Source organism: Curtobacterium sp. MCLR17_036 (assembly GCF_003234445.2).
GTDB lineage: Bacteria > Actinomycetota > Actinomycetes > Actinomycetales > Microbacteriaceae > Curtobacterium.
This window is the reverse complement of sequence record NZ_CP126269.1, coordinates 1,356,558-1,467,977: the sequence shown is the minus strand read 5'-3', so window position 1 is coordinate 1,467,977 and position 111,420 is coordinate 1,356,558. Positions and strand designations below refer to the sequence as shown.

Sequence of the window (111,420 nt, the reverse complement as noted above, 5' to 3'; positions counted from 1 at the left end):
CGCCCCCTCGACCCGGCCGGTCGTGAACGGCGCGAAGCGGTACACGGCGCTCGCCACGTCCCAGACCCGGGGGCCGGGGTGCGCGGTGTCGAAGTCGATGAGGCCCACCGCGGCGATGCCGTCGTAGACGCAGTTGTACGGGGCGAAGTCGCCGTGCACGATCGTCTCGACGGGGGCACGTTCCGCCTGGGACCACACGTCGGCGTCGGGGTCGCGCGGGTAGCTCGCCGCGGCGTCGTGGTACTGCCGGAGCAGACGGGCGCTGGTGACGAGGGCGGCCTCGCCGGCGACGTCCTCGGTCCAGGGGTACTCGCCGGCGACGCCCGGGACGAACGACACGGTCTCGAGGACGTCGCCGAGGGCGATCGGTTCCGGCGCGGCCACGAACCCCTGCTCGTGCAGGTGTGCGAGCAGGCGGTGGACGGTCGGCGTCCACGGCCCGGCCGGCCGGTGGACCCGGTCGTCGGTCCTGGTGATCCGCTCCATGGGGGAACCTCCTGTTGTGACGTCTCCGTTGACGTGGAGGCCCAATGTACCGACCGTGGACGCGCCGTGTGACGTCGGCGGTGTAAACAGCGTGTGACGGTCGGCGGCGGGGCGCGGGTCGGTCAGGAGCGGTCGCGGATCCAGGAGGGTCCGTGCGCCACCGCGCCGATCGCCTCGACCCGGGCGCGGAGTCCGCGGTCCGCGGTGACCACGACGACGGGGCCGTCGCCGGCGTCGACGGCGGCACGGGCGGCCTCGACGATCGCGTCGTCGCCGGAGCCGGTCGCCCGGACGATCGCGAGTCGCGCGGGGTCCTCGGCGGTGGTGTCGCGCGCGGCGCCCTCGAGCACGACCGTCCAGCGCGGCCACCACCGGGCGAACGGCAGGTCGAGTGCCTCGGCGGGCAGCCCGGCCGCGGCGAGCGCCGACACCGACGACAGCAGGCGTTCGGCTGCCCCGGGGCGGTCCCGCCACCAGCCGTCCGGGACGCTGCCGACGACGTTCGCCGCGTCCACGACGACGTGCGGGGTGGTGGTGGTCGCGGCGCGCAGCGCGGGCCACGACGCCCCGAAGCCGGGGTGCAGCGGCAGGTCCTCGACCTGGTCGACGGGGACCCAGGCCAGCGCGAGGCTCTCGCGGTCGGCGATGACCGGTTCGAACGGCCGGGCGGCGCGCCCCACGACGGTCGTGTACGTCCAGAAGCCGAGGTCGAGCAGCGCGGTGTGCCGCAGGTCGATGCCGTCCTCGGGGACGCCGGCCTCCTCCGCGGACTCGCGGAGTGCTGCGGTGACGGCGTCCTCGTCCTGGTGGCGTGCCCCGCCGGGGATGCCCCAGGTGCCCCCGTGGTGGCTCCACTCGACGCGGTGCTGCAGGAGCACCCGGCCGTCGCCGTCGTCGACGAGCAGTCCGGCGGCGCCGAAGCGTCCCCACGCCTTGGTGCCGTCGGGACCGATCGACCAGGCGTCGCCGGGGTCGCGGGGGCCGGGCGGGGGCCCGGGAGGCGTTGCATCTGGCACGGTCCAACCCTGGCACACGGTGCCCCGGACCGGCCTCGGAGTGGTCACCGGGCGTCGTGTACGGTGTCGATCGAGACACGGGGTGCCGCATCCAGCGGCTGAGATCACACCCGTCGAACCTGCTCGAGCTCGTACTCGCGAAGGGATCGTCCATGGAGAACGCTGCGCCCTCCCCTGCCTGGGCCCACCGAACCGCCGAACTGCTCGAGGCCGTCCGTGCCCGGGCCCCGCTGGTGCAGTGCATCACGAACACCGTCGTGCAGAACGTCACGGCGAACGTGCTGCTCGCGCTCGGGGCCTCGCCCGCGATGGTCGACGTGGCGACCGAGGCCGGGCCGTTCGCCCGGGTCGCCGACGCCCTGCTGGTGAACACCGGCACCCCGCACGCGGAACCCCGGGTCGCCGCGCTCGAGGCGGTGCACGCCGCCCGTGACGCGGGCACCCCGTGGGTCCTCGACCCGGTGGCCGTGGGCTCGCTGCCGGTGCGGACCGCCCTGGCGCGCGAGCTGCTCGCGCTGCACCCGACGGTGCTCCGCGGCAACGCCTCCGAGGTGCTCGCCCTGCTCGGCGACTCGGCCGGAGGCCGCGGGGTCGACAGCACCGTGGGCACGGAGGACGCCCGGGTCGCGTCCGTCGCCGCTTCGGACGGGAGGCTCGTGGCCGCGGTGGCCGTGTCGGGTGCGGTCGACCTGCTGGTCGCGCCGGGCATCGGCGTGGTCCGCGTCGCGAACGGCACCGACCTGCTGACGCGGATCACCGGTGGCGGGTGCGCGCTCGGCGCGGTCGTCGCCGCGTTCACGTCGGTCGTGCCGGAGGACGCGGGTGCCGCTGCCGTCGCCGCGACCGCGGTGCACACGATCGCCGCGGAGCTCGCCGCTCGCGAGGCCGGGGGTCCCGGCACCTTCCAGCCGCTGTTCCTCGACCGGCTGGCGTCGCTCACCCCGGACGACGTCGTGCGGACGGCGCGGATCACGGTCGAGACCTCCGGGGTCGCCGCGTGACCGCCGCGACGGGCGTCGGCGTCTACCTGGTGACAGACGGCGCCCTGGCCGACCGGCACGGCACCGGGGTGCTCGGGGTCGTCCGCGCCGCGGTGCACGCCGGAGTACGGATCGTGCAGGTGCGGGACAAGGACGCCTCGGCGCGGGACCTGCTCGCCCTGACCGCCGCAGTGGCCGGCGCCGTCGGGGACCGCGCGACCGTCGTCGTCGACGACCGGCTCGACGTCGCCCTCGCGGCCCGGCACGCGGGTCACCGGGTCGCCGGGGTGCACCTCGGCCAGTCGGACGTCCCCGTCACCGCCGCTCGTGCCCTGCTCGGTCCGGAGGCGCACGTCGGGTTGACCGCGAACACGCTCGCGCACCTGGCTGCTGCCGAACGACTCCCCCGCGGCACCGTGGACCTGCTCGGCGTCGGCGTCGTGCACCCCACGGCGACGAAGGCCGACCACCCGCCGGCCCTGGGCCACGACGGCTTCGCCCGGTTGGCCGCCGCCACCGACCTGCCGTGCGTGGCGATCGGCGGGGTGACGCTCGACGACGTCCTGCCGCTCCGAGTGGCCGGTGCCGCGGGCGTGGCGGTCGTCTCGGGCATCTGCGCCGCGGCCGACCCCGGGTCCGCCGCGGCGGCGTACGTGGCCGCGTGGGGCGGTGCGTCCGGTCTAGGTCCCGACCACGGGGCGGGGGCGGGCCGGTCCGCGGGGGCCGTGTCGGGCCTCCCGTCCGACGCCACGCGCCACGAGGCGGACGCATGAGCGTCCCCCGGGTGCTGAGCATCGCCGGGACCGACCCGACGGGCGGCGCCGGGATGCAGGCGGACCTCAAGGCGATCGCCGCGCACGACGGGTACGGCATGGGGGTCGTGACGGCGCTCGTCGCGCAGAACACGCACGGGGTGCGGTCGGTGCACGTGCCGGACGTCGGGTTCCTGCGGGAGCAGCTCGACGCCGTGTCGGACGACGTCGTGGTCGACGCGGTGAAGGTCGGGATGCTCGGCACCGCCGACGTCGTGCGGGTCGTGACGGACTGGCTGCGGGAGCACCGGCCGCCGGTGGTCGTCGTCGACCCCGTGATGGTGGCGACGAGCGGGGACCGGCTGCTCGACGAGGACGCCGCGTCCGCCGTGGGGGCCCTGTTCGCGCTCGCCGACCTGGTGACGCCGAACCGGGCCGAGCTCGTCGTCCTGGCGGAGCTGGCCGGTGCGCCGTCTTCTTCGTCTTCTTCGTCTTCTTCTTCGTCGTCGTCGTCGTCGCTGGCGGCGGCGCGTGCGGTGGCCGCGCGGTGGGACGTCCTCGTGCTGGCGAAGGGCGGGCACGACGACGGGCCGACCTCGGACGACGTGCTCGTGGCACCGGACGGCAGCGTGCGGGTGTTCACCGGGCCCCGGGTCGCGACGACGAACACGCACGGCACCGGGTGCTCGCTGTCCAGCGCGATCGCGACGCTCGCCGCGCGGCACGGCGACTGGGCACTCGCGGTCGGGGTGGCGAAGGAGTGGCTCACGGCGGCACTCCGCGGCGCCGACGCACTGGCGGTGGGGAGCGGCAACGGCCCGGTCGACCACGGAGCGGCGGCGCGGGCAGCCCTGCCGGCACCGTCGTACACGGACGTGTGGTGGTCGGACGCAGCACCCGTGCTGCAGGAGACGATCGACTGCGCCTTCCTGGTGGGGCTCGGGGACGGCACGCTCGAACCGGAGGTGTTCGCGGGCTACCTGGCGCAGGACGTCCACTACCTGCGGGCGTACGAGCGGCACCTGGCGGCGCTCGCCGCGTCGCCCGGTCCGGGTGACGGTGCCGCTGCGTTCTGGGCGGCGGCCGCGCAGGGGTGCGCCGACGAGGCCCGCGACCTGCACCACCGACGGCTCGCCGGCTCGCACGCCGACGACCCCGTGCACCCCACGTGCGCCGGGTACCTCGCACACCTGCAGCACGCCGCCGACTCCGGGTCCCCCGCGGTGCTCGCCGCCGCGGTGCTGCCGTGCTTCCGGGTCTACGCCTGGGTCGGGTCGCAGCTCGGGGACGCTCCGGACGGGCACGCCTTCGCCGACTGGATCACGGCCTACGGGGACCCCGGGTTCGCCGCGGCGAGCGCCGAGGCGACCCGGCTCGTCGAGGAGCTGGCGCGCGCGGTGGCCCCCGTCGAGCGGGGGCGGATGGCGCGGGCGTTCCGGCGCTCGGTGGAGTGGGAGCTCGCGTTCTTCCGGATGCCGACCGCTGCTGGCGACGCGCCCGTCCCCCGCTGACGGACGGTTCCCGGGCCGGGTCCGGGTCGGGCCGGGTCCGGACCGTCGCTAGCGGGCGGCCGGGGGCAGCCGCACCAGCTCGACGGACAGGTCGGTGCCGTCCACCGTCCCGCGCATCCACGTGTGGTCCGGCTGCCGACGGCGGTCGGTGGGCGAGCCGGGGTTGAGCAGCCGCAGACCGCCGGGCGCCACGGTGTCCCACGGGATGTGCGAGTGGCCGAAGACCAGCACGTCGACGTCCGGGTACGCCTCGGTCATCCGGCGTTCCCGGCCGGTCGACGCCCCCGTCTCGTGCACCAGGGCGAACCGCAGGTCCTCGACCGGGAACCACGCCACGAGCGGCAGCCGGTCGTCGAACTCCGGGCCGTCGTTGTTGCCGCGGACGCCCTCGAAGCGGCGCGACCGCCCCTGCACGGCGTCGAGGGTCGCGACGCCGACCCAGTCCCCCGCGTGCACGACGAGGTCGGCGGCGTCGATGTCGGCCCACAACCCCGCGGGCAGGTCCTTCGCCCGCTTCGGCAGGTGCGTGTCGGACAGCAGGACGAACGACGTGGTCACGAGTCGGTGCGCCCGGGCATCGGCAGGCCGGCCTCGTCGGCGGCGCCGAGCCGCTCGAGCAGGCCGGCGAGCAGCGCGATGTCGTCGTCGGACCAGTCGGCGAGGCGTTCCTCGAGCGCGTCCCGGTGCAGCTGCACGGACCGTTCGAGCGCGGCGCGGCCGTCGTCGGTCACCGCGAGCGGCTTCGCGTTGCCCGTCCCGCCGTCGAGCGTGCGGACGAGTCCCGCCGCGAGCAGCCCGGACAGCTGCCGCGAGATCGTCGACCGGTTCAGCCGCAGGTAGCGGGCGATGTCGATGGCCATGCAACCGGGGTGCTGCACGACGAAGTCGACGAGGGACTGGTCGACGACGCTCAGCACCAGTTCGGAGCCGCGTGCCCGGATGCTCGCGCGCCGCGTGATGCGGGCGAGTTCCGTGTAGGCGCGACCGATCTCGCTGTTGCGGACCTCGGAGCTCGGGTGGTCCATTGAGGGCTCCAGCCTGTCTGCGCCGGCGCCGGCCGGCGGTGTTCTCTCCTGCAACGGTACCGGCGGGGTCACCGGTACCGGGTCACCGCCCCGCGGCCGCCGCCTGCAGCGCCGGGATGTCCAGCTTCACCATCTCCTGCATCGCGCGGAAGACGCGGGCGTTCGCCTCGGGGTCGCCCGAGCCGGCCATCAGGTCGCCCATCATCGACGGGGTCACCTGCCAGGACAGCCCCCACCGGTCCACCAGCCACCCGCACGCGACCGGTCGGCCGCCGTCGGCGAGCAGGGCGTCCCACACCCGGTCGAGCTCGTCCTGCGTGTCGACGTCCACCTGGAACGACACCGCGTCGGAGTGCGGGTGACCGGGTCCGCCGTCCATCGCCCGGTACGGCCGGCCGAGCAGCGTGAACTCGACGACGAGCGTCCGCCCCTCCGGTGTCGTGGCGATGCTGTCGATGCGACTGTCCGGGAACAGCGAGACGTAGTACTCGGCGGCTTGGCGGGCCTGGTCGTCGAACCAGAGGAACGGGGTGATGGCGGGCACGGTGGCCCCCTTCTCGTGTCGGCTCAGTCCGCGATGCCGCGGACGAGCAGGTGGGCCTTCTCGGGGTGGGCGTCGAACCACTCGCCGACGAACCAGCACATCGGCACGATGCGCTTCGTGGTCGTCGTCTCGACCTCGGCCACGGCGTGCTCGACGAGCGCCGCCGCGTAGCCGTGGCCCCGGTGCGCGGGCACCGTGTACGTGTGCGGGAACGCGATCGCGTCGCCGTTCTCGCGGTGGTCGAGGACGCTCACGAGTGCGCCGTCGACGTACATCGCCCAGCGCTGCCGGTCGGTCTCGTTGCGGAACTCGTGGGACATGCCGCCATCATGCACCGGGGAATGCCGATCCGCCTGCCGTGTTGCACTCTGCATGACCACCATCGGCATCATCGGCGCAGGCAACATCGGATCCCAGCTCGCACGGCTCGCCGTGCGGAACGGCCACCAGGTCGTCATCGCGAACTCCCGCGGACCGGAGACGCTCTTCGACCTCGTGGGCGAGCTCGGCGACGGCGCACGTGCCGCCACCCGCGACGAGGCGGCAGCCGCGGGCGACCTCGTCGTCGTGACGGTCCCCCTCGGCGCGATCGACACGATCCCGGCCGAGCCGCTCGCCGGCAAGGTCGTCATCGACACGAACAACTACTACCCGCAGCGCGACGGTCAGGTCGCCGCCCTCGACGAGGGCCGCACGACGACCGCGCAGATGCTGCAGGACCGGCTGCCCGGCGCACGGGTCGTCAAGGCCTTCAACCACATCGGCGCCGCCGACCTCACCGGCCACGCCACACCGGCCGGCACGCCCGACCGCCGCGCCCTCGTGGTCGCCGGCGACGACACCGAGGCGAAGCAGGTCGTCGCCGGGCTCATCGACACCTTCGGGTTCGACGTCGTCGATGCCGGTCCCCTGGCGGACAGCTGGCGCATCGAGCGGGACACCCCCGGCTACGGCCCCCGCCTGACGGCCGAGCAGCTCCGCGACGCCCTCGCAGCAGCCACGCGCTGACCCGACCGACGTGCGCCCCGGTCCGACCGTCGACGGTCGGACCGGGGCGCACGCGCGTCAGGCCCGGTCGAACAGGACCGTCATGTCGGCGATGTCGTCCTCGGAGGGGGTCCACGACGTCCCCGCCTCGACGTTCTGCGTGATCTGCTCCGGCTTCGTCGCCCCGGCGATGACGCTCGACAGCCCCGGCTGCGCGAGCAACCACGCGAAGGTCGCCTGCAGCATCGTCACGCCACGCTCGTCGCAGAAGCGCTGGTAGTCCTCGAGGACCTCCCACGGTGCGTCCGCGAGGACCCGCGGCTTCGAGGTCGTCAGCCGGCCGTCCGACGGGCCACCGGACCGCGTGTACTTGCCGGTGAGCAGGCCGTTGGACAGCGGGAAGTACGGCAGGAACCCGAGCGCGTAGGCACGGACCGCGGGCAGCACCTCGGCCTCGACCCGCCGCGCCAGCGGGCTGTACTCGTCCTGCGCGGACACGAACGGCGTCGTCCCGGCGATCGACGCGGTCAGCTCGGCCTCGGCGATCTGCCACCCGGCGAAGTTCGAGTGCCCGACGTAGCGGATCTTGCCCTCGCGCACCAGGTCGTCGAGGACGGACAGGGTCTCCTCGATCGGCGTCACGTCGTCGGGACGGTGCATCTGGTACAGGTCGATCCAGTCCGTGCCGAGGCGTCGCAACGAGGACTCGACGGCGAGCCGGACGTACCGGCGGGACCCCCGCACGCCCCAGTCCGGACCGTTCGCGCCCTGCATGTCCATGCCGAACTTCGTCGCCAGGACGACCTCGTCGCGCCGCCCGGCGATCGACCGGCCGAGCATCTCCTCGGACATGCCCGGCGCACCGCCGTAGACGTCCGCGGTGTCGAAGAGGGTCACCCCGGCGTCCAGGGCGGCCCGCACGACGGCGTCGGTCCCCTCCTGCGACTCCGACGCGGTCCCGCGCCTGCCGAAGTTGTTGCAGCCGAGGCCGACGGTGGAGACGACGAGTCCCGAGGGACCGAGCGGGCGGTGTTCGATTCCGGTCATCACCCGACCGTACCGGCGACCCCGGAACTGGGGCGGCGACTTTCCACGGTCGCGCCGGTAGAACTGAACGTGGATCACTCGACGGAAAAGGGAGCACCGCTGTGGCATCGCACCGCATGCCGGACTCGGACCGGCCGCGCCGTCCGGTCCCGTCCTGGGTCACCGCGCCGCCCACCGACGCCGCCCCGGCCGCCGCCGGCCTGGAGGCACGCCCCACCCCCGCCACGTCGCACGCCGCCCAGGGGGCGCCGGGTCTCACCGCCGGCGCGCACGTCGCGACGACGGTCACGGCCCTCGCCGAGCAGGACGTCGTCGTGCCCGACTACCCGCCGCAGCAGGAGCTGCTCCCGCCGGCGCCGACGTCGCCCACCGTGCACACCGTCCCGTTCCGCACCCCGACCGCACCCCCGGCTCCCGAGGCCGCCGAGCCCGTCGCGACCGCCCCGGTGACGCTGCCGGCACCGTCGGCCGCGCCGGCACCCCCGGCCGTCGCGCCCGTGCCGTCCGCCGGCCAGCCGCGGTTCTCGGTGCCGGGCCTCGAGCACGTCGTCGTCGAGGGCACCGAGCCCGCCCCCGTCGGTCCGATCGGCTACCGCACGCCGCGCCGCTTCGCCGCCCAGCAGAGCGCCGCGGCCGCGCCGACCCCCGCTCCGGCGAACCCGTTCGACACCGTCGTCCAGGGGTCCGCCGCGGCGGACCCCGCCGCGCCCTCGGTGCTGCCCGCGCCGGTCGTGCCGGCCCCGGCCGCGACCGTCGGCGGCACCGCCGCGCCCGTCGTCCCCGCGACCGGCGCCGCGACCGGTGCCGACGCGCCGACCGCCGCCCTGCCCGCGACCGCACCCGAGGGCGGGCCGGACGCCGCCGCCGGAGCCGAGCCGGGCCTCCCGTCCGCCGCCGCGACCCGACCGCGCCGCGCACTCGGTGCGACCCCCGGCGCCGTGCTCGGTGCGCTCACCGGCGTCGCGACGCTCGGTCTCGCCGCCTGGTGGTTCACCGCTCCCGACACGGTGCACGCCGTCGGCCTGGTGCTCGGGGCGCTCGCACTCGTGCTCTCCGTCGCGACGCTCCGGAACGCCGCCGCGACCTGGCAGCGTCCGGTCGCACTGCTCGGCGCGGTGCTCGGCGGGGTGGGCACGCTCGTGCTGCTCTGGGCCGTGGCCGCCGCACTGCTGCCGCTCGCCGGGGTGACGCTGCCCGACCTCACCGGCAGCGGCACGACCCCGACGCTCGCGCCGTAGCCGTCAGACGGCGCGGACGACCCCTCGGGACGTGATCGCGTTCGTCAGGGCCTCGATCGGACCGCGCTGCACCGTCGGGTTCGCGATGAGGACGTAGTCGACCGCCGGCAGGTCCGGCAGGCCGAGCCGCTGCGAGACCTTGACCAGGTCCGCCGGGATGAGCGAGTGCGGGAACACCGCGACCCCGATGCCCGCGCGCACCGCGGCGAGCACGCCGTTGACGTCTCGGGTGTTGCAGGTGATCCGCCAGGTGCGGCCGGCGGCCTCGAGGGCGTCGATCGCCATCTGCCGGCTGATGCTCGGTGCCTGGTAGACGATGAGCGGCACCGGCTCGTCGCGTTCCACCGTGATGCCGTCCTGCGCCATCCACACCATCTGGTCGGTGGCGACCCGGGTGCCCTCGGCGGACTCCCCCGCGGTCTGCTTGATGAACACCAGGTCGAGCTGCCCGGCGTGCACGCGACGCAGGAGCGGCGCCGACTGGTTCACGGTCAGCTCGAGGTTGACCTGCGGGTGCAACCGGCGGAAGTCGCGGAGGATCCGCGGCAGCTGCGTGATCGCCAGGTCGTCGGCGGCGCCGAACCGCAGCCGCCCCCGCGTCGCCGAGCCCGAGAAGTACGCGTCGGCGGTGGCGTGCGCAGCCAGGATGGTCCGCGCGAAGCCCGCCATCGCGTCGCCGTTGTCCGTGAGGGCGACCCCGCGGGTGTCCCGGGCCACCAGGGTCCGCGCCACCGCGGTCTCGAGGCGACGGACGTGCTGCGAGACCGTCGGCTGGCTGATGCCGAGCCGGGTGCCGGCCTGCGTGAAGCTGCCGGTCTCGGCGACGGCCAGGAACGTCTGCAGCAGGACCGGGTCGAGCACGGTGGTCGCCTTCCGTCGGTGGAGCCCATTCGACATCGCAATGGAGTGATAGCCACCATACGGGTGGCGAATGACCCGCGAACCCGTAGTTTCGGTGGGGCAGACCCCGCGTTCCCCGACGGGGTGCCCGTCCCACCACCACGTCCGGAGTACCCCGCACCGTGAGCGCGTCACCGACGACCCTCCCACCGCCCACCGAACCGCTGCCCGTCGTCGCCGAGCGTCCACCGTGGCGACACACCCTCATCGCCCTGTCGGTGCCGAACTTCCGGCTGTTCACCGCGACGAACCTCGTCGCCATGACGGCCGGCTGGATGCAGCGCATCGCGCAGGACTGGCTCGTGCTCCAGCTGACCGGCTCCGTCGCGCAGGTCGGCATCACCGTCGCCTGCCAGTTCGCGCCGATGCTGCTCTTCGGGCTGCTGGGCGGCGTGCTCGTCGACCGGTTCTCGAAGCGCGCGCTCATGATGATCACGCAGGGCGCCTTCGCGGTGCTGTCCGCACTGCTCGCCGTCCTGACGCTCACGGGCGTCGTCGAGGCCTGGCACATCTGGGTCATCGCGTTCCTGGTCGGCATGGTCACCGTCGTCGACAACCCCGCACGCCAGGTCTTCGTCACCGAGATCGTCGGCCACCAGCACCTGCGGAACGCGATCAGCGTCAACTCGTCGGTGTTCCAGCTCGGCGGCATGATCGGCCCGGCACTGTCCGGTGCGCTGCTCGTCGCCGTCGGCGCCGGCTGGTCCTTCGGCGTGAACGCGGTCGCCTGCGTCGCCGTCGTCGTGACGCTCGGGTTCCTGCGCGTGTCCGAGCTGCACCGGACGCCACCGGCTCCCCGCGGCAAGGGCCAGCTCGTCGAGGGCCTGCGCTACGCCCTGCACAAGCCGACGATCCTCGTGCCCGTGGTGCTCATGGCGTTCTTCTCGGTGTTCGCCCTGACGATGCCCGTGCTGCTGTCCGCCTTCGCGTCCCAGGTCTACGACGTCGGCGCCGCCGGCTACGGCGTGTTCAACTCCGCGGTCGCGGTCGGCGCGCTGGCCGGCGCACTGCTCTCCACCCGCCGGGCGGTCGTGCGGCTGCGGACGATCGTCGGCGGGGTGTTCTGGACCGGGGTGCTGCTCGTGGTGTCGGGGACCATCCCGGTCATCGCGCCGTTCACCGTGGCGCTCGTCGTCGTCGGCATGTCCCAGCTGCTGTTCATGACCGCCTCGAACTCGCTCGTGCAGCTGTCGTCGAACGTGGCGATCCGGGGCCGGGTGATGTCGCTCTACGTCCTCGTGCTGCTCGGCGGCCAGGCGATCGGCGGGCCGGTCATGGGCCAGGTCGTCGACCACTTCGGCGCCCACGTCGGCATGGTCGTCGCCGGCGGCGTGCCGGCCGTGGCCGCCGCGGTCGTCGCCCTCGTGCTCGCCCGTCGGGGCGGCCTGCACCTGGCGGTGCGGATGCGCCACCACGTGCCGGTGCCGGCGATCGTCGCGCACTGAGGGGGCGGGGCGCAGGGCGGGCGCGGGCGCGGGGCGGGCGATGGGCGCGGGCGCGGGCGCGGGCGCGGGCGCGGGGCGAATGCGATGGGCGCGGGCGCGGGCGCGGGGCGGGCGCACAGCGCTTCGCGCCCCCGTACGGGCATCGCGCCCCGACTCACACGGGCGCGATGCCCGCCAGGGGGCGCGGACGCAGGCCGCAGCGGACGCGAGGCACGAGACGGAGCCGACGAGGGCCTCCCCACCGGGGCGCGGACGCGCACCAGCGCTTCGCACCCCCGTGCGCGCATCGCGCCCCGACTCACACGGGCGCGACGCCCGCCACGGGGCGCAGACGCGGACCGCAGTGCAGCGCGTGCCCCGCTCGGGAGGCGAACCGGCTCAGTACGCGACGCCGAAGCGGGCGCGGTGGTGCGCCGGCGTCTCGATCTCGTCGACGAAGGCGATGGCGAAGTCGGCACCGGAGATGTCCGAGTTGCCCTCGGCGTCGGTGAGCAGGACCTCGTCGGTGGTGCGGTAGGTGCCACGACGCTCGCCCGGGTTGTACCCGCCGAAGGCCGCGGCCGGGCTCACGTAGAACCAGTCGACCTCGGTGTCCGACGCGCGGAGGGCGTCGAGGACCTGGGCGTGGCTCTTCGCCTCGCCCTTGAACGCGTCCGGGAAGCCCTCGGTGTCGAACAGGCGGGGGCCGTCCTCGGCGACGCGGAGCGATCCGGCCCCACCGACGATGCCCAGGCGCGCGCCGGCGGCAGCAGCCGCGTCGACGAAGTGCTGGAACCTGTCCTTGAGCTCGCTGCCGTCGGCCTGCACGGCGTGCAGCGAGACGACGACGACGTCCGCGCCCTTCGTGACCTCGGCGACGAAGTCCGCGTCGAAGGCGTCGCCCTGCGCGAGGGTCAGGCCGTCGGTCGGCTCGAGCTTGCTCGTGTCGCGGGCGACGGCGGTGACGGCGATGCCGCGCGCGAGGGCCTCGGAGGTGATGGCGGAGCCGGCGTAGCCGGTGCCACCGAAGACGACGATGCTGGTCATGGTGTTCCTTTCGTGGACCTGGTGTTGCTCACCGTACAAGAGTTACTCTCTACGAGTAAGTAGGCACCTCGCGGTGCGTAACGGAGGACGTCATGTCAGCGCTCGAGTACACCCCCTACGCGGCGGACTGCCCCAGCCGGCAGCTGCTCGACCGCATCGGCGACCGGTGGAGCGTGCTGACGATCGGCAGCCTCGCCGACGGACCGGCACGCTACTCGGCCATCGCGAACCGGGTGCAGGGCGTCTCGCAGAAGATGCTCACGCAGACGCTGCGGGCGCTCGAGCGGGACGGCCTGGTCACCCGCACCGTGTACCCGGAGATCCCGCCGCACGTCGAGTACGAACTGACCGAGCGCGGGCGGTCGCTCCGGACGGTCCTCGAGCCCCTCGAGGACTGGGCGACCTCGCACATGGCCGACGTCGCGGTGTCCCGCGTGGCGTACGACGCGCGCTGACCCCCGGGTGCGGCGCGACGCTCGGAATCCGCGACGGCGCCGAGTGGTTGCCTGGGGACATGCGATCGATCGTCTACACGAAGCCCGGTGACAGCAGCGTCCTCGAACTCGTCGAGCGGGACGTCCCCGAACCCGGCGCCGGCGAGGTCCGCGTCCGGGTCGTCGTCTCCGGTGTGAACCCAACCGACTGGAAGGCGCGTGCCGGCGGCACCTACGGCGACGGCCTGCCCTTCCCCGAGATCACCCCGAACCAGGACGGCTCCGGTGTCGTGGACGCCGTCGGCCCCGGCGTCGAGGGACTCGCCGTCGGCGACCGCGTCTGGCTCTTCATGGCCGCTGCGTCCCGTCCGACGGGCACCGCCCAGGAGTACACGGTCGTGCCCGCCGAGCGAGCGGTACGGCTGCCCGAGCGCACCAGCTTCGACGTCGGCGCCTCGCTCGGTGTCCCGGCGATGACCGCACACCGTGCGCTGACGGTCCACGAGGACGGTCCCGCGCGGCTCGGCCCGGGAGCGCTCGAGGGCACGACGGTCCTGGTGGCCGGCGGTGCCGGTGCCGTGGGTCACGCCGCGATCCAGCTCGCGCGGTGGGCCGGGGCGACCGTCATCTCGACGATCAGCTCGGACGAGAAGGCAGCCCTCGCGACGGCGGCCGGCGCCCACCACACGGTGAACTACCGCGACGACGACGCGGCCGACCAGATCCGCTCGATCGCTCCCGACGGTGTCGACGTCGTCGTCGAGGTGTCGATCCCGCAGAACGCCGCGCTCGTCGCCGACGTCCTGGCGAACCACGGCGTCGTCTCGATCTACGCGAACAACGGCGGCGACGACGCGACCCTGCCGATCCGCCCGAACATGAGCGTCAACGCCCGGTACCAGTTCCTGCTGCTCTACACGATCGGCGACGAGGCCCTGGCCGCCGCCGCCGAGGACGTCACCGAGGCGCTCCACGACGGCGTGCTCGAGGTCGGTCCCGATGCCGGGCTCCCGCTGACCCGCTTCGCCCTGGAACGGACCGCCGCGGCCCACGACGCCGTCGAGCAGGACACCGTCGGGAAGGTCCTCATCGACGTGGCGCCTGCCTCGTAGCGGAGCGCGCACCCGCAGACAGGAACGGCACCCGTGCAGGAGCGCGGGTGCCGTTCGTCGTGCGGTCGTCGGTCAGGACGGACGGAGCGGGAAGGGTCAGCGACCCAGGCGAGCGGCGATGGCGGCGGCGACCCGGTCACGGGCTGCGGCGCGTTCACGCTCGAGGTTGGCGGCGATGACGTCGAGGTCCTCGTAGTCGGCGTCGGTGGTGTCGTCGTTCCAGTTCGGTGAGGAGATCCGGGCGCGGCCGAACGACAGCGGGGCGGGGTTCACGGTCGTCATGAGGGGATCGTACGTCGAGCGTCCGACAGAGCGTGTGAGCATCACGGGCCTTTCCTTGCATTGCGGTCCCGATCCGGGAACGAGTAGGTCAACGAGAACGCCACCGCCATGAACGACGCCATCATCGCGATGGCCTTCGCGTCGAGCTCGGTGAAGGCGTCGGGGGCCGGCGAGTCGACGGTGAGCATCCCGAAGGAGTACTCCTCGGACCGGATCACCACGGACACGTAGGACGTGTACCGCGGCTCGAAGCCGGGCACGTCGTCGTCGACGTCGACGTCGGCGGCCCGGTCGCCGACGACGCGCGGTGCTCCGCCGACGAGCACCCACTCGAGGTTGCGGTCGCCGTACGGCGTCCCCGCGCGGAACACCCCGGCGGTGTCACCGGCACCACCGTGCCCGATCGGTTCGAGCGCGCGGAGGTCCGCCGACAGCTGGTACACGTTGGCACGGACGTCGGGCACCTTGGGCAGCAGGTAGAAGGCGAGGGCCACGGCGACCCGGTCGGCGAAGACGGGCAGCTCACCGCGCCGCTCACGCGTCGGGAGCTCGGTGAAGCGGACGAGCCGGGTGGCGATCTGGCCGAAGGCGTACCGCACGGCCGTGGACTGCTCGAGCTCGACCGCCGCCGCGTTGTCCTCTGCCGCGCCCCGGGCAGCGTCGCTGTGCCGCGTGCGCACGACCTGCACGACGACGGCCGCGGCGAGCACGACGAGGCCGAACACCACGAGCGACAGCCGGACCGCCGGCACGACGAACAGGTTCGGCAGCTGGAAGGCAGCCGTGGGCGCGGCCGCCACCACGACCGGCCACGCCACCGTGCCGATGCGCCCCGGACGCGTCCGGCGTCGTCCCCGTTGTGCTCCCATGCCTCGACGCTAGGGCCGACCACCGACGGGGATCGAGTTGTCCACAGGCGGACGGTGCGGCACGGTGTCCACAGCACGGCGTCGCGCTGCCCGGCCCGGACACCGGGGACTGGTAAGCAGGACCCATGACCGACGCCACGACGCCCCAGCCCGGAACCAGAGCCCTCGTCCTCGGCGGGGGTGGGATCGCCGGGATCGCCTGGGAGCTCGGGGTCCTCTCCGCCCTGCAGGACGCCGGGGTCGACCTCGGTGCCGCGGACCTCGTCGTCGGCTCGAGTGCCGGCAGCGTCGTCGGGGCCTTCGTCCGGAACGGTGCCGTGCAGCAGGCGTACGACCAGCAGCACGCTCCCCTGCCGTCCACCTACGTGGAACCCACGCAGGTGGAGCCCGGCTCGGTGCAGGAACGCGTGGGCGCGGCGCTCCAGGGCGCGACCGACGACCAGGACGCCCGCGCCCGACTCGGCCGGGCCGCGCAGCAGGTGACCGCCGGCCAGACCGACGACGAGCGGACCGCGACCTTCGTCGAGACCCTGCCCGGCTCCGACTGGCCGGACGCCCCGCTCGCGGTGACGGCGATCGACGCCACCGACGGCACGTTCCGGGTGCTCACCGCAGCCGACGGCGTCCCCCTGCCGCGCGCGGTCGCCGCCAGCTGCTCCGTGCCGTTCGTCTGGTCGCCCGTCGCGATCCAGGGCCGCCCGTACATCGACGGCGGCATGCGCTCCGCCACGAACGCCGACGTCGCGGCCGGACACGAGCGCGTGCTCGTCATCGCCTGCGGTCCCGAGGGGCCGTCCCCGCTCGGACCCTGGCTCGACGTCGCGGTGGAGTCGCTCCGGGCCGGCGGCAGCTCGGTCGAGGTCGTCATCGCCGACAGCACGGCGCAGCAGGCGTTCGGCACGAACTCGCTGGCGCTCTCGACGCAGGCACCCGCGGCGGACGCCGGTCGTGCGCAGGGCACGGCGGTCGCCGAGCGGATCGCGGCCTTCTGGTCGGAGGACCTCGCTAGCGTGGACGCATGACGACGCCGTTCTCGGACCTCGACCAGTACACCGCGCTCCCCCGTGTCGACGGGATCGCGATCAGTCCGGACGGCCAGCGGGTCGCCCTGACGGTCAGCGCGCTCGACCCCGACCGGACCGCGTACCGGCGCTCCGTGTGGCAGGTCCCCGCAGATGCCGACGCGACGAGCGACGGGTCGCGCACGGCCGGACCGGTCCGGCTCACCCGTTCCGCGAAGGGCGAGGGCGGGGTCGCCTTCACCCGCACCGGGGACCTGTTGTTCGTGTCCGCCCGGCCGGACGCTGACGCGTCCGACGTCGACGCGGCGCAGCTCTGGGTCCTGCCGGCCGGCGGCGGTGAAGCCCGCCCGCTCACCCGGTTGACCGGCGGCGTCGGCGGCGTGCTCGCCACCGCCGCGGACGCCGACACCGTCGCCGTCACGGCCGACCTGTTGCCCGGTGCCGGGACCGATCCCGAGACGGTGATCTCGGCCGACGCCGGACTCCGGAAGGCCCGCACGGACAAGAAGGTCCGGGCGATCCTGCACGAGACCTACCCGGTCCGGTACTGGGACCACGACCTCGGGCCGGACCAGACCCACGTCCTCACCCTCGATCTCGGCGCCGACACCGCCGCGACGACGAGCGCCGAGGCCAGCACGGGCCCTGCCACCAGCGAGGACAGCAGCCGCACCGACAGCAGCCGCACCGACAGCACCGCGACCGCCGGCCTGCCCCGCCTGACCGACCGCACGCCCGCTCCCGGTCGGTCGCTCGACCACGTCAGCGGCGCGCTGACCCCGGACGGGACCGTGCTCGTCGCCGCGGTGGGCGTGCGGGAAGCCCGCGGTGACCGCTCCACGATCGTGGCGCACGACCTGACCACCGGGACGCGCACCACCCTGTTCGGCGACGACGGTGTCGACCACGAGATGCCCGCCCTCAGCCACGACGGCCGCACCGTCGCGTGGGTGCGGACGGTCCGCTCGACCCCGGCCGGCGCGAACCAGCAGGAGGTCTGGGTCGCCTCGATCGACGGGTCCGACGCGCGACGCATCGCCACCGACTGGGACCGCTGGCCCGCCCAGCTCGTCTTCGAGCACGGCGACCGGGCGCTGCTCGCCGTCGCCGACCAGGACGGTCGGGCACCCGTGTTCCGCATCCCGCTCGACGGCGGCGCCGTCGAGCAGCTGACGCACGACGACTGGGCGTACTCGAGCCTGTGCGTGGCGGAGGCGACGGGCACGGTCGTGGCGCTGCGGGCCTCCTGGGCGGCGCCGCTGCACCCCGTCCGCATCGACGGCGACGGCACGGTGACCCCGCTCGCGACGCCGGCGCCCCTGCCGGAGGTCCCCGCCCGCCTGGAAGAGGTCGAGACGACCGCGGCCGACGGGGCGCGCGTGCGCGGGTGGCTCGTCGTGCCGGAGGGCGACGGGCCGCACCCGTTGCTGCTCTGGATCCACGGCGGCCCGCTCAACTCGTGGAACCAGTGGTCGTGGCGGTGGAACCCGATGCTGGCGGCGGCACGCGGGTACGCGGTGCTGCTGCCGGACCCGGCGCTGTCCACGGGGTACGGCCTCGACTTCGTGAACCGCGGGTGGAACGCGTGGGGGCAGGCGCCGTACACCGACCTCATGGCGATCACCGACGTCGTGGAGGCCCGGGCGGACATCGACGAGACTCGCACGGCCGCGATGGGCGGGTCGTTCGGGGGCTACATGGCGAACTGGGTCGCCGGGCACACCGACCGGTTCCGGGCGGTCGTCACCCACGCCAGCCTGTGGGCGCTCGACCAGTTCAACGGCACGACGGACTCGTCGCACTACTGGTCGTCGATCTTCGACGCGGACGGCATCGCGGCGAACGACCCGCACCGCTTCGTGGCGGACATCACGTCACCGATGCTCGTGATCCACGGGGACCGCGACTACCGGGTGCCGATCGGCGAGGGTCTGCGGCTCTGGTCGGAGCTCGCCGAGCACCACGCCGCAGCGGACGGCACGATGCCGCACCGGTTCCTCTACTTCCCGGACGAGAACCACTGGGTGCTCCAGCCGCAGCACGCCGTGGTCTGGTACGAGACGGTGTTCGCGTTCCTCGGGCAGCACGTGCTCGACGAGGACTGGCAGCGCCCGGAGCTGCTCGGGTAGCGGCGGGCTCGATCGACCCGGAACGACACGATCGACGTCGCACGACGTCGACAACGTCGTTCCGGGTCGGATGCGCCCGAGCCGCCCGAGCCGCCCCGGCCTGGACGAACGCAGCCTGCCGCCCGGCCTAGACGAACGCGGCCTGCCCCGTGATCGCCCGCCCGACGATGAGCGTGTTCACCTCGCGCGTGCCCTCGTACGAGTAGATCGCCTCGGCGTCCGCGAAGAACCGGGCGACGCCCTTGTCGAGCACGATCCCGTTGCCACCCTGCACCTCGCGGCACCAGGCGACGGTCTCGCGCATCTTCGCCGTGGCGAACGCCTTGGCCAGCGCCGAGTGCTCGTCGCCCCCGACGCCGGCGTCCTGCATGGCCGAGGCCTGCGTGCAGAGCGCGATCGACGCGGTGATGTTGCCGAGCGACTGCACGAGCCGGTCCTGCACGAGCTGGTGCGCCGCGATCGGCTTGCCGAACTGGATGCGCTCGCGCGCGTAGGAAAGGGCCGCTTCGTAGGCACCGACCGCGATGCCGATCGCCTGCCAGGCCACCTCGGTGCGCGTGAGCCGGAGGACCTCGGCCGTCGTCCGGAACGAGTCGGCGCGCTGCAGGCGGCGCGACTCCGGCACACGGACGCCCTGCATGACGATGTCGGCGTTCTGCACCCCGCGCAGGGCGATCTTGTCCTCGATCTTGGTGGCGGTGAAGCCGGGGGTGTCCGTCGTGACGAGGAAGCCCTTGACCTGCTCGTCCGCGACGTCCTTCGCCCAGATGACGACGACATCGGCGAAGGTCGCGTTGCCGATCCAGCGCTTCTCGCCGTCGAGCACCCAGGTGTCGCCCTCACGCCGCGCCGTCGTGCGGAGTCCGCGTGCCGAGTCACTGCCGGACAGCGGCTCGGTCAGGCCGAACGCGCCGACCAGCTCGCCGGCGGCCATGCGCGGCAGCCACTCGCGCTGCTGCTCCTCGCTGCCGCCGACCGCGATGGAGTTCATCGCGAGACCGGACTGCACGCCGATGAAGGTCGCCACGCTCGCGTCGACACGCCCGAGCTCGAGGGCGGCCCACCCGCGGTAGACCGCCGAGTTCTCGAAGCGGCGCACGAGCGGGATGCCGGGACCGTACATGCCGAGCTCGGCGAGCGGGGCGATCACCTGCATCGGGAACTCCGCCCGTGCCCAGTAGCCGTCGGCGATGGGCGCGACCTCACGCTCGAGGTACTCGCGCAGCCGCCCGATCGACGCGCGCTCCGGCTCTGACAGCTGCTGCTGGAAGCCGTAGAAGTCCGATTCGAGCAGGGTCGTCGGGAGCGCCGTCGTTGACATGGAACCAACGATGCATCATTCTCGAAAACGTTGCAAGGGAGACTCGCGTGTACACATCGGACTCTGCGCTGCGCGCCTTCCGGGAGGCCCGTCACACCTTCATCGCCGGCTCACGCATCGACATGGGCGCGTTGGCCGGCTCGCTCGGCGTGGACCGGACGTCGCTGTTCCGGTGGGTGGGCAACCGTGACCGGTTGCTGTCCGAGATCCTCTGGTCCCTGGCGGTCCCGACGCTCGACCAGGCGTCCCGCGCCGCCGACGAGGACCGGGCGACCGGGGCCGCCCGCATCGTCGACGTCCTCGACCGGTTCACCGCCGACCTCATCGAAGCGCCCTACTTCCGGACGTTCCTGACCCGCGAACCGGCACGCGCGCTCCGCCTGCTCACCACGCGCGACAGCGACGTGCAGAGCCGGTTCGTCGGCCGCGTCACGGCGCTCGTGGTCGAGGAGCAGTCGTCCGGCGACTTCGACCCCGCACCGCTCTCCGCCGAGGAACTGGCACGCTTGCTCGTACGGATCTCGGAGTCGTTCACCTACGCCGACCTCATCTCCGGCGAGACTCCCGACCCCGTCCGAGCGCGCGCTGCGTTCGAGTACGTCCTGCGACCGGGCCGCAATCCCAGCCCGGACACCCCACCGATCGGAGCACCATGACCATCGACGACTACCCCTTCGTCCGCGTCTACCCCACGCGCTGGAACGACAACGACATGTTCGGCCACGTCAACAACACGATCTACTACAGCGCCATGGACAACGCGTCGACGTACTGGTTCCGCGAGCAGGCCGGCCTCGACCCGTTCTCGTCGGAGTGGATCGCGGTGCTGGTCTCGTCGAGCTGCCGTTTCGTCGAGTCCGCCGTCTGGCCGGACGTCATCCAGGTCGGGATGCGCTCGAAGCACCTCGGCAACACGAGCCTGTCGTGGGAGTTCGGCCTGTTCCGCCAGTCCGACGGCGCGCTGCTCGCGACCGGCGAGTTCGTGCACGTGATCATCGACCGCGAGGGCGCCCGCCGCCCGGTCCCCCTGCCGGCGTCGCTCCGCGAGCTCGTGACGAGCACGATGACCCCCGGGCAGCCCGCCGCCGCCGACTGAGCGCCGGCGCCGGTCGCGCCCAGCGCCCGTTGCACGCTGGCGCACAACCAAAGTGCTCCCGAACCGCGCGATCGCGCGGTTCGGGAGCACCTTGGTTGTGCGGGCCGGAATCGAACCAGGTCGACCCCGCAGCAGGGCGACGCCGCATGGGACCAAACCGGACGGGACAGGTCCGGACCGGACGGCCCCGCCGACCGGCGCCCGGGCCGTCAGCCCGTGAAGGCGGCGAGCTCGAGGTTGATGTCGTCCGGGTCCTGCACGGACAGGATCACCATGCCGGCGTCGCCGAGGTCCGTCACCTCGCCGTGCTCGACCCCGGCGGCGTCGAGCCGCGCGGCGGCCTGGTGCAGTTCGTCGACGGACCCGACGACGAAGCTGACGTGGTCGAGGCCGACCGAGTCCGGGTCGAAGGTCTGCCCCGCGGGAGCGACCGGCCGGAGCCCGAACACCTGGTCGCCGAGCCGGAACACCGCGCCGCCGTAGAACCGCTCGCGGTCCTCGCGGACACCGGGCTCGTCGACCTGGTCGCTGAAGTCGATGGCTGGTTCGGTGCCGAGCAGCTGCTGGTAGAACGCCTTGCTGCGGTGGATGTCGGTCACGGTCACCCGGACGTGCGCGAGCGCGGTCGGGCGGGCGAAGGGTTCGGTCATCGTGGTGCTCCTCAGGGATCGTCCGGCGGAACCGCCGGGTGCGCCGTGGTTGCGGCGCGGCTCCGAGGCAACGCGCTGTCCCTTCGAGCGACCCCAGGCCGTGCGGCGACCGGACAGCTCCGGCGCCGGAGGACCGTGCGCCGTCAGCGCGCGAGTGCGACGAGGATCCAGCCGAAGAGCGCCAGGAGCACGGCGACGTTCACCGGCGTGGCGATCACGGGCCGACCGGTCGGCCCGAGCCGGCGGGCCTGCACGGCCGTCACCACCGTGCAGGCCACCAGGCCGACGAGCACGACGGCCCAGGCGAGCCACCAGACCCCGCCGTCGCGCATGGCGAAGACGAGCCAGCCGCCCTGGGCCGGCAACAGCAGAGCGCCGCCGACGATGCCCAGCGAGCGCCGTCGGGACAGCCGGGCGTCGGGTCCGTGCGGGATCAGATCAGTCCGTCCGTCAGGTGGTTCGGCGTCCCGAAGCGGTGCGCCGTGATCGACACCGCCTGCTCCCGGACGAACGGCAGGATCTCGAGCCGCCCGGCCTCGGTCACCGGTCCGCCGTAGACCGCGACGTCCGGACGCCCCTCGACGGCCGTGTACAGCGCCGAGGTGTCCCCGCCGACGAGCCGCACCCGGCTCGACGGGCCGGACGCCACCGAGCTCGCGAAGGCCTCGTCGGACACCGTCTGGGACAGCGAGCGGACGATCGGCAGCGCGCGGATCGCCGAGGCGACGGAGGACGGCAGCGTCGCCGCCGTCGAGACCTCGATCGCCGTGCCGGCCCGCAGTGCCGCGGCGACGACCCGGACGAGCTCGGGAACGGCGTCCTCGTCGACCGAGGCCAGCCGCACCTGCACCGACGGGAACGGCAGGTACCGGGCGATGTTCCGCTCGGCGGACAGCGCCGAGACGTCGGCCGCGGTGCCGAACAGCGTCGACCAGGCCTGCTCGTCGGAGGCGAGCGCACGGTCGAGCGATTCCGAGGTCACACCGGTGGCCCGGGCGAACGCCGAGACCGGTGCCGAGACAGCCGAGCCCTCGGTGGCGACAGCCGGCGTCCACGACCCGAGCCCGAGCAGGTAGTTCAACCCTCCGGCCTTCGTCCCGGCACCGACGGCCGACTTCTTCCACCCGCCGAACGGCTGGCGGCGCACGATGGCGCCGGTGATGCCGCGGTTGACGTAGAGGTTGCCCGCCTCGATGCGCGACAGCCAGCGACCGATCTCGGCCGGGTCGAGCGAGTGCAGGCCCGAGGTCAGGCCGTAGTCGACCTCGTTGACGATGTCGATCGCCTCGTCGAGGGAGTCGGCGGTCATCATGCCGAGGATCGGTCCGAAGTACTCGGTGCGGTGGAACGCCGAGCCGCGGCGGACGCCCTGGCGGACGCCCGGGCTCCAGAGCTTGCCGGTCTCGTCGAGCTGCTCGGGCTCGACGGCCCAGGACTCCCCCGCGCCGAGCGTCGTCAGGCCCTCGAGCAGCTTGCCCGCGGCCGGCTCGATGACCGGACCCATCTGCGTCGCGGCGTCGGTCGGGTAGCCCACCGTGAGCGAGGACACGGCGTCGAGCAGCTGGTTGCGGAAGCGCTTCGACTTCGCGACCGAGCCGACCATGACGACGAGCGACGCGGCCGAGCACTTCTGGCCGGCGTGCCCGAAGGCCGAGGCGACGACGTCCTTGACGGCGAGGTCGAGGTCGGACGACGGCGTGACGATGATCGCGTTCTTGCCCGAGGTCTCGGCGAGCAGCGGCAGGTCCGGGCGGAACGAGCGGAACAGCTCGGCCGTCTCGTACGCGCCGGTGAGGATGACCTGGTCGACCATGGGCGAGGCGATGAGCTGCTGCCCGAGGTCGTTCTCGGAGACCTGCAGGAACGCGAGGACGTCGGCCGGGGCGCCGTGCGCGTCGAGCGCGGTCTCGATGATCGAGGCGAGCACGGCGCCGGAGCGCTCGGCGGGCGGTGCGGGCTTCAGCACGACGGCGGATCCCGCGGCCAGTGCGGCGAGCGTCGAGCCGGCGGGGATCGCGACCGGGAAGTTCCACGGCGGTGCGACGAGGGTCAGCTCGGCCGGCGTGAAGGTGGCGCCGTCGACGTCGTCGAGTGCGGACGCCAGCGTGCCGTAGAAGTGCGCGAAGTCGATCGCCTCGGACACCTCGGGGTCGGCCTGGTCGATCGTCTTGCCGGTCTCGGCGGCCATGACCTCGATGAGCGCGGCGCGGTTCGCCTCGAGTGCGTCGCCGACGGCGTGCAGCACGGCGCCGCGGGCGGCACCGGACCAGGTGCCCCAGACGGCACCGGCGGCCTTCGCGCGACCGAGCGCGGAGTCGAGCGACGAGGCGGAGTCCACCCGGGCCTCCTGGACGGCGCGGACGCCGAGCGTCGACGACGCGACGCGGGCGGTGATCGCGTCGCCCCAGGCACGCACGGAGGCGACCGACGGGTCGCTGTCCGGGGTGTTCTCGAAGTGGCCGGGGCCGGGGCGGCCGACCGCTGCGTAGCGGTCGGCGACGCGGTGGGATGCCGGCGCTTCGAGGCCCTCGGGCGTCGCGAGCGGCACGAGCGAGGCGCGGAAGCGTGCTTCTTCGCGGGCGAACAGCGGCGGCGAGGACACCAGCGAGAACACGGCGGACATGAAGTTGTCCTGCGAGGCGCCCTCTTCGAGGCGGCGGATCAGGTAAGCGATCGCGACGTCGAACTCGCCGGGGTGCACGACGGGCGTGTAGAGCAGCAGCGACCCGACGGTCTTCCGGACGGCCTCGGCCTGCCCCTGCGCCATGCCGAGCAGCATCTCGAACTCGATGCCGTCGCGCACCCCGCGCTCCCCGGCGAGCAGCCAGGCGTGCGCGACGTCGAACAGGTTGTGCCCGGCGACGCCGACGCGGACGTTCTCGATGCGGTCCGGGGTGAGCGCCCAGTCGAGCACGCGCTTGTAGTTCGTGTCGGAGTCCTGCTTGGTGTGCCAGGTGGCGAGCGGCCAGCCGTGCACGGACGCCTCGACCTGCTCCATCGGCAGGTTGGCGCCCTTGACCAGGCGCACCTTGATGCCGGCGCCGCCGCGTGCGCGACGGGCGGCGGACCACTCCTGCAGCTCCTGCATCGCGGCGAGCGCGTCGGGCAGGTACGCCTGCAGCACGATGCCGGCCTCGAGGTGCAGGAACGCGGGCTCGTCGAGGAGCTTCGTGAAGACCGCGATGGTCAGGTCGAGGTCCTTGTACTCCTCCATGTCGAGGTTGATGAACTTCGCCGGGGTCGCGGCGGCGGCGCGCTCGAACAGCGGGCGGAGCTGCTCGACGATGTCGTCCACCGCGTGGCCGAACGCCCACGGCGAGTGCGGGTGCACGGTCGAGGAGACCTTGATGGAGACGTAGTCGACGTCGTCGCGTGCCAGCAGCTTGTGCGTGCCCTCGAGGCGGCGGGCGGCCTCGCGCTCGCCCAGGACGGCCTCGCCGAGCAGGTTGACGTTGAGCCGGACGCCGTCGCGCCTGATCTTCGCGATGGCCGGGCCGAGCTTCGCGTCGGTGGCGTCGACGATGAGGTGCCCGACCATGTTCCGGAGCACCCGGCGGGCGACGGGGACGACGACGTTCGGCAGCACCGGTGCCATCCCGCCGCCCAGCCGCACGAGGCCACGCATGGCGGCGGGCAGGAACCCGGGGGCGTCGGGGGCGATCTGGCGGAGCTTGCGCGCGGCGACGGTGAAGTCCTCGGGGCGGACGACGCCGTCCACGAAGCCGACCGCGAAGTCGAGCCCGGCGGGGTCGGCGAGGACCCCGGCGAGCTGCTTGGCGGACCCGTCGACCGGGTACGACTCGGCGTCCGCCAGCCACTGCCGGACGAGGGCGACGGACTGGTCCGCCAGGGCGTCGTGGTCGGTGGCGGATTCCTCGTGCAACGTCGTCATGGGATCAGTGTGGCGGCCACCGATGCGGTAGCGGAAGCGATCTCTTCTGATGAGTACCGTGAAGCTGTACTACCGTGTCGTCATGCTCGACGTCCGCCGCCTCGTGCTCCTGCGGGAGCTCTCCATCCGCGGCACGATCGCGGCCGTCGCCGAGGCGGTGAACTTCACGCCCTCGGCCGTGTCGCAGCAGCTCAGCGCACTGGAGCGCGAGGCCGGTGTGCAGCTCCTGCGCAAGGCCGGGCGACGCCTGCAGCTCACCCCGCAGGCCGAGGTGCTCGTCTCCGCCGCCGGGCACGTGCTCGACGTGCTCGAGCAGGCGCAGGCGCAGGTCGAGGAGACCCTGCCGGCGGTGCAGGGCCGGGTCCGGGTGGCGGTGTTCCAGTCGGCGGCGCTCGCGCTCATGCCGAACGCCCTGCACGAGATGGCGACGGAGCACCCGGACGTGCGGGTCGAGATGGTGCAGCGCGAGCCGGAGACCGCCCTGAACGAGACGTGGGCGCGCGACTTCGACATGGTCATCGCCGAGCAGTACCCGGCACACGCCGCACCCCACCTGCCCGGGCTCGACCGCTCCGACCTGACGACGGACGCCGTCCGTCTGGCGCTCCCCCCGCTCGACACCGCGCTGCTGCCGGTGTCGTCGCTCGAGGACGCCGCGGCGATGCCGTGGGTCATGGAGCCGCGGGGCACCGCCTCGCGGCACTTCGCCGAGCAGGTCTGCCGACGTTGGGGCTTCGAGCCGGACGTCCGGTACGAGACCGCCGACCTGCAGACGCAGATCCGGCTGGTCGAGTCCGGCAACGCCGTCAGCCTGATGCCCGACCTGATGTGGACGGGCCGGACGACGACGTGCCGGCTGCTCGACCTGCCGGAGCGGCCGCGGCGCACGATCTTCACCGTCGTGCGGACCGCGGGGTCGTCCTCGCCGGCGGTCCGGGCGCTCCGCGCCGCGCTCGAACGGGCAGCCGCCGCCGTCGGCGACTGACCCGCCCGCCCGTCGGCGCCGTGACCGAACCGAGACCCGGGCGTCCGTCAGGATCGGTGCGTGCACGACACCTCCTGGATGAGGGCACCAGCCGGTGCCCCGACCGGCATCCGAGGGGGATCCCGTGAACCTGCCCTGCACCTCCACCACGCGACGGGTCGCCGCCATCGGCGCGGCCGTCGCCATCGTCACCGCGTCGTCGGCGTTCGGCATCGGCGCCGCGACCGCCGTCGCGGCCGAGCCCACGGCCGCCACGAGCACGGCGAGCAACCCGAGCACCGGTACGCCCGGCAGCACGCCCGCCGCGCCCGTCGTGCCCGTCACGACGGGCGACGCCGACGACCGACCGGGAGGCCCGTCCTCCGCCCTGACGCCGGGTCCCGCCCCCGAGACGGCGACACCGCAGCCCACGGCACCCGAGCCCGCGGCACCCGGGACGCCCGCAGCGTCCGCAGCGCCCGCAGCGCCCGCAGCAGCCGACGCACCCGAGGACACCGACGAATCCGGCGCGCCGGACACCATCACGTTCACCGAGCCGTCGACGCCGGAGTCGCCGATCCGGATCGAGACGACCGCGGGCGAGGAGATCGAGCGCACCTTCACCGCGACGGGGTCGTCGACGGAGCTGCACTACGTGCTGTTGAGCGGACCGACGGCGTTCCCGGTGCCGGGCAACCAGTACCCGACGGCCCCCGACGGTCTCGCCGTGGGTGACACGAGCGGCGTGCTGAGCGGCACGCCGACGGTGGCCGGCGAGTACGACTTCCAGGTCATGGCGATGAACGGCTCCCGGGCCGCGACGGCGTACGTCCACCTGGTGGTCCGGCCGGCAGCGACCAGCGGGGTCCGGCTGCTCGTCGGTGTGGTCGGTACGCCGCGGGCGTGGCTGCAGGACGAGGACGGGCTCCGCGAGGTCTTCGCCGAGAGCACCGAGGTCGTCCCCACCGATGCCGTGCCCGCGTCGCAGGGTTCGACGATGCACCTGCGCGTGACGCCGGTGGACGCGTACGGCAACGAGGCCGCCGGTGCCGACGACCGCCGGCCCGTCGTGACGAGCAGCGTCGCCAGCGACGAGGTCACGCTGCCGAACGGTGCGTTCGAGCCGCGCATCAGGTTCGTCGACGCGTCACGGCACATCGTCACGGTCACGATCGACGACGTGTCGGTCCGTGTCCCGGTCGAGGTCACCGCCACGGTGGCGGCACCCGCGGGGACCACCCCGGTCGCGGGTGCAGGGACCGGACAGCTGGCGTTCACCGGCGCGGATGCGTCCTCCCCGCTCGCGTGGGCCCTGGGCCTGCTCGCCGCCGGCGGCGGGCTCCTGGTGCACCGTCTGCGTCGCCGACGCGCCTGAGACGCGACCACCGACGGACGGGAGGCACGGGGCGGCGCCGCCCCGCGCCTCCCGTCCGTCGCCCCGTGCGCCCGGACCAGCGCGCGGTGCCCCCAGCCCAGGTCACATTCGCGTCTCGGCGCCCGTTCGGGCGCCACCGCGACGCTACGATCCGAGAACGCCGACGATTCTCGGCTGATTCACATGATCCGGCACGCTGCCGGACCTGACCCCTGGGGGGAACCCGTGCACCGCAGCACCTCCGCCGTTCGTCGCGCCTGCGCCGTCGGCACCACCGTCGCCCTCGTCGGCCTGACCACCGGACTCGGCATCATGACCGCGACCGCCGCCAGCGCCGCCGAGCCGCTCGACACGACGCAGCCCGTCGTCACCGAGGAGACTCCGGCCCCGGCCCCGGCCCCCACGGACGAGCCGGCCCCGTCGGACAGCCCGGCGCCGGCGGACGAGACGCCCGCTCCGCAGGTCCCCTCCGAGGAGCCGACCACCCCGGCCACCACCGAGCCGGCTGCGCCGGTGTCGCCCGCACCGACCGAGACTCCCGCGCCCGAGGCGACCGCGAAGCCGACCGCCACCCCGAAGGCGGGCGTCACCGTGCAGGCCGAGGACGCGACCGTCACCATCACGGGGAAGCCGAAGGTCGGCTCGCTGCTCAGCGCCGTGACGACCGGGTTCGACAGCGACCTCGGCTACAAGTACGAGTGGAAGGACCGCGACGGCCTGGTGCTGTCGAAGACCGCCACCTACGAGGTCGACCCGACCGACGTCCGCACCACCATCACCGTCGCCGTCACCGGCACCCTGCCCGGCGCGACGGAGACCACCACGGTGACCTCGGACGCGACGGCCCCCGTCACGCAGGACCCGGCGTTCCTCGACACGTCCGGCACCCCGACCACCGTGGGCGCCAGCCCGGAGCACCCGCTCGAGCTGTCCGCCACGGCCGGTGACGCGTTCTCGCACGTCTTCCGCGCCCAGGGCTCGCCCACGCCGACGTACGCGCTCGCCTGGTTCGACCCCGACGACGCCGAACTCGCCGAGGAGTACCCGGAGGACGACTACGCCCCCGAGGACCAGCTGCCGGAAGGACTCGCGTTCGACGCCTCGACCGGTGAGCTCAGCGGCACCACGACCGACGCGTACGACTGGGAGTTCGCCGTCACCGCGACGAGCGGCACCGAGTCCGTCACGCAGTACGTCTCGTTGACCGTCGAAGCCGGAGCTGCGGCCGGGATCCTGGTCACGACGACCGACCGAGCGGGTCTCTTCGAGGACGAGGACTTCGGGGACCGGCTGTTCTGGATCATCGAGCCCGACGGCAGCGTCATCACCCTCGGCGGGCCCGTGGGCTACGCCGAGGGTGGTCGCCCGACCATCGAGCAGGGCGGAACGCTCATCGTCGCCGGTGGTCTCGTGGACCGCTGGGCCAACCCGATCGGCCTCCTGGACGACGACGCCCCCGTCCTGATGCCGACCGTCACGTCGGACGTCGCGAGCGACGTCATCGCGCCGGACCCGGACGCGGGCGACTACGGCGTCGTCGACGTCACCTTCCCGCACGCGTCGGTCCACAACCTGACCGTCGCATCGGGCGACTTCGCCACCTCGTTCGCCGTCGACGTCCAGCCGACCGCGGTCGCGCCCGTCGTCGCGCCGAAGCCGGTCCCGGCTGCGGCACCGGTCGCACCGGTCACCCCGGCGAACACCGGCGGCCAGCTCGCCTACACCGGTTCGGACGCCACCGGCGCCCTGCCCTGGGCCCTCGGCCTGCTCGTGGCGGGTGCCGGCCTGGTCGGTGCCCGCGCCCTGCGTCGCCGCCACGCCCAGCGCTGACGCACGACCCGAACGGCCCCGCGGTCCCGTCCAGGGACCGCGGGGCCGTTCCGCGTCCGCGCCGGTAGCGTGGGCGACATGCCCTCGCTGCTGCACATCGACTCCTCGGCCGACCGCTCACACTCCCGTTCACGGGCGCTGACCGCCGCGTTCGCCGACGCCTGGCGTGCCCGCGGCCCGGAGTACACGGTCGTCCGGCGCGACCTGCACGCCGACCAGCTGCCCCACCTGGAGACCGCCGCCCTGCACTGGGCCGCCGCAGACCGCACGGCGGACGAGACCGTGCCGCCCGAGGCCGAGGCGCTCCGCCAACAGGTCATCGACGAGCTGCTCGCCGCCGACGTCGTCGTCATCGGCGCGCCGCTGTACAACTACACGGTGCCGTCGACGCTCAAGGCCTGGATCGACCGCGTCCACGTGCCGGGCGTCCTCGCCGGCGACGTGCAGCCGCTGGCCGGCCGACCGGTCGTGACCGTCGTGAGCCGCGGCGGGACCTACGACGTGGGCACCCCGACCGAGGACTGGGACCACGGCTCCCCCGTCCTGCACCTCATCCTCGGCAGCGCCCTCGGCATGCAGCACCACCCCGTCACCGTGAGCGCGACCCTCGCCGATCGACTGCCGGACCTCGCGCCGCTGGCCGACCACGCCGCCGCTGCGTTCGCCGACGCGGAGACCACCGTCCGACGGCTGGCCGCCACGCTCGGCTGAGCGAGGGCGCGGGCACGGGCGCGGATTCGTCACGGCGAGTGCGCCGCGCGGCCCCCGTCCGCTCGACCAGCGTGCGCCGCGCAACATCGTCGCGCGGTACCGACACACCCCGATCCGGCGGTGGCGGAGCGGACCGCGCTCGACCACCCGTGCGGTCACGTCGGATCGGTCAGGCGGGACGGATCTCGTCCGACCGCCCGAGCAGGTCGACGTGGAACGCGGTCTGCGTGACCGCACTCGCCAGCAGGAACCCGGTCATCGACCCGATGCCCCCGCTGAACGGCACCCGCGCCGCCACCTCGTACACCGTCGGTCGGTCGAGCGCGTCAAGCGCCGCAGCGACGTGCCGTGACCGTTCCTCGCGGTGCCGCGCGAGCACCCGTGCGCGGGACACGACGTCGCGGAACCGGTACTCGTGCCCCGGGCACACCTCGAGGTCGGCGTACGGCTCGAGCAGCGCCAACGAGGCCAGGTAGTCGCCGAGCGGGTTCGTGACGGTCCGACCGCCGAGACCGATCCCCGAGTTGATCCGCGGCAGCACGTGGTCGCCGGTGAACAGCAGGCCGTCGACCTCGTCGACGAAGCACACGTGCCCCGCGGTGTGCCCGGGGGTCCAGAGCGTCCGGATCGACCGCCCGGGGATCGGCAGCTCGTCGGCGTCCGCCAGCAGCAGGTCGGCGAACGGCTCCTCGGCGCTGCCGAGTCCGATCCGCCGTCCGCTCCCCCACGCCGCGACGACCCCGGCACGGAGGTGTCCCGGCAGGCCCCACGTCGCGACGTCGGCGTCGTTGGCCGCCGCGTCGGACCGCTCGCGCCGGAGCCCCTCGACCTCCAGGCCGTGCATCGCGACCCGCGCCCCGGTCCGGCGTCGGATCGCAGCCGCTGCGCCGAGGTGGTCGGCGTGCAGGTGCGTGACCGCGACGAGCGACACCTCGTCGACCGAACGGCCGACCGCGGCGAGTGCCCCGTCGAGCGCGTCCAGGTCCCCGTCGGCCGACCAGCCGGGGTCGATGACGGCGAGCGAGCCGTCGGTCCCCTCGACCACGTACACCAGGGTGGCGTCGACGACCCCGGAGCGGAACGGGACGGCGAGCGTCCAGATGCCCGGCCGGACCTCCTCGACGGGCGGCAGCACACGGTCGCGGAGTGCGGCGGCCTGCACGGGGCTGATCGGTTCCGGCGCCGGCGCTGCCGGTGGTGGCTCGGTCGTCACGCCGGCCACCCTACCGACGGTGGTCGTACGGCCGGGGTGATCCGGGCCTCCTGGCCGCACCTGGTGAGCAGAAGATGTCGGGTCGTCGCACCGGACTCGACGTCTTCTGCTCACGGAGCGCGCCACGCGACCCCGCCCGCCCCGCCTGCACATGGTGAGCAGAAGGTGTCGGGTCAGCGCGCCGGACCCGACCGTTCCTGCTCACCGGGCGCGACCGGCCAGGGCGACCCGCGCCTCCTGGGCGCCCCGTGCACCTCCCGCCCGCGCCGCGCCGCACATGGTGAGCAGAAGATGTCGGGTCGTCGCGCGGGACCCGACATCTTCTGCTCACGAAGCGCGCAGCGCCCCGCCCCGCCCCGCCCCGCCCCGCGCCACGGGCGCGCGAGCGCGCGGCCGCACCCGAGTACACAGGACCCATGACGATCGCACCGATGCTCGCCAAGGCCGTCGCCGAGGTACCGGAACCCGACAGCGTGGCGGGCGGGCTCCGGTACGAACCGAAGTGGGACGGCTTCCGCGGCATCGTCACGATCGACGGGGACGACGTCGAGATCGGCAGCCGCGGCGCGAAGCCCCTGACCCGGTACTTCCCCGAGCTCGTCGAGGCGTTCCGCGCCCAGTTCGGCGGGCGCGACCACCCCGTGGTGCTCGACGGCGAGGTCGTCCTGCGGTCCGGCGACGCGGGCGCCGAGCACCTGGACTGGGAGGCCCTGTCGCAGCGCATCCACCCGGCGGCCTCGCGGATCGCGAAGCTCAGTGTGGAGACGCCGGCGCAGTTCGTGGCGTTCGACCTGCTCGCCCTCGACGGCGAGGACCTGGTCGACCGCCCGTTCGACGAACGCCGAGAGCGCCTCGAGCAGCTCGCCGACGACATGACGGACCCGCTGTTCGTCACCCGGACCACGCTCGACGTCGAGCAGGCACGTGGGTGGCTCACGACCTTCGAGGGCGCCGGGCTCGACGGCGTGGTCGCCAAGCGCCGGGCGAAGCCGTACGAACCGGGCAAGCGGACGATGCTCAAGATCAAGCACCACCGCACCGCGGACGTCGTCGCGATCGGGTACCGCGTGCACAAGAGCGGCTCGGGTGTCGGGTCGCTGCTGGTCGGTCTGTACGGCGAGGACGGCGAGCTCCGGCAGGTCGGCGGCGTCTCCGCCTTCTCGGACAAGCGCCGACTCGCGTTGGTCGACGAGCTCGACCCCGTCGTCCTGCGCGATGCGGACGGGAGGCCCGTCACCGGTGACGGGGAACGCTCGCGGTTCTCGTCGGGTCGCGACACGTCGTTCGTCCGGCTGGCGCCGGAGCGGGTCCTCGAGGTCCGGTACGACCAGATGGAGGGCGACCGGTTCCGGCACACCGTGCAGTTCGAACGGTGGCGTCCCGACCGCGACGCCGGGTCGTGCGGGTTCGACCAGCTGGAAGTCCCCTCCGCCTACGACCTGCGGGACGTGCTGACGTAGGGAACGGGCGTTCTGTCCGTTTTTCGCTCAGCGTTCCAAGTAGTTAGGCGAACTAGTGAAGACGTGGCAGCATGGGGACCAGCAGCACGCATCCATCCCGGATGCCACAGATCGGAGCGGTCGACATGAGCACCAGCACGCTGGTCCGCCAGTCACGGCGGAGTCCCTTCTCGGAAGTACGCGAGGCCCGTCGGCAGCGCACCCTGCAGCTGAGCGCCCTCGTCAGCGGCATCGCCGGCGTGACGGCCACCGCGCTCGCCCTCATCACGATCGGGCTCGGCTCGTGATCGTCGACGGCATCAGCGACGCCAACCGCGGCACCTGGTCGCGCCTCACCCGTCTGCACACGGCGTCCGTCGGCCTGCCGATGCACACCACCCGCGTCGAGGCGACCGCCCCCACGCCGGACGTGCGCAACGCCGCCTGACCCGACTCAGGTCGTCTTCTTCGCCCGCGAGGGCTGCACGCGGGGCGGTTCGCCGGGCATCTTCGGGAAGTCCGGCGGGAACGGCAGCTCCCCCAGGCCGTCCGCCAGGTCGCGGTCCCACCACTCCAGCAGCGGTGCGATCGAGCCGGGAGCCTCGCCCATCGTCTGCCACGGGTCGCCCGTCGAGCGCAGCCGCTCCGGCACGGTCCGGACCGTGAACGCCGTCGGGTCGACGTCGGGCAGCTCGTCCCAGGTGACGGGCGTGGACACCGACGCGTGCGGGAGCGCCCGCGGGCTGTAGGCACCGGCCATCGTGCGGTCCCGGTTCGCCTGGTTGAAGTCGACGAACACGCGCTGGCCGCGCTCCTCCTTCCACCACGCGGTCGTCACCCGGTCCGGCATGCGCCGTTCGAGTTCCCGTGCGGCGGCGATGACGGCGTGCCGCACGTCGAGGAACTCGTGCTCCGGGGTGATCGGCGCGAACACGTGCAGGCCCCGGTTGCCGCTCGTCTTGATCCACGTGGTCAGCCCGACCTCGTCGAGGACCTCCCGGAGCCCCTGCGCCACCGGCACGGTGTCCGAAAAGTCCGTGCCGGGCTGCGGGTCGAGGTCGATGCGGAGCTGGTCCGGGTGGTCGCTGTCCCCGGCTCGCGAGGCCCACGGATGGAACACCACCGTGTTCATCTGCGCCGCCCACACCGCCACGGCCGGCTCGTCGACGACGAGCTGCGGGTGCGACCGGCCGCTCGGGTACGTCACCGTGACGGAGCGCACGTAGTCGGGGGCGCCCTTCGGCGGGTTCTTCGAGAAGAACTGCTCGCCGTCGATGCCACCGGGGAACCGCTGCAGCGAGATCGGCCGGTCGCCGTTCGCCCGGACGAAGGCGTCGCCCACGTCGACGAGGTACTGCGCCAGGTCGCCCTTCGTGATGCCCGCCTCGGCCCAGAGCACCCGCGAGGGGCTGCTGATCCGGACCTCGCGGTCGCCCACGCGGACCGTCGTCGCTTCGCTCGCCATGCAGCGGACCGTACACGGGGCAGGATGGGCGGGTGAGCGACTACCTCGGCGTGGACCTGGCGTGGGGGCTCGGCACCCCGCACCGCCCGCCGAACGAGACCGGCCTGGTCGCGATGGAGGCCGACGGCACCGTCACCGACGCCGGCTGGGCCCGCGGGGTCGACGCCGTCGCCGCGTGGATCACCGCACACGTCGGCCCGCGGACGCTCATCGCCGTCGACGCCTCGCTCGTCGTGACGAACCCGACGGGCATCCGCGAGGCCGAACGCCAGGTCGGGCAGCGCTACGGCCGGTGGAAGGTCGCGGCGAACCCGACGAACCTGGCGTCCGCGGCGAGCGCCGGTGCCCGGCTGCTCGACGTCCTGACAGCGCACGGCATCGGGTACGTGTCGTCGACGGCGGCCATGCGGGCGCGCACCGGCCCGGCGGTGTTCGAGTGCTACCCGTACACGACCCTGGTCGGCGTCGAGGAGCTCGGCTACGACGTCGAGCGACCGCGCTACAAGCGCCTCGACCTGCGCATCCCGGCCGCCGAGGCACGGACCCGCCGCGCTGCCGCCTTCGACGAGCTCGTCCGCCGGCTGCGCGAGACCCCGCTCGACCCGCCGCTGCTGCTCGACTCGCACCCGCTGACCGCCGGGCTCGCCGACCCGTCGGTGCTGCACGGTCCGACGCACAAGCACCGCGAGGACCTGCTCGACGGCGCCCTGTGCGCCTGGACCGCCGCGTTCTGGGAGCGGCACGGCGACGACCGCGTGCAGGTCCTGGGGGCCGAGCCGGGCTTCCCCACCGACACGGCCGCGACGCCGCTGGCGCGTCGCGGCGGAACCGGCGGCGTGGCCCCACCCACCGACGCGGCGGACGAGGCGGGCCGCCAGCCCGTCGTGGTGGCGCCGGCACGCCCGTCGCAGCGGGGGCCGCGCGGCTAGGGTTGACCGGTGAGCACCACCACCGAAGCCCTGCGCATCGGGCTGGTGTCGCTGCACACCTCCCCCGGCGACGAACCCGGCTCGGGCGAGGTCGGCGGGATGAACGTCGTCGTCCGGCACCAGGCCGAGGCCCTGGCCGACCTCGGCCACCACGTCGACATCGTCACCCGCCGGTCGGCCCCGACCCAGCCGGACTCGGTGTCGCTCGTGCCGGGCGTGTGCCTGCGGTTCGTGTCCGCCGGTCCCGCGCAGCCGGTGCCGAAGGGCGAGCACGACGCCTTCATCGAACCGTTCCGCCACGAACTCGAACAGCTCGGCCCGTACGACGTGCTGCACTCGCACCACTGGTTCTCCGGCGCAGCGGCGCTGCCCGTCGCCCGGCAGCGCGGCGTGCCGCACGTGCAGTCCTTCCACTCGATCGCCGCTGACCCCGAGACCCCGTTGTCCGAGGGCGAGCGCCCCGAGTCCGCCGGTCGCATCGCCGGCGAGGAACTGCTCGCCCAGGGGTCCGACGCGGTCGTCGTGGTGTCCGAGGCCGAGGCCGCCACCGTCCGCACGCGGCTCGGCGGCGACGACGCCCGCATCTGGATCGTGCCGCCGGGCGTCGACGGGTCCGTCTTCCGCCCCGCCGGGTCCGGCGCGCGCCGTGCCGCCACGCCCTACGTCGTCGCCGCGGCGCGCGTGCAGCCGCTCAAGGGTCTGGACCTGGCGATCGAGGCGATCGCCGGCATCAGCCAGGAGGCCCGCCCCACCCTGGTCATCGCGGGCGACGCCTCGAGCGAGGCGGGCGACTACGTGGACGAACTGCGTCGGCTCGCCGCCGCGAACGGCATCGCCGACCACGTCACCTTCATCGGGCCGCAGTCGCGCGCCGACCTGGCGTTCCTGTTCCGCGGCGCGGCCGCCGTGCTCGTGCCGTCGCACTCGGAGACGTACGGACTCGTCGCGCTCGAGGGCTCGGCGTCCGGGGTGCCGGTCGTCGCCGCCGCTGCCGGCGGGCTGCGCGAGGCCGTGGTCGACGGCGAGACGGGCGTCGTGCTCGAGTCCCGCGACCCGGCGGTGTGGGCCGCGGAGATCGAACGGATCCTGACCGACGAGCAGTACGCGTCCGGCCTGGCGTCGGCCGGTCGGGAGCACGCGGAGCGGCTCAGCTGGGAACGGTCGGCGTCCGGGCTCGAGGCCGTCTACCGCCGGGTGCTCGGACGCCCGTGATCGACCAGCGCTTCTGGGAGGCCCTCGACGCCGTCCCGGTCGAGTCCGACGCCGAGGCGCTCTACGACGTGCGCTCGGCCGAGGGTCGGCTGCGCCGCGAGAACCTGTCCCGGTACCTCGACCGGCTCGCACCGACGGCGGACGCCCTGCTCATCGCCGAGGCCCCGGGCTGGCGCGGGATGACGAACACGGGGATCCCCTTCACGAGCATGCGGGAGCTTGGTCCGGAGTACCTCGTGCCGCCGGAACCGACCGCTCCGTGGGAGGCGTCGTCGCGCGTCGTGCACGCCGCGCTGGCGGATCGGAGCGGCCCGCTCCCGGTCGCGTGGGCGATCTTCCCGCACCACCCCTTCGTCGCGCCGGACCGGCTGACGAACCGGACGCCGCGCCCCGCCGAGGTCCGTTCGGGTGCTCCGGTCGCCCTCGCCCTGCTCGAGGCCCTCGGCGGTGTCGACCGGGTCCGGGTCGTCGCGGTCGGGCGGAAGGCCCAGGGTGCCCTCGCACTGGCCGGCATCGACGCGGTGGCGGTCCGGCACCCGGCGCAGGGCGGCGCCCGGCAGTTCACCGAGCAGGTACAGGCACTGCTGCGCTGAGCCCCGGTGTCAGGCGGAGCGGACGTCGACGCCCTTCGCCTGCAGCCGCTCGGCGACGTGGGCCGGCAGCGGTGCGGCGACGAAGACGGTGCTGAGCTCCGGCAGGTCCAGCACGTCGTCCCAGTTCTGCGGGTCGAAGCGGTCGTCCGAGCCGTCCCAGCCGGGGTGCACGTCCTGCAGGACCTCGAGGTCGGAGTCGACCGTCAGCTCGGTGACCAGGGCCAGCTGCGACGGCAGGAGGTCGAGGTCGTCGTAGTACTCGCGCGCCCGGTCGTCCTGCCCGTCGACGTCGACGTCCTCGCCGGTCTCGTCCTCGGCGTCGGGGTCGTACGGGTCGAGCACGTCGAGGTCGTAGCAGAGCACGTCGAGCACCAGCAGCTTCGCGTTGAAGTCGGCGAACTCGACGGGTTCCTCGGTGGTGTTCGAGTCGTGGTCCATGGCCCGGAGCGTATTCGCCGTCGGGTCACCGTGTTGCGATCTCGAGAAACCTTCCTGTGGGACTGGACAGGATGCCCTGCCCCGCGAAAGGGTGACGCATGGCCACCACCAACACGGACCGCCCGAAGCAGGAGCAGACCGAGCTCCGCAGGGTCATCGGTCCCAAGCTGCTGCTGCTCTTCATCGTCGGCGACATCCTCGGCACGGGTGTCTACGCACTGACCGGACAGGTCGCCGCAGAGGTCGGCGGAGCAGCGTGGCTGCCCTTCCTCATCGCGTTCGCGGTCGCGCTGCTGACGGCGTTCTCGTACCTGGAGCTCGTCACGAAGTACCCGCAGACCGCGGGTGCGGCGCTCTACGTGCACAAGGCGTTCGGCATCCACTTCCTGACCTTCATCGTCACGTTCATCGTCATGTGCTCCGGCATCACCTCGGCGTCGACGGCCTCGCGGGCGTTCGCCGCGAACCTCGGCGCCGGGTTCGGCCTCGAGCTGCCGAACGCGGCCGTGATGCTCATCGGGATGGGCTTCATGCTCGCCGTGATGGCCGTCAACTTCCGCGGGGTGAGCGAGAGCGTCAAGACGAACGTCGTGCTGACCCTGGTCGAGCTGTCCGGTCTCGTGATGGTGATCCTCATCGGCTTCTGGGCGATCGCCGGCGGCAACGCGGACTTCTCGCGCGTGGTCATGTTCGAGACCCCCGAGGACAAGGGCCTGCTGCTCTCCGTCAGCACGGCGACCTCGCTGGCGTTCTTCGCCATGGTCGGCTTCGAGGACTCGGTCAACATGGCCGAGGAGACGAAGGACCCCTCGCGCATCTTCCCGAAGGTCATGCTCACCGGCCTCGGCATCACCGCCGTGATCTACGTGCTCGTGTCCATCTGCGCCGTCGCGGTCGTGCCGATCGGCGAACTGGCCGGCAACGAGACCCCGCTCGTGACGGTCGTGCAGACCGCGGCGCCGGACTTCCCGATCGCCGACCTGCTGCCGTTCATCTCGATGTTCGCCGTCGCGAACACCGCGCTGATCAACATGATGATGGCCTCCCGTCTGCTGTACGGCATGAGCAAGCAGGGCGTGCTGCCCGGCTTCCTGGCCCGCGTCTCCCCCACCCGCCGCACGCCGTCGACCGCGATCGTCTTCACGACGCTCATCTCGCTCGCGCTGATCGGCTGGGTGTCGCTCGACCCCGACTCGCCCATCGTGGTCGTCCTCGGCGGCACCACCTCGCTCCTGCTGCTCTCGGTCTTCGCGATCGTGAACGTCACCGTCCTGGTGCTCCGGCGGGACAAGGTCGACCACCGGCACTTCCGTGCCGGCGTCGTCATCCCCGCGATCGGCATCGTGACCTGCCTGTGGCTCGTCCTGCCGTTCTCGTCCGGCCGCGACCCGCAGCAGTACCAGATCGCCGGCGCCCTGCTGGCGCTGGGCGTCGTGCTGTGGCTCGTGACGTGGTTCACACACGGGCGGAAGCAGGCCGAGAAGGCCCCGACCGGACTCGTCACGGAACCCACGAAGGTGCAGCGGCCGCCGCACGGCGACCGTGACTCGTGATGGACACCACGAACGTCATCTGGACCGTCGTGATCGCGGCGATCGCCGTCCTGTCGTTGTCCGCCGGAGGCTGGCGTCTCCGCCGAACGCGCCGCGACCACCACGACGACGGGCCCGCCGGGACCGACCGCTGAACAATCGCCGGCACACCACTGCCCGAGCGCGGACCGACCATCGACCGCTGACCGCTGACCGCTGACCGCTGAGCACTGGGCGCTGAGCGCTGACCGCCGACCGCCGACCGCCGACCGCCGACCGCCGACCGCCGACCGCCGACCGCCGACCGCTGACCGCTGCATGCTGACCGCTGCATGCTGACCGAGCCGCACCCGCGGGGGCGGGTCCCCCGATCGGGCGGGTGCGGTTCCCAGGCGGCGCCCGTACGCTCGTCGTGCTCTTCCTGCCCGGTCCCGCCCGTCGAGAGGTCCTGCCATGCGCCGAGTCGGCATCACCCTGGCGTCGGTGTTCGGCGCCGGCATCGTGGTGGTCGGCATCGGCGTGGTCGTGCTCGTGGTGATCGCGGTCCACTCGATCGCCGGGATCGCCGGGTCGAGCGCCGCCGAGTCGAAGCCGGCCTGCCCCCAGGTGGCATCGAAGACGGTCGGCGGGCTCGTCGTGCCGGCCGGTCCCATCGCGGGCTTCTGCCAGGACCGGCTCGTCAACGCCGCCGCGGTGATCCAGGCGGCGCGGACGCTCGGCATCGGGCCGCACACGCAGGCCGTCGGCGTGATGACCGCGATCGGTGAGTCGAGCCTGGTCAACCTCGACCACGGCGACGCGGCGGGGCCGGACAGCCGCGGCCTGTTCCAGCAGCGCGACAACGGCGCGTGGGGCACGTACGAGCAGCGGATGGACCCGTACACCGCGGCGTCGATGTTCTACGCGAAGCTCGTGAAGGTGCCGGGCTGGAAGACGATGACCCCGACGCAGATGGCGCACGCCGTGCAGGTCAACTCCGACCCGGACCACTACGCGAAGTCCTGGCCCGACGCCAAGGCCATCGTCGAGGGGCTGACGGGCGAGACCGTGCCGGACACCGCGCCGGCGTCCTGACCCGTCACGACGCCACCGCCTCGGGCCGGTCGAGGTCCTCGAGCTCGACCATCGCGGCACCGAGCGCGTGCACGACGACCTGACCGCGCAGACGGACCCGGTGCTCCTCGAAGGAGCAGGTGCAGGCGTCGACCCACGCCCGGTCGGCGGGGAACAGCCGGTCGGCGCCGGGACGTTCCCAGACGAGGACGACCGCTGCCGCGCCGATCTGCTCGACGATGTCCCGGACGAGCGAGGCGAAGTCGTCCACGTGCTCGTCCGGTTCGTACGGCAGGTCGGCGATCGGGATGAGGAACGGGACGGGGACGGCCCGGTCGTCGAGGAACAGCACCCAGCACTGCCGGGTGACCGGACCGTCGACGACCGCGGCGACGAGCTGGACGACGTCGTCGTCGGTGCGGACGGGGGTACGGATGAGGCGGTCGAGCATGTCTCTCTCTGGCATGCCCCCAGCGTGACCGCCACCCGTGCCGCACCCGGGACCCGACGGCTCATCGGTGGACGACGGCACCGCCACGGCCACCTGTGGAGGACCAGTCCCCCGTCTGCGGCGTCAGAAGCCGCGCGTCACCGAGCTGCCGACGAGCAGTTGCACCACGGCGAACACCGCGACCACGGCCACGATCGCGACGAGCGGCACCGGCCAGGCCCACCGCCGTCGCACCAGCCGGACCACGGTCACCACGATCGCCACGACGGCGACGAGCGCGACGAGCACCGGGCCGATGAACACCGCCGTGCCGCCGAGCGCCTCGTTGCACGAGTTGCCCGGTGCCGCGCACGAGCTGAACGCCAGGCGCATGAAGACGATGCCCCAGGCCGCGACCAGCGAGCCCAGCGTGAGCACCGCGAGCAGCACCGTCGAGGCGACCACGTCGACGACGCGACGGCCGCCGCCCAAGGGGTGCCGGGCCTCCTGACCGGGAGCTGCCGGAACCGACCCGACCGGGTCGGGCCCGGCCATCAGCGACGCCGACCGCGCGTCGACCAGAGCGCCGCGGCGATGAGCAGGGGCTGCCCGAACAGGCGGGCGATGCGCTTCTCGTCGCTGTCCAGACCGAAGGCGTCACGCCGGTTCACCCACTGCGACAGGTTGCCCGGGAAGATGACCGTGAAGAACAGGGCAGCGACCTTGCCGACCGTGCGGCGGGCGCCCGCCGGAGCGAGCAGCAGCGCCGAGCCGAGCCCGATCTCGGCGACACCCGAGGCGAGCACCGTCGTGTCCTCGTCGAGGGGCACGAAGTCGGGCACCTGCGCCGTGAACTCCTTGCGGGCGAACGTCAGGTGGCTCGTCCCGGCGAACACGAGGGCCAGGCCGAGCAGGACACGGAGGAAGGAACGCATGGGTCCATCGTGCCCGCTCCCGACCGGCCGTGACCGCCGGACGCGCGCGAGCCTGCCCCGACTCGCTACATTCGGTTCCATGGGAGCCGTCGCCCCGGACCACGAGCCGCCAGCAGCCCCGGCGACCTTCGCCGTGCTGCTCGGCCCGGTGGCCTTCTACCTCGGGATCATCGTCCCCGCGCAGTCGACCATCCGCCACGTGCTGCTCGGCGCGGTGTTCGGGGCGATCTGCCTGCTGAGCGGGTGGCGGGCGCTCCGCATCGCGGGCCGCAGGGTCGGCGTGCGGGTGTGGTCGTGGATCGGCATGATCATCGGCGCGGCCGGACTGGTGATGCTCGTCTGGCAGGTCCTGGTCATTGTGACCGGTGGGGCGTTCCCGTCGCCGTTCTGGTCGCCGTACGCGAACCGCTGACGCGGAAGCGCACGCCGGCGCCGCGGGTCACCAGCCGAAGGTGCCCGCTCCGCCCTTGAACGGCCCGACGACGTCCTTCGTGATCCAGCCGCCGTAGAAGTCGCCCTCCTGCGCCTGGACGACCTCGCCGCCGACCTCGCAGGAGTCCATCGCCGAGGGGTAGATCGCCACCCGCTCGCGCAGGGACTCGTACCCGGGTTCCGGCGTCGGGTAGTTCCAGGCAGCCCGGGGTGCGACCGCGTCGCCGCCGACCACGTCGAAGTACCGCGCCAGGCCCTTGAACTCGCACATGCTCGCGCCCTCGGCCGGCACGAGCGCGCCCGGCGCCAGGTCGGCGATCGGCAGGTAGTAGACCGGCGGGTGCGAGGTCTCGAGCACCCGGACGGCAGCCGTGGTGTCCGCGACGACGACCCCGCCGAGCCGGACGACGACGCGGGCGCTGACGGGGTCGACGGCAGGAGGCCGTGGGTAGTCCCAGACGGACTCCTGGCCGGGGGCGGGCTCGATCCGGTTCGGGTGGCGCATGGCTCCCGGTGTACGCCGCACGGCTGCGGGTCGGCCGGACGCGGGACAGCGGCCGCCGCCGGGTGCACCATGGGCGGGTGACGACGACGACACGCACCCTCTTCCGCCGGAAGCCCATCGAGACCATCGACGACGAGTCCGGTGGCGAGGGCGGCCTGAAACGGCACCTCGGCCTCTGGCAGCTCACCGCGATCGGCATCGGCGGGATCATCGGTGCGGGCATCTTCACCCTCGCCGGCACCGTCGCGCACGGCGTCGCCGGGCCGGCGGTGCTCATCAGCTTCCTCGTCGCCGGGGTGGCGAGCGCCGCGGCGGCGCTGTCCTACGCCGAGTTCGCCGGGCTCATCCCGAAGGCCGGCAGCGCGTACACGTACGGCTACGCGGTGCTCGGCGAGATCGTCGGGTGGTTCATCGGCTGGGACCTGCTGCTCGAGTACACGGCCATCGTCGCCGTGGTCGCGATCGGCATCTCCGGCTACGTCGGGTTCCTGGTCGGCCAGTTCGGCGTCGACCTGCCCGCCTGGATGCTCGGCGCGCCCGGCACCGGCGACGGGCACGTCATCGACGTGTTCGCCGTCCTGCTGTGCCTGCTCACCGCGTTCGTGCTCACGCGTGGCATCCGGAGCGCCGCCCGGTTCGAGTTCGTCGCCGTCGGCATCAAGGTCGCGCTCGTCGTGCTCATCGTCGTGCTCGGGGTGTTCCACATCGACAGCGCGAACTACTCCCCGTACTTCCCGTTCGGCTTCGGCGGTGTGATGACCGGTGCGGCGACGGTGTTCTTCGCCGTGTTCGGCTACGACGCGATGTCCACCGCCGCCGAGGAGTCCACCGACGCCCGCAAGCACATGCCGAAGGCGATCCTGCTGTCCCTCGGCATCTCGATGGTCCTGTACGTGCTGGCGACGCTCGTGCTGACCGGGATGCAGCGGTACACCGACATCGACCCGGCGTCGGGCTTCTCGTCGGCGTTCGCGTCGGTCGGCCTCGGCGGCGTGGCGAACGTCATCGCGATCGGCGCCATCGTCGGCATCGTGACGGTGCTCGTCACGTTCATGCTCGGCGCGAGCCGCGTCTGGTTCTCGATGAGCCGCGACGGCCTCATGCCGAAGTGGTTCGCGAAGACCGACCCGAAGCGGCACGTCCCGACGCGGGTCACCTGGATCCTCGGCATCGCGTCCGCGGTCCTGGCGGGCGTCCTGCCGATCGGCGTGGTCGCGGAGCTCACGAACATCGGCATCCTGCTGGCGTTCGTGGTGGTCTGCTCGGCCGTGATCGTGCTCCGCTACCGGCAGCCCGACCTGGACCGCCAGTTCCGGCTGCCGTTCATGCCGGTCATCCCGATCATCGGCGTCATCGCGTCGCTGTGGCTCGTCACGTTCCTGCAGTGGGAGACGTGGGTGCGGTTCGCGGTGTGGTTCGCCATCGGGCTCGGCGTGTACTTCGGCTACTCACGGAAGCACAGCAAGCTCGCGGAACGGCAGGACGGCTAGCGGCCGGTCCAGCGCACCCAGCCCTGCACCTGTGCGGCAGCGCTCTCGAACGACGAGTGCGCCCCGACGAGCGAGTGGTCCGGCGAGTCGACGCAGAACTGGTCGGCACGGGTGACGTCGCAGACGATCTCGGAACCGAGGAGCACGTTCCAGTGGTCGTCGGAGTCGTGCACCCAGCGCAAGCGGTCCGGCATCGGCGTGTCCAATCGGGGCGGATGAGGAACGCACCACCGCGCTCGCTCTCCCCGAGACAGTAGCCCCGCACCTCGCTGACCCCTCAGGAACCGGGGTGCACGACGGCGTCGGTGGCAGCTGGCACGATGGTGCCGTGCCAGCAGCCCCGATGATCGACGCCGTCGACGTCATCCGCTTCGTCGGGCCGCAGACCTTCGGTCGCGCCCGCGACGTCGTCCGCGCCGGTCTCGTCGACGACGCCGCCTGGCAGGACGACACCGGCACCGTCACGGCGACGGTCAGCGGCACCGCCGACACCCCCTACGACGTCCGCGTCGACACCACCCCGGCACGCGGCGAGTTCGTCCGCCCGGTGCGCAGCAGCTGCACCTGTCCGCTCGGGGGCGACTGCAAGCACGTCGCGGCCGCGCTGCTCACCATCAACGCGCGTGCCCTCGCCGCGAACGCCGGCCCGCGTCCGGAAGCGCCGGCTCCGCCGCCCTCGGACTGGAGGCACGAGCTCGCCCGCCTCGCCGGCGACGACGAGCGGGCGGTCACCCCGCAGAGCACGCGGATGGGGCTGCAGTTCGAGTTGCGTGACGCGGTCCCCGCGAAGCTCGCCTCGCGGGCCCGGGCCGCAGGTCGTGCCCTGCCGGCACCGTCGCGGAGCTTACGGCTCGGCGTCCGTCCGGTCACCCGCAGCGACGCCGGCAACTGGGTGCGCGGGCAGCTCACCTGGGGCACGCTGCCCTACTCGCAGAACCGGCTCGGCATCGGCGCCGAGCAGCACGCCTGGTTCCTGCAGCTCGCCGCCCTGCACCGCGCCGGGCAGCTCGCCGGGCTGCCGGGTGAGAGTGACTGGCTGCACCTCGACGACTTCCGCAGCCCCCTGCTCTGGCCGCTCCTGCGGCAGGCCGCGGCGCTCGACATCGCGTTCGTCACCGGCAAGCGCGAGGGCGGCGCGGTCCTCGGCACGCAGGCGCAGGTCCTGCTCGACGTCGCCCGGCACGACGGCGCCGTCGTGATCGGCGCGAGCGCGGTCCTCGACGGCCGACCGGTCGTCGCCGGCGCCGCGCGGACGATCGGCGACCACGGCGTCTACGTCTTCCGCGACGGCCCCGAGTCCACGGTCGCGTTCGCCCCGACACCGGCACCCGTGCCCGACGACCAGCGCCGCATGCTCGTCGAGGGCACCCGCATCACGGTGCCGGATGCCGAGGTCGACGAGTTCCTGGCGGACTGGTCGCCGCGGCTCCGCGGCGCGCTCGGCCTGGTCAGCTCCGACGGCTCGATCGAACTGCCGGAGCGCACGCCGCCCGAGCTCGTGCTCACCGCGACGTTCGAGCCGGCCCGGGCGCCGCGGACCGACGACCGCGTACACCTGCACTGGCGCTGGCACGTCGACGGCCGGAAGGACCCGGTGTCCCTGCACGGGCCCCTCCCCGACCTGTCCCGGCTCCGCGCCGCCGACGACCCGACCGACGTGCCGGACGAGTTCGGGCCGGTGACGGACGAGTCGAGGCCGGTGACCGACGAGTCCGGGCCGGTGACCGACGAGTCCGGGCCGGAGACCGACGAGTCCGGGCCGGAGACCGACGAGTCCGGGCCGGAGACCGACGAGCCCGGGCCGGTGACGGACGAGTCCGGGCCGGCAGACGCGGCGGACGCGGCGGGCGCGACGGGACCGACCACGACACCGGGCCCGGCCACCCTGCGGCCGCCGGCCGACGACGCAGCGCCGGCCGGGCCTCCCGTCCACACCGCCGGACCCGGTGGCGGACTGGACTGGTTCCAGGACGGCACCATCGACGGGGCCGACGTCGCGGTGTTCGCGAACGAGTTCCTGCCCGAGCTGCCGTCGCTCGGCGTCCGCACGGTCGTGCAGGGCGAGCGCGTCGACTACGAGCGGCTGAGCGGGCGCCCGCACATCCGCGTGACGACGATGCCGTCGGACAAGCACGACTGGTTCGACCTCGGCATCATCGTGAGCGTCAACGGCAAGCAGATCCCCTTCACGCCGCTGCTCACCGCGCTCGCGAGCCGGCAGCGCCGCCTCAAGCTCGTCGACAACTCGTACCTGTCGCTCGCCGACCCGGCCTTCGACCGGCTGAAGGAGCTCATCGACGAGGCCCGCGACCTCGACGAGTGGGAGCCCGACCAGCCGATGACGGTCACCCCGCTGCAGGCCGGCCTCTGGTCGGAATTCGACCTGCTCGCCGACGAGACCGCGCACGACGAACGCTGGCGGACGATCGTCGCGGGGTTGTCCGGCGCGACTCCCCCGGGTGACGTCCCGGTGCCGGACACCGTGCACGCCGACCTGCGGCCCTACCAGCACGCCGGGTACGCCTGGTTGTCGTTCCTGGTGTCGCACGGCATCGGCGGCGTGCTCGCCGACGACATGGGCCTCGGCAAGACGCTGCAGGTGCTCACGATGATCGCCGACCGCCGCCGGGCCGAACCCGACGCCCCGCCGTTCCTCGTCGTGGCGCCGACCTCGGTCGTCGGCAACTGGGCGGCCGAGGCGGCGACCTTCACCCCGTCGCTGCGCGTCGCGACGGTGACCTCGACGTCGCTGAAGGACCCGGGGCTCGTCGCCCGGACCGCGGCGCAGGCCGACGTCGTCGTGACGTCGTACGCGCTGCTCCGCCTCGACGCCCCCGCCTGGACCGACCTGCCGTGGTCGGCCCTCGTCCTCGACGAGGCGCAGTTCGTGAAGAACCCCGCATCCCAGACCCACCGGGTGGCCGCGGAGCTCCGGGCGCCCGTGAAGTTCGCGATCACCGGCACCCCGCTCGAGAACGGGCTCACCGACCTGTGGGCGCTGTTCCACATCGTCGCCCCCGGGCTGCTGTCCACGTGGACGCGCTTCGGCGACGACTTCGTGAAGCCCCTGGCCTCGCCCGACCTGCGCGGCGAGGCGCGGCAGGAACTCACCGCCCGACTGCGGCGCCGGATCCGTCCGCTCATGCTCCGCCGCACGAAGCAGGCCGTCGCCGCCGACCTGCCGCCGAAGCAGGAGCAGGTCGTCCGGGTCACGCTCGACCCCGCGCACCGGGCGCTCTACGAACGGACGCTCAACCGGGAGCGCCTGAAGGTGCTCGACCTCATCGACGACCTGGCGAAGAACCGGATGATCGTGTTCCGGTCACTGACCCTGCTGCGGATGCTCGCCCTGTCCCCCGCGCTCGTCGGCACCGAGTCCGACGAGCCGATCCCGTCCGCCAAGCTCGACCTGCTGCTCGACGAACTCGAACAGCTCGCTGCCGAAGGGCGACGCGCCCTGGTGTTCAGCCAGTTCACCTCGTTCCTGCGGATGGTGTCCGACGCCCTCGACGCCCGCGGGATCGGCCACGAGTACCTCGACGGGTCGACCCGGAAGCGCCCGGAGGTCATCGAGCGATTCCGGCAGGGCACCGCCCCGGCGTTCCTCATCTCGCTCAAGGCGGGCGGCTTCGGCCTCACCCTGACCGAGGCGGACACGGTGTTCGTGCTCGACCCGTGGTGGAACCCCGCCGCCGAGTCGCAGGCCGTCGACCGGACGCACCGCATCGGGCAGACCCGCTCGGTGAGCGTCCAGCGGTTCATCGCCGAGGACACCATCGAGGAGAAGGTCCTGGCGCTGGCCGCCCGCAAGGCCGAGCTCTTCGCCACCATGATCGACGACGACGCCCTGTTCGCCGAGGACCTGACCGCCGACGACATCCGCTCGCTGCTCGACTGACGCGCTGCCGTCCCACCGCACCACCGTTCCGCCGCACCACTGGAGTCCACCCGCATGACGTCCCGCCGACGCCGCCGTTCCCGCACCGCCCTCACCTCGTTCCTCGTCGTCCTCGCCCTCGCAGCGGGCGGGTGGGCGCTCGACGCCACCGGCGTCCTCGGGCCGGTCACCGACGCTGCGGACCGGTCCACGGCCGTGGCGACTGCCCCGACGGCGACGGGAACCGGCGTGGCGGAGCCGAGCCGGGCCTCCCGTCCCACCGTCGACGCCGCGACCGGCACCGCGACCGACGCCGAGGTGGCCCGGGCGCGCGCACTGCTCGCGGCGCTGCCGGTCAAGGGCAAGGCCGCCGGCACCGGGTACGACCGCACCGGCGAGTTCGGCTCCGCCTGGCTCGACGTCGACCGCAACGGGTGCGACACCCGGAACGACGTGCTCGCGCGCGACCTCAGCGACATCGTGCGCGACGGCCCCTGCACGGTGCTGACCGGCACGCTCGTGTCGCCGTACACGGGCGCGACGATCGACTTCGTGCGGGGCAACACGACCTCGACGCTCGTGCAGATCGACCACGTCGTCGCGCTCGAGAACGCCTGGCGCACCGGGGCGCAGCAGCTCTCCCAGGACGAACGCGAGGCCCTGGCCAACGACCCGCGGAACCTGTTCGCGGTCGACGGACGGTCGAACGCGCAGAAGGGCTCGGGCGACACCGCGACCTGGCTGCCGGCGGACCGGGCGTTCCGCTGCACGTACGTCGCGCACCAGGTCGAGGTGAAGACGGCGTACCGGCTGTGGGTCGCGCCGGCGGAGCACGACGCGATGGAGCGGGTCCTGCAGCGCTGCTGATCGCGGACGTTGGACGACAGGTGTAGCCTAGGCATCATCGATGCGAACGCATCGTTCGGACTCGCTGCCCCGCGCCGCCGATCCCGCTGCGCGGACCCCGAGCCCTTCACCGTCGAAGACCTCAGGAGGCCACCCATGTCCACTGCTCGTTTCACCGACCGCGTCGTCCTCATCACCGGCGGCGGCTCCGGCCTCGGCCGCGCGACCGCCGTCCGCCTCGCCACCGAGGGCGCGGCGCTGTCGCTCGTCGACGTCTCCGCCGAGGGCCTGGAGGCCACGAAGACCGCCGTGCTCGACGCCGCTCCCGAGGCGCAGGTCCTGACCACCGTCGCCGACGTCTCCGACGAGGCCCAGGTCGACGCCTACGTCACCGCCACCACCGAGCGCTTCGGCCGCATCGACGGCTTCTTCAACAACGCCGGCATCGAGGGCAAGCAGAACCCGACCGAGTCCTTCACCGCGGCCGAGTTCGACAAGGTCGTCTCGATCAACCTCCGCGGTGTGTTCCTCGGCCTCGAGAAGGTCCTCGGCATCATGCGCGAGCAGGGCTCCGGCATGGTCGTCAACACCGCGAGCGTCGGCGGCATCCGCGGCATCGGCAACCAGTCCGGCTACGCCGCCGCCAAGCACGGTGTCGTCGGCCTGACCCGCAACTCCGCCGTCGAGTACGGCCGCTACGGCATCCGCATCAACGCCATCGCCCCCGGCGCCATCTGGACGCCGATGGTCGAGAACTCGATGAAGCAGCTCGACCCGGTGGACCCGCGCAAGGCTGCCGAGGAGTTCATCCAGGTCAACCCGTCGAAGCGCTACGGCGAGGCCCCCGAGATCGCCTCGGTCGTCGCGTTCCTGCTCTCCGACGACGCGTCCTACGTCAACGCGACCGTCGTCCCGATCGACGGTGGACAGTCCGCCGCCTACTGACGGACGACCCGTCCGTGTGACACCATGCCGACATGGCAGCGCAGCTCACCGTCCCCCAGGCGTTCGCACTCCTGCTCCTCCGCTCCGACGGCAGGTTCGGCATGGTGTCACAGGGACTGACCGTCGGCCTGGGCGGCGCGGTGCTCGCGGACCTCGAGATCCGGCGCCTCGTCACCTACGAGCACCCCCGCGTCCTGCCGCACAAGGCGCCCTTCACCGGTGACCCGGTGCTCGACCGCGTCTTCGACGACCTGCTGTCGGCGACGAAGCCGCGGCGGGCAGCAGCCTGGGTCGGACGGTTCGGCACCAAGGCGCTCCGCGAGGGCGTGCTCGACCAGCTCGTGCAGGCCGGCATCCTCGGTCGCCAGGAGCGTCGGGTCCTCGGCCTCTTCCCCTCGGTCGCCTACCCGGAGCGAGACGGCGGCCCCGAGAAGCTCCTGCGGGGAGCGATCGCCGACGTCCTCGGCGGCACCGCGCTGCCGACGCCGTTCACCGCGGCGCTCATCGGGCTCCTCCACGCCACCGGCACGCTCAAGCCGCAGTTCGGCAAGGTCGACCGCCGACTCGTCGCCAGCATCACCGCCGACGACTGGGTCGCCCCGGCGGTGAAGTCGGTGCTGCAGTCGCAGCAGACCGCGGGCGGCATCGCCGGCGCCGGCGCGGTGGCGTCCGCGACGAGCTAGGCGGCCCGAGCACGGCGTCGTTCCGCCCCGCGACCGCAGGACGGGAGGCCCTTGCCCGAGCGGCCGACGGTTCCGGTGCCCGATCCCCGGCCAGAGCGAACCACGACCGGCAGCACCTCCGCGCGGCACGACTGCCCCGCCCGACCGGCGCGCTCGTCCGACCGGCCGCCCCACCCAGTCCTGGGATCGACCCGACCGGGGCCCACCGGGTCGTCCGCACCTCGCGGTGCCCGTGCCAGGTTGCAGTCGGAGGCCCCGCCACCCCTGATGACCGCCGGAGCAGTGACGTCCGCCGCCGGCTGATCGCGCACGTCGCGCACGTCCCGTCGCGCGTCAACCGACCACCGGGGCCACCACCGCCGATGTGCCGAGTGCGACCATCCCCATCACGAGCGTCGTCACCAGCGCCACCGCCCACCCCCGAGGGCTCCGGTGGCGCACCCACCGAGCGGCGGCCACCCCGCCGACGAGCACGACCAGCAGCAGCACCCCCTCTCCGAGGCTCGGCGCCCAGCCCACCCACGGGCGGCACACCCGCGTCGAGGTCTCCCAGTCGCAGCCGTACTGCGAGGCCGCGGTGACCGGATTGCGCTGCTCCGCCCGTGCCGACTGACGACGGCAGCCCGACCACCGCGCTCAGAGAATGTGGTGCGCGATGAGCCGGCCGAGGTACGTGATGTCGAACCGTCCCTTGAACTCGAAGCGGACCTTGCCGAGGCCGCTGAACCACAGCTCGAGCTCCGCGTCGAGGTCAAACGTGCCGGCCGTCTCGACGGAGAAGGCCTGGATCTTGCTGTAGGGCAACGAGGTGAAGTCCCGCTTCTTGCCTGTGATCCCCTGGATGTTGCACGCGATGATGCGCTTGTCGGTGAAAACGACGAAGTCGCGCACCGTCTTCGCGGCGACGAGGATCTGCTCGCCGTCGAGGAGCAGACCCGCGATCTGCGGGGCGACCTCGTTCGGGTCGCATTGCGAGAGCTTGAACAGGGAACCGGTGGTGAAGTCGATCACGCCGCGAATGTACCGGCCGGTGTCGCGGTCGTCCAGGTCATGCCCGCCGCAGGACGTACCGCTCGTCTCAGGACAGCGATGACGCTGCCGCCGCGAGCAGCGCGGACAGCGCGAAGATCGCCGCCGGCGGCGCGAGCACCAGCGCCACGAGCGACATGCCGAGCATCTTCCTTCGCCTCGCCCCGGCCTCGCGCACGTCGCGCTCCAGCGATGAGAACCCCTCGACGGTCCACGTCGCGTCGTGGAAGATCGCGGCGTCGGCTCCCCAGGTCTCCGGCTCCTCCGCGACCATCGCGTGGTAGCGGACGGCCTCATCGGAGAAGGCCCGCGGCAGCCCGGTGATCCACCGCACGACGTCACCGCTCCGCAGGACGACCACAGTGGGCCGCTTCCGTCCGAACCGCACCCGCTGCGCGGAGACGACGATCAACGGCTGCACGAGGACGGAAGTTCCAGCCGCCACCGACAGGTTCCGGGTGGCTCGCCGGCCCTCGCTCAGGGCGTTCCGCATGTGGTCTGTCCGTCCTCCGCTCACCCGGAAGTCACTACCGCCGACCCAGACGTCCTTACCGGAGTGGTTCTTCGTGTTGATCGAGAACACGCCGGTCGGACCGATCACCAGGTGATCGATGTCCGTGCCCTTCCGCCCGACCGGTAGCGCGTGCAGGACGGTGAAGGACGGGCCGAGCGCCGCGAGTTCAGCGGCGATGCGACGTTCACCGAGGGCACCCTTGAACCACGACCGCGCTGCGGGAGCGAGGGGATCCGCACCCCAGAACCGTTGCCAGCTCGTCCTGGCGGGATGACCTGCCTGCAGCCGGAGACAGGTCTGCATGACCGAGAGCGCGGCCGGGCGGTCCCGGAGCGTGATCGGGATCATGCCGCTCGATCGGTGCTGCCGGCCATTCGTCGATGCTCGTTCCCCCACCGAGTCAGCGTGTCAGAGCACCACGGAGCGGACGAGCCCGCGTTCGGGTGTCCGACGCCCGTTGCCGGTGCCCCGCACGTCGTCAGGACGTCAACATCCCGAGCACGCTCCAGGTGATCACGAACGCGAGCACCACCGCAGCGGCCGTCCCGAGCGCCACCGCCCAGCCGGGTGGCCTGGTCAGGCGCACCCGCGCGGCGAGCAGCGCGCCGGCGAAGCAGATCCCGACGACCACCACGGCCTCGACGATCGCGGTCTGCGGGCCCGCCGCGTCGTTGCACGCCCGCGTCGGTGCCTGCGTGCGGTACTCGGTGGCGTCGGACGGCTCGTCGTGGTCCGTGACGGTCGTCGGCAGCGGGTTCGGGGCGGTCGCCACCTACGACTCGGCAATGGGCACGGTCCAGGTCGGCTGACGGTTTCGGGGCATGAGGCCCGTGGTTCACGAACCGGAAGCGTCAAGTGCCCAGCACGTCTCAGTCACGCCCCGCGCCGCCGCCGACCGCCGATGGCCGATGGCCGACCGCCGAACACTGACCGCCGAACGCCGGCAGGCCGCCGGCAGATGGTGATCGGCCCTTCCGCGCCCGGTCAGGACGTCAGCGTCCCGAGCACGCTCCAGGTGATCACGAACGCGAGCACCACCGCAGCGGCCGTCCCGAGCGCCACCGCCCAGCCGAGTGGTCGGGTCCGGCGCACCCGCGCGGCGAGCAGCGCGCCGGCGACGCAGATGCTGACGACCACCACGGCCTCGACGATCGCGGTCTGCGGGCCCGCCGCGTCGTTGCACGCCCGCGTCGAGGACTCCCAGCCGCAGCCGTACTGCGATACCGCTCCGACGAGGTAGCTGACGACCACGATGATCCCGCCCAGCAGGGCGGTCAGGACGAAGAGCACGACCGAGACGACGAGGTCGGCTGTGAAGCCACCGCCCGATCGGTGCGGCCCGCGCCGTTCCGGCACAGACGCCGAGGACTGCACCGTGCTCGGATCCGGTCCTGGCACTGCTGCTGACATGGTCGTCCCCCGTTCCCCGGCCCCCTCGGCCGCGCCCAGACTACCGCCCGGTCAGCGCGCGTCGACGAGCTCGATGAACCGCGACAGCAGCGACAGCCCGGCGATCGACGGCGGCAGCCCCGTGGTGAGCGCCGGCGAGTGCACCAGGTACGCCGCCCACTTCGCCCGAGAGACCGCCACGTTCAACCGGTTCGGCATGAGCAGGAAGTCGAGCCCGCGCGGGATGTCCGCCGCGCTCGACGCGCCGAGCGACACCACGGAGACGACCGCCTCGCGGCCCTGGAACAGGTCCACCGTGCCGACCTGGGTCCCGCCGAAGCCGGCGCGGTCGAGCTCCTGCCGGATCAGTGCCCCCTGCGCGTTGTACGGCGCGACGACGATGACGTCCTCGTCGGTGAGCCTCCGGGTCTCGTCGCCGTCGGTCCAGGTCCGGCCGACGACGTCGCCGACGAGCGCGACGACGCGGGCGGCTTCCTCCGGCGAGGACGTCGTGTTCCCCGCGTGCACCACCGGCTCCGGGTGCACCCCGGCATCGATCCCGTCGAGGTGCCGGCCGGACGCCATCGAGGTGAGCTGCCCGTCGTACGACAGCGCCGAGACCGACGCGGTCAGCGCCGGCTCCATGCGGCGGGTGCGGGCGAGGAAGTAGCCGAACTCCGGCGGGAGCACGTGCTGCCCGTCCGCCAGCCAGCCGAGGGCGGACTCGTCGACCGGCTCCGGGTGCGACCCCTGCGACACCTGCGGCAGCTGCTGCGGGTCGCCGAGGAGCAGGAGCCGGGTGGCCGCGATCGACGAGGCGATCGTCGGCGCGAGCGAGAACTGCCCGGCCTCGTCGACGACGAGCAGGTCGAGGGACCGGCGTTCGATCGTCGCCTCGTTCGCGAAGGTCCACGCCGTGCCGCCGACGACACCGCCGGTGCCGGTCGACCCGCACGAGGACAGGAACGCGGCCACCGCCGCCCCGTTCTTCACCGGGGTCCAGGGGGCGGCGTCGAGCTCGTCCTCGCTCGCCCCGGCCTTCGGCACCTTCACCACCCGGTCGGCCGGCACGCCGGCGGCGACGACCGCGGCCAGGAAGTTCTCCGAGGTGGCGTGCGACTGCCCGACGACCCCGACGCGCCAGCCGTGCTCCCGCACCAGGCGGGCGACGACGTTCGACCCGACGTAGGTCTTGCCCGTGCCGGGAGGACCCTGGATCGCCAGGTACGAGCGGTCGAGTCCGAGCACGGTCGCGACGACGGCCGACACCGTGTCGTCGCCCTGCACGGGCACGATCGCGCCGCGCGGCGGGACCCGACGGAGCAGGTCGAGCGCGGGGTCGGGCAGCATCGACGGCAGCGCGTCGAGGACCTCCTGCCCCCACTCGGCGATCGCCTCGGGCTGCGGCTTCGCCCGGGGTGGGGCGGACGGGGCGAGCGCGACCGGGAAGTCCTCGTGGGTCGGAGCGCCGACCGGCAGGTTCTCCTTCACGAGCACCTCGACGGCGTCGCCGTCGTCCTGCACGTCCAGCAGGACCGCCCGGGCCGACGCGCCCTTCGACCCGGGGCCCGGAGCGGCGACCGACGGCGGGAGCGGGTCGTCGTAGACGAGGTGGGGCGTGCCTCCCGACCGGAGCCGCGAGCCGGGCGCGAGCGTCCCCGACAACCGGATCTCGCGCGACTGCGACCGGGCACGCGGCAGCGTGCCCCAGTCGCGCTCGACCGACGCGCGCTCGACGACGAGCACGTCACGCGTGTCGGCCCAGTCGTCGACGGGGTTGCGCAGGCGGTCGAAGTGGTCCTGCCAGAAGGTCTTCGCCTCGCGGCGGTGGTAGTCGATCGCTGCCGCGGCGAGCGCCAGCGCGGTCTGGTCGGGCGTGCGGTCGAGCGCGTCGACGTCGGCGAGCTCCGCCGCGAGCGCCGTGTACACGGGGTTCGGCTCGCGCTCGACGGGGATCGGCGGCAGCAGCTCGTCCGCCGGCGGCGCAGCGGGCGGCTCCGTGCGCAGCGAGAGCAGCCAGTCCCGCAGCCGCAGCGTCGAGCGGCAGTCGTACGCGTTGTAGTCGGCGACCTGGTCGAGCATGCGCTGGCCCGCGGCGGCGTCGCCGGTGCGGAGTTCCTCGATCGCGTCGACGTACGCGGTGATGCTGTCCGCCGCGTTTGTCACGTCGCTGAGCCGCAGGTCCGACCCCATGTAGAGCGGCTCGAGCTTCTTGATCGAGTAGCTGCGGCTGCCGACGACCAGGGCCTTGCGGACGACCGGGTACAGGTCCACCAGCACCCCCGCGCGGAGCAGGTCGTCGACGGCTTCTTCCCCCACGCCGTGGCGGGCGGCGAGGGACAGCAGGTGCGTCCGCTCGTACGCCGCGTAGTGGTAGACGTGCATGCCGGGGTACTGCTCGCGGCGGGCCTCGACGAACGCGAGGAAGTCGACCAGCGCCTGCCGCTCGTCGCGGATGGTGTGCGCCCAGAAGGCGGTGAACACCGCCTGGTCGTCGACGAGTCCGAACAGGTAGTCGAGACCCCAGTGCACGCCGTCCTCGGTGTGCAGCGGGTCGCCCTCGAAGTCGAAGAACACGTCGCCCGCGTCCGGCGCCGGGATCGCGTCGAGCGCGCGCGGGTCCAGGACCTCGAAGCGCGGGACGGCGGCGGCGCCAGTCCGACGCGCGTCGCGCGTCGCGTCCTCGCTGTCGACCTGGAGGCGCGCCTGACGCACCAGCCTGTCCTGCGTTCCGTGGGACAGACCGGGCACGGCCGTGGTGCGGTCCGCCAGGTCGTCGATCGTCCGCACCCCCTGCCGGATGAGCTTCGTGCGCTGGTCGAGTCGCATGCCGGCGACGAGCACGAGGTCGCGGTGCTCGGCCACCTGGGTGGTGCACACCGAGCAGCGGCCGCAGCTCGCGTACCGCGGGTCGCCCCACTGCAGCGGCTCCGACGCCGCGGTGCGCTCGGCGATCACCCGCTCGAGCTCGGCGCGCTGCGTCCGGTACACCGGGGCGATGTCGGCGAGCTCGTGCGTGGTCGTCGTCCGGTCCCCGAGCACGAGGTGGACCTGCTGCCCGGTGGGGATGCCGTGCGCCTGCATCTGCTCGGCGTAGGCGGCGAGCTGCAGCAGCGCGCTGATCTTCGCGTGCCGCGCGAGCTTCGTGTCGTAGACCTCGTACTCGCCGTGCTCGTTCCGGACGATGAAGTCGGCGAAGCCGATGAACCCCGGTCGCTCCGGAGTCGGCGCTTCGTGGAACGTCGGCTGGTAGAGCACGTCGGCGCCGTCGCGGAAGGCCTGTCGCGCCTCGGCCGCGGCGCGGGCGTAGTCGGGCGGTGCGGGCCGCTCGAACTCGACGACCTGCCGGGTCTCGCGCAGGACGTCGAGGTGGTCGAGCTCGTGCTGGTCCCCGAGCCGGGCCGTGCGCTCGAGCATGTCGTCGTGCTCGTCGGGCAGGGGCTCCCCGCGGCCGAGCTTGACGTCGAGGCGGCGCAGGAACGCCCACTCGCAGGCCGACCACGTGCTGAGGTCGCTCGGGCTGAGCAGGGCGCCCTCGGTGGTGATCTGCATGCGCTCCCCCTCGTGTTCCGGTGCGGGACGAGCATAGGGGCGGCCGGTGACAGCGCGGTCGGCGTCGGTAGGCTGCCGACGGGGAGGTGGGGCCGGTGATCGGGAGCGTCATCGAGGGAGCGCTCGGTCACCGAGCGCGTGCCCGGCGCGTCGGCATGCCGCTCGTCGCCACCCTCGCGCTGCTCGTTGTGGGTGGGTGCGGACTGAGCGGCTGCGCACGGAACGTTCCCGAGGACCGCTCCACGTCATCGCCCACAGCGACCTCTGCTGCGGCGCGCGCGCAGGGAGACTCCGCACTGCGTCTCGTTCAGGCCGTCCCCGGTCCCGCTTGGCAGCGGGTCGCCGAGCCCCAGTCGTCCCCGTGCACGATCGGCTCGGACGACGGTTCGCTGGTCCTGCAGTGGCACGTCGAGGGGCCGCGTCTCCCCGACGGCGAGGAGTACGTCGCCCGTGTCAGGTCGACGCTGCGCGACGACGGCTGGAAGGTGACGACCCGTTCGACGACGCTCGAGGACTACGGCACCTCGTACCAGGTCGTCGGCTCGAAGGGCCTGGTGTCGGCCGTCGTCGTCGCTGTGAACGACAACCACACCTCGATCGACATGGAGTCCGTCTGCACGGCCGCTACCCAGCACGGTCCGACCGACGACCCTGACTGATCGGGCCCCCAGCCGCTAAGCTGTCGACCGCAACACGGGGGAAGGGGAAGGTGGGGTCCGTGGACAAGATCGTTCTCGACAAGGGTGCAGTCCGTTCCGTCGCGAGCAGCATCGACAAGGACGCAGCTGCACTCGGCTCGATCAGCACCAAGGGCGCGGGTGGGGCGTTCGGGTCCGCTGACGTCGAGGCCGCCTTCGCGACGGCGACCCGCGTGCAGGGCGCGATGATCGACGGCGTCCAGGCGAACACCTCCGCCCTCGCGGAACGAGCACGCGCTGCGATCACCGCCTACGAGGAGTGGGACGCGGCGAACGCAGCGAAGGCGGGCAAGTGACTGCCGATCCGACCGCGGGCAGCCCCGCGGGCATCCGGTCGCTCGCCACCGCGCTGCAGCAGGACGCGACGGCCATCCGTTCGGCGTCGTCCCGGACGAGCGCCGAAGCCGGCTCGGTCTCCGACGCGGACTGGACCGGCGCGGCCAAGGGCTCGTTCGTCTCGACCGCCGGAGACGTCGCAGCGAGCGCCGAGCGGACCGCGACGCACGTGGACAACGCGGTGTCGGCGCTCCTCGCCTACGCGACCCGCGTCGAGCAGATCCAGCGCGACGCCGCGGTCATCGCTGCACAGCAGCAGCACACCGCCGACCAGCTCTCCCTGAACGCGAAGCGCGCCGACAAGCTGGCCGGCTCGGACGACGTCACGGACGCCGTCCAGCTCGGTGCCCTCGCCGGGCAGCAGGCGGTCCTGCAGACCACCAAGGCTGCCCTCGAACGCTCCTGGGACGACCTGGTCTCGCAGCGGAAGGCAGCCGATGCGCAGGCCGTGTCGGCCCTCGGCACCACCGACGTCGTCGGTGTCATCCCGCCCTCGACCGCCGCGGTGAACGCGATGAGCGGTCCTGAACTCCTCGCCTACCTCAAGGGCCTGCACCCCGAGGAGCTCGCCGCCCTCGCCGGCAACACCGCGATCGCCGACAAGCTCGCTGGGCTGGACGACCCGGATGCGGTCGCGAAGTGGTGGTCGGACCTCGGCGGCGAACAGGGCAAGGGCTCCTACGACGACCACTCCGCGGCGCAGGACGCGCTGCTCGCGGCGTTCCCCGCCGCGATGGGGAACCTGAACGGCGTGGCCTACTGGGCGCGCGACACCGCGAACCGCACGGAACTGCAGCGACAGAAGGCGGCCTCCGACAAGCGCCTCGCCGACCTCGAAGCCGCTGTGGCGGACGCCGTCGCGAAGAACCTGCGCCCGTACGACCTCGCGTCGAAGCTCGAGGACGAACGACAGCTCAACAAGCAGCTCGAGAACTTCGCCAGCGCCGCCCGGGGCAGCCAGCTGCCGAACGGGCCGGAGTGGCAGAACGTCCGCGTGCAGGTGGTGTCCTTCACCGCGGGGAAGCCGCCGCTCGGAGCGATCTCGCTGGGCAACCTCGACACCGTCGACAACGTGAGCTACGTCGTGCCCGGCATGGGGACGACGATGGGCGACTCGACGGTCCTGCAACGCGCAGCGCGGAACATCAAGGAAGTGCAGGACGGGATCACCGGCGACCCGTCGGAGACCGCGGTCGTCGCCTGGGTGAACTACGACACCCCGGTCATGGCCACTGTCGACCCGTTCGAGGTCTTGTCGAACAAGAAGGCCGAAGCGGGAGCGGAGCGACTGGTCGACGACCTCAGCGGCTTCCGGGCCAGTCGAGGCGACAGCCCGGTGCTCAACGTGGTCGGACACTCCTACGGCACGACCACTGCGTCGATCGCCCTGTCGGAGGACGCCGACCTGCACGTGCAGAGCTTCGTCAGCCTGGGCTCCGCAGGCATCCCGACGTCGATCCACTCAGCGGACGACATCCACGCGGAGCACGTCTACGCCGGGACCGGCGACGAGGGTGTCGCACCGCTCGGTCGATGGGGTAGCGGCCGGACCGACCCGAGCGACGCGGACTTCGGAGCAGAGCCGCTCGGCACGGGCAGCGACGACGTGAACGTGCCAGGACTCGGATCATCGGGGTCCGAGAAGGGCGTCACCGTGCACGACCCGCTCAAGCACGTCGACGCCGGGGACCCGTACGGTTACCTCGACCGCAAGACGTCGTCCGTGTTCAACACGGGCGTCGCGACCCTGGCTCCGTGGTGATGATGATGCGCAAGAGATCGATCGTGACCGCCGCCCTCCTGACCGCCTGCCTGGCAGGGATGGTCACGGGGTGCGCGGCGGATCCGAAGCAGGAGGACCCCGTGCAGAGCGACCAGGGCAAGCAGCAGGCCGAGCAGGCACTCGCGACCGTGTTCGGGATCGAGGGCTCGACGTGGTCCTCGGCGAGCCGGGAGCAGGAGCCGGCGCACGCCGAGTGCACCATCGACGGCGACCCGCACGCCGGTCGGCAGTACCACTGGAACGCCGCCGGCTCGGCGCCGGCCGACCCGGAGCGCTGGATCGAGACGGTGGTGCAGACGCTCCGCGGGCAGGACCGCACGGTGTCCGTCCGCTCCGCCGACGTCGGGAAGTACGGCACGCTGCACCAGGCGACCGCCGACGACGACGGGCAGCCCCTGGTCGTCGTCACCGCCAACAGCCGGACGACCACCGTCACCGTCGAGTCGGTCTGCGTGGCAGCACCCGACGCCGAGGCCGACTGAGCGCTCAGTCGCCCTCGACCCGCACGAACCGCGGCCCGTCGTACCCGTCGCGCACCACGTGCGCCGTGAAGTCCGTGAGCGACCGCACCCAGTGCCCGTGCTCCCCGTACAGCGCCTGGTACACGACCACCGGCTCCTCGGTCTCGACGTCCCGCGCGACGAGCACGACCTGGTAGTCGTTCCCCTTGAAGTGTCGGTAGCGGCCTGGCGTCACGGTGTCGGTCACGTCCCGATCGTAGGGTGGGCGGCATGGGGGAACCACAGGACATCGCCGCCCGCGCCCGCCGCCGGACCGTCCCGATCGTGATCGTCGCGCTCGTCGTCGGCGCCGTGGTCGGGGTGCTGTTCACGGGCGACGCGTCGGCACTCGAACGGGTCCTGTCCGTCCTCGGCTTCGCTGTCGCCCTCGGCGGGCTGAGCGGCGCCTTCTCACTCCTGCCAGCCTCGTTCCGGCTCGCCCCGTCGATGCAGCGGCCGGTGCGCGACCTCGACGCAGCCGATCGTCGCGCCGTCCAGCGAGCCGTGTACGCCGGCCGGCCGATCGAGCCGTCCGACTCAACCCTCGCGGCCCGAGCTGCCGAGTGGGCCCGCGGCGCCGCGGCCTCGCTGCCGCATGCCCGAGCCCAGTTCCTGCTCCTCTTCGCCGGCATCGGCGGCCCGCAACTGCCGAACGTGATCCGCGACGACGCGTGGAGCGCCGGCTTCAGCCGCGTGTTCGTCACCGCACTCGTCGTGGTCGGCATCGCCGCTGCGATCTCCTCCGGCCGCAACATCCGTGGCACGCGGCGCTACCTCGCCGCCACCGCGGAGCGCTGAACCGTGCGCAGCAGGGTCGGCAGCACGGGAGACCTCGAGGACACCGCACGACGTGCCTGGCGTCGGACCGCCTGGATCGCCGCGGCCGGCGTCGTCGTCGGCGCGATCGTCGGCGTGGCCGTCGGTGGACTCGGATCGGACGCTGACGGCACCACTCGCGTCCTCGCCGTGATCGGGTCAGCGCTGACGGTCGGCGGGCTCGGCGGAGTGGCATCCCTCATCGCCGCGACCCTCGCACTCACGCCGGCCGCGCAGGACCCGGTCCGTGGACTCGACCCGGCCGGACGGCGGACGATCCGCCGCGCCGTGTTCTCCGCCCGACCGATCGAGCCGCCGGACTCCGAGCTCGCACACCGAGCCGTCGACTGGGCACGTGGCACGTCGATCGCGTTGCCGATCGCACTCGGGCAGTTCCTGCTCCTCTACGCGGTCATCGCCGGCACCCAGCTCCCGTCGCTGCTGCACGGCAACGACTGGTACCCCGGCTTCGCGCGGGTGTTCCTCGTCGTGATCCTGGTGGTCGCGGTCGTCATGACCGCCTTCATGCGCCACCGGATCCGCAACGTCCGCCGCTACGTCGCCACCGCCCGGCACGAGTGACGGCTCCGCCTCGCCTGAGGCGATCGAGCGCGCGGGCGTCACACCCGACGTGGCCGCCGGACCGGCCGGGAGGCTCGGCTCACCTCCGCCACGGACAGCCGGTGCCGGAGAGTCCCCCCACAGCACCCTCCGACACCGGCCGCCCCGCCAGCCTGCGGCGTTCGCGCGGTCAGACCGCCGCTGCGCGGACGGCGAGCGCCTGCTCGCTCAGCGCCACCAGGTCGTCCGCGCGGAGGGCCGGCCACCCGTGCAGCAGCTCCCTCCACTCCGTCGGGAGCGCACCCGCCCCGTACACCGCTCCCGCCAGGCCGCCCGCGATCGCCGCGACCGTGTCCGTGTCGTTGCCGGTCCGGACCGCTCGGACCAGGGCGTCCTCAAGGCTCGAGCTCCGCTTGACCGCCGCGTAGGCCGCCTGGAACGCCGACACCACCCAGCCGTTCGAGTCCGTGAAGTCGACCGGCTCCGAGTGCTCCGCCGTCACGATGCGGTCCACCCACACCCGCCGCTTGTCGAGGTCGAGCAGGTCGAGCCCCGCCATGACGTCGAGCTCGCCCGTCAGGACCGCCTTCCGGATCGCCACGCACCACAGCACGCACGCATCCCCCGCGTCCGATTCGTAGTGCGTCAGGTCGCTGATCGCCCGCGCCGCCTCAGCCAGCCGGAGCTCCTCATCGACCGCGCCCGTCAGGTAGCCGAGCACCAGCGGCGCCGTCCGCATGAGCGAGCCGTTCCCGGCCGACTGCCCCTTGTACTCGTGTTCCTGCCGGGCCGCGGCGCGTGCTGCGGAGGCGACCCGTGCCTCCAGACCGGTCAGCACGTTGCGCGTCTGGATGCCGACGTCGGGCGCGGTCCGTGCCCAATCTGCCCAAGCGGCCACCAGGCCGTCGAGGGCGGACCCGCCTGCGGGGTCGCCACCACGGGCGAGGGTGCGGAGGATCGGGACGGCCATGCTCGTGTCGTCCGTCCACTCCCCCGGCGCCCAGCCGAAGGAGCCGCCGCCGGCCATCCGGATCAGGGTCGGTTCCGGCACAGCCGGTCGGAACTCGTAGCCGGCGCCCAGGGCGTCGCCCGCGGCTGAGCCGAGGACGGCACCGATCGCCCGGTCGGTCTGTTCGATGGTCAGCATGGCCGCCTCCTTCGGTTTGCGCAGAATCGCGTAAACCCGAGTCTGCACGCTCCATGCAGTTTGCGCAAGTGTGCGTAAACTTGCCGTCATGGAGAACGAGTACCGCGACGCGAGCGGCAAGCGGCTGGTCGACTACCCGCGGCCCTCGGTCGCCGTCGACACCGCGGTGCTCACCGTGCCACCCGGCGGCCCGATGTCCGTCGTCCAGGTGCGCGACGCCGAAGCCGGCGACTGGCGACTGCCGGGGACCTTCGTGCACGAGGGCGAGCGGCTCGCCGCGGCCGTCCTGCGCTCGCTGTCCGAGAAGGCCGGCGTCGCGGGGCTGGCACCGACGCAGCTGCACGTGTTCGACGAGCCCTCGCGGGACAGCCGCGGGTGGGTGCTGTCGGTGGCGCACCTCGACGTCGTGCCGTTCGCGGCCCTGGCGCCAGGACTCGACCGCGCCGGCGCGCGCCTCGTGCCCGTCGACGCCGCCACCGGGATGGTCCACGGGCACGACGACATCCTGGCGTTCGCCGTCGCACGGTTGCGGGCGACCTACGCGGGCGCGCCGGACCCGCACGGACTGCTCGCGCAACCGTTCACGATGTCCGAGCTGCGGGCCGTGCACGAGGCCGTGCTCGGCGAACGGCTGCTGCCGGACTCGTTCCGCAGGGCGATGGTGCCGATGCTCGTCGACACCGGGGAGCGCGCCGCCTCGGGGCCGGGGAAGCCGGCGGCGCGGTACCGGCGGGCGTGACCGCAGGCGCTCGTTCGCGCGTGTTCCTCCACACTCGGACGGGCCCGGCGTTCCTCCCCCGACATGCAGGGCGGACCTGCCCGGACGCAGCACCTGCGCGACCATCGCTGGATGGAACGGTGGGAAGCCGATGACGCGCGACGCCGGCACATGGCCCGGTTCGGCAGGCGCGACACGGCGCCCGAACTCGCGCTCCGCCGCGAGCTCCACCGGCACGGACGGCGGTTCTTCGTCGACAGCGCGGTGAGCCGCCGATGCCGGGTGCGTCCGGACCTCGTCTTCCCACGGGCCCGGGTCGCGGTCTTCGTGGACGGCTGCTTTTGGCATTACTGCGACGAGCACGCACAGCTGCCGAAGGCCAACGCCGAGCTGTGGCGGACGAAGCTGCTCGGCAACCGCCGACGGGACCTGCGGAACGAGGCGGTCCTTGTCTCCGAGGGGTGGCGGGTGCTGCGCTTCTGGGAGCACGAGGACGCGGCTGGTGCTGCGGATCGGGTCGAGGCGGAGCTCGATCGGTGGGGTGCGATAGCCGGTTCGGCATCAGCGGGTCGGGATGCTCCGAGCGCCTCCGTTCGGTGAGAGCCAGAGCAGTTGGTCGAGATGAGCACTGCGGAGGCGACCGATGCGGCCACCCGGGTCGAGCTTCTGCAGCGTTCCAGTCCGGCTCAGCCCCTCGGCTCCTTCGTCTCGCCGATCACCGATGTGATCGCGGCGAAGGCCTCGAGCATCCCCTGATGTGACGACTGCGACGTCACCGCCCCGCGGTGTCAGTCATCGCGACGACGCTCAGCGGCGAGTTGCACTACGGAGCATCTGTGGGTCTCGGATTCAGCGGGGTTCCGAGCTTCGGAGGCTCACCGGAGACGCAGTGGCCGTAGATGATCGTGGCGGCGTAGTCCGTGCCGGACTGGAACTGGATGCCGAACCCGTCCTCCGCGGTGCCGCCGTTGTACCCGTTCGGATACCCGATCACGGTCCGCGGTGGCTGCAACGTGTTGTCGTGCTGAACCCGCACGTTCTCGTAGCCGCCGGCCTCGAGCGCAGCGGCTACCTGCTTCGTCACCGCATCCGGGGAGTCGCTCAGCGGTAGTCGGCGTGCTGCGTACAAGCTGAACTGGGAGGCACCGGACACAGACGGGCAGGAACCCAATGAGGATTCGAAGTCGTCCTCCCAACCGTCCTCACCCACCACGCTCTTGATCGTGTCGAACACGTCGGTGACGTTCTGGTGGGCCTGTTCAGGGGTCATCGGCGTGGCACCTGTCGCTCCGTCCGACGAGTCAGGTCCCGAACAGCTGGCCAGCATGACCGCGGCCGAGATCGCGACGGCGATCCCGACAGCACCGCGCCCAGAACAACGGATCATCGATGAACCCCCTCGAAGACCCGCCCTCGACCGCAGGACGATCTCAAGTGCCTGACGGTTCCGACGATTCGGAAGGGCGCGGGTTCAGCGGCGTTCCGAGCTTGGGCGGGTCTCCGGGCACGCAGTGCCCGTAGATGATGACGCCGACGAAATCGAGATCGGTCTGGAACTGCAATCCGTAGCCGTCAGCAGCGGTTCCGCCGTTGTAGCCGTTCGGGTACCCGATCACCGTCCGGGGAGGCGACAGCGTCTCATCGTGCTGCACGCGGATGCCTTCCATGCCCAGCTTCGACTCGAGCGTCTCTGCAACACGCTTCGTCACATCATCCGGTGTGCTGGCGAGAGGCTGGTTTCGGATGGCAGTGAGCATGAACTGCGCGCCTGATTCGCCCTGAGAGGAGCAACCGTTCCATTCCGACTCGGTCCCCTCGGCCCATCCATCCTCCCCGACGACCGATGTGATGGCGGCGAAGATGTCAAGCACATTCTGATGTGACTCCTGCAACGTCATCGATGAATCCTTGCTCGCTGGGGCATGTGGGCCGGTGTCAGAGCAGCCGGTGACGAGGGTCGCGACGAGTGCGCAAAGGGCCGCTGCGGTGCCCCATCGGTCATAGCGTCGGATCACCGGTCAGCCCTGTCTCCCACTCGTACATGAACCAAATGATCGAGTGTCGAGTCGCGGGCATGCGATCCTTTCGTACAGAGCTTCCGAAACCGCCCTGCCCGGCGGCGCATCTCAACCCGTAGCCGCGGGGCCGCCTCCCTACTGTGGGCGGCGCGGATAGTGTAGAACTATTGCCGAACGGGGGTTCCCGGCGTCGGCCCCGCACGACCGAGAACGGACCCCATGGCATCGATGCCCAGCGCCAAGCCGAAGGTGCTCTCCACCACGGAGATGACCCGCCGCGCTCAGAAGTTCGTCGCCACTTGGAAGGGCGCAAGCAGCGAACAAGCCGACGCTCAGACGTGGTGGAACGACCTCTTTGAGACATTCGGGCTCGACCGCCGCACCGTCGCCGTATTCGAGCACCGCGCCAAGCGGGCGTCGACCGGCGAGCGCGGCCGGATCGATATCTTTATGCCGGGCGTGATGATCGGCGAGTCAAAGAGCCTCGGGAAAGACCTCGAAGCCGCCGAGAGTCAGGCGCTCGACTACCTTGCAACCGGCGACATCGCCGCAGCGGAGATGCCCCGATACGTCGTCGCGTCGGACTTCGACGTCATCCGCATCCGCGACCTTGAATCCCCGTCGGACGACCCGATCCAGTTCCGCGTGCAGGACCTGACGAAGAACATCCGCCACTTCGCTTTCCTCTCCGGTTACCGGGCACCGAAGCGCGCGGTAGAGAAGCAGGAAGCCGTCACGGTGCAAGCGGCACGCACCATGGGTGCGCTCTACGACACGCTCCTCGGCGACGTCGACGCCATGTCCGAGGGACACGACTCGGAGCAAGCCGCGGTCTTCATGACGCGTCTGCTGTTCTTGCTGTACGGCGACGACGCCGGCGGACTATGGGAGCAGGGGCTGTTCGAGCGCTTCATCCTCCAGTACACCGGCGAGGACGGTTCCGACAGCGGCGCGCTGATCACGCAGCTATTCCAGGTGCTCGACACTCCGAAGCAGCGCCGCTCACCGCATCTCGATGACATCTACCTGGCGTTCCCCTACGTCAACGGCGGCCTCTTCCGCGATCGCGTGGACATCCCTACGTTCAACCGGGGCATGCGCGCCGCGCTCCTTGCCGCCTGCCGTGAGGAGTGGAGCGAGGTCTCTCCAGCGATCTTCGGGTCACTGTTCCAGGGGATGTCGAGTCGAGAGGCACGCCGGAAGCAGGGCGAGCACTACACGACCGAAACGAACATCCTGAAGACCCTGCGACCGCTTTTCCTCGACGGCATCGAGGAGAAGTTGAAGGCCGCGTGGCCCTCCGAGTCTGCCCTACTGAAGCTGCACGACTCGTTCGAAGGCATGCGCTACATGGACCCGGCGATGGGCTGCGGAAACTTCGTCATCGTCGCCTACCGCGAAATGCGCGATATCGAGCTGCGGCTCCTGCAGCGACTCCGCGAGCTGCGCGGCGAGACAACCGCGTACACGCTTGACGGCACCTGGGACCTGAAGGTCAGCCCGGAGCAGTTCGGCGGCATCGAAATCAATTGGTGGCCCGCGAAGATCGCCGAGACGGCGATGTTCCTCGTGGACCACCAGGCCAACCAGCGCATGGCCGAGAGCCTCGGCGCCGCCCCGGAGCGGCTTCCGATCAAGCTCGCCCCACGCATTGTGCACGGCAACGCCCTCCGCGTGCCGTGGTCAGATGTCTTCCCGCCCACCGACAGCACCTACGTGTTCGGCAACCCGCCCTTCCTAGGTCACAAGACCCGCGACGCCGACCAGCTCGCGGACTTCCGCGCTGCCTGGGGCGACGTCGATATCAGCCGCCTCGACTTCGTGACTGGCTGGCATGCCATCGCGCTGCGCTACCTGTCCGCGACGAAGTCGGCGCAGTTTGCCTTCGTGACGACGAATTCAATCACCCAGGGCGACCAGGTCCGCCTGCTGTTCGCACCGATTCTCGCCGCAGGATGGCACATCAGCTTCGCGCATCGCACCTTCGCTTGGACGACCGAGGCGACGGGTGGGGCAGCCGTGCACTGCGTGATCGTTGGCTTCACGAAGGACGCGCTCGGCGGGCGCCGCCTCTTCGAATATCTCAACCCAAAAGCGGAGCCCGTCGAGATTAGTGGGGTGCCGAATATTAACCCATACCTCGTGGCAGCGCCCGACGCTCTCATCGACAAGCACTCGAAGGTGCTGAGCCCGTCGCTCTCCCCCGCCACGTACGGATCCATGCCGCGCGACGGCGGCCATCTGCTCGTCGAGCCCGGCGACTACGCCGCCGTGGCAGCTGACCCGATCGCATCGAAGTACCTGCGCCGCTTTGTCGGAGCCAGCGAGCTGATCAAGGGCGATGACCGCTGGTGCCTCTGGATGGAGGGCGCGGACTTGTCTGATCTGCCGAAGTCACCGATCCTCCGTGAAAGGCTGGAGGCCGTCCGCGCGCTACGAGCCGCCAGTTCGGCGGAGAGCACCCGCGGATATGCAGATCGCCCCTACCTGTTCGTGCAGCGTGCCCAGCCCCGCGCCGCGTACATCTGTATCCCGGCGCACTTCACTGAATCGCGCGCGTTTGCGACGGTGGCGTTCTTCGAGCCCGATGTCATCGCTAGCAACGCGAACTTCACCGCGGTCGACCCTGACGGCCTGCTCTTCGGCGTCATCTCGTCCTCGATGTACATGGCGTGGCAGCGGACCGTGGGTGGGCGGATCAAGTCGGACTTGCGCTTCGGGAACACGATCACTTGGAACTCATTCCCCTTTCCACAACTGACCGAGTCCGAGCGGCAGCGGATCATCGACGCGGGCAAAGCCATTCTCGCAGCACGAGCGGAGCAGCCCGGGAAGAGCCTCGCAGACCTCTACCAGCCGCTGGCGATGGCGGCGTCCCTACTGGCTGCGCATAAAGCTTTGGATCGCGTCGTAGATCGTGTGTTCGGCTTCGCCAAGCCGCCGACTGATGTCGCCCGCTTGGAGCGTCTCTTCGAGCGATACACGGCCCTCACGAGTACGGCCCAGGTAGTCACTCTTTGACGACGGCGACGAGCGTCCCGTCGCCTTCCGAGGAGCCGTAGGAGTGGGCTGACTTTGCCAACTACAAGTCCAGCAGCATCAATTGCACGAACGCATCTGAGGGCGATGCGACGACACGACCAAGCTCCGCCATTCGCTGGCTCAGTCCGCTGACCTGCTGACCGGTATCGACGGCCATGCGATGAATCGTCGGACCGGCGACGACTCGGAGCGAGTCTCCTAGCCGGTCCCCCGCCGCGTACATAAGCCACCCTTCTGCCAGCCCGAACCTCCGGCAGTACGCCGCCATCTGGTAGAGGTCAGCGTTCGGGTACTGCCCGTGCTTCTCGACCTTGTACTTGACGTCGATGCACGCCCGCACCTCCCCGTCGACGAGCCACACGAGGTCCGGCGCGATCTTCACCGTCCCCTCGACATCGAGCGTCGACGCGTACTGCGCCACGAGCTCTCCCCCGAACGGCCGGAACGCCTCCCGCAGCGCAGCGGTCACGAAGTCCTCGAAGACCGACCACATGTTGATGAGGAACCCCGCCCCCACGAGCGACCCGGCACGCTGCTCGATCGACGCGCCCGACAGCACGAGCGACGCCAGCGGCAGCACCGCCGAGTACCGCGCGTTCCGCCGATCGGACCGGACCACCGGCACCGGCGCCCCGACCGGGACCACGGTCACCCCGTCGAGTACCCGCACCACCCGCCGCAGCCGCCCGACGACATCGGACGGCACTCCCGGCAGCCGCAGCAACCGCGTCGCTGCGGTCAGCACGAGCTGGTTCTCCGCGATGTCTTCCACGTAATCGTCGAACGACACCTCGACCGGCAGCGGCTGACCACCCCGCCGTGTGAGCTGATCCCCGATCCGCCAGCGTCCGCGCACCAGCGGAAGGGCGTCGTCGCGCGTCACGTACCCGCGCAGCGCACCTCCGGCGAGCGCCCGCGAGGCCTGCCGCTCGAACGCGTGCGCCAGCGCCGGCACGAGGTCCTCGTCGGCCGCGAAGCCGAAGTCCTCGTCCTCCCAGATCGCGCTCCCCGCCCGCGCGTAGCCGAGCATCGCGAACAGCCGCCGCACGGGCGTCTTCGGCCGGATCCACACATCGTGACCGGCGATCCGGACGACACCGACCTTGCGCACGCCGCTGACGCGGTACTCGTCCGCGACGAACGTCGGCCAGACGTCCGCGATCCGCGCGGCGACGAGACCGGCCGCGACCTCCCGCGGCATGCGGTACAGCGTTGGCTGGTCCGCCTCCCGCAACTCAACCCGCGGTGTCGGCACCGTCGGCCCCGTCCGCGACGGACGGCGTCGCCTGGCGACGCAGTGCTGCCAGGCCGTACCGGGCCTCCAGGTCGACGCCGTCGCCGTAGTGGTGCTCCGCCAGGAGCGGCAAGATTTCGTACCGCCACACGTCAGCCAGACCGTGCGCGTCGAGGTCGCGCATCAGGAACGACGGCCCCACCTTGGCACCGTGGTCGGCGATGGCAGAGTTGAGTCGCGTCAGCAGGTCCGCGCGATCGTCCTGGAGGCCCTTGGTCGCCGCCCAGCCGGCGAGCACGTCGCGGACGGGGTCGCGTTCCGGGTGCAGCTCGATGAAGGCGAAGCGGCGCCGCATGGCGGCGTCGAGCATCGCGATCGAGCGGTCCGCCGTGTTCATCGTGCCGATGACGAAGATGTTGCTCGGCAGGGTGAACGGCTCGTCGCTGTAGAGCAGTGAGATCTCGCTGTCGCGGTACTCGAGGAGGAAGTACAGCTCGCCGAAGACCTTCGCAATGTTGCCGCGGTTGATCTCGTCGATCACGAGGAAGTAGTTCGCCTCGGGGTTGGCCGCGGCCGCATCAGCGAGGCGCCGGAGCGGTCCCTTCCGGAGGCTGAACGCGAGGGCGCCACTGTCGTCGTTGGCAACCGGGCGGAAGCCCTCGAAGAAGTCCTCGTACGAGTACGTCGGGTGGAACTGCACGATCGTGGTCTCGCCGTCGGTGCCGTCCGTCACGTGCTTCGACAGCGCCTGCGCGAGGAACGTCTTACCGGTGCCCGGAGGGCCGTAGAGGATGACCTGTTTGCGGCGCTCGATGAGATCGAGGGTGTCCTGCAACCAGCGCTCGGGCATGTGCATGCCGGAGGCAAGCTCGCGGTCCGCCGGGGTGAACGACGTTCGCGCTTCCTTCAGGGGAGTGTCGACCGGCTGTGGCTCCCGCACATCGAGGTCCACCACGTGGACAGGATCGGGCTCGCCTGACCATTTCGACTGCAACGGCTCGCGGTAGTACACCGCCGGCCCGTTGTCCTTCGTCTGGAGCGCCAGCGTGATCTCGAGGAACTCGCGATCGGGGTCCTCCGTCACCTCGACGGCGTCGATGTCACCGACAACCTCGCCGCGGAACGCCGATCTGATCCGCTGGCGATCGACCGCGGAGATCACCTCACCGAAGGAGTCCGGGTGCACCAGGTACATGAGCTCGTTGCGCATCGTGGGGAACGGCGTGCCTGGGACTGCGGCCACGAAGTCGCGCCACGCCCAGGGATCGTCGAGGAGCGCTTCTCGTTCGTCATCCGTGAGCGAGACCCACCGGTCAGCGAGCCGCACCACGATCGAGAGCGCGTTGAAGACCCCCTGCGCCATTCCCTGGCCCGGATTGAATGACCAAGAGCGGAAAGCCTGGTCGACCTCAGCCGGAATCACAACGGGCTCGTGCATCAGACTCAGGAGTGCCTCGACGCGTTCCCGCTTCTTCCGCTCCCCCGGGGTCTGTAGAGGGAGGAGTTGCCAAGCGATCAATTCAGCCATGAGCAGGCGAGCATCGTCGCTCGCGTCCGCGAACTGTTCACGAAGCTTGTCGAGGAAGCTCTCTCCCGCCACGTCCGCCCGGTCGACGAAGCAGCGAATCAGTTCCGCCGTGACGTCCGTGCGCCAGACGGAGCGATGCTCGGCGAAGACCGAGCCCAGCTGGCGCAGACCCCGTTCTCGGAACCGCTCGGAGGCCTCTCGGACACGCTCGGCCCCGACGTCGGGCGGCAGGATCGCGACGCCCAATCGAGCTGCACGGTCAGCCATCAGCGTCTTGGTGACCTCACGCGCGAAGCGGGTGGCCGCTTTTCGGAACTCTGTGGGATCGGAGGCTTCCTCCACGATGCGACGGCCCTCGTCAGTGATCGTCCACAAACCATCACCCGACTTCTGCAGGAAGCCCGCACGGCCGAGCATCGATGTGCCGAACCAGAACGCGTTCCGTCCGCGCGGCTCGGGCCTGGATGACACGAACGTCGCCTCGCTGGCACTCATCGGTATGTCGGCGACGATCGCATCCCACACCTCACGCCGGCGAACTGGCTCCGGATGGTCGACGAGGAAGCGAAGCGCCGCTACCAGCCGCTCGTCCTGCAGTCGCTGATCCGACACGAGGTCCTCCTGATCCGGGGACCGTCGGGAGGGGTCCTCACCTTCCAGATGTTATGGGATCTCTGAAGTTGTTTGCGCTGCGAGGGGACAGGCCGCTCCCGCACAAGTGCGTGATCCCGCAACTCCTGTCCAAGAGGAGCGGGCTGGCCCGTGAGCCACTCGATCCTCGATGGCGCGACGCTAGATTGACGTTGACGCGCAAAGACTCCTCGCACGAGGTGCCGCGCCAGACGGAGGGCCGACGCACCATGACCGAAACGCAGGGCGAGCAACTCGACGACGACCCAGCGATCGACGACAGCCCGTTCTTCGAGGCCAATGCGAAAGCGAAAGCGAAGTACGGGCGTTTCAACCTCGCGGTGGTCGGTGGCACAGGTGTCGGCAAGTCCTCACTGGTCAACGCGGTCTTCGGCCGGGACCTCGCGAAGGTCGGTAAGGGTCTTCCCATCACTGAGGGCGTCCACTACTACTCCGACGACACTCTCGGGATCTGGGATTTCGAGGGGTTCGAGATCGGGTCGACGACATCACCGGCTGAGTCGCTACGGCAGCATCTGGGCGTTGTTGCGCAGAGGTCAAACGAAGAACAGATCGCTGTCGTCTGGTTCTGCGTGAACTCGACCGCAGATCGACTGACACGCGCCGACATCGACATGATCCGAGAGCTGGATGACGCCGGCCTGCCCGTGATGCTCGTGCTCACGAAAGTTGAATGGGACCGGACCATCGCGGGATCCTTCAAACCGCCACACGGAGTACAGGCCTTCAAGGACTGGCTGGATGAGCCAATCGATTCGGACGAGAGGCCAGTCGACATCCCCCTGCAGGGCGTCGTCCTGACGTCAACCCAAACGAAGAACGGGAAAGGGCCGGGTCACGGACTCGGTGATCTCCTCACGCAGACCCTCGAACTGTCGCCCGACAATGCGAAGGATGCATTTCGCGTCGCCCAAAAACTCAACCTCCCCTGGAAGCGCCAGATGGCTCGCTCGGTCATCGCGGCAGCTTCAACGGGCGCTGCCGCTGCCGCTGCGATTCCGATCCCGGTAGCGGACGCAGTTACCTTGGCGCCGATCCAGCTCGCCATGATGGGACGAGTTTCGGCGATCTACGATCTGGACTTCAAGACCATGATGTCCGTCTCCGCGGCAGCCCAGATGAGCGCTCAGCTCGCTGGTCGTGCTCTTGCACGCAGTTTCATCAAGTTGATCCCGGGCGTCGGGAGTGTCGTGAACGCTTCAGTGGCGGCGGCTCTCACTCTCGCCGCTGGTGAAGGATGGCTTCGTCTTTGCGAGCAGGTCCGCGTCGGAAAGGTAGACCTCTCGAAGATCGATGAGGCTTGGCGTGACTTCAGTCCCACCGTGGTCAGCGTCATCAAACACCTGGTGACCCAGCAGGCGGCACATCCAAAGAAAAGCTAGGCGTCTGCCTTCGGGACTCGCCGTTTCAGCGCCGGAGCTCCCTCGCGCTGTCGGCCGTTCGCTCGAACAGGCGTCCGTGGTTGCCGGAACGAGCGCTTACCCAGGCCGCTTCGAGCGAGTGCCTGCCTGCTCGTCCATACAATCCTGCAGCATGTCTCTCCTCAGCAATTGAGTGCTAATCGCTGAAGCGCCATGCTGTCGTAGAAGCTCACGGGGTCTATCGTTGAAGTGGGTTCCTCTTTTCTGACATAGCGCGTCGTCGAAATCCGACCACGTCGTCAACTCACCACGTGAGCACGAACCGCCCCCGCGTCCCGCCCGCTTCGAGCCGCTCGTGCGCCTCCGCAGCCCGCTCCGTCGGCAGCACCTCGGCCACCCGCGGCGTCACCGTCCCGCTCTCGACCGCGTGCCGCAGGTGCTCGAGCTTGTCGAACGACCGGTACTCCGAGAACACCATCACCTGCACGAACTCGATCCCCCGAGCTCCGTTGCCCTCCCAGCCCCGCACGTCGAAGAACACACCATCGTCCCGAACAGCGTCCACGACCGAGGACCGCTGCACCGCAGCATCGGCGAGCGCATCGACCCCGTCCGGCACGAGCTCGCGCACTGCGGCAGCAAACCCGTCACCGCGAGGCACGATGTGGTCCGGCCCGAGCGAGCGGACCAGCGCCTCGTCCTTCTCAGCTGCGTCCGCGATCACGGTAAGCCCGGCGGCCTTCGCCAGCTGCACCACGTAGTTCCCGAGCAGCCCCGCGGCTCCGGTCACGGCGAGCGTCTGCCCCGGCGCGAGCGAGGCGTGCGACAGGATCTGCAGCGCCGTCAGCCCGTTCATCGGCACCGTCGCCGCTTCCTCCACCGAGGTCCCTCGCGGGATCCGCGTGAACGACCCCACCGGCGCGACGAGCTCCTGCACGTAGGCCCCGCCGTGGGCACTGAGCGGCAACGCCATGGCCATGACCTCGTCGCCGATCTCCCACCCGGACACGTCGGGCCCGACCTCGTCGATGACGCCGGCGGCGTCCATGCCCGGCACGTACGGCGGCGAGGCCTCGGAACTGTCGCGCTGCCCCGCCCGCACCCCCGTGTCGGTCGGGTTGACGGCGAACGCCTGCACCCGGATCCGCACGGATCCGGCTCCAGCGTGCGGCTCCGGCACCTCGTGGGCGGCGAGGGCCTCCGGCCCTCCGAACGTTTCGACTCCGATGACCTGCATCCTCCCGGTCTACGCGCCGGTTGCTTGACGCAACCTGACGCGACCACCCCACGGCCTGGAGGCCCTGCACCACCCCGCCCCGCGCCTCCCGCCCGTCAGGGGATGCGGTCCACGGCACGTGGTGCGCCATGCTGCTCCGAGTGTCCCGACGAGCTCCTCACCCGGTCCGACGGTCCAGTGATTCGCCGAGGAGCTGACCGCTCTCCGCCGACCCGCTCGCGACGTCCTCGAGGGCACCCGCCAGGAGCCATGACAGGACTTCAGGCAGTTCCGCATCGACATCGACGAGGCCGCGCAGACCTGAACGATCGTCCGCCAGCGTGCCGAGCCGGTCTCCTCCCGCGACGAGGGGCTGCACGATCCCGACGACGGTCCGGGATGCGGCCGCAGTACTGAGACGTTGACGGTTCCGGTTCACGATCCCCGACGATCGCGAACCAGAACCGTCACCGGCCGAAAACCGAACCACCTCCCCCGCCAGCACCATCCCCCGATCGGACGATGCCGAGACCACCGCCCCGGTCGATCCCTCACGGCCGCACCGCCGCGAAGCTGGACCCATGCCCGACTCCCCCGCCATCGAGGTCCACCACCTCGGCAAGCAGTACCCCACCGGCAAGCAGGCCGTGGACGACGTCTCCTTCACGGTCCAGCCCGGCGAGACCTTCGCGCTCCTCGGCCCGAACGGCGCCGGCAAGTCCACGACGGTGGAGATCCTCGAGGGCCACCGTTCCCGCACCGCCGGCGAGGTCCGCGTCCTCGGCCACGACCCCGCTCGGACCAGCCGCAGCCACAACGCCCGCATCGGCATCGTCCTGCAGACCAGCGCCGAGTCCCCGAACGTCACGGTCGCCGAGCAGCTGAACCACTTCGCGACGCTCTACCCCGAGCACCGCAACACCGAGGAACTCCTCGCCGCGACGGGACTCGAGACGCAGCGCACCACCCGCATCAGCCGACTGTCCGGAGGCCAGCGCCGCCGCGTCGACGTCGCCCTCGGCATCATCGGCCGCCCCGAGGTCCTGTTCCTCGACGAACCGACCACGGGCTTCGACCCGGAGTCCCGCCGCCGGTTCTGGGACCTGCTGCGCCAGGTGCAGGCCGAGGGCACGACGATCCTGCTCACCACGCACTACCTCGACGAAGCCGCGCACCTCGCCGACCGCGCCGCTGTGATCGCCGACGGCAGGCTGCTCGACGTCGCCCCGATCGACGAGATCGGCGGCACCGCGGCCCGCACGCCCCGGGTGCGCTGGCGTGACGATGCCGGCGCACACCACGACGAGCGCACGACGGATCCGACGGCGTTCATCCGCAGCAGCACCGCGGTCATGCACGACCTCGAGGTCGTCCGCCCGTCCCTCGAGGACGTCTACCTCGACATGGTGGGCACGAAGTGAGGACAGCGACGAGCCGCATCGCGTACGAGCTCCGTTGCTCGTTCCGCTCCCCCGACGCGGTCTTCTTCACGTTCCTGTTCCCGGTCGTCATGCTGGCGCTGTTCTCGGTGGCCTTCGCCGACGCCGACCCGATCCGCGCCGTGGCAGCGGACGGCCGCCCGGTCGCCGTCGACTACGCCACCTACTACCTGCCCGGACTCGTCGCGACGGCGATCCTGCTGTCGGGCACGCAGGCCCTGGGCGTCGACATCGCGACGGAGCGCAGCGACGGCACGCTCAAGCGTCTCGGCGGCACACCCCTGCCGGTCCTCAGCTACTTCGTCGGCAAGGTCGGCATGGTCGTCGTCACGACGGTCGCCCAGATCGTCCTGCTGCTCGGCGTCGCGAGCCTGGTGTTCGGCGTCGCCCTGCCGACCGACGCGGGCGACTGGGGCGTCTTCGCCGGCGTGGTGCTCCTCGGCATCGCCACGAGCTGTGTCCTCGGCGTCGCGATCTCGGCGCTCCCCCGCGAGGGCCGCCGCGCCACCGCCACGATCGTCCCCGTCGTCCTCGTGCTCCAGTTCATCTCCGGTGTCTACCTGCCCTTCGTGCAACTACCCGCCTGGCTGCAGGGCGTCGCGTCCGGCTTCCCCCTGCGGTGGATGGCGTCCGGCATGCGGTCCGTCTTTCTGCCGTCGGGGTTCGCGTCGGCCGAGCCGGGAGGCGCGTGGCACCTCGGTACGGGAACGCTCGTCCTGGCAGTGTGGCTGGTCCTGGGCACGGTGGCCTGCCTGCTCACGTTCCGGTGGAATCGCAGGGACACGTGACGGCCCCTGTGGAGAACCCGCTGCGCGGTTCCGGAGGATGGGATGCTGGGGTCATGGACCCGATCACCGCGCACCGGAACCGGGGTCTGCACGTCGCCGTCGGCGTCACGATCGCGGTCGTCGCGGCGATCGTCGCCTTCGCCTGGTCCCCGTGGTCGACGCGGTGGCCCGCGTTCGCGATGCTCGTCGTCCTCGCCCTCGCGTACGGTGCGTTCGGCTGGCGCGGCTACGACGTCCGCCGTGCCGCGGCCGGGTTCCTCCCGCTGCTCGTCCTGTCGGCGCTCGTGCTGCCCGCGGTGGTACCGAGCGCGGCGTTCATCCAGTGCGTCCTCTTCCCCGTCGCGTGGAGCCAGGTCGAGCGGGTGCGGACCGCGGTCGCCCTCTCCCTCGCGATCGGCGTCGCGGCTGCGGTCGGGCTGCGGGTCGCGTCGGGGCCGAGCGCGCTCGGCAGCACCCTGCTCATCGAGGGCATCAGCGTCGCCGGTGCGTGCGCCCTCGGCCTCTGGATCACGCGCATCGCACGGCTCTCCGACGACCGACGCCGTCTCATCGAGGAGCTCCGGACGGCGCAGGACTCCCTCGCCGAGGCCCACCGCGCCGCCGGTGTCACGAGCGAGCGGGAGCGCCTCGCCCGCGAGCTCCACGACACGGTCGCGCAGGACCTCGCCGGGATCGTCATGCTCACCGAACGGGCCCGTGGCGACCTCGCCGCCGAACACCTCGACCGGCTGGGCGAACGGCTCGCGGTCCTCGAGGACTCCGCCCGCCTCGCGCTCGAGGGATCGCGGACCCTGGTCGCGGCCGGAGCGGCCGGCATCGTGAGCGACGGACTGGCCGCCGCCCTCCACCGGCTCGGTGAACGGTTCACCCGTGAGACCAGCATCACGGTCGTCGTGGACGCCGTCGACGAGCCGCTCGGTCGCGACGCGCAGGTGGTACTGCTGCGTTCCGCGCAAGAGGCACTCGCCAACGTGCGGTCGCACGCCCGCGCGACGTCAGCGCGGGTCACGCTGCGCAGCACCGCGGACCGCGCTCAAATGACGGTCGCCGATGACGGCGTCGGCTTCAATACCTCGGTGCCGAGCGCTGGTCACGGTCTCCGCGGTCTGCACGAGCGGCTCGCCCTCGCCGACGGCACCTGCACGGTCACGAGCGAGCCCGGGCGGGGCACGGTCCTCGAGGTCACGCTGCCCGTCGCTCCGACCGGCGCAGACTCCGCGCCCACGGCGGCGCTCGCCACGGCAGGGGTACGGCGGTGATCCGCGTCGTCGTCGCGGACGACCACCCGATCGTCCGCGCCGGCATCGTCGCGCTGCTGCAGACCGCCGCCGACGTCGAGGTCGTCGGCCAGGCGTCCGACGGGCACGCCGCCGTGTCCCTCAGCCTCGCGGAGCAACCGGACGTCGTCCTCATGGACCTCCGCATGCCCGGCCTGAACGGGGACGAGGCCACGGCGCAGATCCTTGCCCGCGAGCCGCAGGTGCGGGTCCTCATCCTCACCACCTACGAGACCGACGACCAGATCCTCACGGCGATCGAGGCCGGTGCTGCCGGGTACCTGCTCAAGGCCGCACCGGAATCCGAGATCCTGGCGGGCCTCCGCGCCACCGCGCAGGGCGGCACGGCGCTGGCCCCGGCGGCGGCCGCGGCCCTCGTCCGTCGGACCGCCGGCAGGCCCGCTCCCGGCCCGTCGCTCTCGCCCCGCGAGCTCGACGTCCTGCAACTCGTCGCGCAGGGCAACTCGAACCCGCAGATCGGTCGCACGCTGTTCCTCAGCGAGACCACGGTGAAGACGCACCTGGGACACGTGTTCGAGAAGCTCGGGGTGAACGACCGGACCCGCGCGGTGACCCGCGCGATGGAACTCGGCCTCCTCCGCTGATCCATCGCGCGGCGTCGCCCGACTACACCGCGGGCGCGAGCGCGAGCTGTTCCCGGGCCACCACGGCGTCGGCGGCGGGAGGCCGTCCGTACGCCTCCCGGTAGTCGCGCGAGAAGTGCGAGGCACTGCGGTACCCGACGACGGCCGCGGCACGCGCAGCGGTCTCGGCGTGCAGGACCATGCGGCGCCGCGCTTCCCCGAGCCGGGTGCGCTTGAGGTACTGCGCGGGGGACATCCCGGTGGCCTGCTTGAAGCGGGCGAACAGGGTGCTCTCGCTGACCCGGAGTTCCCGGGCCAGGCGCTCCATCGACCACGGCTCGGCCATCCGGTCGGTGAGCAGCGCGGTCGCGCCGGCGACGACCGACGTGCCGATGCCGTCGAGTGCCGCCGTGATTCGCGGCGCCTGCGCGGTCTGCAGTAGGCGGAGGACGACCTCGCGCGACACGAGGGGGAACAGCACGGGGATGTCCTCGGGCGCGTCGAGCAGGGCGAGGAGCCGGGTGACGGCGTCGGCAAGGGGCGCCGTCCACGTGGCGAGGCGCGGCAACTCCTCGGTGGGGCGTACCGCCGACGAGGACATGGAGGCGACGACCTCGCTCACGACCAGTGGGTCGAGCCGCCAGATCGCGGAGACGAAGCCCTCGTCACCGGCGGTGTCGACGACCCCGGCGACGACCGGCAGGTCCACCGGCGTGATGATGAAGCGCTCGCGTCCCCACTCCTGGTCGTCATCGCCGACGATCGAGCGCTTCCGCCCACGCAGGACCATCGACAGCGACGGCACGTACCGGCGGTCGAACAACCCGGTGGACTCGTGGACGCGCGACATCGTCAGCCCGAGCGATTCAGCCCGGTGCACCGACGCCGGTCGGGCGACGACCTCGACCGTCGACGCGCGCTCGAGGACCGCTGCGTGCCGCGAGGCGATCGCAGCAGCCCGGTCGAGGTGTTGCGCCGTGACGTCGTCCACGAGCCCACGCTACGCGCCCGCGCAGTGCGCCAGCGACCCGCACGCGATCCGGCAACCTTCTCGCCGGATCCGGCAAGGCCGCCGATGGCACGCGGACCGAGCATCGAAGCATGACCACTGCACCGAACGAACCCACCACTCCCCGTACCGCCCTCGTCACCGGCGCTTCGAGCGGCATCGGCGAGGCCGTCGCCCACGAGCTCGCCGCCGCCGGTCTGACCGTCGTCGTGCACGGACGCGACGCGTCCCGCACTCGTGCCGTCGCGGAGGCCATCGAGCACCGCGGCGGAAGAGCCGTCCCCGTCGTCGCGGACCTCGCCGCGTCCGCCGCTGATGTCCGAGCCTTCGCCGCGCACGCCAGCGATCTGGCCGGCGGCCGCATCGACGTCCTCGTCAACAACGCCGGCGTGTACCCGGGCGGCCCGACCGAGTCGCTGTCCGACGACACCGTCGACGCGCTCCTGACGACGAACATCCGTGCACCGCACGCCCTCGTCGCAGCACTTGCACCTGCGATGGCCGAGCGCGGCACGGGCGCCGTGGTCAACATCGGCTCGTGGATGGCCCGGGTCGGTGTCCCGTTCATGGGGCTCTACCCCGCGACGAAGGCCGCGCTCGAGCAGCTCACCCGAGCCTGGTCGGCGGAGTACGGCCCCCGCGGGGTCCGTGTCGTCACGGTCGCTCCCGGAGCGACAGCGACGCCCGGCAACGCCGATGCCGCCGACGCCCCGGCGGCGATGACCCAGGGCACGCCGGCGGGCGTGCCGGTACGACCGGTCGACGTCGCCCGCGCGGTGCGGTGGGTGGTCTCCGACGAGGCTGCCTTCGTGCACGGTGGCACCATCGACGTCGACGGCGGGATCGCCTCGACGCGTCTGCGCTGACGCGGCTCAGCTCAGGACGGCCCGAACGGGTCGAACGGGATGCAGTCGCTCTGGACCAACAGCACGCCGTCGGCGCGCTTCCACGTGATCGACGCATCGGCCGAGTACACGGCCAGCTCGAGGTACTGCGGACGCTCGGTGAAGCTCGTACCCGACCCCTCGCTGCTCCAGGCGGCCCGCAGCGCCGACACCGCCTGCTCCCGCTCGACCCGTCCACCGAGTGTGAAGCGCTCGTGGAACACCCGACAGGGGTTGCCAGCCGCACTCGTGCTCTCGGTGAACCACCGCCGGCCCCGAACGTCGTCCGGACCGACGTGCAGCTGCGCGAGCGCGTCGTCGACCCACGGTCCGATCGCTTCCCGCGCTTCGGCCGCCGACGCGGGGCCGTCGCCGTACTCGACGCCGTCCAGTTCGTCGAGCCGTTGCTGCTCCCGGTACGCGCGTTCATCGCCGGCGGCACGGGGCAGCACGTCGAACGCCGGCACGACGACGAGCAGCACCACCGCCAGCAGTCCGAGCCCCGACACGACGGTGGTCCCCCACGCCACCTCGACGGACCGACGAGCACGGAGCGCGCGGATCCCCGCCACGAATGCCGGCACCGTGGCAGCGAGCCCGAGCACCAGCGCGATGACCTGCGGTACCGCCGCTCCTCCACCGTCGTTCGTGCTCCGCCAGGCGGTGCCGATCTGCGCCACGAACTCGAGCACGAGCGCCACCAGCACCCCGACCGGCGCCACCACGATGCCGAAGACCAGACGGTTCCGCCGGAGCCGCGCGCCGTCGTCGTTGTCCGAGCTGACGGTCCCGGCCGACTCCCTCGTCCTTGTTCGATCGTCCATGCGTTCCTCCCCCGGCGCAGACGCTAGCAGGGTGATGCATGAACGCCCCGGGAACGCAGAAAACCCCTGACCACGAATGGTCAGGGGTTCCCTGGTCTTACTGAGTTAAGTCCGGCGGCGTCCTACTCTCCCACAAGGTCCCCCTTGCAGTACCATCGGCGCTGAGAGGCTTAGCTTCCGGGTTCGGAATGTGACCGGGCGTTTCCCTCTCGCTATGACCACCGGAACACCTTCGACCAGATCATACTTGGTCTCAAAGCTGTCCCGACTGCCGTCACCCGAAGGTGACAGAGCGGTGTATTCAGTTTCGATTCCCGATCGTCTGTCGGGAACCACAAAGTGGACGCGAGCCCCACACCCGAAGGTGTGGGAAATAATTGTGTTGTCAAGTCTTCGGCTTATTAGTACCGGTCAGCTCCACGGGTCGTTAGTCCCCGCTTCCACATCCGGCCTATCAACCCAGTAGTCTGCTGGGAGCCTCTCACACTCAAGGTGCATGGAAATCTCATCTCGAAGACGGCTTCCCGCTTAGATGCTTTCAGCGGTTATCCGGTCCGAACGTAGCTAATCAGCGGTGCCCTTGGCAGAACAACTGACACACCAGAGGTTCGTCCATCCCGGTCCTCTCGTACTAGGGATAGATCTTCTCAAATTTCCAACGCGCGCAGCGGATAGGGACCGAACTGTCTCACGACGTTCTAAACCCAGCTCGCGTACCGCTTTAATGGGCGAACAGCCCAACCCTTGGGACCTACTCCAGCCCCAGGATGCGACGAGCCGACATCGAGGTGCCAAACCATGCCGTCGATATGGACTCTTGGGCAAGATCAGCCTGTTATCCCCGAGGTACCTTTTATCCGTTGAGCGACAGCGCTTCCACAAGCCACTGCCGGATCACTAGTCCCGACTTTCGTCCCTGCTCGACCTGTCAGTCTCACAGTCAAGCTCCCTTGTGCACTTACACTCGCCACCTGATTGCCAACCAGGTTGAGGGAACCTTTGGGCGCCTCCGTTACTCTTTGGGAGGCAACCGCCCCAGTTAAACTACCCATCAGGCACTGTCCATGAACCCGATCAGGGTCCTACGTTAGACATCCAAAGTGACCAGAGTGGTATTTCAACAATGACTCCACGAACACTAGCGTGCCCGCTTCACAGTCTCCCACCTATCCTACACAAGCCACTCCGAACACCAATACCAAACTGTAGTAAAGGTCACGGGGTCTTTCCGTCCTGCTGCGCGTAACGAGCATCTTTACTCGTAGTGCAATTTCGCCGAGTTCGCGGTTGAGACAGCTGGGAAGTCGTTACGCCATTCGTGCAGGTCGGAACTTACCCGACAAGGAATTTCGCTACCTTAGGATGGTTATAGTTACCACCGCCGTTTACTGGGGCTTAAATTCAGAGCTTCGCCGTGAGGCTAACCCTTCCTCTTAACCTTCCAGCACCGGGCAGGCGTCAGTCCGTATACATCGTCTTGCGACTTCGCACGGACCTGTGTTTTTAGTAAACAGTCGCTTCCCACTGGTCTCTGCGGCCTTCAACGCTCACGGAGTAAATCCGGTCACGCGTCCGGCCCCCCTTCTCCCGAAGTTACGGGGGCATTTTGCCGAGTTCCTTAACCACGATTCTCTCGATCTCCTTGGTATTCTCTACCTGACCACCTGAGTCGGTTTCGGGTACGGGCGGCTGCAACCTCGCGTCGATGCTTTTCTCGGCAGCATAGGATCACTGATTTCCCCTTACGGGTACGCGTCGGATCTCAGGCATACAGACGACGGATTTGCCTATCGTCAGCCCTACATCCTTACACCAGGTTCACCTTACGGATACCATCGCCTGGCTCAGCTACCTTCCTGCGTCACACCTGTTCATACGCTAACCGCACCAGCATGGGGTCGAGCGTTAGACCGGACACCATCACCCCGAAGGGATCCGGATGCACCGGGTTAGGACTCTTAGCACCACTGGATTAGCTTGGGCGGTTGTTCGCCGGTACGGGAATATCAACCCGTTGTCCATCGACTACGCCTGTCGGCCTCGCCTTAGGTCCCGACTTACCCAGGGCGGATTAACCTGGCCCTGGAACCCTTGGTCTTTCGGAGGACGGGTTTCTCACCCGTCTTTCGCTACTCATGCCTGCATTCTCACTCGTGTAGCGTCCACGGCTGGATCACTCCGCCGCTTCACTCGCCACACGACGCTCTCCTACCACTCCGCACGACTGAACCACGAAGGCTTGTCTATAGTGCGAAATCTACAACTTCGGTGGTGTGCTTGAGCCCCGTTACATTGTCGGCGCGGAATCACTTGACCAGTGAGCTATTACGCACTCTTTCAAGGGTGGCTGCTTCTAAGCCAACCTCCTGGTTGTCTATGCAACTCCACATCCTTTCCCACTTAGCACACGCTTAGGGACCTTAGTTGGTAGTCTGGGTTGTTTCCCTCTCGACGATGAAGCTTATCCCCCACCGTCTCACTGCTGCGCTCTCACTCACCGGCATTCGGAGTTTGGCTGACGTCAGTAACCTGTTGAGGCCCATCGGCCATCCAGTAGCTCTACCTCCGGCGAGAAACACGCAACGCTGCACCTAAATGCATTTCGGAGAGAACCAGCTATCACGAAGTTTGATTGGCCTTTCACCCCTATCCACAGCTCATCCCCTCCATTTTCAACTGAAGTGGGTTCGGTCCTCCACGACGTCTTACCGTCGCTTCAACCTGGCCATGGATAGATCACTTCGCTTCGGGTCTAGAACATGCGACTCAAACGCCCTATTCAGACTCGCTTTCGCTACGGCTGCCCCTCACGGGTTAACCTCGCCACATATCACTAACTCGCAGGCTCATTCTTCAAAAGGCACGCCGTCACCCCTACAAGGAGGCTCCGACGGTTTGTAAGCAAACGGTTTCAGGTACTATTTCACTCCCCTCCCGGGGTACTTTTCACCTTTCCCTCACGGTACTTGTCCGCTATCGGTCATCTGGGAGTATTTAGGCTTATCAGGTGGTCCTGACAGATTCACACGGGATTTCTCGGGCCCCGTGCTACTTGGGATACACATCCGGCCATAACACCATTTCGTCTACGGGGCTGGCACCCACTACGGCCCGGCTTTCAAACCGGTTCGACTATGATGCGCTGTAACCGCCCCAGTCCGGCAGAACTGAGCGACGTGTCCCACAACCCCGACCATGCAACGCCCGCCGGCTATCACACATGATCGGTTTAGCCTCATCCGCTTTCGCTCGCCACTACTCACGGAATCACATGTTGTTTTCTCTTCCTGTGGGTACTGAGATGTTTCACTTCCCCACGTTCCCTCTACCCGCCCTATATATTCAGGCGGGAGTCACCAGGTCACAAAAGCGCCTGGCGGGGTTTCCCCATTCGGAAATCCTCGGCTCACAGCTCGATTATCAGCTCCCCGAGGCTTATCGCAGATTTCTACGTCCTTCTTCGGCTCCAGATGCCAAGGCATCCACCGTTTGCTCTTAGAAACTTGACCACAAAGATTAAAATTGCGATCGACTCGAACAACAACTCCACCCGAAGGCTTCATCATCGTCACGAGCGATCTAAGATGCTCGCGTCCACTGTGTAGTTCTCAACATACGATCGGCACCAGCACTCCCCCACCCTACGGTGGACTCATCCTGGCCCGACGAAGAACCAGCAACCAGCAAGCGAGAACCTCGCCACCAGTCACGGCTCAACCCCCGACCACACTCGGCCGGGAAGCCTGGTCCCTCAGGACCCAACAACGTGCACCAGCCAGCAGCTCCACCCCGACCCGTTCCCACCCTGCAAGCAAGGTGTACTAAGACCGGAAGCATCACTCCCGACTGCACTGTCAATGTTCCACCCATGAGCTACCCGTCGGACACGTTCGGTCCGAATCGGGCGCCTGGACACCCCAAGAGGTGCCAGATGCTCCTTAGAAAGGAGGTGATCCAGCCGCACCTTCCGGTACGGCTACCTTGTTACGACTTAGTCCTAATCACCGATCCCACCTTCGACGGCTCCTTCCACAAGGGTTAGGCCACCGGCTTCGGGTGTTACCGACTTTCATGACTTGACGGGCGGTGTGTACAAGGCCCGGGAACGTATTCACCGCAGCGTTGCTGATCTGCGATTACTAGCGACTCCGACTTCATGAGGTCGAGTTGCAGACCTCAATCCGAACTGAGACCGGCTTTTTGGGATTCGCTCCACCTTACGGTATCGCAGCCCTTTGTACCGGCCATTGTAGCATGCGTGAAGCCCAAGACATAAGGGGCATGATGATTTGACGTCATCCCCACCTTCCTCCGAGTTGACCCCGGCAGTCTCCTATGAGTCCCCGGCATAACCCGCTGGCAACATAGAACGAGGGTTGCGCTCGTTGCGGGACTTAACCCAACATCTCACGACACGAGCTGACGACAACCATGCACCACCTGTACACCGACCACAAGGGGGCGACCATCTCTGGCCGTTTCCGGTGTATGTCAAGCCTTGGTAAGGTTCTTCGCGTTGCATCGAATTAATCCGCATGCTCCGCCGCTTGTGCGGGCCCCCGTCAATTCCTTTGAGTTTTAGCCTTGCGGCCGTACTCCCCAGGCGGGGCGCTTAATGCGTTAGCTACGACACAGAAACCGTGGAAAGGTCCCTACATCTAGCGCCCAACGTTTACGGCATGGACTACCAGGGTATCTAATCCTGTTCGCTCCCCATGCTTTCGCTCCTCAGCGTCAGTTACGGCCCAGAGATCTGCCTTCGCCATCGGTGTTCCTCCTGATATCTGCGCATTCCACCGCTACACCAGGAATTCCAATCTCCCCTACCGCACTCTAGTCTGCCCGTACCCACTGCAAGCCCGAGGTTGAGCCTCGGGATTTCACAGCAGACGCGACAAACCGCCTACGAGCTCTTTACGCCCAATAATTCCGGACAACGCTTGCACCCTACGTATTACCGCGGCTGCTGGCACGTAGTTAGCCGGTGCTTTTTCTGCAGGTACCGTCACTTTCGCTTCTTCCCTACTAAAAGAGGTTTACAACCCGAAGGCCGTCATCCCTCACGCGGCGTTGCTGCATCAGGCTTTCGCCCATTGTGCAATATTCCCCACTGCTGCCTCCCGTAGGAGTCTGGGCCGTGTCTCAGTCCCAGTGTGGCCGGTCACCCTCTCAGGCCGGCTACCCGTCGTCGCCTTGGTGAGCCATTACCTCACCAACAAGCTGATAGGCCGCGAGTCCATCCCCAACCAAAAAATCTTTCCACCACCAGACCATGCGGCCGGTGATCGTATCCAGTATTAGACGTCGTTTCCAACGCTTATCCCAGAGTCAGGGGCAGGTTACTCACGTGTTACTCACCCGTTCGCCACTAATCACAGGAGCAAGCTCCTGATCATCGTTCGACTTGCATGTGTTAAGCACGCCGCCAGCGTTCGTCCTGAGCCAGGATCAAACTCTCCGTAAAAAATTACAACCAACACCCGAAAGCGTCAGCGAGTTGATTCTGACTGTTGACTGTCTACTGACAATCTTCAATCCAAAAGGAATTGCATCATGACCCGGTCAGCAAGCCGACCAGGCACGAGGTCAATCAATAAATTGGCATTGACAATGTGCACGCTGTTGAGTTCTCAAGGACCAGACGCACTCCCCGCTCGATCCCACATGGGGACTCTGCCAGAGAGGCATTCGTTCTTGCGCCACCCGAACGGACACCGGATCGCTCCGGTCGTTCAGGTGGGGTGGTTGCCTGAGCGGGACCCCGTCCGGACTGCGCCCCCGGGGTGTTCACCCTGGTGACCGTCTCGGCCGTTCCGTTCTCCGCCTCAGCGGCAACGAGTGATTACTTTACGCAGACCTGAGCGCGAGCGCCAAGCCGTCCCCCATCCCGGGCGTGTCGCCCGGAGATCCGCGGAAGAACGCCCGCCGACACCGCGACCGGATGCCCCGGGGACGACGAAGGGCACGGTGCGATGTGCACCGTGCCCTGCGTGGGGACGCCTCGACTACTCGGCCGCGGCCAGCTGCCCGCAGGCCCCGTCGATCTCCTTGCCGCGGGTGTCGCGCAGGGTCGTCGGGATGCCGGCGGCGTTGAGCCGGCGGACGAACTCGTCCTGCACGTGCACCTCGGACGAGGTCCACACCGAGCCCGGCGTCGGGTTGAGCGGGATCGGGTTGACGTGCACCCAGCCCTTGCCGCGCTTGTTGAGCTTCTCGGCGAGCAGGTCGGCACGCCAGGCGTGGTCGTTCATGTCCTTGATGAGCGCGTACTCGATCGAGACACGTCGGCCGGTCTTGACGAAGTAGTTGTGGGCGGCGTCGATCGCCTCGTCGGCCTTCCACCGGGAGTTCACCGGGATGAGCTCGTCGCGCAGTTCGTCATCAGGGGCGTGCAGGGACAGTGCGAAGGTGATCGGGATGTCCTCCTCCGCCAGCTTGTTGATCGCCGGCACGAGTCCGACGGTCGAGACGGTGATGCCGCGGGCGCTCATGCCGAGGCCGTTCGGCTGCGGCGCGACCATCAACCGCACGGCGTCCATCACCCGCTTGTAGTTCGCGAGCGGCTCCCCCATGCCCATGAACACGATGTTGGTCACGCGCTCGGCGTCGACGCGGTCCTTGCCGCCCTTGCGGGGATCGCCCCCGAGCTCACCGGCGGCGATCGCTGCGTTGGCCCGGACGATCTGCTCGATGATCTCGGCGGTGGACATGTTGCGGGTCAGCCCCGCCTGGCCGGTGGCGCAGAACGGGCAGTTCATGCCGCACCCGGCCTGCGACGAGACGCAGAGCGTGATCCGGCCCGGGTACCGCATGAGCACCGACTCGACCAGGGCGCCGTCGTGCAGCTTCCAGAGGAACTTGATCGTGTCGCCCTTGTCCGTCGCGAGACGCCGGGTCTCGGTGAGGAGCGGCGGCAGCATCCCGGCGACGAGCTGCTCCCGCTGGGCGGCGGGCAGGTCGGTCATGTCGGCCGGGTCGGACGTGTAGTGCGTGAAGTAGTGGGTCGCCAGCTGCTTGGCGCGGAACCCGGGCAGCCCGAGCTCCTGCACGCGTGCGATGCGTTCCTCGGGGGTCAGGTCGGCGAGGTGCACGGGCGGCTTGCCCCGCTTCGGGGACGCGAACTGCAGGAGCGGCCGGCCGTCGGTGTCGGTGGCCTGCTTCCAGCCCTCGGTGCGGGGGCGGACCTGCGGACGAGCAGACTGCTGCTGTTCGAACGGGGTACGGGTGTCGGAGGCCATCACTCCAGGATACGTGATCCCGTCAGCTCCCCGCGGGCAGCACCCGTGCGAAGTGGTGCGCGGCCGAGTACATCGGCACGATGTCGACGACCTCGCCGGGGTGCGGGGCCTGCAGCACGAGTCCCTGGCCGAGGTACAGGCCGACGTGGTCCTCGTCGTCGTACACGACGAGGTCACCGGGCAGCGCCTCGGACTCCGGGATCGTCGTCGCCGCGGCGTCCTGCGTCGGGACGTAGTGCACGAGCGGGATGCCGACCGCCGCGTAGGCGACCATCGTCAGCCCGGAGCAGTCGATGCCCTCGTGGCTCGCACCGCCCTCGACGTACGGGTCCCCCATGTACTGCAGCGCCGTCGCGACGATGGTGGCCCGGTCGCCGCCGCCGGACAGCGCCGCGGACAGGGCCGACTGCGCCTGCGCGGTGGTCACGCCGAACCGCAGGTCGAGCGTCGGGTAGGAGACGATCGTCGTCGTGGTCGTCATGCCGTCGGTCGAGACCACGGGCACCTCGACGTCGTGGGCGACCGTGAAGGACTGCGCGGACGGGACCGACTGCGACGTCGTGGTCCCCTGCTGCGCGGAGTCGTCCGGCGTGGCCGCGTTCGCCGGGAGCGCCAGGGTCAGGCTCGAGGTCACCGCGAGGGCGGGGGCGAGCAGGACGGCGGCCCGCTTGGCGTTGGCCGCACGGCGGAGGTGCCGGGGGTCGGCGGCCCGCTCGGCACGGAGGGCAGCGGTCCGGCTGAGGACTGCGGCGCCTGCGGACGACGTGACGGTCGGCCGCGGCTGCATGCGCACGGTCCTGGCCGGCGCGGGGTGCTCGACGAACGTGGAGCGGGCAGCAGCAGGACCGAGGGCCGAACGCCGGCCACGGGGCCGGAGCGGCTGCCCGGAGCGGGTCGCCTGCGTCGCCTGCCGCACCGGCGCGGACACCGCGTTCGGCGTCGCTCGGGCTGGCTGGTGGTCGTCGACTGCGGCTGCTGCCAGTGCGTGGCGTCCCATGCGTCCTTCCGGGTCGGGATCGACCTGCGATCCGGAAGCAACGTATTGGTGACGGACCCGCTCCAGCCTGGGCGGCACCGGAGTGTTCCTGCGGCTGGTCACAGGAACGGGGTCGCCGGGTGGACGCGAGCTGCGCGACGGGACCGCGGCAGACGACGGCCGAGGAGACCACCGGACCGCGTGAGCCGCGGAACGGCGGCGATCCGGGCCTCCTGGCCGGCGGGTGGACCGCAGGACGGGAGCCGCTGAAGCGGAGTACCGCACTGTCCCCCGGCGCGTACCCCGACTAGCGGTTCTCGGGGCGGCCGGTGGCGCGGGTGCTGACGAGGTCGGCGAGGGACGGCTCGGCGTCGTCACCGGGGACGGCCCAGCCACGGCGGGCGGCCTTGCGGACGAGACGGTACGTGGTGACCTGGAGGGGTTCCACTCCGTCGGCGGATTCGTACTTCGACATGGTTTCTCCCTGAATGGTGAGCGGATCGCTCGTTCGAGACGCTACGCCCGAACGGGGGTACCGGACCGGCTGCTGCGTTCCGCGGCCAAGGCACGGGCGTGGCGTCGAGCCGCGCCCGGCGGGGTGGACCTCGAACACCATTGTTCGCATAGAATGCGAACATGTTGATCACCGTCGATCCCGGGGCCCGCGCGACGCTCGCCGAGCAGGTCGCCGCCCAGATCCGGCACGCGATCGCCCGTGGCGAGCTCGCGAGCGGGGAACGGCTGCCGTCCGCCCGTGACCTCGCCGCATCGGTCGACGTCAACGTGCACACGGTGTTGCGCGCCTACGCGCAGCTCCAGGACGACGGGCTGATCGAGCTGCGGCGGGGCCGCGGCGCGACGGTCCTGCGGTCGGGCAACGCCTCGTTCGACCGGCTCCGCGGACTCGTCGACGAGCTCCGCGACCAGGCCGAGACGCTCGGCGTCCCGCTCGACGACCTGTTCACGATGATCAAGGGGGCACGATGACCACGCGACCGATGGGGACCGGGACACGGCTGGCGGTGGTGACACCCGGACTGGCCGTGGTGGCCGGGGTGGTGCTGGCCACGCTCGCGTCGGCGGGCAACCTGCCGGACCGGATGCCGATCCACTTCCGTTCGGACGGCACCGCCGACGGCTGGAGTTCGCCGTGGCCGGTGTTCTGGGTCACCCTGCTCGTCACGGTCGGCGTCGCGGTGCTCGGCTTCGTCGCGCTGCGCATGCGGGACCGGCGGACGGCGGCGACGACGCTGCTCGTCGCCGGGCTGGTGTCCGGGAGCGCCGGCACCGCGTGGGTGGTCCTGGTCCGTGCGGCGACCGTCGGCGACGGCGTGCTGCCGATGTGGTGGGGTGCGGTGTTCCTGGCCGTGACCGCGGCGGTGGCCGCCGTCCCGGCCGCCGCGCTGGTGCGCGTCGCTGCGCCGGTGCCCGCGCACGAGGTCGCTCCCCTGCCCGTCGGCCCCGCGACCCGTGTGGCCTGGCGCTCGCGGGTCGGCAGCCGCTGGTTCGCCGCGCTCGGCGCCGTGCTCGTCGGGGTCGGCATCGGCACGGTCGTCGCGACCGTGGTGAACGACGTCGGGGGCGCTGTCGTGTCCGGTGTCGTGCTGGCGGTCGCCGGGTTCGCGGTGCTCTCGCTCGCGCGCGTCGAGGTCACCGTCGACCGGCGCGGCCTGCGCCTGACGACGTCGGTCACGCGCATCCCGCTCATGCGGGTGCCGCTGGAACGCATCGAGGGCTGCGGCTGCGAGGACGTCTCCCCCGGTCAGTGGGGCGGCTGGGGCTACCGGTTCTCGGGTCGGGGCGTCGCCTACGTCGTGCGCTCCGGGCCGGGGCTCGTCGCCCGGCTGCGGGGAGGGCAGGCGCGCGTGGTGACGGTGCCGGACGCCGCGAGCGGGGCCGCCGTGCTCGGCGCGCTGCTCGCCGCACGCACGGCCGACTGATCGCTGTACGGGCGGTCGCGGCACGGCGGTGGGCCTGATCGGGTGCCGCGACGGGCGCGACGCTCGTTGCGCTGCGCCACCGGGCCGGACGAGCGCCTGGCAGCTGGACCAGCGTCGGGCGCAGGATGCGCCGACAGGGCGGCGCGGGCCTCCCGACACGGCTGCGCACAGGGCAGCCGAGCCTGGTGGCCGGGTCGCTCGGTCGGTCTGGAGGCCCGTCATCCGTCCGTCGCGCGGCTCACGTCGTTGCCGGACCGGCAACAGGGCTCGCGTCGCGCCCGGCGGGCGCGGTGCACTGGGCGCATGCACGCACCCCAGGAGTCCCCCGCCGACGCCCGCGACTGGTGGGAGGCCCGCTACGCCGAACGCGACGGCATCTGGTCGGGGCGGGTGAACGCGGTGCTCGCCGCCGTGGCGCCGACGCTGCCGACCGGTCGTGCGCTCGACCTCGGCTGCGGCGAGGGCGGCGACGTCGTCTGGCTCGCGCAGCAGGGCTGGGACGCCGTCGGGGTCGACCTGTCCGTGACCGCGCTGGAACGCGGGTCGCGTGCCGCGGTGTCGGCGGACGTCGAGGAGCGGACCGCGTTCGTGGCCGCTGACCTGGCGACGTGGGACACGGCGGAGCGGTTCGCACTCGTCACCGCGTCGTTCCTGCAGTCGTGGCCGGTGGTGATCCCGCGTGACGCGATCCTGCGGCGCGCTGCGGGGTTCGTGGCCGTCGGCGGCCACCTGCTCGTCACGGCGCACGCGGCGCCACCGCACGGCGACCTGCCCGAGGAGCTCCGGGGCTTCCGGTTCCCGACGCCGCAGGCCGACCTCGAGGCGGTCGGGGTCGACGACACGTGGCAGGTGGCGGCGGCGGAGCTCCGGGAGCGGACGGCCTCCACCGAGGACGGTCGCGCGCACGACGTGGTGGACAGCGTGGTGCTGGTCCGACGGTTGCGCTGAGGCCGGGGCGCGGTCGGGACGGACTCGGTAGCGTCGCGGTGTGGTCGACGTCGAGGGTGCGCGTTCGCTGTCGGTCGTCGGCGTGGTGGTCGCTTCCGCCGTCGACGGCACCGGGATGCCCACCGCGCTCGCGCCGCGCCCGTACCTGCACCCGGTGCGGACGCTCGGTGGCACGGTCGTCAGCGCGCACCGACCACCCGACCACGCGTGGCACTGCGGGGTCGGCGTCGCGATCCCCGACCTCGACGGCGTGAACTGCTGGGGCGGACCGACCTACGTGCACGGAGCCGGGTACGTCCACCGGGACGACCACGGTCGGGTCGACGTCCGGCGCACCCGTCGGGACGGCCCCGGGCTCGTGCACGACCTCGTCTGGCGGGGACCGGAGGGGGCCGAGCTGCTGCTCGAGGAACGACGCCTGGGGTGGCGAGGGGTCGCCGACGGGTGGGAGCTGACCTGGACGTCGGCGTTCCGGTGCCCCGGCGACGTCGAGGTCCGGCTCGGCAGCCCGGGCAGCAACGGTCGCGCGGGCGCCGGGTACGGCGGGTTCACGTGGCGGTTCCCGGCGTGCTCCGCCGTGCGGGTGCGGACCGAGCACGCCTCGGGAGAAGCCGCGACGCACGGGTCGCTGGCGCCGTGGATCGAGTGGCGCGCCGCGTTCCCGGGCGGGGACGCCGTGGTCCGGATCGAGGCCCTCGACCACGACGACCCCTGGTTCGTGCGCGTGGCCGAGTACCCCGCGCTCGGCTCGGCGCTCGCGTGGGACGAGCCCGTGCGGGTGCGCCCGGGGTCGCCGCTCGTGCGGTCGTTCCGGGCGACGGTGCGGGACGCGTGAGGACGCCGGACCGAGCGGGAGGAGCGGGCCGAGTTCGTCGCCGGACGGTCGGCGCGTTCGCCGGTCGGCGGGTTCGCTAGCCTGCTGCGATGAGCACCGGAGCCTGGGAAGACCGCGTCGCCGCCCTCTGGGACGACGAGACCGTCGACGGCGAGCAGCGCATCGAGCGGATGCGCGAACTCGCGGACACCGCGCCGCACCCCGCTGTCGGCGCGTTCGAGCTCGGCGGCGCGTTCGACTCGGGCGGCCACGAGGCCGATGCACACGAGCACTACGCGGCCGCGACGGCCGCCGGTTTGGCCGACGTCGACCCCGTGCGCGCCGCCCGGATGGTCGTGCAGCACGCGTCGACGCTCCGCAACCTCGGACGGGCGGACGAGGCGATCGCGATGCTGCGGGAGGCTCCCGAGCACCCGTCGACCGGGGTCGCTCCGCGGGTGTTCCTCGCCCTCGCGCTGCACAGCGCCGGGCGGCAGGACGAGGCGCTCCGCGTCGCGATCGAGGCCGTCGAGCCGACGCTGCCGCGGTACAACCGGTCGGTGCGGAACTACGCGGCGGCGCTCACGGACGGCTGAGCCGCGTCGTGTCCGTCCGGGCGACGGGCAGCGAGTCGCTCGTCGCGCGGAGCGACTCCTGCCGGAGCTCGAGCTGCGTGACCGCGAGGGCTGCCAGGTCGTGCAGGTTGGCGAGGTCGCCCTCGGTCGCCTGGCGGGGCTTCGTGTCGAGCACGGCGAGGGTGCCGATCGGCGACCCGTCGTGCTTGACGAGCGGGACGCTGACGTAGAACCGGATGCCGAGCGGCCCGGTGACGAGCGGGCTGTGCTGCATCTCCGGGTGCGTGGACCCGTCCGGGATCACCACGGGCACCGGCACCGGGGCGAAGCCGTTCCGGAAGTTGATGTTGCGCGCCGCGTCGTCGACGCCCTCGGCGATGTAGGACTGCGACCAGGCACGGTCCTCGTCGATGACCTCGACCAGGGCGATCGGCGCGTCGAACAGGCGGGCGGCCATCGCGGTGGTGCGGTGCAGTGCCTCGTCGGGCAGGGTGTCGAGCGTGGCGGGGTGTCCGGTGTCGGCCGGGGCGTCGGCCGCAGCGGGTGCTGCCGACCGGTCCGACGCGTCGACGACGTGGTCGGCGCCGGCGGTCTCGGCGATGACGACGTCGCGGAGCTGCGCGACCAGGTCGGCGCCGAGCGGACGGGCCGCCGGGTCCTGCGCGGTCATCGCGGTGAGCAGCCGCTTCCAGTGCTCGGGCAGCGGTTCGGGCACGACCGGGTCGCGGGAGAGCCGCGCGACGGCGGACTCGACGAGCGAGCCGGGGAACTCGCGGCGCCGGGTGAAGCACTGCAGCAGGACGAGGCCGAGCGAGTACACGTCGCTCGCCGGTCCGACGTCGGCGCCGCGGGCCTGCTCGGGGCTGAGGTAGGCGGCGGTGCCGGTGGTCACGCCGTCGGCGGTGAGACGTTCGACGCCGGCGGCGAGCGCGATGCCGAAGTCGGTCAGTCGGGCCCGGGCGCGGTCGGAGTCGTTGCCGTAGTCGACGAGCAGGATGTTCGACGGCTTGATGTCGCGGTGCACGACGCCGTGGGCGTGGATGTAGTGCAGTGCCTCGGCCATGTCGTAGCCGATCTCGGCGATGTGCCGCGAGGCGAGGGGGCCGACGGCCAGGCGTTCCTCGAGGTCCTGTCCGACGACGAGCGCCATGACGATGTACCGCTGCTGGCTGCCGTCCTGGCCCGCGACGACGCCGGCGTCGAGCAGGCTGACGAGGTTGTGGTGCTCGAGCGAGGCGAGGACGCCGAGCTCGGCTTCCTGCCGGGCGATGTCGACGATCCCCGAGTGGAAGACCTTGACGGCGACGGGGCGGTGCAGGCTCTCGTCCACGGCACGGTAGACGACGGACATCCCGCCCTGGCCGATGGCCTGTTCGAGCCGGTAGCGGCCGTCGAGGAGCGGCGTCCTCGCGTCGTGCTCCTCGGTGGTGGTCATCGAGCCCTCGCGGTCGGTGCCGCACGCAGGGATGTGCAGCTGATGCATCTTCGCATCCCCGACGAGCAGATGTCCGCATCCCACGCTCTGCGGACGGTGGGTCCGACGGCGTCGGGCGTGGTCCGGACCGCGCTCACCCCGTCGCGAGGTCCCCGACGATCACCAGGCGCCACTCGCTGGCCCGGTCGCTGCCGTACGCGGCGAAGGACACCCGCTCGACGTCGGTGCGGTGCGCGGCCGGCAGGTCGATGTGGTGCGGGCTGTCCCGACAGGCGAGGTCCTCGACGACCTCGCTCCCGCCGCCGGTCGCCGAGGTCGTCCGGACGATCCCGCTCATGTGCCCGTTGCCGAAGCACGAGAACCGCAGGTGCTCGATCGTCTGCGGGTGCGGGTACTCGATCGTGATCTGCGAACCGGTGTCCCCCGGGTCGTCAGGGCCACGCTGGACCCCGGCCGTCAGCACGCCGAGGACGTCGTCCCGACGCTCCTCGTCGGCGTCCTGCTCGTCCTGCCACGCGTGCAGCGCTCTCGGGTCGACGGCGGGCTCGACGGCGCAGCCGGCGAGCAGGACGAGGCCGACGACCGCCGGCAGCACCACGAGGGGGACGTTCCGCACGTCGGCAGCCTACGGGGGCGGTGGACGCTTGCACGAGACGGACGGGAGGCCCGGTACCAGCCGGCACCGGGCCTCCCGTCCGTCAGGTGGTCGCGTCAGACGTCGCGTCGGCGGGTGACCACGAGGGCGAGTGCCCCCACGACGACGACCTCGGCCGCGAGGACGCCGAAGCCGCCCCAGCCGTTCAGGACGATGCCGGTCTGCTCGGGGGCCGGTGCGCCGCTCGAGTAGGTGATGAGCTGCGCACCGGCCTGCAGGGGCAGGAACTGCGACAGGTCCAGCAGCCAGTCGGCGTTCGTGAGCGCGGCGGCCAGCTGCAGGATCGTCGGGACGACCAGCATGAGGCCGAGCGTGATCGCGATGCCGGCGGCGCTCGACTTGACGAGCAGGCCGATGCCGAACGCGAGCAGGGCGACGAGCGTGACGAGGACGGACGCGCCGAGGATCGGCATGAAGACCGCCGGGTCGCCGACCTCGGGGTGGGCGCCGTTCGAGGCCTGCAGGGCGAGGGCCAGGAGCGCGCCGATCGCCGTCGCGACCACGCTGACGACGAACGTCGCGACGGCCAGCACGGTGGCCTTCGCGAGCAGCACGCCGACTCGGCCCGGGTCCGCGGTGAACGTCGAGCGGATCTGACCGGTGCCGTACTCACCGGAGATGATGAGCACGCCGAGCACGCCGACGACGAGCGCCGTCAGGTTCACGCTCACCGTGTTGATGAGCACGAAGCTGGCGTTCGCCTGCTCGGTGGGGACGTCGGTGCCGCCGCTGTTCACGGCCTGGCCCACGAGGGCCGCCATGCCGATGGTGACGACCGCGATGATCGCGAAGCACCAGACGGTGGAGCGGATGCTGCGGAACTTGATCCACTCGCTCCGGACGAGCCGGGGGAACGACAGCCCGACGGAGTCGGGGACGGTCTTGTGGGCGGGCGCGGTGGCGGTCATCGGGTGCCCTCCGATCGGTACTCGACGTCGTCGCGGGTGAGGGCCATGTAGGCCTCCTCGAGGCTCGCGCCGGTCGGGGTGAGTTCGTGCAGGACGACGCCCGCCTGCGCGGCGATGGTGCCGACGGTCGGGGCGTCCGGGCCGACGACGAGGAACGAGCCGTCCTCGCGCTGCGTGACCGACGCGTTCGGCCCGATGGCGTGGAAGAGCTGGTCGGGCGACGGCGTGCGGACGACGACGCGGCTGCCGCCGCCGTTCGGGGTGCCGTCGGCGCCGACGCCCGAGGCGGCGTTCGCGCCCGCGACGAACTCGGCGATCGGGGCGTCCGCGAGCACCTTGCCGCGGCCGAGCACGACGACGCGGTCGGCGGTCTGCGCCATCTCGCTCATGAGGTGGCTGGAGAGGAAGACGGTGCGGCCGTCGGCGGCCATCCGCCGGGCGAGCTGCCGGACCCACACGACGCCGTCCGGGTCGAGACCGTTGACCGGCTCGTCGAGGATGAGGGTCTTCGGGTCGCCGAGCAGTGCGGCAGCGATTCCCAGACGCTGCCCCATGCCGAGCGAGAACCCGCCGACGCGCTTCTTCGCGACCGCGTCGAGGCCGGTCATGTCGATGACCTCGTGCACGCGGGACTTCGGGATGCCGTGCGTCGCGGCGAGCGAGAGCAGGTGGTTGTACGCGCTCCGTCCGGAGTGCACCGCCTTCGCCTCGAGCAGCGCGCCGACCTGCCGCAGCGGGTCGCGGAACGTCCGGTACGGCCGGCCGTTCACGATCGCCCGCCCCGACGTGGGCTCGTCGAGGCCCATGATCATGCGCATCGTGGTGGACTTCCCGGCACCGTTCGGGCCGAGGAAGCCGGTCACGCTACCGGGGCGGACGACGAAGGAGACGTCGTCCACGGCGGTCTTGGGACCGTACTGTTTGGTGAGATGGTCGACTTCGATCACGAGCGCCACGCTATTGCAGCGGCACGGACGGCCGCGTCCGCCGTTGGGGGGAGATGCGCGGGCGCGCCGTGGCGTTCGTTGCTGTGCGGCAGTGGGCGCGCCGTCAGACGGAGGTCGGCGTGCGCTCCCGCAGGTCGAGACGACCGCTGCTGTGCAGCACGAGCAGGAGCAGCCCGAACGCCACCGGCAGCGCGACGACGGCCGCGGAGCCGCTCCCCGTGAGGATGCCGCGCAGCTCGTTCCCGACCACGGTGAGCGCGTACGGCGTCAACCCGAGCGTGATGGTGAAGACGACGCGCCAGTGCCCGGCGATCGCCAGGCCGACGGCCGCGACCTCGACGAGCACGACGGCGTACCAGGCGTACAGGTTGCCGTTCCACAGGTCACGGCTGCTGAGCCACGCCCCCGGCTCCGTACCGACGGCGGTGTAGCTCGCGACGCCGAGGAGCAGCCACCCGGCGGTCGCCGCGGCCGTGTGGTGGCTGCGGAGCGGACGCCCGATCAGGGCGACCACCGCGCACGCGGCGAACAGCGCCAGCGTGCCCCGGTCGACGCTCCACACCCCGGGGTACCGGACGAACCAGTGCGGGGAGACGACGGCCGCCGCGGTGCAGACGACGAGCGCGACCCGACCGATGGCCCACCGGCCGGTGAGCGCCGCCACGAGCGCGACGACCCACAGCGCGGCGAAGACGGGACCGGTGTCGCGGAACGGACCGACCTGCACCATCTCCTGCGGCGCGGGGTTGCCCCGGATCCACGGTGCCCAGCTGCTCACCAGGAACTCGGCGAGCGCCAGGCCCGCGCCCGTCGTCAGCGCGATGGTGCTGCCGGCGTCACGCACCCCGGGCACCACGAGTCGGTCGAGTCGCGCGGTCACACCGTGGCCGATGACGGCGGCGCGTTCCCGTGCTGTGGGAGCGTCGCGCCCCTCGGCGTCGGCGACGTCGAGCAGGGTGCCGACGAAGGCGTCCTCGTGCGCCGTCCGCCAGGACCGCGGGTACCAGCCCATCAGCCGGCGGTACCGCTGCTCTGTGCTCATTTGCCTCGTGCTCATCTGCTTCGTGCTCATCCGCTTCGTGCTCATCCGCTCTGTGCTTGCGCGGTCGGTGCGCGATGCGGTCGCGTCGGCGCTCATGCCGCTCCCCCGGCGGTGCGCGGAGTACCGGTCGCGCCCGGCGTCGTCAGGCGGCTCCGCAGGACCCGGAGCTTCGCGTCGAGTCGCGCTGCCTCGTCGGAGAGCCGCTGGCGGCCCTCGTCGGTGATCACGAAGTACCGCCGCAGGCGACCACCGACGACCTCGTCGCCGTCGCCGCGCACCAGGCCGGCCTGCTCGAGGCGCTCGAGCGTGGCGTACAGCGTGGTGACCGCGAGTGTCGTCCGGCCGTCGGACAGCTCGGCGGCCGCCTGGATGATCGCGTAGCCGTGTCGGCGACCGCCGGTCAGGCTGGTCAGGACCCAGAAGGCGGGTTCACGGAGTTCGGTCGTGCTCATGTCGTCGACCATACACCCACTGTGGGAGTATTCCCATCGCGGGGCACTCGATTCGTGGGGCCCTGCTTCACGTCGGGCTGTGGGCCGGCCGCTCGTCTCCGGGGTCGCGGGCGAAGGCCAGGCTCTCCTCGATGACCGACAGGACGACCGCGACCTCGTCGTCGTCCCGCGGGCCGTAGACCAGGAACTCGGTGCCGAAGTCCTCGTACTGGTGCGGGATCGCCCAGCCGAGCTCGGTGAGCTGCCGACCACGCTCCGCCGGCAGGCAGAGGTGCACCGAGGTGTCGTCGACACCGTGCAGGTGCACCGGTTCGAGCCGGCCCTCCGGCGCCAGCGAACTCCACGGCACGACGTGCTCGGAGCGGTCCCGCAGGAACAGGGCACGGGACGACACCGGGGACACCTGGCTGTGGCCCTCGACCACGTCGGGCAGGGCGAGCGCCCCGGCGAGCAGGCGGCCCCACCGCTCCGGGGTGGCGCGGTCGGTGAGCTGGCGCTGCGGTCCCTCGTCCGAGACGGTCGGACGGGCACCGGGTCGAGGTGTCGTGATCACGAGTGCGAGGGTAGCTCACGGCTGGTCCTGCTCCTGCTTCTGCTTCTGCTTCTGCTTCTGCTTCTGCTTCGAGTGCGACCGTGGCGTCAGGGCTTCGCGCCGTTGCCGTACGAGCCGTGCAGGGTGGTGTCGCGGAACGCCGTCGTGTCGATCACCGCGCGGACCCGGTCGAGCACGGCCTGGTCGGTCGAGTCGACGCCGATCGTCAGCGAGCCGTAGTCCACCCGCATCGTGTACGGGATTGAGGCGTCGAGACCGGTGACGTGCGGGGTCGCGGCGAGCGTCGCCAGGCCGTCGGCCACCGCCGTGGACGTCGTCTCGGGGATCCGCTGGTCGAAGGTGCCGTCGTAGTGCACGACGCTCGCGATGTGGCCGTCGCCCGCCGGCACGGTCAGCGTGAGGTCGACACCCGTCCAGGCCAGGCCCTCGGCCATGGTCGTCGGCACCGCTCCCGCCTGGCCCGGTGTGGCGTCGGCGTCCATCTCGACGGTGAAGCGCGACGAGAAGTGGTGCACGGTCACCCACCGCGTCGGACACGAGGGGTCGGCGGTCGTGCTCGGCGCGTTCGTCGTCGTCTCGGTCGCGCGCTGCACGGCGGGCAGGGCCCGGACCGTGGCGAGCGTGTCACGGACCGACGTCGCGACGAACGGGTCCAGGGTGGCTTCCGGATCGGGGTCCGGTTCGGGTGCCGGCGGGACGTCCTGATCGGGGAACGGACCGGATGCGCTCGGGCAGCGCCCGTCGCCGTCGCCGGCGAGGGCGTCACGCGCCAGCCCCTCGGCGGCCGAACACGCCGTGAGCGGGAGGACTCCGACCGCGACCGTCACAGCGGCGAGGAGTCCGAGGACGGGGTGCGTGCGCATGCGCCCATCCTGACCGCTCCGCCCGCGACGGCGAACGGGACCGCACCGCGTGTGTCCACGGTGACACGTGCGCGACCCCCAAAGAGCCGTTTGCAGGTCCGGCGGTCTCCGGCGACGATGAGCGCATGTCCACCCTCGACGCCCTGCGGGCCACCGCCCACCCCGTCCGGCTCCGGCTGCTCTCCCTGGTCACGAGCACGGCGATGAGCGCGGCCGAGGCCGCCCGCGAGCTCGGCCTGTCCCAGGCCACGGCCAGCTACCACTTCCGCGTGCTCGAGCGCGCGGGACTCGTGACGGTCGTCGAGGTCGTCCGCCTGCGCGGCGGCGACGCGAAGCGCTACCGGCACGAGTCGTCCGCGGTGCCGTTCGACGTCGACGCCCGGCCCGACGCCGTCGCGGTGGACGAACGGCTCCGCTACCTCGACGCCCAGGTCGACGAGCTCCGACGACGGGCGCAGCACCGTGTCGACGGGCCGGCGATCTCCACGGACGCCGAGCTCTGGGTCGGGCCGGAGACCTGGCGCCGGGTCGTGCGGCACGTCGGCGAGGCGTCCGCCCTGCTGCACGCAGCTGCCCAGCGGCCACGGACGCCCGGCTCCGTCCCGGTCTCGATGACCGTGTCGATGTTCCCCCTGCGTCGCCCGTGAGCGCCGCGGGTGGCGTGCTCCGGTACCCGGCCTTCCGCTGGCTCGTCGCGGCACGCACGGTGTCGATCGTCGGCAACGCGGTCGCCCCGATCGCCCTGGCCTTCGCGGTGCTCGACCTGACCGGCTCGCCGGCCGACCTCGGCCTCGTGGTGGCGGCACGGTCGGTCGCGAACGTCGCCGTCCTGCTGTTCGGCGGCATCGTGGCAGACCGGCTCCCCCGCGACGTCGTGCTCGTCTCCACCTCGATCGGTGCCGCGGTCACCCAGGCGACCGTCGCCGCCCTCGTCCTCACCGGAACGGCGACCGTGCCGCTCCTGGTGGCGCTCAGCGTCCTGAACGGCGCCGTCGCGGCCGTCAGCCTGCCGACGACCGCCGCGATGGTGCCGGAGACCGTGCCGGAACCGGCGCTCCGCCCCGCCAACGCCGTGGTGCGCCTCGGCGTGAACACCGGCACCGTGGTCGGCGCCTCCGCCGGGGCGGCGCTCGTCGCGGCCGTCGGCGCGGGATGGGGGCTCGCCGTCGACGCGGCAGGCTTCGCCGTGGCCGCTCTCCTCTACACCCGGGTCCGGCTCCCCCGGGCAGCGGCCCCGGCAGCGGCGGAACGACCGTCGGTGCTCGCCGACCTGCGGGAGGGGTGGGTCGAGTTCTCCGGACGCCGGTGGGTGTGGACCGTGGTCGCGCAGTTCACCGTCCTGAACGCCGCCTTCGTGGGGGCGACGACCGTGCTCGGTCCGGTGGTCGCCGACGAGACGTTCGGGCGCGCGGGCTGGGGCCTGGTGGTCGCCGCGCAGACCGTCGGGCTCGGGCTCGGCGCGCTCCTCGCGCTGCGGTGGCGGCCCCGACGGGCCCTCGGCATCGGCGTCGCGCTGATGGCCGTGACCGCGCTGCCGGCGATCGCGCTCGGGGTCGCTCCGGCACTGCCGACGCTGGTCGTGGCGTTCGCACTCGGTGGTGTCGCCCTCGAGCTGTTCTCGATCGCGTGGGACCACGCGCTGCAGTCGAACGTGCCGCGCGGGGTGCTGGCCCGGGTCTACTCGTACGACATGGTGGGGTCCTTCGTCGCCGTGCCCTTCGGCGAGGCGCTCGTCGGGCCGCTCGCCGACGCCGTCGGGTCGACCACCACACTGCTCGGGTGCGCCGCCGCGATCGTGCTCGCCACCGTGGCCGCGGCGTCGACTCGCAGCGTCCGGCGCGTCACGACGGACCCCGCGCCGTCGGCCTGACTGTGCCCCGCTCGCGGGGGTGCCCGCCGCGACGATCCCTGCCAGGATGAGCACGTGGACGCGAACGTGCAGGAGACCGGGCAGGAACACGAGGGCGGCTGGTTCGTCGTCGACGGCGAGGTGGAGTTCCTCGACGACGTGCTCTGGACGCCGCTCGTCGAGGACGGTCCGGCAGCCGGTGGCGCCCGACACGCGCTCGTCACCGGGGGCGAGCCCACCGAGCACGTCGGGTCGACGCTCGAGCTCGCCTCGGCGACCGCGCTCGACGACGCGCGGCGCAGCACCGTGCGACGGCTCTGGAGCACGCCGATCGCGATCGTGGTCGCCGCACTGGTGTTCACGGCTCTCGAGCTGAGCGGCGTCCCGTGGCGGACCAGCCTCGGCCGACAGGTCCTCGTCGGACTGGCCGTGGCAGTGCCCTGCCTGGCGGTCGCCGAGGGCGCCTGGTTCCTCGCGACCCGGAACGCACGCGGCCGACTCGTCCGCGCCATGGGCGGACACCGCACGCGGGGCCAGTACGACCGCCAACGGGCGGTCGTCAGCGAGGAGCGCTGAGCGTCAGTCGCTCGGCACCACCCGACGGAGTCCCGGGAACTCGTCGTCCCGCCACTCCCCCTCGAGCCGCACACCGTCCGTGACGGCACGTTCCTCGCGCTCGCGCAGCTCGACGCGACGGATCTTGCCCGAGATCGTCTTCGGCAGCTCCCCGAACTCGACGCGGCGGACCCGCGCGTAGGCCGGCAGCGCGGTCCGGGCGAACGCCAGCACCTGCTCGGCGGTGTCGGCCGTCGCCTCCCAACCGGACGCGAGCGTGACGTAGGCCTTCACGACGTTCAGCCGGGCGTCGTCGGGCGCGGGCACGACGGCGCTCTCCGCAACGGCGGGGTGCTGCAGCAGCGCGCTCTCGACCTCGAACGGTGAGACCTTGTAGTCCGACGACTTGAAGACGTCGTCGGTCCGGCCGACGAAGGTGAGTTCCCCGTCCGCGGACCGCACCGCGATGTCGCCGGTGTGGAAGAAGCCGTCGCGCACCGCCGCGGCGGTCCGGTCCGGGTCGCCGAGGTACTCCGCCATCAGGTTGACGGGTCGCTCGGTGAGGTCGAGGCACACCTCGCCCTCGTCGCCCGGTCGTCCGGTCAGCGGGTCGAGCAGGGTGACCGACACACCGGGCAGCGGACGGCCCATCGCACCGGGCGTCACCGGCTGCCCCGGGGCGTTGCCGATGATCGCCGTGGTCTCGGTCTGCCCGTAGCCGTCCCGGATCGTCAGCCCCCAGGCATCGGCCACCCGGTCGATCACCTCCGGGTTCAGGGGCTCGCCGGCCGAGACGACCTCGCGCAGGGCCCGCGGCCGTGCACCGAGGTCTGCCTGCAGCATCATCCGCCAGGCGGTCGGCGGCGCGCAGAAGGTGCTCACCTCGGCGCGCTCCAGCTGCGCGAGCAGACCGGCCGGGTCGAAGCGCGGTGTGTCGTGGACGAACACGGTGGCCTCGGCGATCCACGGCGAGAAGAAGCAGCTCCACGCGTGCTTGCCCCACCCTGGCGAGCTGATCGCCAGGTGCACGTCACCCGGGCGGAGCCCGAGCCAGTGCATGGTGCTGAGGTGACCGACCGGGTACGAGGTCTGCGTGTGCACCACCATCTTCGGCTTCGACGTCGTCCCCGACGTGAAGTAGACGAGGCACGGGTCAGAGGTGCGGGTCACGACCACCGGGCGGGCCTCGCCCTCCGGCGCGGGTTCGCCGAGGTCGGCCGGGTAGTCGGTCCACCCCTCGGCCGCCCCACCGATCACCGTGCGCGAGAAGTCCCCGACGACGCCGGCGAACTTCGCGGTCTCGCCGGCCGTGGTGACGACGTGCGCCACGTGGCCGCGGTCGACCCGGTCCTGCAGGTCGCTCGTGTCGAGCATCGTCGACGTCGGCAGGATGACGGCGCCGAGCTTGATGACGGCGAGCATGGTCTCCCACAGCTCGAGTCGGTTGCCGAGCATGACGAGGACGTGGTCGCCCTTCCGCACCCCGTGCTCGTGCAGTCGGACCGCGAGCCGGTCCGACCGGGCGGCCATCTCGGCGTAGGTGAACCGCTGCTCGCCGCCGTCCCCGTCGACGATCCAGAGCGCGATCCGGTCGTTGTCCGCCGCGATGACGTCGAACCAGTCGTTCGCCCAGTTGAAGGTCGCACCGAGGTCGGGCCAGCGGAAGTCGGCACGAGCGGCGTCGGCCGTCGGCGCGGACAGCAGCTGGTCGCGCGCGGCGCGGTAGGCGATGGTCGGGTTCGCATCAGGCACGGACCGATCATGCCGTACCCGGCTGACCGCAGCGGGGACCGCTGGGCGCGGGTCAGTGGTCGTCGTGCCGTGGAAGCTGCTCGACGGACGGTTCCGGGTCGTCGGCCAGGCGGGCGTGGGTCTCGACGTCGAACCGTTCCGTGCCGTACCGGAGCTTCCCGCGTTCGATGCCCTCGGCGACGAAGCCCGCGGCGGTCGCGACCCGACACGACGCCGGGTTGTCCACGCGGTGGCCGAGTTCGAGCCGGGCGAGGCCGGCCCCGAACGCCCACGCCGCCGCACTCGCCACGGCCCGCGCCGCCGTGCCACGCCCCCGAGCGCCGGCCGCGAGCCAGTAGGACACCCACGCCGTACCGTGGCGGAACTCGATGGCCGAGACGCCGACGTTGCCGACGGCGGTCCCGTCCTCGACGACCGCCCAGTTCCGGGCGCGGTCGTCGAACGACAGGTTCGCCGCGATGTGCGCGCGTGCCGCCGCCTCGTCGCCGAGGTCGACGCCGGGGAACTGCCGGTCGAGGTCCGCCGCGGACCGCCGGGCGACGAGCAGCGCGGTCGCGTCCCCGGGCTGCCACGGGCGCAGTGACACGGTCACGCGGGCGTCCCGTCCAGGTCGCGGATCATCTCCAGCTCGCGTTCCTCCGGCGCGAGCACGTACGGCTCGGTCGCCCCGGTCGGTCGGAAGCCGCGCCGCGCGTAGAACGCCTGCGCCCGCTCGTTGCGCTCGTGCACGTGCAGTCGCAGCGTCGGACCGCGCTCGGCCGCCCAGGTCTCGATGGCGTCGAGCAGCCGGTCGGCGACGCCCGCCTCGCGCCCCCGGTGGGACGGCGCGACGTACACGCCGACGAGCAGCGGACCGGTCGCCTCGTCCGGCACGAACGCACCCATGGCCCCGACCCAGCGGCCGTCGGCGTCGATCGCGACCATCGAGGTCCCGGCGGCCTCCTGCCCGCGGCGGCCCCGTGCGCGCCACTCGGCCTCGTCCAGCTGCTCCGCGTCGCGCAGGTGCTCCGCGTAGGCCATCGGGGTGTCCCGGATCATCTCGAGCCGGAGTGCCCGGATCGCTTCCCAGTCGTCCTCGGTCGTCGGTCGGATCGTCGTGCCCCGCATGGTCCGAGCGTAGGACAGCCGAGCGATCCGAAGTTCGACCAAACCGCTCCCGGGATGGTGCCGAATCACCTGCAACGACCGGGAAACACCCGGAGCGCTCACCAGCCGCACCACGCTGGTTCTCCACCCTGCACCAGGGTGTGTTCGGCGCGCACACAGCAGCCGCGCCGAGCGCGACACCAAGCAAAGGATCCACATCATGCGCAAGAGCCTCAAGACCAGCATCACCCTCGCCACGACCGGCGCTCTCGTCCTCGGTGGCGCAGCGTTCGGGATCTCCTCCGCCCAGGCCGCGACCCCGAACGTGCAGACGGTGTCGTCGTCGGAGTCGAAGGTCCCCGCACCGGTCGCGTCGGTGCCCGAGGTCCTCGGTGGTTCCACCGCCGTGAAGCTCGACTCCGGCTTCACCGACGCCCTCACCGCCCTCAAGCTCACCCCCGGCGTCTCCGGCGACGCGACCCTCGCCGACGGGTCGGTGTCGTTCCCGATCACGGCCGGTTCGGTCACGTACTGGTCGCCGGACGGCAACTACCGCCCCTACGTGCAGGGCCTGCTCAACCACGACGACTCCGGCCTGACCCTCAAGGCCGGCGACACCACCGTCACGCTGGAGAACTTCGTCGTGAACCCGGGCTCGTCCAAGCTCTACGGCGACGTCCTGGTCAACGGCAAGGTCGCCGCGTCCAACGCGTACCTGTTCGAGCTCTGGGGTGGTTCGCTCAAGCCCCTCCAGCTCGAGGGCGACAACGCCATCCTCACCGGCACCACTGTCCACATCAGCGAGGACGCCGCCGGCCTGCTGAACAAGACCTTCGGCACCGACGCCGTCAAGCGCGGCCTCCTGGTCGGCACCGCCACCATCACCGCCCAGATCAAGTAACACCCCAGCACCACCGCACACCGCACCACGCATGAAGGGCCGCCCCGGGACACCCCCGGGGCGGCCCTTCCGCACGCCCCGGGGGCTGTTCGGGCTGGTGCTGTTCCGCGCATGGGTGGTCGTTCCGCGCATGGGTGGTCGTTCCGCGCATGGTGTGACGTTCCGCGCGTAGGAAGCCCGACGTTCCGGCCACCGACGCGCGATTCCGCTTCCCATCCCACGGGCGATGGGAAGGAACATCCGCCCGAACCCTGCGCGCCGCGAGACCATCAGCACGCCGTGACGGTCCCGGTTCCCGACACCCGGACCCCACGAACCAGGACCGTCAACGACCAGATCGTGTCACCACACCCCGGCTCCGACGACGGTTCCCGCTCCAGCGTGCTGCACGACCGAACAGCAGCAGCAGCGGCGGGCACATCTGCATCAACGGTTGCCGGTCCTGGTTCCCGAAACCCGCTCATCGCGAACCAGAACCGTCACGAACCGGATCCGACCAGTACCCCGTCCGTCAACGCCATCACACGTGTGCTGTGACGTCCGCCCGTGCAACGACGCTCGAGCCGACCGCCTCCGCCCGAAACGGCTTCCCGTCCCGCGTCCGGCGGAGAAGAGCACGCGCTCAGACGCCGAGCGCCCGAACCTGCAGCGGAGCACGCCGGACGCCCCCGAACGTGACGAACCTGTTCGCCGAGGCTCCGGCTCGCCGAACGGAATCAGTCCGAACAGGACCCGCGCCGGGGTCGGACATCCTGAGCACGGGGAGACGTGCTACGCGGAGGAGATCCGTCGTTCTGACCACGTACGCGCGGAACAGCTACCGACCCCACCTCCAGTGGGAAGGAACGCACGCTCGATCGGCATGCAACCCGGTGCAGCAACGGCCCACACCCGCACCAGCACCCACACCAGCACCCACACGCGGCCACCAGCCCCGACGCACCAGAACGGCCGGGAGCCCCGGTGCCGAGTGGCACCGGGGCTCCCGGCCGTTCTGAGCGACCCCCGCGTCAACGGATGATCGAGATGTTGTCCGCCTGCGGGCCTTTCTTGCCGGGCCCGATGTCGTACTGCACGTGGTCGTTCTCCTCGAGGGACCGGTAGCCGGTCGTCACGACGATGCTGGAGAAGTGGGCGAACAGGTCCTCGGACCCGTCGTCGGGGTGGATGAAGCCGTACCCCTTGGCGTGGTCGAACCACTTCACGGTGCCGGTCGGCATGCTCGTCAACACGGCGTCAGTGGATGCGCAGCTGCGCGACCATCGGGCAGTTGAACGGGTCGCGGGCCGAGAGCCCCACCCGGTTCAGGTACCGGACGACGATGCCGTAGGAACGCAGCAGCGTGGTCTCCGTGTAGGGCACGTCGAGCGTGTCGCAGTGCTGGCGGACGAGCAGGCGGGCCTGCTTGAGCGCGGGGCGCGGCATCGACGGGAACAGGTGGTGCTCGACCTGGTAGTTCAGGCCGCCCATCAGGAACGAGACCCACCAGCCGCCGCGGATGTTGCGCGAGGTGCGCACCTGGCGCGAGAAGAAGTCGACCTTGGCGTCGTGCGCGATGGTCGGCATGCCCTTGTGGTTCGGTGCGAACGAGGCGCCCATCATCACGCCGAACACGGCGAGCTGCACCCCGAGGAACGCGCAGGCCATGCCGAACGGCAGGAACCAGAACACGACCGTCAGGTAGATGCCGAAGCGGGCGACGAGCAGTGCGGCCTCGAGCCAGCGGTGCTTCACGTCGGCCTTGGTGCCGTTGCCGGTGACGATGCTCATCACGGCGTAGCGGTGCAGGTTGAGGCCCTCGAGCGTCAGCAGGGGGAAGAACAGCCAGCCCTGGAAGCGCAGGAACGTCGACATGAGCGGGCCCTTGGCCGCGGCGGCGTCCTCCGGCAGGAACCGGATGCCGTCAGGGGCGATGTCCGGGTCCTTGCCGACGGTGTTCGGGTTGCCGTGGTGGCGGGTGTGCTTGTTCATCCACCACGAGTAGCTGAGGCCCACCATGAAGGTGCCGAGCCAGCGACCGGCGTGGTCGTTCCACTTCTGCGAGGCGAACACCTGTCGGTGCGCGGCTTCGTGTGACAGGAAGGCGAACTGGGTGAAGAGGACGCCGAGGGCCCCGGCGACGATGAGCTGGAACCAGGAGTCACCGAGGAACGCGAACGCGACCCAGGCGAGGGCGAAGGTGCCGACGAGGGTGCCGAACAGCGACCAGTAGAACCCGGTGCGGCGGTTGAGGAGCCCGTTGTCCTTCACCTGCGCGAGGAGGGAGGAGTAGGTCGAGGTGCCCTTCGGGCTTCCTGTCCCAGGTCGGGTGCGGGTGTAACCCGGAGCGAGCGGAGTGGTGGTCATGAGGACCGACCTTCAGTACGGACCGGCCCTTCGGCCGGTTCGAGAGAGTTCACGCGATTGCGCTTGTCGCGACTCTAGGGCCTGCACATGCGATTGCACCTGGCAATCCGCCGGTCCGGCTACGGTGGCCGGATGGGCAAGGTCACGCTGCAGGACGTCGCCGTGCACGCGGGCGTGTCGACGAAGACCGTCTCGAACGTCGTCCGCGGCTACCAGCACGTCAGCCCGTCGATGCGCGACCGGGTGCAGGCGGCGGTGGACGAGCTCGGGTACCGCCCGAACGTCTCCGGCCGCTCGCTCGCCACCGGCCGCTCGAACATGCTCGCCTTCGCCTTCCCCGACCTGCGGCGCCCGTACTTCGCGGAGCTCGCGCACGTGTTCTCGCGGGTGTGCGCTGCTCGCGGCTACCAGCTGCTGCTCGAGGAGACCCTCGGCGACGCGGACGGCGAGCGGTCTGCGGTGCGCGGGCGGGAGTCCGGGGTGGTCGACGGCGTCGTGCTGCACCCGCAGGCGCTGTCGCCCGAGGTGATCGACCGGCTGCGCGGCGACACCGCGGTGGTGTTCCTCGGCGAGGACCGGCGCCCCGAGCGCGCCGACCAGGTCGTGATCGACAACGCCGCCGCCGCGGCGCAGGCGGTGGCCCACCTGGTGGCGCTCGGCCGTCGCCGCATCGGGTTCTTCGGGCACGAGACCGGGCCGGAGTCGAGCACCTCGGGCGTGCGGCTCGACGGCTACCGTGCGGGACTCGCCGCCGCGGGGCTGCCCCTCGACGACGCGCTGCTCGTCCCCCGCGAGGTCGGGGACGCCGCGGGTGCCGAGGTCGCCTTCGGTCGCGCGCTCGACGCCGGGCTGCAGCTCGACGCGCTGCTCTGCCGCGACGACCTGGCCGCCGTCGGGGTCCTGCGGGCGATGCGGCTGCGCGGGCTCGACGCTCCGCGGGACGTCGCCGTGGTCGGCTGGGACGCGATGGGGCTCGGGTCGAGCCTGGTGCCGAGCCTGACGTCGGTCGCGCCGGACACGGTGGCGCTGGCGGACACGGCGCTCGACCTGCTGCTCGAGCGGATTGACGGGTCGGACGTCCCCGGACGGCTCGTCACGGTGGGCCACCGGCTGGTCGTCGGCGAGAGCGCACCGTTCCCCGACGACACGGTCGACCGGGCGCCCCGGCCGGCGTGACGGCCTGACGTCCGCCGGCCTGCCGGGCAGGACCGCCCGTGCGGACGCAGCCACGGGAGTGGCGGTGACCGCCGTCGGACGGGAGGCACGGGGCGGGCCCGCCCCGTGCCTCCCGTCCGGCGCGTGTCCGGGTGCCGACACACGGGGCGCGCAGTGCCGACCCGCGCGCGCCCGCGCCCGCGCCGACCCGCGGTGCGCCCGCGCCGACCCTCGGTGCACCCATGCCGACCCGCGGCGCGCCCGTACCCACCCGCGGTGCGCCCGTGCCGATCCGCGCTGCGCTCGTGCCGATCCGCGCTGCGCTCAGTGGCCGCTCGGGTGCACGCTGCCGAGGAGTTCGGCGACGACCGCGCGCACCGACTCCGGCAGGCCGACGGTGCCGAGCTCGACGATCCGGTCGGCGCGCGGCAGGTCCTTCGACACGACCTGCCAGGCGGCGAGCTTCTCGGGGTTGCCCGCCTGGGCGCCCTCGAGCACGCGCCGGACGGCGGGGCGGGCGTCCAGCCCGACGGCCGGCGGGCCGCCCAGGGTGACCGCTCCCCCGGCGGCGGTGTCGACGTCGAGGTCGACGGAGAACCGGTCCTCGGCACGCGCCGACGTCGCCTGGCCGTCGGCCGGGGCCGCCAGGAACGTGATCCGCCACGAGCGGCGGCCGGGCACGACGTCGACCGCGCCCTCGGTCGGGTGGACCCGGAACTCGGCGAGCGCCGCGTCCCACGTCAGGCGGGTCCGGGCGGTGCGGTCGGGGTCGCCCTCGCGGTCCTCGACCAGGGTGAAGGACCCGGAGGTGCCGGGGGCGACGAGCACCTCGAGGGCGGTCGGGTTCGCGGTCGCGTCGGTCTCGTCCGGT

At 71.5% G+C, this 111,420-nt stretch carries 113 protein-coding genes, 3 rRNA genes and 1 riboswitch (2 of these 117 running past the window's edge); of the genes, 57 read left to right on the top strand and 59 right to left on the bottom strand.

Going from position 1 to position 111,420, the window contains the following annotated elements; genetic code table 11:
- Positions 1 to 486: the 5' portion of a phosphotransferase enzyme family protein gene (locus tag DEI99_RS06995; protein ID WP_111040632.1), read on the bottom strand. Its footprint begins 261 nt before the window's first position; the window shows 486 of its 747 coding nt (coding positions 1–486); it begins with the start codon at positions 484 to 486; its stop codon lies off the left edge, out of view.
- 122 nt (positions 487 to 608) lie between these two features.
- Complete coding sequence (locus tag DEI99_RS06990; RefSeq protein ID WP_111040633.1) at positions 609 to 1,502, bottom strand: NUDIX domain-containing protein; 894 nt, start codon at positions 1,500 to 1,502, stop codon at positions 609 to 611.
- 68 nt (positions 1,503 to 1,570) lie between these two features.
- Positions 1,571 to 1,666, top strand: a riboswitch (TPP riboswitch).
- Between DEI99_RS06990 and thiM the strand changes: the two genes are divergently transcribed.
- The 3 genes from thiM (at position 1,655) to thiD (ending at position 4,745) form a co-directional block, all read left to right on the top strand.
- Complete coding sequence (gene thiM, locus DEI99_RS06985) at positions 1,655 to 2,503, top strand: hydroxyethylthiazole kinase (RefSeq protein WP_181434326.1); 849 nt, start codon at positions 1,655 to 1,657, stop codon at positions 2,501 to 2,503. (Overlaps the previous riboswitch by 12 nt.)
- On the top strand, positions 2,500 to 3,255 hold the full coding sequence (thiE, locus tag DEI99_RS06980; protein ID WP_284180980.1) for a thiamine phosphate synthase: 756 nt from the start codon (positions 2,500 to 2,502) through the stop codon (positions 3,253 to 3,255). Before thiM ends, thiE begins: the two co-directional genes overlap by 4 nt.
- Entirely contained in the window at positions 3,252 to 4,745 is a 1,494-nt protein-coding gene (thiD, locus tag DEI99_RS06975; protein WP_284180979.1) for a bifunctional hydroxymethylpyrimidine kinase/phosphomethylpyrimidine kinase, read from the top strand. The genes thiE and thiD overlap by 4 nt, the downstream gene beginning before the upstream one ends.
- A 48-nt stretch (positions 4,746 to 4,793) precedes the next feature.
- On the opposite strand, the gene DEI99_RS06970 is transcribed toward thiD, so the two are convergent.
- The 4 genes from DEI99_RS06970 to DEI99_RS06955 form a co-directional block, all read right to left on the bottom strand.
- Positions 4,794 to 5,303, bottom strand: coding sequence for a metallophosphoesterase family protein (locus DEI99_RS06970; protein WP_284180978.1), 510 nt, complete (start codon positions 5,301 to 5,303; stop codon positions 4,794 to 4,796).
- Positions 5,300 to 5,770 (bottom strand): MarR family winged helix-turn-helix transcriptional regulator, encoded by a 471-nt coding sequence (locus tag DEI99_RS06965; protein WP_284180977.1) that lies wholly within the window; start codon positions 5,768 to 5,770, stop codon positions 5,300 to 5,302. The genes DEI99_RS06970 and DEI99_RS06965 overlap by 4 nt, the downstream gene beginning before the upstream one ends.
- An 82-nt stretch (positions 5,771 to 5,852) precedes the next feature.
- Entirely contained in the window at positions 5,853 to 6,314 is a 462-nt protein-coding gene (locus tag DEI99_RS06960; protein WP_284180976.1) for a VOC family protein, read from the bottom strand.
- Positions 6,315 to 6,337: 23 nt separating this feature from the next.
- Positions 6,338 to 6,634, bottom strand: a complete 297-nt coding sequence (locus DEI99_RS06955; RefSeq protein ID WP_284180975.1) for a GNAT family N-acetyltransferase — start codon at positions 6,632 to 6,634, stop codon at positions 6,338 to 6,340.
- Between the two features lie 52 nt (positions 6,635 to 6,686).
- On the opposite strand from DEI99_RS06955, the gene DEI99_RS06950 reads away from it, so the two are divergent.
- Complete coding sequence (locus DEI99_RS06950) at positions 6,687 to 7,322, top strand: NADPH-dependent F420 reductase (RefSeq protein ID WP_284180974.1); 636 nt, start codon at positions 6,687 to 6,689, stop codon at positions 7,320 to 7,322.
- 57 nt (positions 7,323 to 7,379) lie between these two features.
- On the opposite strand, the gene DEI99_RS06945 is transcribed toward DEI99_RS06950, so the two are convergent.
- Positions 7,380 to 8,348, bottom strand: coding sequence for an aldo/keto reductase (locus DEI99_RS06945; RefSeq protein WP_284180973.1), 969 nt, complete (start codon positions 8,346 to 8,348; stop codon positions 7,380 to 7,382).
- Positions 8,349 to 8,449: 101 nt separating this feature from the next.
- Between DEI99_RS06945 and DEI99_RS06940 the strand changes: the two genes are divergently transcribed.
- Entirely contained in the window at positions 8,450 to 9,586 is a 1,137-nt protein-coding gene (locus DEI99_RS06940) for a hypothetical protein (RefSeq protein ID WP_284180972.1), read from the top strand.
- Positions 9,587 to 9,589: 3 nt separating this feature from the next.
- On the opposite strand, the gene DEI99_RS06935 is transcribed toward DEI99_RS06940, so the two are convergent.
- On the bottom strand, positions 9,590 to 10,447 hold the full coding sequence (locus tag DEI99_RS06935; RefSeq protein WP_071297328.1) for a LysR substrate-binding domain-containing protein: 858 nt from the start codon (positions 10,445 to 10,447) through the stop codon (positions 9,590 to 9,592).
- A 161-nt stretch (positions 10,448 to 10,608) separates the two neighbouring features.
- On the opposite strand from DEI99_RS06935, the gene DEI99_RS06930 reads away from it, so the two are divergent.
- A complete protein-coding gene (locus tag DEI99_RS06930; RefSeq protein WP_284180971.1) occupies positions 10,609 to 11,931 on the top strand; it encodes an MFS transporter in 1,323 nt (440 codons plus the stop codon).
- Between the two features lie 378 nt (positions 11,932 to 12,309).
- On the opposite strand, the gene DEI99_RS06925 is transcribed toward DEI99_RS06930, so the two are convergent.
- Complete coding sequence (locus DEI99_RS06925) at positions 12,310 to 12,957, bottom strand: NAD(P)-dependent oxidoreductase (RefSeq protein WP_111042985.1); 648 nt, start codon at positions 12,955 to 12,957, stop codon at positions 12,310 to 12,312.
- Between the two features lie 92 nt (positions 12,958 to 13,049).
- Here DEI99_RS06925 and DEI99_RS06920 point away from each other — a divergent pair, with 92 nt between their 5' ends.
- A complete protein-coding gene (locus DEI99_RS06920; protein WP_111042984.1) occupies positions 13,050 to 13,412 on the top strand; it encodes a winged helix-turn-helix transcriptional regulator in 363 nt (120 codons plus the stop codon).
- A gap of 59 nt (positions 13,413 to 13,471) precedes the next feature.
- Entirely contained in the window at positions 13,472 to 14,503 is a 1,032-nt protein-coding gene (locus DEI99_RS06915) for an NADPH:quinone reductase (protein WP_111042983.1), read from the top strand.
- A gap of 96 nt (positions 14,504 to 14,599) precedes the next feature.
- On the opposite strand, the gene DEI99_RS06910 is transcribed toward DEI99_RS06915, so the two are convergent.
- Both DEI99_RS06910 and DEI99_RS06905 read right to left on the bottom strand, forming a co-directional pair.
- Positions 14,600 to 14,785 (bottom strand): hypothetical protein, encoded by a 186-nt coding sequence (locus tag DEI99_RS06910; RefSeq protein ID WP_071254459.1) that lies wholly within the window; start codon positions 14,783 to 14,785, stop codon positions 14,600 to 14,602.
- A 41-nt stretch (positions 14,786 to 14,826) separates the two neighbouring features.
- Positions 14,827 to 15,654 carry a GAF domain-containing protein gene (locus tag DEI99_RS06905; RefSeq protein ID WP_146247206.1) on the bottom strand — a complete coding sequence of 276 codons (828 nt, stop codon included), beginning with the start codon at positions 15,652 to 15,654 and terminating at the stop codon, positions 14,827 to 14,829.
- 125 nt (positions 15,655 to 15,779) lie between these two features.
- On the opposite strand from DEI99_RS06905, the gene DEI99_RS06900 reads away from it, so the two are divergent.
- Both DEI99_RS06900 and DEI99_RS06895 read left to right on the top strand, forming a co-directional pair.
- Positions 15,780 to 16,676 (top strand): patatin-like phospholipase family protein, encoded by an 897-nt coding sequence (locus tag DEI99_RS06900; RefSeq protein WP_111042981.1) that lies wholly within the window; start codon positions 15,780 to 15,782, stop codon positions 16,674 to 16,676.
- A complete protein-coding gene (locus DEI99_RS06895; protein WP_111042980.1) occupies positions 16,673 to 18,805 on the top strand; it encodes a S9 family peptidase in 2,133 nt (710 codons plus the stop codon). Before DEI99_RS06900 ends, DEI99_RS06895 begins: the two co-directional genes overlap by 4 nt.
- A 127-nt stretch (positions 18,806 to 18,932) precedes the next feature.
- On the opposite strand, the gene DEI99_RS06890 is transcribed toward DEI99_RS06895, so the two are convergent.
- Complete coding sequence (locus tag DEI99_RS06890; RefSeq protein WP_111042979.1) at positions 18,933 to 20,126, bottom strand: acyl-CoA dehydrogenase family protein; 1,194 nt, start codon at positions 20,124 to 20,126, stop codon at positions 18,933 to 18,935.
- 47 nt (positions 20,127 to 20,173) lie between these two features.
- Here DEI99_RS06890 and DEI99_RS06885 point away from each other — a divergent pair, with 47 nt between their 5' ends.
- Both DEI99_RS06885 and DEI99_RS06880 read left to right on the top strand, forming a co-directional pair.
- Positions 20,174 to 20,782 (top strand): QsdR family transcriptional regulator, encoded by a 609-nt coding sequence (locus tag DEI99_RS06885; RefSeq protein ID WP_111042978.1) that lies wholly within the window; start codon positions 20,174 to 20,176, stop codon positions 20,780 to 20,782.
- Positions 20,779 to 21,222: an acyl-CoA thioesterase gene (locus DEI99_RS06880; protein WP_111042977.1), complete on the top strand. Its 444-nt coding sequence runs from the start codon at positions 20,779 to 20,781 to the stop codon at positions 21,220 to 21,222. Before DEI99_RS06885 ends, DEI99_RS06880 begins: the two co-directional genes overlap by 4 nt.
- 209 nt (positions 21,223 to 21,431) lie before the next feature.
- Here the strand turns inward: DEI99_RS06880 and DEI99_RS06875 are convergent, their stop codons facing one another.
- From DEI99_RS06875 to DEI99_RS06865, 3 genes are all read right to left on the bottom strand, one after another.
- Complete coding sequence (locus tag DEI99_RS06875) at positions 21,432 to 21,872, bottom strand: VOC family protein (protein WP_111042976.1); 441 nt, start codon at positions 21,870 to 21,872, stop codon at positions 21,432 to 21,434.
- A 143-nt stretch (positions 21,873 to 22,015) separates the two neighbouring features.
- Positions 22,016 to 22,237: a hypothetical protein gene (locus DEI99_RS06870; protein ID WP_111042975.1), complete on the bottom strand. Its 222-nt coding sequence runs from the start codon at positions 22,235 to 22,237 to the stop codon at positions 22,016 to 22,018.
- Positions 22,238 to 22,305: 68 nt separating this feature from the next.
- Positions 22,306 to 25,764 carry a proline dehydrogenase family protein gene (locus DEI99_RS06865; protein WP_111042974.1) on the bottom strand — a complete coding sequence of 1,153 codons (3,459 nt, stop codon included), beginning with the start codon at positions 25,762 to 25,764 and terminating at the stop codon, positions 22,306 to 22,308.
- Between the two features lie 82 nt (positions 25,765 to 25,846).
- Between DEI99_RS06865 and DEI99_RS06860 the strand changes: the two genes are divergently transcribed.
- The 4 genes from DEI99_RS06860 to DEI99_RS06845 all read left to right on the top strand — a co-directional run bounded on the left by DEI99_RS06860 (position 25,847) and on the right by DEI99_RS06845 (position 30,644).
- Positions 25,847 to 26,749 (top strand): LysR family transcriptional regulator, encoded by a 903-nt coding sequence (locus DEI99_RS06860; protein ID WP_111042986.1) that lies wholly within the window; start codon positions 25,847 to 25,849, stop codon positions 26,747 to 26,749.
- A 124-nt stretch (positions 26,750 to 26,873) separates the two neighbouring features.
- A complete protein-coding gene (locus DEI99_RS06855; protein WP_111042973.1) occupies positions 26,874 to 28,103 on the top strand; it encodes a putative Ig domain-containing protein in 1,230 nt (409 codons plus the stop codon).
- A gap of 225 nt (positions 28,104 to 28,328) precedes the next feature.
- On the top strand, positions 28,329 to 29,933 hold the full coding sequence (locus tag DEI99_RS06850) for a putative Ig domain-containing protein (RefSeq protein WP_284180970.1): 1,605 nt from the start codon (positions 28,329 to 28,331) through the stop codon (positions 29,931 to 29,933).
- Positions 29,934 to 30,011: 78 nt separating this feature from the next.
- On the top strand, positions 30,012 to 30,644 hold the full coding sequence (locus DEI99_RS06845; RefSeq protein ID WP_071297343.1) for an FMN-dependent NADH-azoreductase: 633 nt from the start codon (positions 30,012 to 30,014) through the stop codon (positions 30,642 to 30,644).
- A 169-nt stretch (positions 30,645 to 30,813) separates the two neighbouring features.
- Here DEI99_RS06845 and DEI99_RS06840 read toward each other — a convergent pair whose 3' ends face one another.
- Positions 30,814 to 31,857, bottom strand: a complete 1,044-nt coding sequence (locus tag DEI99_RS06840; protein WP_284180969.1) for an MBL fold metallo-hydrolase — start codon at positions 31,855 to 31,857, stop codon at positions 30,814 to 30,816.
- Positions 31,858 to 32,273: 416 nt separating this feature from the next.
- Here DEI99_RS06840 and DEI99_RS06835 point away from each other — a divergent pair, with 416 nt between their 5' ends.
- The 3 genes from DEI99_RS06835 (at position 32,274) to DEI99_RS06825 (ending at position 33,744) form a co-directional block, all read left to right on the top strand.
- Positions 32,274 to 33,317: an ATP-dependent DNA ligase gene (locus tag DEI99_RS06835; protein ID WP_111042109.1), complete on the top strand. Its 1,044-nt coding sequence runs from the start codon at positions 32,274 to 32,276 to the stop codon at positions 33,315 to 33,317.
- Positions 33,318 to 33,442: 125 nt separating this feature from the next.
- On the top strand, positions 33,443 to 33,604 hold the full coding sequence (locus DEI99_RS06830) for a hypothetical protein (RefSeq protein ID WP_175472186.1): 162 nt from the start codon (positions 33,443 to 33,445) through the stop codon (positions 33,602 to 33,604).
- Positions 33,601 to 33,744, top strand: a complete 144-nt coding sequence (locus DEI99_RS06825; protein WP_175472185.1) for a hypothetical protein — start codon at positions 33,601 to 33,603, stop codon at positions 33,742 to 33,744. The genes DEI99_RS06830 and DEI99_RS06825 overlap by 4 nt, the downstream gene beginning before the upstream one ends.
- 6 nt (positions 33,745 to 33,750) lie before the next feature.
- On the opposite strand, the gene ligD is transcribed toward DEI99_RS06825, so the two are convergent.
- Positions 33,751 to 34,761 carry a non-homologous end-joining DNA ligase gene (gene ligD, locus DEI99_RS06820; protein WP_111042110.1) on the bottom strand — a complete coding sequence of 337 codons (1,011 nt, stop codon included), beginning with the start codon at positions 34,759 to 34,761 and terminating at the stop codon, positions 33,751 to 33,753.
- A gap of 32 nt (positions 34,762 to 34,793) precedes the next feature.
- Here ligD and DEI99_RS06815 point away from each other — a divergent pair, with 32 nt between their 5' ends.
- From DEI99_RS06815 to DEI99_RS06805, 3 genes are read left to right on the top strand one after another with little or no spacing between them, the layout of a single operon-like run.
- Positions 34,794 to 35,690: a DUF429 domain-containing protein gene (locus DEI99_RS06815; RefSeq protein WP_111042111.1), complete on the top strand. Its 897-nt coding sequence runs from the start codon at positions 34,794 to 34,796 to the stop codon at positions 35,688 to 35,690.
- Positions 35,691 to 35,699: 9 nt separating this feature from the next.
- Positions 35,700 to 36,902 carry a glycosyltransferase gene (locus tag DEI99_RS06810; protein WP_111042112.1) on the top strand — a complete coding sequence of 401 codons (1,203 nt, stop codon included), beginning with the start codon at positions 35,700 to 35,702 and terminating at the stop codon, positions 36,900 to 36,902.
- The gene (locus DEI99_RS06805; RefSeq protein WP_111042113.1) at positions 36,899 to 37,495 is read left to right on the top strand and encodes a uracil-DNA glycosylase; all 597 of its coding nucleotides are present in this window, start codon (positions 36,899 to 36,901) and stop codon (positions 37,493 to 37,495) included. Before DEI99_RS06810 ends, DEI99_RS06805 begins: the two co-directional genes overlap by 4 nt.
- Before the next feature lie 9 nt (positions 37,496 to 37,504).
- On the opposite strand, the gene DEI99_RS06800 is transcribed toward DEI99_RS06805, so the two are convergent.
- Positions 37,505 to 37,933 carry a DUF6892 domain-containing protein gene (locus DEI99_RS06800; RefSeq protein ID WP_111042114.1) on the bottom strand — a complete coding sequence of 143 codons (429 nt, stop codon included), beginning with the start codon at positions 37,931 to 37,933 and terminating at the stop codon, positions 37,505 to 37,507.
- A 98-nt stretch (positions 37,934 to 38,031) separates the two neighbouring features.
- Here DEI99_RS06800 and DEI99_RS06795 point away from each other — a divergent pair, with 98 nt between their 5' ends.
- The 3 genes from DEI99_RS06795 to DEI99_RS06785 all read left to right on the top strand — a co-directional run bounded on the left by DEI99_RS06795 (position 38,032) and on the right by DEI99_RS06785 (position 40,539).
- Positions 38,032 to 39,486, top strand: a complete 1,455-nt coding sequence (locus DEI99_RS06795; protein WP_071297351.1) for an APC family permease — start codon at positions 38,032 to 38,034, stop codon at positions 39,484 to 39,486.
- The gene (locus DEI99_RS06790; RefSeq protein ID WP_258369453.1) at positions 39,486 to 39,620 is read left to right on the top strand and encodes a hypothetical protein; all 135 of its coding nucleotides are present in this window, start codon (positions 39,486 to 39,488) and stop codon (positions 39,618 to 39,620) included. The genes DEI99_RS06795 and DEI99_RS06790 overlap by 1 nt, the downstream gene beginning before the upstream one ends.
- 298 nt (positions 39,621 to 39,918) lie before the next feature.
- Positions 39,919 to 40,539 carry a hypothetical protein gene (locus tag DEI99_RS06785; protein ID WP_111042115.1) on the top strand — a complete coding sequence of 207 codons (621 nt, stop codon included), beginning with the start codon at positions 39,919 to 39,921 and terminating at the stop codon, positions 40,537 to 40,539.
- 4 nt (positions 40,540 to 40,543) lie between these two features.
- Here DEI99_RS06785 and DEI99_RS06780 read toward each other — a convergent pair whose 3' ends face one another.
- From DEI99_RS06780 to DEI99_RS06770, 3 genes are all read right to left on the bottom strand, one after another.
- The gene (locus DEI99_RS06780; protein ID WP_146247135.1) at positions 40,544 to 40,984 is read right to left on the bottom strand and encodes a hypothetical protein; all 441 of its coding nucleotides are present in this window, start codon (positions 40,982 to 40,984) and stop codon (positions 40,544 to 40,546) included.
- A gap of 108 nt (positions 40,985 to 41,092) precedes the next feature.
- A complete protein-coding gene (locus DEI99_RS06775) occupies positions 41,093 to 41,530 on the bottom strand; it encodes a hypothetical protein (RefSeq protein ID WP_220037163.1) in 438 nt (145 codons plus the stop codon).
- Positions 41,503 to 41,883 (bottom strand): DoxX family protein, encoded by a 381-nt coding sequence (locus DEI99_RS06770; RefSeq protein WP_071254415.1) that lies wholly within the window; start codon positions 41,881 to 41,883, stop codon positions 41,503 to 41,505. The genes DEI99_RS06775 and DEI99_RS06770 overlap by 28 nt, the downstream gene beginning before the upstream one ends.
- Before the next feature lie 79 nt (positions 41,884 to 41,962).
- On the opposite strand from DEI99_RS06770, the gene DEI99_RS06765 reads away from it, so the two are divergent.
- The gene (locus tag DEI99_RS06765; RefSeq protein WP_111042118.1) at positions 41,963 to 42,295 is read left to right on the top strand and encodes a hypothetical protein; all 333 of its coding nucleotides are present in this window, start codon (positions 41,963 to 41,965) and stop codon (positions 42,293 to 42,295) included.
- Positions 42,296 to 42,322: 27 nt separating this feature from the next.
- Here the strand turns inward: DEI99_RS06765 and DEI99_RS06760 are convergent, their stop codons facing one another.
- A complete protein-coding gene (locus DEI99_RS06760) occupies positions 42,323 to 42,820 on the bottom strand; it encodes a DUF427 domain-containing protein (protein WP_071254411.1) in 498 nt (165 codons plus the stop codon).
- Between the two features lie 77 nt (positions 42,821 to 42,897).
- Between DEI99_RS06760 and DEI99_RS06755 the strand changes: the two genes are divergently transcribed.
- A complete protein-coding gene (locus DEI99_RS06755) occupies positions 42,898 to 44,310 on the top strand; it encodes an amino acid permease (RefSeq protein WP_111042142.1) in 1,413 nt (470 codons plus the stop codon).
- Here DEI99_RS06755 and DEI99_RS06750 read toward each other — a convergent pair.
- Positions 44,307 to 44,504, bottom strand: coding sequence for a hypothetical protein (locus DEI99_RS06750; RefSeq protein WP_071254406.1), 198 nt, complete (start codon positions 44,502 to 44,504; stop codon positions 44,307 to 44,309). The two genes, DEI99_RS06755 and DEI99_RS06750, sit on opposite strands and share 4 nt — an antisense overlap.
- Before the next feature lie 134 nt (positions 44,505 to 44,638).
- Here DEI99_RS06750 and DEI99_RS06745 point away from each other — a divergent pair, with 134 nt between their 5' ends.
- The 4 genes from DEI99_RS06745 (at position 44,639) to DEI99_RS06730 (ending at position 50,661) form a co-directional block, all read left to right on the top strand.
- Entirely contained in the window at positions 44,639 to 48,208 is a 3,570-nt protein-coding gene (locus DEI99_RS06745) for a DEAD/DEAH box helicase (RefSeq protein WP_146247137.1), read from the top strand.
- Positions 48,209 to 48,262: 54 nt separating this feature from the next.
- Complete coding sequence (locus DEI99_RS06740) at positions 48,263 to 49,054, top strand: HNH endonuclease family protein (protein WP_111042120.1); 792 nt, start codon at positions 48,263 to 48,265, stop codon at positions 49,052 to 49,054.
- A 135-nt stretch (positions 49,055 to 49,189) separates the two neighbouring features.
- Complete coding sequence (locus DEI99_RS06735) at positions 49,190 to 49,978, top strand: SDR family oxidoreductase (RefSeq protein ID WP_071254399.1); 789 nt, start codon at positions 49,190 to 49,192, stop codon at positions 49,976 to 49,978.
- Between the two features lie 32 nt (positions 49,979 to 50,010).
- The gene (locus tag DEI99_RS06730) at positions 50,011 to 50,661 is read left to right on the top strand and encodes a GOLPH3/VPS74 family protein (RefSeq protein WP_111042121.1); all 651 of its coding nucleotides are present in this window, start codon (positions 50,011 to 50,013) and stop codon (positions 50,659 to 50,661) included.
- Between the two features lie 333 nt (positions 50,662 to 50,994).
- Here the strand turns inward: DEI99_RS06730 and DEI99_RS06725 are convergent, their stop codons facing one another.
- From DEI99_RS06725 to DEI99_RS06700, 6 genes are all read right to left on the bottom strand, one after another.
- Positions 50,995 to 51,150 (bottom strand): hypothetical protein, encoded by a 156-nt coding sequence (locus DEI99_RS06725; protein ID WP_181434477.1) that lies wholly within the window; start codon positions 51,148 to 51,150, stop codon positions 50,995 to 50,997.
- Positions 51,151 to 51,297: 147 nt separating this feature from the next.
- The gene (locus DEI99_RS06720; protein ID WP_111042123.1) at positions 51,298 to 51,672 is read right to left on the bottom strand and encodes a PH domain-containing protein; all 375 of its coding nucleotides are present in this window, start codon (positions 51,670 to 51,672) and stop codon (positions 51,298 to 51,300) included.
- 67 nt (positions 51,673 to 51,739) lie between these two features.
- Positions 51,740 to 52,552 (bottom strand): nuclease-related domain-containing protein, encoded by an 813-nt coding sequence (locus DEI99_RS06715; protein WP_111042124.1) that lies wholly within the window; start codon positions 52,550 to 52,552, stop codon positions 51,740 to 51,742.
- 130 nt (positions 52,553 to 52,682) lie between these two features.
- On the bottom strand, positions 52,683 to 52,976 hold the full coding sequence (locus tag DEI99_RS06710) for a hypothetical protein (RefSeq protein WP_111042125.1): 294 nt from the start codon (positions 52,974 to 52,976) through the stop codon (positions 52,683 to 52,685).
- Between the two features lie 212 nt (positions 52,977 to 53,188).
- Positions 53,189 to 53,614, bottom strand: a complete 426-nt coding sequence (locus DEI99_RS06705) for a hypothetical protein (protein WP_146247138.1) — start codon at positions 53,612 to 53,614, stop codon at positions 53,189 to 53,191.
- Between the two features lie 51 nt (positions 53,615 to 53,665).
- On the bottom strand, positions 53,666 to 57,145 hold the full coding sequence (locus DEI99_RS06700) for a TM0106 family RecB-like putative nuclease (RefSeq protein ID WP_111042127.1): 3,480 nt from the start codon (positions 57,143 to 57,145) through the stop codon (positions 53,666 to 53,668).
- A gap of 485 nt (positions 57,146 to 57,630) precedes the next feature.
- Between DEI99_RS06700 and DEI99_RS06695 the strand changes: the two genes are divergently transcribed.
- Genes DEI99_RS06695 through DEI99_RS06680 form a run of 4 tightly spaced genes read left to right on the top strand, consistent with a single transcriptional unit; the run spans position 57,631 to position 60,444 of the window.
- A complete protein-coding gene (locus DEI99_RS06695; RefSeq protein WP_181434478.1) occupies positions 57,631 to 57,804 on the top strand; it encodes a hypothetical protein in 174 nt (57 codons plus the stop codon).
- 59 nt (positions 57,805 to 57,863) lie between these two features.
- Complete coding sequence (locus tag DEI99_RS06690) at positions 57,864 to 58,139, top strand: hypothetical protein (protein ID WP_111042129.1); 276 nt, start codon at positions 57,864 to 57,866, stop codon at positions 58,137 to 58,139.
- Complete coding sequence (locus DEI99_RS06685; RefSeq protein ID WP_111042130.1) at positions 58,136 to 59,941, top strand: alpha/beta hydrolase; 1,806 nt, start codon at positions 58,136 to 58,138, stop codon at positions 59,939 to 59,941. Before DEI99_RS06690 ends, DEI99_RS06685 begins: the two co-directional genes overlap by 4 nt.
- A gap of 23 nt (positions 59,942 to 59,964) precedes the next feature.
- Complete coding sequence (locus DEI99_RS06680) at positions 59,965 to 60,444, top strand: hypothetical protein (protein ID WP_146247139.1); 480 nt, start codon at positions 59,965 to 59,967, stop codon at positions 60,442 to 60,444.
- Positions 60,445 to 60,448: 4 nt separating this feature from the next.
- Here DEI99_RS06680 and DEI99_RS06675 read toward each other — a convergent pair whose 3' ends face one another.
- Positions 60,449 to 60,670, bottom strand: coding sequence for a DUF1653 domain-containing protein (locus DEI99_RS06675; protein ID WP_258369456.1), 222 nt, complete (start codon positions 60,668 to 60,670; stop codon positions 60,449 to 60,451).
- 23 nt (positions 60,671 to 60,693) lie between these two features.
- Here DEI99_RS06675 and DEI99_RS06670 point away from each other — a divergent pair, with 23 nt between their 5' ends.
- Both DEI99_RS06670 and DEI99_RS06665 read left to right on the top strand, forming a co-directional pair.
- Positions 60,694 to 61,260: a hypothetical protein gene (locus tag DEI99_RS06670; protein ID WP_111042132.1), complete on the top strand. Its 567-nt coding sequence runs from the start codon at positions 60,694 to 60,696 to the stop codon at positions 61,258 to 61,260.
- Positions 61,261 to 61,263: 3 nt separating this feature from the next.
- The gene (locus tag DEI99_RS06665) at positions 61,264 to 61,860 is read left to right on the top strand and encodes a hypothetical protein (protein ID WP_111042133.1); all 597 of its coding nucleotides are present in this window, start codon (positions 61,264 to 61,266) and stop codon (positions 61,858 to 61,860) included.
- Positions 61,861 to 62,029: 169 nt separating this feature from the next.
- On the opposite strand, the gene DEI99_RS06660 is transcribed toward DEI99_RS06665, so the two are convergent.
- Positions 62,030 to 62,986 carry an ADP-ribosylglycohydrolase family protein gene (locus DEI99_RS06660; RefSeq protein WP_111042134.1) on the bottom strand — a complete coding sequence of 319 codons (957 nt, stop codon included), beginning with the start codon at positions 62,984 to 62,986 and terminating at the stop codon, positions 62,030 to 62,032.
- A gap of 88 nt (positions 62,987 to 63,074) precedes the next feature.
- On the opposite strand from DEI99_RS06660, the gene DEI99_RS06655 reads away from it, so the two are divergent.
- The 3 genes from DEI99_RS06655 (at position 63,075) to DEI99_RS06645 (ending at position 64,460) form a co-directional block, all read left to right on the top strand.
- Positions 63,075 to 63,725 carry an NUDIX hydrolase gene (locus DEI99_RS06655; RefSeq protein ID WP_111042135.1) on the top strand — a complete coding sequence of 217 codons (651 nt, stop codon included), beginning with the start codon at positions 63,075 to 63,077 and terminating at the stop codon, positions 63,723 to 63,725.
- Positions 63,726 to 63,836: 111 nt separating this feature from the next.
- Positions 63,837 to 64,304, top strand: coding sequence for a very short patch repair endonuclease (locus DEI99_RS06650; RefSeq protein ID WP_111042144.1), 468 nt, complete (start codon positions 63,837 to 63,839; stop codon positions 64,302 to 64,304).
- A 21-nt stretch (positions 64,305 to 64,325) separates the two neighbouring features.
- Positions 64,326 to 64,460 (top strand): hypothetical protein, encoded by a 135-nt coding sequence (locus DEI99_RS06645; protein WP_258369457.1) that lies wholly within the window; start codon positions 64,326 to 64,328, stop codon positions 64,458 to 64,460.
- A gap of 67 nt (positions 64,461 to 64,527) precedes the next feature.
- On the opposite strand, the gene DEI99_RS06640 is transcribed toward DEI99_RS06645, so the two are convergent.
- Positions 64,528 to 64,974, bottom strand: a complete 447-nt coding sequence (locus DEI99_RS06640) for a hypothetical protein (protein WP_111042136.1) — start codon at positions 64,972 to 64,974, stop codon at positions 64,528 to 64,530.
- A 160-nt stretch (positions 64,975 to 65,134) separates the two neighbouring features.
- Positions 65,135 to 65,602, bottom strand: a complete 468-nt coding sequence (locus tag DEI99_RS06635) for a hypothetical protein (RefSeq protein ID WP_111042137.1) — start codon at positions 65,600 to 65,602, stop codon at positions 65,135 to 65,137.
- A 339-nt stretch (positions 65,603 to 65,941) separates the two neighbouring features.
- On the opposite strand from DEI99_RS06635, the gene DEI99_RS06630 reads away from it, so the two are divergent.
- A complete protein-coding gene (locus DEI99_RS06630; RefSeq protein WP_111042138.1) occupies positions 65,942 to 68,743 on the top strand; it encodes a DNA methyltransferase in 2,802 nt (933 codons plus the stop codon).
- 61 nt (positions 68,744 to 68,804) lie between these two features.
- Here the strand turns inward: DEI99_RS06630 and DEI99_RS06625 are convergent, their stop codons facing one another.
- Both DEI99_RS06625 and DEI99_RS06620 read right to left on the bottom strand, forming a co-directional pair.
- Positions 68,805 to 70,019: an McrC family protein gene (locus DEI99_RS06625; RefSeq protein WP_111042139.1), complete on the bottom strand. Its 1,215-nt coding sequence runs from the start codon at positions 70,017 to 70,019 to the stop codon at positions 68,805 to 68,807.
- Complete coding sequence (locus DEI99_RS06620; RefSeq protein ID WP_111042140.1) at positions 70,000 to 72,138, bottom strand: AAA family ATPase; 2,139 nt, start codon at positions 72,136 to 72,138, stop codon at positions 70,000 to 70,002. Before DEI99_RS06620 ends, DEI99_RS06625 begins: the two co-directional genes overlap by 20 nt.
- A gap of 248 nt (positions 72,139 to 72,386) precedes the next feature.
- Between DEI99_RS06620 and DEI99_RS06615 the strand changes: the two genes are divergently transcribed.
- Positions 72,387 to 73,559 carry a GTPase family protein gene (locus DEI99_RS06615; RefSeq protein ID WP_111042145.1) on the top strand — a complete coding sequence of 391 codons (1,173 nt, stop codon included), beginning with the start codon at positions 72,387 to 72,389 and terminating at the stop codon, positions 73,557 to 73,559.
- A gap of 283 nt (positions 73,560 to 73,842) precedes the next feature.
- Here the strand turns inward: DEI99_RS06615 and DEI99_RS06610 are convergent, their stop codons facing one another.
- The gene (locus tag DEI99_RS06610; protein ID WP_111042141.1) at positions 73,843 to 74,775 is read right to left on the bottom strand and encodes an NADP-dependent oxidoreductase; all 933 of its coding nucleotides are present in this window, start codon (positions 74,773 to 74,775) and stop codon (positions 73,843 to 73,845) included.
- A gap of 157 nt (positions 74,776 to 74,932) precedes the next feature.
- Positions 74,933 to 75,133, bottom strand: coding sequence for a hypothetical protein (locus tag DEI99_RS06605; RefSeq protein WP_146247216.1), 201 nt, complete (start codon positions 75,131 to 75,133; stop codon positions 74,933 to 74,935).
- Positions 75,134 to 75,335: 202 nt separating this feature from the next.
- Here DEI99_RS06605 and DEI99_RS06600 point away from each other — a divergent pair, with 202 nt between their 5' ends.
- Genes DEI99_RS06600 through DEI99_RS06585 form a run of 4 tightly spaced genes read left to right on the top strand, consistent with a single transcriptional unit; the run spans position 75,336 to position 78,863 of the window.
- Entirely contained in the window at positions 75,336 to 76,175 is an 840-nt protein-coding gene (locus tag DEI99_RS06600; RefSeq protein WP_181434562.1) for an ABC transporter ATP-binding protein, read from the top strand.
- Complete coding sequence (locus DEI99_RS06595; RefSeq protein ID WP_111043161.1) at positions 76,172 to 76,981, top strand: ABC transporter permease; 810 nt, start codon at positions 76,172 to 76,174, stop codon at positions 76,979 to 76,981. Before DEI99_RS06600 ends, DEI99_RS06595 begins: the two co-directional genes overlap by 4 nt.
- A gap of 53 nt (positions 76,982 to 77,034) precedes the next feature.
- Complete coding sequence (locus DEI99_RS06590) at positions 77,035 to 78,240, top strand: sensor histidine kinase (RefSeq protein ID WP_111043160.1); 1,206 nt, start codon at positions 77,035 to 77,037, stop codon at positions 78,238 to 78,240.
- A complete protein-coding gene (locus DEI99_RS06585; protein WP_111043159.1) occupies positions 78,237 to 78,863 on the top strand; it encodes a response regulator transcription factor in 627 nt (208 codons plus the stop codon). Before DEI99_RS06590 ends, DEI99_RS06585 begins: the two co-directional genes overlap by 4 nt.
- 22 nt (positions 78,864 to 78,885) lie before the next feature.
- On the opposite strand, the gene DEI99_RS06580 is transcribed toward DEI99_RS06585, so the two are convergent.
- Positions 78,886 to 79,833 (bottom strand): AraC family transcriptional regulator, encoded by a 948-nt coding sequence (locus DEI99_RS06580; protein WP_111043158.1) that lies wholly within the window; start codon positions 79,831 to 79,833, stop codon positions 78,886 to 78,888.
- Positions 79,834 to 79,943: 110 nt separating this feature from the next.
- Between DEI99_RS06580 and DEI99_RS06575 the strand changes: the two genes are divergently transcribed.
- Complete coding sequence (locus tag DEI99_RS06575; RefSeq protein ID WP_111043157.1) at positions 79,944 to 80,717, top strand: SDR family NAD(P)-dependent oxidoreductase; 774 nt, start codon at positions 79,944 to 79,946, stop codon at positions 80,715 to 80,717.
- Positions 80,718 to 80,728: 11 nt separating this feature from the next.
- Here DEI99_RS06575 and DEI99_RS06570 read toward each other — a convergent pair whose 3' ends face one another.
- The 7 genes from DEI99_RS06570 to DEI99_RS06540 all read right to left on the bottom strand — a co-directional run bounded on the left by DEI99_RS06570 (position 80,729) and on the right by DEI99_RS06540 (position 90,248).
- Complete coding sequence (locus DEI99_RS06570) at positions 80,729 to 81,559, bottom strand: hypothetical protein (RefSeq protein ID WP_111043156.1); 831 nt, start codon at positions 81,557 to 81,559, stop codon at positions 80,729 to 80,731.
- 109 nt (positions 81,560 to 81,668) lie between these two features.
- Positions 81,669 to 81,785: ribosomal RNA gene (rrf, locus tag DEI99_RS06565) — 5S ribosomal RNA — on the bottom strand.
- A gap of 155 nt (positions 81,786 to 81,940) precedes the next feature.
- Positions 81,941 to 85,068 (bottom strand): 23S ribosomal RNA (locus DEI99_RS06560).
- Between the two features lie 433 nt (positions 85,069 to 85,501).
- A 16S ribosomal RNA gene (locus DEI99_RS06555) occupies positions 85,502 to 87,023 on the bottom strand.
- The 16S, 23S and 5S rRNA genes sit together here, the layout of an rRNA operon.
- 541 nt (positions 87,024 to 87,564) lie before the next feature.
- Positions 87,565 to 88,797 (bottom strand): dual-specificity RNA methyltransferase RlmN, encoded by a 1,233-nt coding sequence (rlmN, locus tag DEI99_RS06550; RefSeq protein WP_111042875.1) that lies wholly within the window; start codon positions 88,795 to 88,797, stop codon positions 87,565 to 87,567.
- A gap of 22 nt (positions 88,798 to 88,819) precedes the next feature.
- On the bottom strand, positions 88,820 to 89,794 hold the full coding sequence (locus tag DEI99_RS06545; RefSeq protein ID WP_111042876.1) for a C40 family peptidase: 975 nt from the start codon (positions 89,792 to 89,794) through the stop codon (positions 88,820 to 88,822).
- 286 nt (positions 89,795 to 90,080) lie between these two features.
- The gene (locus tag DEI99_RS06540) at positions 90,081 to 90,248 is read right to left on the bottom strand and encodes a hypothetical protein (protein ID WP_175472162.1); all 168 of its coding nucleotides are present in this window, start codon (positions 90,246 to 90,248) and stop codon (positions 90,081 to 90,083) included.
- Between the two features lie 161 nt (positions 90,249 to 90,409).
- Here DEI99_RS06540 and DEI99_RS06535 point away from each other — a divergent pair, with 161 nt between their 5' ends.
- From DEI99_RS06535 to DEI99_RS06515, 5 genes are all read left to right on the top strand, one after another.
- Positions 90,410 to 90,760, top strand: coding sequence for a GntR family transcriptional regulator (locus tag DEI99_RS06535; protein WP_071254282.1), 351 nt, complete (start codon positions 90,410 to 90,412; stop codon positions 90,758 to 90,760).
- The gene (locus DEI99_RS06530; protein ID WP_181434528.1) at positions 90,757 to 91,713 is read left to right on the top strand and encodes a DUF1648 domain-containing protein; all 957 of its coding nucleotides are present in this window, start codon (positions 90,757 to 90,759) and stop codon (positions 91,711 to 91,713) included. Before DEI99_RS06535 ends, DEI99_RS06530 begins: the two co-directional genes overlap by 4 nt.
- A 303-nt stretch (positions 91,714 to 92,016) precedes the next feature.
- Entirely contained in the window at positions 92,017 to 92,661 is a 645-nt protein-coding gene (locus DEI99_RS06525) for a class I SAM-dependent methyltransferase (protein ID WP_111042878.1), read from the top strand.
- A gap of 40 nt (positions 92,662 to 92,701) precedes the next feature.
- Positions 92,702 to 93,496 carry a DUF6807 family protein gene (locus tag DEI99_RS06520; RefSeq protein ID WP_111042879.1) on the top strand — a complete coding sequence of 265 codons (795 nt, stop codon included), beginning with the start codon at positions 92,702 to 92,704 and terminating at the stop codon, positions 93,494 to 93,496.
- Positions 93,497 to 93,585: 89 nt separating this feature from the next.
- Complete coding sequence (locus DEI99_RS06515; RefSeq protein WP_111042880.1) at positions 93,586 to 94,071, top strand: tetratricopeptide repeat protein; 486 nt, start codon at positions 93,586 to 93,588, stop codon at positions 94,069 to 94,071.
- Here DEI99_RS06515 and DEI99_RS06510 read toward each other — a convergent pair.
- The 8 genes from DEI99_RS06510 to DEI99_RS06475 all read right to left on the bottom strand — a co-directional run bounded on the left by DEI99_RS06510 (position 94,058) and on the right by DEI99_RS06475 (position 100,905).
- Positions 94,058 to 95,533, bottom strand: a complete 1,476-nt coding sequence (locus tag DEI99_RS06510) for a protein kinase domain-containing protein (protein ID WP_111042881.1) — start codon at positions 95,531 to 95,533, stop codon at positions 94,058 to 94,060. The two genes, DEI99_RS06515 and DEI99_RS06510, sit on opposite strands and share 14 nt — an antisense overlap.
- Before the next feature lie 85 nt (positions 95,534 to 95,618).
- Entirely contained in the window at positions 95,619 to 96,101 is a 483-nt protein-coding gene (locus DEI99_RS06505; RefSeq protein WP_181434529.1) for a hypothetical protein, read from the bottom strand.
- Positions 96,102 to 96,196: 95 nt separating this feature from the next.
- A complete protein-coding gene (locus DEI99_RS06500; RefSeq protein WP_111042884.1) occupies positions 96,197 to 97,048 on the bottom strand; it encodes an ABC transporter permease in 852 nt (283 codons plus the stop codon).
- The gene (locus DEI99_RS06495; protein ID WP_071254309.1) at positions 97,045 to 97,995 is read right to left on the bottom strand and encodes an ABC transporter ATP-binding protein; all 951 of its coding nucleotides are present in this window, start codon (positions 97,993 to 97,995) and stop codon (positions 97,045 to 97,047) included. The genes DEI99_RS06500 and DEI99_RS06495 overlap by 4 nt, the downstream gene beginning before the upstream one ends.
- A gap of 103 nt (positions 97,996 to 98,098) precedes the next feature.
- Complete coding sequence (locus tag DEI99_RS06490) at positions 98,099 to 99,082, bottom strand: hypothetical protein (RefSeq protein ID WP_146247193.1); 984 nt, start codon at positions 99,080 to 99,082, stop codon at positions 98,099 to 98,101.
- A gap of 47 nt (positions 99,083 to 99,129) precedes the next feature.
- Complete coding sequence (locus DEI99_RS06485) at positions 99,130 to 99,489, bottom strand: PadR family transcriptional regulator (protein ID WP_111042892.1); 360 nt, start codon at positions 99,487 to 99,489, stop codon at positions 99,130 to 99,132.
- A 67-nt stretch (positions 99,490 to 99,556) separates the two neighbouring features.
- Positions 99,557 to 100,042, bottom strand: a complete 486-nt coding sequence (locus tag DEI99_RS06480; protein WP_258369616.1) for a luciferase domain-containing protein — start codon at positions 100,040 to 100,042, stop codon at positions 99,557 to 99,559.
- 86 nt (positions 100,043 to 100,128) lie between these two features.
- Positions 100,129 to 100,905: a hypothetical protein gene (locus DEI99_RS06475; protein ID WP_258369618.1), complete on the bottom strand. Its 777-nt coding sequence runs from the start codon at positions 100,903 to 100,905 to the stop codon at positions 100,129 to 100,131.
- Between the two features lie 125 nt (positions 100,906 to 101,030).
- Between DEI99_RS06475 and DEI99_RS06470 the strand changes: the two genes are divergently transcribed.
- The 3 genes from DEI99_RS06470 to DEI99_RS06460 are packed head-to-tail and all read left to right on the top strand — an operon-like array spanning position 101,031 to position 103,330.
- The gene (locus DEI99_RS06470) at positions 101,031 to 101,552 is read left to right on the top strand and encodes an ArsR/SmtB family transcription factor (RefSeq protein WP_111042886.1); all 522 of its coding nucleotides are present in this window, start codon (positions 101,031 to 101,033) and stop codon (positions 101,550 to 101,552) included.
- The gene (locus DEI99_RS06465) at positions 101,549 to 102,775 is read left to right on the top strand and encodes an MFS transporter (RefSeq protein ID WP_111042887.1); all 1,227 of its coding nucleotides are present in this window, start codon (positions 101,549 to 101,551) and stop codon (positions 102,773 to 102,775) included. Before DEI99_RS06470 ends, DEI99_RS06465 begins: the two co-directional genes overlap by 4 nt.
- 54 nt (positions 102,776 to 102,829) lie before the next feature.
- The gene (locus DEI99_RS06460; protein ID WP_111042888.1) at positions 102,830 to 103,330 is read left to right on the top strand and encodes a hypothetical protein; all 501 of its coding nucleotides are present in this window, start codon (positions 102,830 to 102,832) and stop codon (positions 103,328 to 103,330) included.
- Positions 103,331 to 103,333: 3 nt separating this feature from the next.
- Here DEI99_RS06460 and DEI99_RS06455 read toward each other — a convergent pair whose 3' ends face one another.
- The 3 genes from DEI99_RS06455 to DEI99_RS06445 are packed head-to-tail and all read right to left on the bottom strand — an operon-like array spanning position 103,334 to position 106,168.
- Positions 103,334 to 105,061 (bottom strand): AMP-binding protein, encoded by a 1,728-nt coding sequence (locus tag DEI99_RS06455; RefSeq protein ID WP_111042889.1) that lies wholly within the window; start codon positions 105,059 to 105,061, stop codon positions 103,334 to 103,336.
- Between the two features lie 52 nt (positions 105,062 to 105,113).
- Entirely contained in the window at positions 105,114 to 105,653 is a 540-nt protein-coding gene (locus DEI99_RS06450; protein WP_111042890.1) for a GNAT family N-acetyltransferase, read from the bottom strand.
- Positions 105,650 to 106,168, bottom strand: coding sequence for a GNAT family N-acetyltransferase (locus tag DEI99_RS06445; protein ID WP_111042891.1), 519 nt, complete (start codon positions 106,166 to 106,168; stop codon positions 105,650 to 105,652). Before DEI99_RS06445 ends, DEI99_RS06450 begins: the two co-directional genes overlap by 4 nt.
- A gap of 199 nt (positions 106,169 to 106,367) precedes the next feature.
- Between DEI99_RS06445 and DEI99_RS06440 the strand changes: the two genes are divergently transcribed.
- Entirely contained in the window at positions 106,368 to 107,048 is a 681-nt protein-coding gene (locus DEI99_RS06440) for a hypothetical protein (protein WP_111041654.1), read from the top strand.
- 1,010 nt (positions 107,049 to 108,058) lie between these two features.
- On the opposite strand, the gene DEI99_RS06435 is transcribed toward DEI99_RS06440, so the two are convergent.
- Positions 108,059 to 108,268, bottom strand: a complete 210-nt coding sequence (locus DEI99_RS06435; RefSeq protein ID WP_071253577.1) for a cold-shock protein — start codon at positions 108,266 to 108,268, stop codon at positions 108,059 to 108,061.
- A 16-nt stretch (positions 108,269 to 108,284) separates the two neighbouring features.
- Entirely contained in the window at positions 108,285 to 109,394 is a 1,110-nt protein-coding gene (locus DEI99_RS06430; protein ID WP_111043066.1) for a fatty acid desaturase family protein, read from the bottom strand.
- Between the two features lie 87 nt (positions 109,395 to 109,481).
- On the opposite strand from DEI99_RS06430, the gene DEI99_RS06425 reads away from it, so the two are divergent.
- Positions 109,482 to 110,570: a LacI family DNA-binding transcriptional regulator gene (locus DEI99_RS06425; protein ID WP_258369666.1), complete on the top strand. Its 1,089-nt coding sequence runs from the start codon at positions 109,482 to 109,484 to the stop codon at positions 110,568 to 110,570.
- A gap of 303 nt (positions 110,571 to 110,873) precedes the next feature.
- On the opposite strand, the gene DEI99_RS06420 is transcribed toward DEI99_RS06425, so the two are convergent.
- Positions 110,874 to 111,420, bottom strand: partial view of a glycoside hydrolase family 31 protein gene (locus tag DEI99_RS06420; protein WP_111043064.1) — the 3' end only. It continues 1,826 nt past the right edge of the window; the window shows 547 of its 2,373 coding nt (coding positions 1,827–2,373); its start codon lies off the right edge, out of view; the stop codon is at positions 110,874 to 110,876.

Excerpts from the sequence above, each read along its gene's own strand:
- DEI99_RS06765 (WP_111042118.1), top strand. The coding sequence starts at position 41,963 with ATGGGAGCCGTCGCCCCGGACCACGAGCCGCCAGCAGCCCCGGCGACC.
- DEI99_RS06835 (WP_111042109.1), top strand. The coding sequence starts at position 32,274 with ATGACGATCGCACCGATGCTCGCCAAGGCCGTCGCCGAGGTACCGGAA.
- DEI99_RS06530 (WP_181434528.1), top strand. The coding sequence starts at position 90,757 with ATGACCACGCGACCGATGGGGACCGGGACACGGCTGGCGGTGGTGACA.
- DEI99_RS06785 (WP_111042115.1), top strand. The coding sequence starts at position 39,919 with ATGCGCCGAGTCGGCATCACCCTGGCGTCGGTGTTCGGCGCCGGCATC.
- DEI99_RS06800 (WP_111042114.1), bottom strand. The coding sequence starts at position 37,933 with ATGGACCACGACTCGAACACCACCGAGGAACCCGTCGAGTTCGCCGAC.
- DEI99_RS06920 (WP_111042984.1), top strand. The coding sequence starts at position 13,050 with ATGTCAGCGCTCGAGTACACCCCCTACGCGGCGGACTGCCCCAGCCGG.
- DEI99_RS06965 (WP_284180977.1), bottom strand. The coding sequence starts at position 5,770 with ATGGACCACCCGAGCTCCGAGGTCCGCAACAGCGAGATCGGTCGCGCC.
- DEI99_RS06430 (WP_111043066.1), bottom strand. The coding sequence starts at position 109,394 with ATGACCACCACTCCGCTCGCTCCGGGTTACACCCGCACCCGACCTGGG.
- rlmN (WP_111042875.1), bottom strand. The coding sequence starts at position 88,797 with ATGGCCTCCGACACCCGTACCCCGTTCGAACAGCAGCAGTCTGCTCGT.
- DEI99_RS06740 (WP_111042120.1), top strand. The coding sequence starts at position 48,263 with ATGACGTCCCGCCGACGCCGCCGTTCCCGCACCGCCCTCACCTCGTTC.
- DEI99_RS06635 (WP_111042137.1), bottom strand. The coding sequence starts at position 65,602 with ATGACGTTGCAGGAGTCACATCAGAATGTGCTTGACATCTTCGCCGCC.
- DEI99_RS06615 (WP_111042145.1), top strand. The coding sequence starts at position 72,387 with ATGACCGAAACGCAGGGCGAGCAACTCGACGACGACCCAGCGATCGAC.
- DEI99_RS06650 (WP_111042144.1), top strand. The coding sequence starts at position 63,837 with ATGGAACGGTGGGAAGCCGATGACGCGCGACGCCGGCACATGGCCCGG.
- DEI99_RS06915 (WP_111042983.1), top strand. The coding sequence starts at position 13,472 with ATGCGATCGATCGTCTACACGAAGCCCGGTGACAGCAGCGTCCTCGAA.
- DEI99_RS06640 (WP_111042136.1), bottom strand. The coding sequence starts at position 64,974 with ATGACCCCTGAACAGGCCCACCAGAACGTCACCGACGTGTTCGACACG.
- DEI99_RS06610 (WP_111042141.1), bottom strand. The coding sequence starts at position 74,775 with ATGCAGGTCATCGGAGTCGAAACGTTCGGAGGGCCGGAGGCCCTCGCC.
- DEI99_RS06845 (WP_071297343.1), top strand. The coding sequence starts at position 30,012 with ATGCCCTCGCTGCTGCACATCGACTCCTCGGCCGACCGCTCACACTCC.
- DEI99_RS06670 (WP_111042132.1), top strand. The coding sequence starts at position 60,694 with ATGGGGGAACCACAGGACATCGCCGCCCGCGCCCGCCGCCGGACCGTC.
- DEI99_RS06590 (WP_111043160.1), top strand. The coding sequence starts at position 77,035 with ATGGACCCGATCACCGCGCACCGGAACCGGGGTCTGCACGTCGCCGTC.
- DEI99_RS06860 (WP_111042986.1), top strand. The coding sequence starts at position 25,847 with ATGCTCGACGTCCGCCGCCTCGTGCTCCTGCGGGAGCTCTCCATCCGC.
- thiD (WP_284180979.1), top strand. The coding sequence starts at position 3,252 with ATGAGCGTCCCCCGGGTGCTGAGCATCGCCGGGACCGACCCGACGGGC.
- DEI99_RS06735 (WP_071254399.1), top strand. The coding sequence starts at position 49,190 with ATGTCCACTGCTCGTTTCACCGACCGCGTCGTCCTCATCACCGGCGGC.
- DEI99_RS06910 (WP_071254459.1), bottom strand. The coding sequence starts at position 14,785 with ATGACGACCGTGAACCCCGCCCCGCTGTCGTTCGGCCGCGCCCGGATC.
- DEI99_RS06770 (WP_071254415.1), bottom strand. The coding sequence starts at position 41,883 with ATGCGTTCCTTCCTCCGTGTCCTGCTCGGCCTGGCCCTCGTGTTCGCC.
- DEI99_RS06485 (WP_111042892.1), bottom strand. The coding sequence starts at position 99,489 with ATGAGCACGACCGAACTCCGTGAACCCGCCTTCTGGGTCCTGACCAGC.
- DEI99_RS06660 (WP_111042134.1), bottom strand. The coding sequence starts at position 62,986 with ATGCTGACCATCGAACAGACCGACCGGGCGATCGGTGCCGTCCTCGGC.
- DEI99_RS06955 (WP_284180975.1), bottom strand. The coding sequence starts at position 6,634 with ATGTCCCACGAGTTCCGCAACGAGACCGACCGGCAGCGCTGGGCGATG.
- DEI99_RS06545 (WP_111042876.1), bottom strand. The coding sequence starts at position 89,794 with ATGGGACGCCACGCACTGGCAGCAGCCGCAGTCGACGACCACCAGCCA.
- DEI99_RS06945 (WP_284180973.1), bottom strand. The coding sequence starts at position 8,348 with ATGACCGGAATCGAACACCGCCCGCTCGGTCCCTCGGGACTCGTCGTC.
- DEI99_RS06750 (WP_071254406.1), bottom strand. The coding sequence starts at position 44,504 with ATGCCGGACCGCTTGCGCTGGGTGCACGACTCCGACGACCACTGGAAC.
- thiM (WP_181434326.1), top strand. The coding sequence starts at position 1,655 with ATGGAGAACGCTGCGCCCTCCCCTGCCTGGGCCCACCGAACCGCCGAA.
- DEI99_RS06435 (WP_071253577.1), bottom strand. The coding sequence starts at position 108,268 with ATGCCGACCGGCACCGTGAAGTGGTTCGACCACGCCAAGGGGTACGGC.
- DEI99_RS06760 (WP_071254411.1), bottom strand. The coding sequence starts at position 42,820 with ATGCGCCACCCGAACCGGATCGAGCCCGCCCCCGGCCAGGAGTCCGTC.
- DEI99_RS06730 (WP_111042121.1), top strand. The coding sequence starts at position 50,011 with ATGGCAGCGCAGCTCACCGTCCCCCAGGCGTTCGCACTCCTGCTCCTC.
- DEI99_RS06900 (WP_111042981.1), top strand. The coding sequence starts at position 15,780 with ATGACCGACGCCACGACGCCCCAGCCCGGAACCAGAGCCCTCGTCCTC.
- DEI99_RS06700 (WP_111042127.1), bottom strand. The coding sequence starts at position 57,145 with ATGCAGATCACCACCGAGGGCGCCCTGCTCAGCCCGAGCGACCTCAGC.
- DEI99_RS06875 (WP_111042976.1), bottom strand. The coding sequence starts at position 21,872 with ATGACCGAACCCTTCGCCCGCCCGACCGCGCTCGCGCACGTCCGGGTG.
- DEI99_RS06490 (WP_146247193.1), bottom strand. The coding sequence starts at position 99,082 with ATGAGCACGAAGCGGATGAGCACGAAGCAGATGAGCACGAGGCAAATG.
- DEI99_RS06630 (WP_111042138.1), top strand. The coding sequence starts at position 65,942 with ATGGCATCGATGCCCAGCGCCAAGCCGAAGGTGCTCTCCACCACGGAG.
- DEI99_RS06705 (WP_146247138.1), bottom strand. The coding sequence starts at position 53,614 with ATGTCAGCAGCAGTGCCAGGACCGGATCCGAGCACGGTGCAGTCCTCG.
- DEI99_RS06575 (WP_111043157.1), top strand. The coding sequence starts at position 79,944 with ATGACCACTGCACCGAACGAACCCACCACTCCCCGTACCGCCCTCGTC.
- DEI99_RS06475 (WP_258369618.1), bottom strand. The coding sequence starts at position 100,905 with ATGCGCACGCACCCCGTCCTCGGACTCCTCGCCGCTGTGACGGTCGCG.
- DEI99_RS06655 (WP_111042135.1), top strand. The coding sequence starts at position 63,075 with ATGGAGAACGAGTACCGCGACGCGAGCGGCAAGCGGCTGGTCGACTAC.
- DEI99_RS06780 (WP_146247135.1), bottom strand. The coding sequence starts at position 40,984 with ATGCCAGAGAGAGACATGCTCGACCGCCTCATCCGTACCCCCGTCCGC.
- DEI99_RS06925 (WP_111042985.1), bottom strand. The coding sequence starts at position 12,957 with ATGACCAGCATCGTCGTCTTCGGTGGCACCGGCTACGCCGGCTCCGCC.
- ligD (WP_111042110.1), bottom strand. The coding sequence starts at position 34,761 with ATGGCGAGCGAAGCGACGACGGTCCGCGTGGGCGACCGCGAGGTCCGG.
- DEI99_RS06795 (WP_071297351.1), top strand. The coding sequence starts at position 38,032 with ATGGCCACCACCAACACGGACCGCCCGAAGCAGGAGCAGACCGAGCTC.
- DEI99_RS06445 (WP_111042891.1), bottom strand. The coding sequence starts at position 106,168 with ATGCGGGGCACGACGATCCGACCGACGACCGAGGACGACTGGGAAGCG.
- DEI99_RS06440 (WP_111041654.1), top strand. The coding sequence starts at position 106,368 with ATGCGCAAGAGCCTCAAGACCAGCATCACCCTCGCCACGACCGGCGCT.
- DEI99_RS06535 (WP_071254282.1), top strand. The coding sequence starts at position 90,410 with ATGTTGATCACCGTCGATCCCGGGGCCCGCGCGACGCTCGCCGAGCAG.
- DEI99_RS06600 (WP_181434562.1), top strand. The coding sequence starts at position 75,336 with ATGCCCGACTCCCCCGCCATCGAGGTCCACCACCTCGGCAAGCAGTAC.
- DEI99_RS06890 (WP_111042979.1), bottom strand. The coding sequence starts at position 20,126 with ATGTCAACGACGGCGCTCCCGACGACCCTGCTCGAATCGGACTTCTAC.
- DEI99_RS06570 (WP_111043156.1), bottom strand. The coding sequence starts at position 81,559 with ATGGACGATCGAACAAGGACGAGGGAGTCGGCCGGGACCGTCAGCTCG.
- DEI99_RS06645 (WP_258369457.1), top strand. The coding sequence starts at position 64,326 with ATGAGCACTGCGGAGGCGACCGATGCGGCCACCCGGGTCGAGCTTCTG.
- DEI99_RS06515 (WP_111042880.1), top strand. The coding sequence starts at position 93,586 with ATGAGCACCGGAGCCTGGGAAGACCGCGTCGCCGCCCTCTGGGACGAC.
- DEI99_RS06830 (WP_175472186.1), top strand. The coding sequence starts at position 33,443 with ATGAGCACCAGCACGCTGGTCCGCCAGTCACGGCGGAGTCCCTTCTCG.
- DEI99_RS06790 (WP_258369453.1), top strand. The coding sequence starts at position 39,486 with ATGGACACCACGAACGTCATCTGGACCGTCGTGATCGCGGCGATCGCC.
- DEI99_RS06510 (WP_111042881.1), bottom strand. The coding sequence starts at position 95,533 with ATGCATCAGCTGCACATCCCTGCGTGCGGCACCGACCGCGAGGGCTCG.
- DEI99_RS06470 (WP_111042886.1), top strand. The coding sequence starts at position 101,031 with ATGTCCACCCTCGACGCCCTGCGGGCCACCGCCCACCCCGTCCGGCTC.
- DEI99_RS06895 (WP_111042980.1), top strand. The coding sequence starts at position 16,673 with ATGACGACGCCGTTCTCGGACCTCGACCAGTACACCGCGCTCCCCCGT.
- DEI99_RS06425 (WP_258369666.1), top strand. The coding sequence starts at position 109,482 with ATGCGATTGCACCTGGCAATCCGCCGGTCCGGCTACGGTGGCCGGATG.
- DEI99_RS06525 (WP_111042878.1), top strand. The coding sequence starts at position 92,017 with ATGCACGCACCCCAGGAGTCCCCCGCCGACGCCCGCGACTGGTGGGAG.
- DEI99_RS06880 (WP_111042977.1), top strand. The coding sequence starts at position 20,779 with ATGACCATCGACGACTACCCCTTCGTCCGCGTCTACCCCACGCGCTGG.
- DEI99_RS06905 (WP_146247206.1), bottom strand. The coding sequence starts at position 15,654 with ATGGGAGCACAACGGGGACGACGCCGGACGCGTCCGGGGCGCATCGGC.
- DEI99_RS06500 (WP_111042884.1), bottom strand. The coding sequence starts at position 97,048 with ATGACCGCCACCGCGCCCGCCCACAAGACCGTCCCCGACTCCGTCGGG.
- DEI99_RS06540 (WP_175472162.1), bottom strand. The coding sequence starts at position 90,248 with ATGTCGAAGTACGAATCCGCCGACGGAGTGGAACCCCTCCAGGTCACC.
- DEI99_RS06950 (WP_284180974.1), top strand. The coding sequence starts at position 6,687 with ATGACCACCATCGGCATCATCGGCGCAGGCAACATCGGATCCCAGCTC.
- DEI99_RS06865 (WP_111042974.1), bottom strand. The coding sequence starts at position 25,764 with ATGACGACGTTGCACGAGGAATCCGCCACCGACCACGACGCCCTGGCG.
- DEI99_RS06715 (WP_111042124.1), bottom strand. The coding sequence starts at position 52,552 with ATGATCCCGATCACGCTCCGGGACCGCCCGGCCGCGCTCTCGGTCATG.